Below are 115,343 nucleotides of genomic sequence, written 5' to 3' on the forward strand. Positions count from 1 at the left end.
TCTTGACGATGATGTCGTCGGCCGAGTTGCCCATGGCGGCGACCGCGTCGATCCGCTTCGTCTTGTCGTCGGTGATCTCGAACTCGTGCTTCGGGCCGCAGTCGGTCGCGGTGATCTCCCCGTTGAACGGGAAGGCGTCGCTGCTGTTCTCGACCTGGTTCTCGCGGTGCAGGACCGCGCCGGTCGCGGCGTCGACCATCGAGGTGTAGGCGAAGGCCGAGCCCTTCTCGGCGTCGACGACGTTCACCTCGAAGACCGGGCGGACCGAGCCGTCGGCCAGCGCGAGCGCGCGCAGCCGGGCCTGCTGGGTCTGGGCGAAGCCGGGCACCGTCAGCTGCGTCCAGCCGTCGGCGGAGGTGGTCTTGACCGCGGCGAGGTCGGTGGGGCTGAGCGTGCGGCCGACGTTCGCGGCGGCCTTGAGCCAGGCCTGCAGCGGCGAGAGCGTCGCGGCGGCCGGGGTGCCGGTGGTCTTCGTCAGCGAGGAGGAGACGTAGGCGATCTGGCCGTTGGCCACGCCCACCGTCACCATGCTGTCGAGCGCCGGGGTGAGGTCGCCGAACTTCTGGCGGAACAGCACCGCGTGGGCGTCGCTCTGGGCGAAGCGCTGGTCGTTGACCAGCTCCAGGCCCGCCATGGCGGAGCTGCTCAGGCCGAAGGTCGCGGCGTGGCTGGTCAGCCAGGCGCGGGCGGCGGAGACGGGGTTGCCGGGAGCGGCACCGAGGGAGCCGTCGGCGGGCAGCAGCGAGGACGGCGTACCGAACTGGTTCCAGCGCACGTCGACGGTGTCGAGGCGCGCGACGGCACTGCGCTGCGCGGCGCTCGGGAGGGCCGTGCCGCGGGTGTCGAGGTTCGACAGGCCGGGGACGGAGTCGGCCAGGGTCAGGACCTGGTTGTCGGACGCGGGGGCGGGGGTGGCGCCGGCCGCGATGGCGGGGAGCTGCGCGAGGCCGGGGACCAGGGATGCGGCCACCAGGGCGAGGCCGGCGGTGACGAGCCGGCCTCGGCGCACGGGAGAGGGAGTCATGTGGATCACAACGGCGCCCGGGCGGAAGCGTTATGTGGCGAAACCTTGGATCGATCCAAGAATCACGCTACCGTCCTCGGGTGCGCGCCATTCGACGGTTCACCGTCCGCCCCGTCCTGCCCGTCGCCCTTGCCGCCCTCGGCGAGCTCGCGGGGAACCTCAGGTGGTCCTGGCACCCGGAGACGCAAGACGTCTTCGCGGCCGTGGACCCCGACCTCTGGGAGTCGACCGGGCGGGACCCGGTCAAGCTCCTCGGTGCGGTCAGCCGCAGCCGGTTCGAGGAGCTCGCGGCCGACGCCGCGTTCCTCGAGACGCTGCGCGGCGCCCGCGCCGGCCTCGAGGCCTACCTGACCAACGACCGCTGGTTCCAGAAGAAGATGTCCGACGGCCCGCGCGCCATCGGCTACTTCTCGCCGGAGTTCGGCATCGCCGCGGTGCTGCCGCAGTACTCCGGCGGCCTCGGCATCCTCGCCGGTGACCACCTCAAGGCCGCGAGCGACCTCGGTGTGCCGATCATCGGCGTCGGCCTGCTCTACCGCCACGGCTACTTCAAGCAGGCCTTCTCCCGCGAGGGCTGGCAGCAGGAGACCTACCCGGTCCTCGACCCCGACGGCCTGCCGATCTCGCTGCTCCGCGAGGAGGACGGCTCCCGCGCCACGATCACGATCGCGATGCCCGGCGGCCCCGACCTGATCGCCCGCATCTGGGTCGCCAGCGTCGGCCGCGTCCCGCTGCTCCTGCTCGACACCGACGTCGAGGGCAACCCCGACCACTACGTCGACGTCACCGACCGGCTCTACGGCGGCAACAGCGAGCACCGCCTGCGCCAGGAGCTGCTGCTCGGCGTCGGCGGCGTGCGCGCGCTGCGTGCCTACTCCCGCATCACCGGCGCGCCGGCGCCCGAGGTCTTCCACACCAACGAGGGCCACGCCGGCTTCCTCGGCCTGGAGCGGATCCGCGAGCTCACCGTGGCCGCCGACGGCCCCGGCCTCGACTTCGAGACCGCCCTCGAGGTCGGCCGCGCCTCCACCGTCTTCACCACCCACACGCCCGTCCCGGCCGGCATCGACCGCTTCCCGCGGACGCTCGTGGAGCAGTACTTCTCCGAGGGCGGCGCGACGCCGGGCGTCCCGCTCGACCGGATCCTCGGCCTCGGCGCCGAGGACTACGACAACGGGGACGCGTCGGTCTTCAACATGGCCGTCATGGGCTTCCGGCTCGCGCAGCGCGCCAACGGCGTCTCGGTGCTGCACGGCGAGGTCAGCCGCGGGATGTTCAACGGCCTGTGGCCGGCCTTCGACGAGGCCGAGGTCCCGATCGGCTCGATCACCAACGGCGTGCACGCGCCCAGCTGGGTCGCCCGCGAGGTCTTCGCGCTCGCCGAGGGCCAGGGCGCCGACCCCGACTCCGACGACGCCGAGGCCTACTGGGACGCCGTCGACAAGATCCCCTCCGGCGACATCTGGGCCACGAAGCGCCAGCTGCGCGAGCGGCTCGTCGTCGACGCCCGCAAGCGCCTGGCCCGCTCCTGCGAGAAGCGCGGCGCGGCCAAGGCCGAGCTCGGCTGGATCGAGACCGCGCTCGACCCCGACGTGCTCACGATCGGCTTCGCCCGTCGCGCCGCGTCGTACAAGCGCCTCACGCTGATGCTGCGCGACCCCGAGCGCCTCAAGCGGCTGCTGCTCGACCCCGAGCGCCCGGTGCAGCTGATCATGGCCGGCAAGGCGCACCCCGCCGACGACGGCGGCAAGAAGCTGATCCAGGCGATCGTGCAGCTGGCCGACGACCCGGAGGTCCGGCACCGGATCGCGTACCTGCCCAACTACGACATCGCGATGGCGCAGCCGCTCTACCCTGGCTGTGACGTCTGGCTGAACAACCCGCTGCGCCCCTACGAGGCCTGCGGCACCTCCGGCATGAAGGCCGCGCTCAACGGCGGCCTGAACCTGTCGATCCTCGACGGCTGGTGGGACGAGTGGTACGACGGCAACAACGGCTGGGCGATCCCGTCCGCCGACGGCGTCGACGACGCGGACCACCGTGACGACCTCGAGGCCGCGGCGCTCTACGACCTCATCGAGAAGGAGGTCGCGCCGCGCTTCTACGACCTCGACGCCGAGGGCGTGCCGACCCGCTGGATCGAGATGGTGCGGCACACGCTCAAGTCGCTCGGCCCCAAGGTGCTCGCGACCCGGATGGTGCGCGACTACGTGCGCCAGCTCTACACCCCGGCCGCCGGCAACGCCCGCCTGCTGAACTCCGACTACCACGGTGCCGCCGAGCTCGCGGTCTGGAAGAAGCGGGTCAAGGGCGGCTGGCCGGCCGTCCGCGTCGAGCACGTCGAGAGCAGCGGCGTCGGCGACGCCCCCGAGGTCGGCGCCACCATGAGCGTCCGCGCCTTCGTCGCCCTGGGCGACCTCGCCCCGGCCGACGTCGAGGTCCAGCTCGTCCACGGCAAGATCAACAGCGAGGACGAGCTCGTGCAGACGAGCGTCTCCCCGCTGACCGCGGTCGAGTCCTACGAGGGCGGCCGGCACCGCTTCGACGGCGACGTCGTGCTCGAGCAGGGCGGCGCCTTCGGCTACACCGTGCGCGTCGTCCCGTGCAACGACCTGCTCACGTCGCCCGCCGAGCTGGGTGTGGTGGCGCTGGCCTGAGGGCTGCCAGTTTCCCCGGATATCCGGGGAAACTGGCGCTTTCCGGGGGTTGCAACACCCGGAAAGTGACTGCTTTCCCCGGGCAGTGGTGCCCGAGTGACGGCTGGGACCGGCCAGATCAGCCGCCGGTCGCGCCCGTCAGCCAGCCGCCCGGCGGCCGCCGACCAGCGGCCGCTCAGGTCTGGCGGAACACGACGACGCTCCGGCTCCCGAGCGACAGCCGGTCGCCGGCCTTGATCGGCGTGCCGACCGGCAGCTTGAAGTCCGTGCTCAGCACGACCTCGCCGGAGTGCACCCAGTCGTTCTCGGGCAGCTCGAGCCGCAGCGGCTTGGCGCTGGAGTTCAGCCAGATCATGAAGGACCGGTCGACCTGCTGCTCGCCGCGCGGGCCGGGGGAGCGCAGCGGGTCGCCGGACACGAACATGCCGACCGTGGTGAGCGAGTCGTCGTGCCAGTCGTCGCCGGTCATCTCGCGACCCGACGGGTGCAACCAGGCGAGGTCCTTGGGGCCGCCGCGCATCGTGGGCCGGCCCTCGAACCAGTGCCGCTGGCGCAGCGCGGGGTGCTCGCGCCGCAGCCGCAGGGCGGTCTTCGTGACGTCGTACACGTCGAGCCACGCGTCGTCCGGACGCCAGTCGATCCACGACGTCTCGTTGTCCTGGCAGTAGGCGTTGTTGCTGCCGCGCTGGGTGCGGCCACGCTCGTCGCCGGCGGTGATCATCGGGACGCCGTTGGACAGGCACAGGGTGGCCATCAGGTTGGCCGCCTGCCGCCGCCGCAGCGCGACGATCCCGGCGTCGTCGGTCTCGCCCTCGGCGCCGTGGTTCCAGGCGCGGTTGTTGTCGGTGCCGTCGCGGTTGTCCTCGCCGTTGGCCTCGTTGTGCTTCTCCTGGTAGCTCACGAGGTCGCGGACCGTGAAGCCGTCGTGGGCGGTCACGAAGTTCACCGAGGCGTACGGCGAGCGGCCGTCGTCGGCGTACAGGTCCGACGAGCCGGCGAGCCGGGTGGCGACGGTGCGGATGCCCGAGGAGTGGTTGCGCCAGAAGTCGCGGATCTCGTCGCGGAACTGGTCGTTCCACTCGATCCACGGCGGCGGGAACTCGCCGACGCGGTAGCCGTCCATCGAGGTGTCCCACGGCTCGGCGATCAGCTTCACGTGGCGCAGCACCGGGTCCTGGCCGATGGCGGTGAGCAGGTGGCAGCCCATGTCGACGTCGTAGCCCGTCCGGGTCAGCGCGGAGAGCAGGTCGAAGCGGAAGCCGTCGACGTGCATCTCGGTGACCCAGTAGCGCAGGGAGTCGAGGATCAGCCGCAGCGCGAAGGGGTTCGACGCGTCGACGGTGTTGCCGCAGCCGGTGACGTCCCAGTAGGTGTCCTTGGGCTTCTGTCCGGGCTTGCGCGGCGCCACGCGCTTGTAGAAGCCCTTGTCGTCGAGGCCCCGGAAGGACAGCGTCGGTCCCTCGGTGCCGGCCTCGGCGGTGTGGTTGTAGACCACGTCGAGGATCACCTCGATGCCCGCGGCGTGGAAGGACCGGACCATCTCCTTGAACTCCGTGACCTGCTGGCCGCGGTCGCCGGAGGCGGCGTACTGGTGGTGCGGCGCGAAGAACCCGATGGAGTTGTAGCCCCAGTAGTTCGTCAGGCCACGGGACGCGAGGAACGGCTCGGACACGAACTGCTGCACCGGCAGCAGCTCGACGGCCGTGATGCCCAGGTCGCGCAGGTAGTCGACCACCGCGGGAGTGCCGAGCCCGGCGTACGTCCCGCGCAGGTGCTCGGGGACCCGGTCGTGCAGCGCGGTCATCCCCTTGACGTGCGCCTCGTAGATCACGGTGTCGCGCCAGCGGGTGTGCGGGTGCGCGTCGTCGCCCCAGTCGAAGTCGTCGCGGACGACCACGCTGCGGGGGACGTACGGCGCGGAGTCGACCGTGCTGCGCTCCTCGGGGGCGCCCACGACGTACCCGAAGACCGCCGGGTCCGGCACCAGCTCGCCGGAGACGGCGTGCGCGTAGGGGTCGAGCAGCAGCTTGTGCGAGTTGAACCGCAGGCCGGCCTCCGGGTCCCACGGCCCGTCCACGCGGTAGCCGTAGCGGGTGCCGACCGCGACGCCGGGCAGCGCGCCGTGCCAGATGCCGAGCGAGCGCTCGGTGAGCCGGTGCCGGGTCTCGACACCGTCCTCGTCGAAGAGGCAGACCGACGCGGCGTACGCCTCGGGCGCCCAGACCGCGAAGTTCGTCGCCTCCTCCGACCAGGACGAGCCGAGGGGGTAGTTGCGGCCGGGCCACACGGCTGCCGTCTCGCCGCGCTTGCGCCAGAGTCCAGGGGTCACCCGCGCCATTCTTCACGATGACGGCACAATGCCGGGGAGCATCCAGATCAACCGAGATCGTGGGTCGCTGCCGCCCTCGGGGGCAGCGCCCGACCGACACAGAGGTGGAGACACAGCATGGGTGAGTTCGTCAGACTGGAAGTCGCCGACGGCGTGGGCACGATCCGGCTGGACCGGCCGAAGATGAACGCGCTCGACGTGCAGATGCAGGAGGAGATCCGCGCGGCGGCCGCCGAGGCGACCGACCGCGACGACGTCAAGGCCGTGGTCGTGTACGGCGGGGAGCGGGTCTTCGCGGCCGGCGCCGACGTCAAGGAGATGAACGCCATGTCCTACACCGACATGGTCAAGCGCTCCGGCGGCCTGCAGTCGGCCTTCACCGCGGTCGCCCGGATCCCCAAGCCCGTGGTCGCGGCCGTGACCGGCTACGCGCTCGGCGGCGGCTGCGAGCTGGCGCTCTGCGCCGACCTGCGCTTCGCCGCCGACAATGCGGTGCTCGGCCAGCCCGAGATCCTGCTCGGCATCATCCCCGGAGCCGGCGGCACCCAGCGGCTCACCCGCCTCGTCGGCCCGAGCACCGCGAAGGACCTGATCTTCACCGGCCGCTTCGTCCAGGCAGACGAGGCGCTCGCCATCGGCCTGGTCGACAAGATCTTCCCGGCGGAGTCGGTCTACGAGGAGGCGCTCGCCTGGTGCCGCCAGTTCGCCGGCGCCGCGACGTACGCCGTCCGGGCCGCCAAGGAGAGCATCGACCGCGGGCTCGAGGTCGACCTCGACACCGGCCTCGAGATCGAGCGGCAGCAGTTCGCGGCCCTGTTCGCCACCGAGGACCGGGCGATCGGGATGGGCTCGTTCGTGGAGAGCGGCCCGGGCAAGGCACAGTTCACCGGCCGCTGAGCCGCCGCACCCTCCTCATCGGCCTCACCAGGAGACCTTGACCCGCGGGACGGGCGTGAGCTTGGCGGTGCGCACGGCACTGTCGAGCCCGACGGTGCCGAGCGCCCGAACCGTGAGGTTGCCACCCGTGAAGGACGTGACGCCCGGCAGGGTCACCTGGGTTCCGCTCACCTGGGTGCGGACCGTGCGACCGTCGGACAGGACCCCACGGACCTCGTAGGTCTTCGCGCCGGGGACCGGCTCCCACGAGGCCTTCGACGAGCCGCCCTGCACCACGACCTGGAGGTTGGCCGGGACGGCCAGCTTGCTCGCGGGCGGTGCCTGGTAGGAGTCGACCGCGATGGTGCGGTAGGGGATCCCGTTGCGCTCGATGATCGCCGTGACGGTGCGCTGCTCGGCGACGCCGGCGGTCGGGATCGCGAACGTGTGCCCGGCGGCCGCGGCCGAGCCCAGCAGGCGGGTCCCGAAGGGGCCCTGCTCCTGCAGGACCAGGTCGTCGCCCGGATCGAGCTGGGCGTCGTACTGCAGGGTGCGCTGGCTCCCGCTGCCGGTGACCGTGCCGGTGACCACCGGCTCGGGGATCGGCGTCTGCAGCTCGACGGTGATGTTCGGCGTGGTGGTCGTGCACCCCGCCCCGCCGCACGTGGTCGACGACTTCGCGGTGATGTCCCAGGTGCCGCCCAGCGGGTGGTCCAGGGTGATCGTGGTGACGTCGTCGGCCGGGAACTTCGTGATCGTCGCTCCCTCGAGCTCCTGGTAGCCCTTGCCGTCGTCGGTCAGCCGCGTGCCGTCAGGGCGACCCACCACGAGGTCCGGGGGCGCGCCGCCGTCACCGTGGACGACGTACGCCGCCTTGGCCAGCCCGTTCGGCATCTCGCTGGTCGCCGAGGTGCCGCGCTGCGTGCTGTGGATGCCGCGCTGCACCGCGAGGTACTTCTTGAGGTCGCACGAGGCGAAGAAGACCTTCCACCCGTGGTCCTTGAGGTAGACCACACCTCCCAGGCTGGCGCAGGCCCCGTAGCCCTTGCTCGACACGCCCACCTGCGCGTTGGCGCAGAACTCGATCCCGAAGTCGGCGCAGAGCTTCAGCCCACCGATCAGGGAGTAGGCGAACTCGGGCTCGAAGATCATCGTGCCGTCGACGAACGCGCTGCCCTTGAAGACGTCGAAGTCGACGCCGACCTCGCCGTGCACCGCGGCCGCCTGGTAGCTGGAGCCCATGGTGACGTCGATCGACCCCTTGGCCAGGTCGACGACGCCGAGGAGCCTCACCAGACCGGTGGCCCGGAACCACACGGTGTCCTCGCTCGCGACCAGGGTCTTCTCGCAGCCGCTGCCGGACTGCCCGGCGTGCAGGACCGCGAACGCCAGGCACGCGTCGATCGTCAGGAGGGGCGCGGTCACGGGGAACTGGGCCTGGGCCTTCCCGCTCATCACGAAGGGATCGGACGACCCCTTGATCGCCAGGCACGTCAGCCCCACGGGGCCGATGGCGAGCGGTGGGTTGAAGAGCGCCTTGACGCCGCCGTACTCGAAGCCACCGCCCGACGTGAGCGAGACCCCCGACGGGCCGGTGGTGGACGGGCAGTCGCCGGCGTCGTCCGCCGGCGGGGCGAAGGGTGCCTCGAACGTGCCGAGGTTCGCGACGTCGAGGGTCACCCTCCCCACCCAGCCCCCGGTCTTGCGGTGCCCCAGCGCGCCGGTGGTGACCGTGAACGCACCGAGGTCCATGCCCGAGAGGTCGATCTCGAAGTCCGTGTCGACCCCGGGGAAGCTGCCGCGCTCGGCAGCCGACGGTGTGGCACCCGCTCCGCTCGGGGCGATGACCGCGTGGGTGAGGGGGTCGGTCACGACCAGCGGTGGCGTCGAGCCCGTGAGCGGAGCCGGCATCTCGGTGAAGAGCTTCTCGCGGGGGTCGCCGTTCGGGGAGAGATACACCTGGGCGGCCGTGATCCCGAGTCCATACACTTGGTTGCCGAGGGCCTTCGGGTCCGCCGCGACCGCGGGCAGCGCCGCGAAGGAGCCGCCGAGCTGTGCGTCGTACGTCGGCTCCGGCACGACGATCGTGCTCGTCGGTCCCGCGACGACGCGGTCGCGGCCGACGCCCGTGCCCTCCAGCGCGGTGTACTTGGCGGTCAGCTGTCCCGCGGTCACGGTCACGGTCGCGGTGGCCGGGTCGATCACCGGCTGGACGCCCTGGGTCGACGTGACCGGCACCCCGTTGAGGCGCAGCTTCTGGCCGCCCGTGAGGTAGACGTCGTGGGTGTCGTCCAGCGACCGGCGTACGCCGAAGCAGCCGATCGGCCCCTTCGGGCCGGCGGACCCCTCGAGCGTCGCCGCGATCCCGTTCAGCTTCACGGCCCCGCACAGCGACTCGCCGACGACGATGGTGCGGGTCGTGAAGGCCGTGAAGCGCTTGAGCTTGTCGAACGTGTGGTTCTCGCCCTCCAGGAAGTAGGGGACCTTCGTGGTGAGCTTGACCTTGTACGTCCCCGGCTCGTCGTAGGTGTGGGGGTAGACGAAGCCCTTCCCCGACTCACCCACACCGCCCTGGGTGACGGTGCCGTCGCCCCAGTCCCACGACTGGGTCAGTGCGCCCTCCTGCACGCACTTCTGCTTCGGACCTCGCCGCTGCTCGGCCTGCGCCGGACGGTTGCCGGGATTCGCGTTCAGCCCCCCGATCGCGATCGTCACCGGCGAGGGGTAGCCGAGGTTCTTCGTCTCCGAGATCCGGACCTCCTTGACCCTCGGCTGGGAGACCTCCGTGTGGCAGACCTCGATCGTGGGGGTGGCGTCGTAGAAGACCGCGGGCACGTGGGCCAGGGGTTGGTCGGCGCCTCCCATGGCCGCGCACGGCCAGGCCGGCACCCCGGCGGGCACCTTGTCGCAGTTGATGGCGGCCTTGCCCTGGTACGGGTCGCCGACCAGGCCCCCGTAGACGCTGTCGAGCTTCACCGAGCGGCCCACGCTGCTCAGCTGGCCGGAGTCGTTCACCGCGGTCACGTCCACGGTGATCACGTCGTGGAGCCGCTTCTTGCCGCCGGGCATGGTGAACGAGAACTTCGGGTCCGCGGTGACGTCGAGCCCGCTCCCGCTCAGGTCGAGGACCTGCGCCGGGCTGCCGGCGGTCTTCCCCCGGACCTGCGTGCTCGAGTCCTGGGCCTTGACGCCCTTCACGTCCCAGACGTAGGCGCTGAACCCTGCGGGGCGGTCGGAGCGGGTGACCACGCGCGCGACGACCTTCTGCCCCGGCGCCGGGTTCGGCGGGTCGAGCACGACCCGCATGGTGTCGGGGCGGGCGACCGTCACCTTCTGGCGCGCGACGGTCTTGGTGCCCCCTGCGGTCATGCGCACCGAGACCGTGCGCCGCCCGCCCTGCGCGAAGCCGAACACGGTGGTGGGCGTGGTGCCCGTCGAGGTCTCGAAGCTGCCGTTGCCGTCGAGGTCCCAGGCGTACCTCGCCCCCTCCGGCCCGCCGGTGGCGACCGCCTGGACCGGGTCGCCGAGGACGGCCGACGCCGGCACCTCGAGCCCGAGCGTCGACACCGCGGCCTGCGCCGGAGGGCTGCCCGGCACCGTGAGCAGGGGCGTCAGGGGCGCCAGAGCCAGGACGACGACGGCGGCGAGGGTGCGGTGCTGGGCACCCGGGTGGAACGGTCGCATGCTGGCTCCCCGGATCGTGGCGACGGTGCGCCCAGACTCGGTCCTGGGGAGGCCGATGGGTACTGGTCAATCGACGATCGGCTGATCACCTGGGGCGATCACCGGCTCCGCGAGCCAGCCGCGCTCCCGGGCCACGTCCAGCGCCACCTGCCAGGCGGTGAGGGCCATCGGGTTGGCCGCCCGGCGCAGCCGCACCAGCGAGGTGCGCCACGCGGGGACGGGGTGCAGCGGTCGCCACACGACGCTCGGGCGCAGGTTGGTGAGCTCGGGCCCGCACAGCACCGCGTCACCCCGGGCCACGACGTTCATGGCGTTGCCCAGGCTCTGGGCCGAGCCGGTGTACGGGTCCGCCCGCACCCCGTTGGCGCCGAGGATCTGGACGAGGAACGCGTGGTACTCCGGGAAGCGGTCCCGCGGAGGGAAGAGCAGCGGCTGCCCGGCGAGGTCCGCCGGGCGGAGCGAGGCCCGGTCGGCGTACGGGTGCGAGGCCGGCACGAAGACCCCGACCGGCTCGAGACGCAGCAGGGTGGCCTCGAGGTCGCGGCCGAGCGGTGCCTGGTCGTGCGGGTGGCCGAAACCGAGGTCGAGCCGTCCCTCGGCGAACATCCGACGCTGCTCGAGGGGGCTGCCGTCGACCTCGTGCACCACCACGGACGGGTGGCGGCGCCGGATCTCCTCGGCGATCACGGGCATGGTGTCGATCGCCCCGTCGCCGATGCAGAGGGTGAGCTCGCCGGTGGCCCCGACGCGAGCGGCGGTCCTGGCCCGGGCGACGGCGGCGAGGACCTGCCGGGCCTCGCGCAGGAAGGCGTCCCCGGCGGGGGTGAGCCGGACGTGGTGCGTCGAGCGGCTGAAGAGGCGTACGCCGAGCTCGCGCTCGAGCCGCTGGACCTGCTGGCTCAGGGCGGACTGCGCCACCGACAGCCGGTCCGCGGCGCGACGGAAGTTGAGCTCCTCGGACAGGACGACGACGTACTCGAGCTGTCGCAACTCCATGGACGCAGCATGCGGGCGCGGTCGCGGGTGGGCAAGAGCCGCCTGCGGCCGGGCCCCGCATTCCGAGCGCGCCCGGCGATCCGGACGGACGTGTGCGATCCTTCGTCGCAGGGGAGCCCGGTCGACGGCAAAGGAATGCGCGTGGCAGATCAGAAGTCGGACAGCAAGGCGGACGCCAAGGCGGCCAAGGCAGCCGCCAAGGCGGAGGCGCGCGAGGCCAGGGGCAAGCGTGCCGAGGAGCGGTCCGGAGGCGGCGTGAAGGCGGGCGTGAGCACGCTGCGCACCCGCGTGGCGCAGGTCGTCTGGCTGGTGTTCGTGGTGGCGGCGCTGTTCCTGGCCGTGGGCGCCCTGCTCATCGCGCTGGACGCCAACCGCGACAACGGGCTCGTGAAGTTCATCCTCGACGGCGCGAACACCGTCGACCTGGGGATCTTCTCGCGCAACAACGGCATCAAGGACTTCACGGGGAACAACGCCGACGTCAAGAACGCGCTGTTCAACTGGGGGATCGGGGCGATCGTCTGGCTCGTCGTCGGTCGCGTCCTCGAGCGGATCATCCGGCCCTGACCGTCGGTCGGGGACCGGTCTCCGGCAGCATCTCCGGCAGCACCAGGTCGCGGCGGCGTGTGACCCATTCGTCGCTGTGACTGACCCCACCGCGTCAGCGGTTCCGCGCGGGGGTACTCGCTAGTAACGTCACGATTCAACCGAGTGCACAGGAGGGGCCCTTCGCTGGGCCACACCACCATGAACATTGTTGTCTGTGTGAAGTACGTGCCCGACGCCACTGCCGACCGGCAGTTCGAGTCGGACAACACCGTCGACCGCGTTGGCGTCGACGGGCTGCTGTCGGAGCTCGACGAGTACGCCGTCGAGCAGGCCCTCCAGATCAAGGAGAAGGCCGACGGCGACGACATCACCGTGACCGCGCTCTGCGTGGGTCCGGAGAAGGCCGTCGACGCCGTCCGCAAGGCGCTGCAGATGGGTGCCGACCAGGGCGTCCACGTCCTCGACGACGCGATCGCCGGCTCCGACTACGTCGCGACCTCGCTCGTGCTCGCCAAGGCCATCGAGAAGCTCGGTGCCGAGAAGCAGGTCGACCTCGTCGTCTGCGGCATGGCCAGCACCGACGCGTCCGGCTCGGTCGTCCCGGCGATGCTCGCCGAGCGCCTCGGCCTCCCGCAGGTCACCTTCGCCTCGGTCATCGAGACCCAGGGCGACCAGGTCCGCATCAAGCGCGACGGCGACACCGCCACCGAGGTCATCGGCGGCACCATGCCGCTGGTCCTCTCGGTCACCGACCAGACCGGCGAGGCGCGCTACCCGTCGTTCAAGGGGATCATGGCCGCCAAGAAGAAGCCGATGGAGACGCTCTCGCTGAGCGACCTCGGCGTCGAGGCGGACCAGGTCGGCCTCTCCGTGGCCTGGACCGAGGTCGAGGACACCACGGCCCGCCCGCCGCGCACCGCCGGCGAGATCGTCACCGACGAGGACGGCTCGGGCGCCACGGCGCTGACCGAGTTCCTCGCGTCCAAGAAGTTCATCTAAGGAGAGCTGACATGTCCGAAGTTCTCGTCCTCATCGACCACGTCGACGGCGCCGTCCGCAAGCCGACGTACGAGCTCCTCACCATCGCCAAGCGTCTCGGCGAGCCGTCCGCGGTCTTCATCGGCCCGGCCGACAAGGCCGCCGAGGCCACCGAGTCCGTGAAGAAGTACGGCGCGGAGAAGGTCTACGTCGTCGACGATACGGAGATCAAGGGCTACCTCGTGGCCCCCAAGGCCGAGGCGCTCCAGCAGCTCGTGGAGAAGACCTCGCCGGCCGCCGTGCTGATCACCTCGTCCTACGAGGGCAAGGAGATCGCCGGTCGCCTCGCGATCAAGATCGACTCCGGCCTGATCACCGACGCCGTCGACGTGCAGGAGGGTCCGGTGACCACGCAGAGCGTGTTCGCGGGCAACTACACGGTCACCGCGAAGGTCACCAAGGGCACGCCGATCATCACGGTCAAGCCGAACGCCGCGACCCCGGAGGCCGCCGACGGCGCCGCCGCCGTCGAGGAGTTCGCGGTGACCATCTCCGACGCCGCCAAGACCGCCCAGATCGTGGCCTCGCAGCCGCGCAAGGCGACCGGTCGCCCCGAGCTCACCGAGGCCGCCATCGTGGTCTCCGGTGGTCGTGGCACCGGCGGCAACTTCGAGCCCATCGAGGGTCTTGCGGACGCGCTCGGCGCGGCCGTGGGTGCCTCGCGCGCCGCCGTCGACTCGGGCTGGATGCCGCACAGCTTCCAGGTCGGCCAGACCGGCAAGACGGTCTCGCCGCAGCTCTACGTCGCCAACGGCATCTCCGGTGCGATCCAGCACCGCGCCGGCATGCAGACCTCGAAGACCATCGTGGCCGTCAACAAGGACGACGAGGCCCCGATCTTCGAGCTGGTCGACTTCGGCGTCGTGGGGGACCTGCACACGGTCCTGCCCGCGGCCACCGAGAAGATCACCGCGCACAAGGGCTGACCCGCCCCACGACGTACGAACGAAGGAGGATCTCCGGCACCAGGTGCCGGAGATCCTCCTTCGTCGTTCTCCACAGGTCCGGTCGCCGCGGGTGCGGACCGGCGCCGGGCGGGGCACCGTCCCGTCATGGACGACCTGCAGATCGCCGACCTGCTCCAACAACAGCACCGGATCGTCTCGCGGCGGCAGGTGCTGGCCGCCGGGGGCACCGACGTGGACATCGAGCGGCTCCTGCGCCGGCACGCGTGCGCGCCGGTACACGCAGGGGTGTACGCCGCGCACACCGGCCCGCTCGACGCCTTCGCCCGGTCGTGGGCCGCGGTGCTCCGCTGCTGGCCGGCCGCCCTGGCCGGCCCGTCCGCGCTGGCGGTGCACGGGATGCGCACGCCGGGAGCGGGGGACGGGCGCGTCGAGGTGGCGGTCGCCCAGTCCCGCCACCTGGCACCGCCCCCGGGCGTGCGGGTGACCCGGGTGGGTCGTTTCGACGAGGTGGCCCAGCTGCACCTGACGCCGCCCCGGGTGCGGATCGAGCACGCCGTCCTGGCCGTCGCCTCGCGGGCCGCCACCGAGGACGCGACGGTCGCGGTCGTGGCGGACGCGTGCCAGACCCGGCGTACGACGGCCGAGCGGCTGCGCCTGGAGCTGGCCCGATCACCCCGGCTCTCGCGTCGGCGACTGCTCGGCGAGGTGCTGGAGGACGCGGCCGCGGGCGCCTGGTCGGCACTCGAGCGGCGCTACCTCGTGGAGGTGGAGCGCGCACACGGGCTGCCGACCGCGGAGCGCCAGCGGGTGGTGCGACCGGGGCGGACCGTGGCGCACCGCGACGTGGACTACCTCGGCCTGCGCACCGTCGTGGAGCTCGACGGGCGGCTGGGCCACGAGTGGGCCCGTGACCGCTGGCGCGACCTCGACCGGGACATCGCCTCCGCCGCGGCCGGCGACCTCACCCTGCGGGTCGGCTGGCGCCAGGTCCTCGACCCGTGCCGGCTGGCCGCCGCGGTGGGGACGGTCCTGCGGGCCCGCGGCTGGCCGGAGGCACCCGTCCCGTGCGGACCGCGGCGCGGGCTGACGGACGAAGGAGGATCCCCGGCACCAGGTGCCGGAGATCCTCCTTCGTCGCGTGGCGGGTCGTGACCGGTCGCGTCACTTGCCGTCGTACACGGGCTCCTCGATCACGCCGACCTGGGGCACGCGGACGGTCCGGGCGCCGGGCTTGCCGCCGAGGATCACCTTGCGGAGCGACACGTTGTTGGCCGTGGAGCCCTCGACGAGGCGGTTCTCGGGGTTGGCGATGACCGCGATGTAGTACTTCCCGTTGGGGAGGCCGTCGAGGTTGAAGGACTGGCCGGCGCGGAACTGGCCGTAGGTGTCACCCCACCCGGAGGCGAGCACCTCGCGGATCGAGAGCGAGCCGTAGTCGCCGCACGAGGTCGACAGGTCGGTGTTCTCGGGGTTCCAGTTGGCGTTCGGGACGGTCTGGTCGACCGCGTCGGTGTTGGCCAGGCAGAACGCCTCCTTCTTGGAGCGCACCGCCTCGGTCTTGTCGGCGCGCAGCAGCGAGTAGCGGGCGAAGTCCTCGAAGTGCCAGTGCTGGTGCGTGGTCCGGGCGTCCCAGTGCATGTGCCCGACCTGCTGGTAGCCGGTCTGGTTGCCGTCGCCGTCGAAGAAGTACTGGTAGGCGTCCATCTCGTCCTCGTCCTCGCGGCGGAAGCCGTCGACGACCAGGGGGCTGTCGCCGCCGTTCCACACGGTCGCCGAGAACTGCAGGAAGCGGCCGCTGTTCGAGACCTGGATGCCCCAGGCCGGCAGCGAGCGCAGGTCGGGGACGGGGCTGCCCGGGGCGCGGTGCCCGCCGCTGGCCGACGTGGGCTCGTGCGCGGCCGGACGGGCCACGGACGAGGCGTGGCCGGTCGGGCGGTAGTCACTCTCGCCGCCCTCCTTCTTGACGACCAGGCGGAACTTCCGGGTCGCGTCGGACGGCGCCAGCCCGAAGGTCCGGGCGTAGGCCTTCGTGATCGTCGCGGTGACGGCGTACCGCCCCGGCGCGAGGTGCAGCGGCCGGTCCACGGAGACGAGCGGCGCGGCCCAGCCCTCCTCGACGCCCTGGACGGAGCCGAGGGTGTACGGGTTGTAGTAGCAGCTGCGGGGGTACGCCGAGGTCGCCGGCGCGTCCGGTCGGACCCGCTCGGACCACGTGTTCAGGCAGGCGGTCCGCCTCGAGGTGCGGACCTGGTCGCTGCCGACCTTGCGCATCTCGACCTTGAGGAACTTCGCCATCCCGCTGAAGTCCTTCATCACCCCTGCCGGCAGCGCGACGTCGCCCCCGGCCGAGCGCCAGACGGTCTGGATCGGCTGGTCGTACGACGGTCGCGTGGACCACAGCTCGAAGGGCGCGCCCTGCGCGATCACGCGCAGGCCGAGGTCGGACCAGACCTCGCCGCCGTAGGAGTAGGTGACGACCTTCTGGGGGGCCCACAGCACCAGCGGCGACGCCGGGTCGGGGGCGGCCTGCGCGCCGGAGGAGGCGGAGGCGGAGCCCAGCGGGAGAGCCAGGGCGGGCAGCGCGAGCGCGAGCGCTGCGGTCACACCGGCGAGGCGGCCGGCGCGGCGGAACGGGTGACGGGGCACGTGACGTCCTTCGGTGACGAGCGGTGGTGGGTGAGCTTCTGTGAGCGTAGGACGCGGCGAGCCCGGGTTTGGTTGCTTCCCGGGAAGACACGGATCGGTCACGGTCCGCGGCGCCGGTGACGCCTCGTTAGGCTCGGCCCATGAGCACCGAGCGAGACGTCCTGGACGCCGCCGCCCGCGCCCGCGAGGCGAGCCACGGCCTGGCCCTGGCGACCCGCGCCCGGAAGGACCGGGCGCTGCTGGCGATGGCCGACGGCCTGGTCGCCGCGCACGACGACCTGCTCGCCGCGAACGCCGAGGACGTGGCGCGCGCCGAGGCGGGCGGTACGCCGCCCAACATCGTCGACCGCCTGCGGCTGACCGCCGAGCGGCTGGCCGGGATGGCGCAGGGCCTGCGCGACGTCGCCGCCCTGCCCGACCCGGTGGGCGAGGTGGTCCGCGGGAGCACCCTGGCCAACGGGCTCGAGCTGCGGCAGGTCCGGGTGCCGTTCGGCGTCGTGGGGATGATCTACGAGGCCCGGCCGAACGTCACCGCGGACGCCGCCGGGATCTGCCTGAAGTCCGGCAACGCGGTGCTGCTGCGGGGCAGCTCGAGCGCCCGGTCGAGCAACGCGGCGATCGTCGGCGTGCTGCGGGAGGCGGCGGTGTCCGCCGGGCTCGAGGCCGACGTCGTCCAGCTGGTGCCCGGCGACTCCCACGACAGCGTCAAGGCGCTGATGCGGGCCCGCGGGCTCGTCGACGTGCTGATCCCGCGCGGGGGAGCGGGGCTGATCCGCTCCGTCGTCGAGGAGTCGACGGTGCCCGTGATCGAGACCGGGGTCGGCAACTGCCACGTCTACGTCGACCGCGCCGCCGACCTCGACAAGGCGCTCGCGATCGTGCTGAACGCCAAGACCCACCGCACCTCGGTCTGCAACGCCGCCGAGTCGCTGCTCGTGCACGCCGACGTCGCGGACGCCTTCCTCCCGCGCGTCGTGACGGCGCTCCAGGACGCGGGCGTGACCATCCACGGCGACACCGCGTTCACGGCGTACGACGGGGTGGAGGCGGCGAGCGAGGAGGACTACGCCACGGAGTACCTCTCCCTCGACATCTCGGCCGCCGTCGTCCCCGACCTCGACGGCGCGATCCGCCACATCCGCCGCTACTCCAGCCAGCACAGCGACGCGATCGTGACCGAGGACCAGTCGGCCGCGCGCCACTTCACCGCCGCCGTCGACTCGGCCGCCGTGCTCGTCAACGCCTCCACCCGCTTCACCGACGGGGGAGAGTTCGGCTTCGGTGCCGAGATCGGGATCAGCACCCAGAAGCTGCACGCGCGCGGCCCGATGGGGCTGCCCGAGATGACCTCGACGAAGTACGTCGTCACCGGCGACGGCCACGTCCGCCCCTGACGCGCTCGTTGGTCGAGCAGCGAGCGGCGGCCGGATCGCTCGATGGTCGAGTAGCGAGCGCAGAGCCGATCGGTCGTTGGTCGAGGAGCGAGCGCAGAGCCGATCGGTCGTTGGTCGAGTAGCGAGCGCAGCGAGCGTATCGAGACCCGGTAGGCTGTCCCCATGCTGAGCGCCTTCGCCCTCCACGTCCAGGAGATCAACGAGAACGTGCCGAACCACTGGCTCGTCGGGGGCATCGCCCTGGGGATCCTGCTGGCGATGGTCTTCGCCCTCCTGATGTTCGGTGCGGGACGAGAGCACAGCTGAGCACCGCACCGGACCACCAGGTCCAGCCGGCCGTGTCCGGGTCCCGACGCGTCGGGGTCATGGGCGGCACGTTCGACCCCATCCACCACGGCCACCTCGTGGCGGCGTCCGAGGTCCAGGCCTGGTTCGACCTCGACGAGGTCGTCTTCGTCCCGACCGGCGACCCGTGGCAGAAGTCCGACCGGCCGGTCTCGCCGGCCGAGGACCGCTACCTCATGACGGTCATCGCGACCGCCGCCAACCCCCGCTTCAACGTGTCCCGCGTCGACATCGACCGCCGGGGCCCGACGTACACCATCGACACGCTGCGCGACCTCCGCGCGGCGATGCCGGACGCGGAGCTCTACTTCATCACCGGTGCGGACGCGCTGGCCGAGATCTTCACCTGGCGCGACGCCGACGAGCTCTTCGAGCTGGCCCGCTTCGTCGGGTGCACGCGCCCGGGCTACACGATGGACGCCGCCACGCTCGGCTCGATCCCGTCCGACCGCGTGACCATGGTCGAGATCCCGGCCCTGGCCATCTCCTCCACCGACTGCCGCGCGCGCAAGCAGCGCGGCGAGCCGGTCTGGTACCTCGTGCCGGACGGTGTCGTCCAGTACCTCGCCAAGCACGACCTCTACCCCAGCAAGGACCAGCAGTGACTGCCACCGACCATGCCCTCGAGCTCGTCGTCGCCGCCGCGCGTGCGGCCAGCGACAAGCTCGCCACCAACATCATCGCCTTCGACGTGAGCGAGCAGCTCGCGATCACCGACGCCTTCGTGCTCGCCTCGGCCTCCAACGACCGCCAGGTGAAGTCGATCGTCGACGAGGTCGAGGACAAGCTGCGCGAGATCGGCGCCAAGCCGATCCGGCGCGAGGGCGAGCGCGACGGACGCTGGGTGCTCATCGACTACGGCGAGATCGTCGTGCACGTCCAGCACGAGGAGGAGCGCCAGTTCTACGCCCTCGAGCGGCTCTGGCGCGACTGCCCGTCGATCAAGCTGCCCGCCGACGTCGTCTCGCATGAGCGCTGAGCGCCGCCTGGTCCTGCTCCGCCACGGCCGCACCGCCTGGAACCACGCCCTGCGCATCCAGGGCCAGGCCGACGCGGAGCTGGACGACACCGGTCAAGCGGAGGCCGCGGCGACCGCCCCGGTGATCGCCGCGCTGCGCCCGTCGGTGCTCTGGTCGTCCGACCTCGCCCGGACGCGCCAGACGGCGGCGTACGTCGCCAAGGAGACCGGCCTCGAGCCGACGTACGACGCCCGCCTGCGCGAGTTCGCGCTGGGGGAGCGGGAGGGCCTCACGCACCCGGAGTACGCCGAGCTCGCCCCCGACGAGTTCGCCCTGTTCCGCCGCGGTGACTTCGACGCCGTGCTCGGCGGCGAGCGCACCTCCGCCGTCCGCGAGCGGATGGTCGCCGTGGCCCACGACCTGCTCGACACCCTCGCCCCGGGCGAGCTCGCCGTGGCGGTCTCGCACGGTGCCGCGATCCGGGTCGCGGTCGCCGGGCTCCTCGGCTGGCCCGACGACGCCCTGCACTCGCTGCACGGCCTGGCCAACTGCGGCTGGGTCGAGCTCGGCCTCCGCGAGGGGGACCGGCTCCGGCTGACGGCGTACAACCGGGTCGTGGGGGTCTGAGACCACCCCCCGATTTCTCTTCGTCGGGCCGGTTGGCTAGTATTCCGCGAGTTGTCACCCCGCAGTTCTGGGGGGAAGCAATGGGGCTGTGGCGCAGCTGGTAGCGCACCTGCATGGCATGCAGGGGGTCAGGGGTTCGAGTCCCCTCAGCTCCACCGGATCATCGAAGTGCAACCCTCGACCTCGTCGGGGGTTTCCTTCATTTCGGGGCGGCGCGAGCGGCTCCGACGGCGCGATCGTCGACCCGCTCGTCCACCGCATCCGCCACGGCTGAGCGATCATGTCCTCAGCCCCGGCGCCGGGGCCAGGACGGACGGGGGACCGGTGAGACGCAAGGCAGCCTGGGCGGGGTCGACCGTGGCCCTGTGCGCCGCCACCGCGATCGCCGCCGGCTCCGTGGGGCTGGGTCTGACGGTCACCATGAATGATTCGGCCTGGGCAGTGGCGACCCTGGGGTCGATCGCCCTTGCGCTCGTCGGTGGGCTCGCCCTGACCGTCCTGCCCGCCACCCGGGCCGTCGGTGTCGGGCTGATCGTGGGTGCGGTCCTGGCCGTCGTGGTGCTGCTGACACTGGCGTTCACGGTCCTGGGACCACAGATGGAGTGACATGAACGTGCGGGCTGTCACGCGTCGTCGTCACTGTCGTCCAGCGACGCGGCTCGAGGCGTGACAAGCCGGGCGGGCGAGGGTTTATGTGCATGAGATCAAGGGTCCGGCGCGGATTCCTTGATCTGGCGCACAATCGTTGCTGGTGCGGGTCGGCCTACGTCCGCCGGGTGAAGGCGATCTTCCCACCGGGGAGCTGGGCCATCTCGAAGGTCGGGTCGTGGGCTCGGGCGTGATGTCGTGGGCAGAGCAACCGGCCGTCTTTGAGGTCGGTGTTGCCGCCGTGCGCCCAGGGGTGGTGGTGGTGGGCGTGGCACATGCTGGGTGGCCAGTCGCAGCCGTCTGCGGTGCAGCCGCCTTGCTGGATGCCGAGGGCCAGGAGCTGGGCCTTGGAGAAGTAGCGGCGGGTGCGGCCGAGGTCGAGGACCTCGGACTTCCCGCCGAGCACGGCCGGGACGATCCCGGCCTCGCAGGCGAGCCGTCGGGCCTGGCTCGCGGTGATCTTGTCGCCGGTGTCCAAGGTGGCGGCCTTCTCGGCACCAAGGAGCGTCTCGAGCGGCATCGTGATGACGACGGTGGCGTTCACGCCACCCGCGTTCGGGAGCCGGTCGGTCGGGTAGCGCTCGATGAGCTCGCAGAGCGCTGCTCCCATGCGCTCCGGGCTGGGCTTCCGCTCGATGGTGGCTCCGGCGCCGTGCACGGCGGTCTGGTGCTTGGGGGCCGCGATGCCTTGGAGGATCTTCTTCAGCATGGCGCCTTGCGCGGCGGGGATGGTGAACCTCCCGTGGCAGGCACCGTGCCCGTCGTCGCTCATCGTGAGCCGCCTCTTCTGGCGGGCCTTGCGCTCCTCCTCCTCGAGGCGGCGGCGCTCTTCTTCCTCACCGGCGGCGGGGTCGATGACGTCGAGAAGTCCGCGGCCGAGCCGTCGCAGGTCGATGGCGTCGTGGTCGGCGGCGAGGTCGACGAGGTGCTTCTCCGCCAGGACCCGGGTCTCGGCGTCGATGTCGTCGGGGAGGTCGTCGAGGGCCTGCATGATGACTTGGGCCTGCTCGGTCAACAACGCGCCGGATGACAAGGCCTGACGGACGACGTGCCAGCGGCCGAGGGCCTCGGCGAGGTGCAGCTTCGCTGCCGTGCTGCGGTGGGTCTGGATGGTCTGGGTGGCCCACCACGCCGGGGTCGAGGTCGCCCCGACGGAGGCACCCACCTCGACCGCGGAGGCATGAAGGGCGACCCTGGCTTCGAGCTCGGCGACTCTCGCCGAGAGTCGAGTCAGCTCCACCAGCGTCGCACCGGCCTCGTCCGGAGTCATCGACCAGACGGGAGCCTCAGCGACGTCGCTGAGGCGCTCGCCGACGTCGCGCACGGCACGCGAGATCGCGTGGCGGGGACCGTCGTCGGTGAACGTCTTCATGAGGAAAGTCAAGCAGGGGCCACCGACAGTCCAGGGGTCAGAATGAGCCAAAATCGACCCTCTGAGGAAAATAATCAAAGAAAGTTTCGAACGGTGACCACGGCGGGCAAGTGGCACCCACGGAGAGTTTGAAAGCGACCGCAAGGAGTAGTTGCCCCGGCACCCACGGCAACCACATATCCAACAAATCCCCTACAACGGAACTACGTCCAGGCGCGCACGGGCCGGACCACAGGCGACCCCGGGTCGCGGCAGGGTGGTTTCGAGACAGGCGCTAGCGCGCCTTCCTCAACCACCGGGAGGCACCTCAACCTTCTCAACCACCGCCGGGGTGGTTTCGAGACCGTTGCTAGCGCAACCTCCTCAACCACCGGGGGTGGAGCGTCAGGCGTCGAGCGCCGCCAGGAACGCCAGGACCCGCTCGGTGGCGAGGGTCGCCGCCTCCGGGCGGTACGACGTCAGCGAGCGGTCGGCGAAGAGGTGCTGGTCGCCGGGGTAGAGGAACAGCTCGGCGCCGTCGCCGACGACCTCGACGATCTCGCGAGCGGCGTCGACGTCGCCCTCGCCGGCGAAGATCGGGTCGGCGTCCATGCCGTGGATCTGCACGGGCACGCCGGCGGGCCAGGGGCCGAAGGCCCAGTCGCCGGTGACCGGGATGGCGCCGTCGAAGAGGATCGCGCCACGGGCGCCGGGGCGGGTCTGGGTGAGCTTCTGGGCGGGCATCACACCGAGCGAGAAGCCGGCGTACACCACCTCGGCCGGCAGAGCCTCGCCCGCGGCGACGCCGCGCGACAGGAGCTCGTCGAAGCCGACCGACTGCGCGTGCGCCATGCCCTCCTCGAGGGTCTCGAAGGTGCGGCCCTCGAAGACGTCGGGGGTGTGCACGGTGTGGCCGGCCGCCCGGAGGTCGTCGGCGAAGGCGGTGACCCCGGTGGTCAGGCCCTGCACGTGGTGGAACAGCACGATCTCGGTCATCTCAGGAGCTCCCCGTCGGTGGTGTCTGGGTGGTAGGTCGGCGACGCGGCCGTTCGCGACCACGAATGATCCGTCACTCTAGTATGATCCAACTATGTCGATCAATAGTCCGGGTGTCGCGACGGGAGCGTTCCCGGACTACGAGCTCGCGGACCGTGTCCTGCTGACCGGTCCCGCGGAGATCCGGGCGATGGCGGACCCGCTCCGCAGCACCCTGCTGGACCTGGTGCTCGAACGGGCGGCGTCGGTCACCGAGCTGGCCGCGGCCGTGCAGCGGCCCAAGAGCACCGTGGCCCACCACGTGAAGGTGCTCGTCGACGCCGGGCTGCTGCGGGTGGTGCGGACCCGCCGGGTCCGCGCGATCGACGAGCGGTTCTACGGCCGGACCGCCCGCCTCTTCCAGATCGGGGCGGTGCCGCTGGAGCAGGTCTCCCCGCCGCCGTGGAGCAACTACCTGGCCGACGCGGCGGTCGAGTCCGACACGGCGTACCGCGACGACACCCTGTGGGCCAACCACCGCCACGCGCGGATCAGTCGCGCCCAGGCGAACGCCTTCTGGCAGCGCGTCGACGAGGTGATCCAGGAGTTCTCGCAGCTGCCCCGTGAGGGGGACGTGGTCTACGGCTTCGTGGCCGGGCTCTACCCGACCGAGCACCCGTCGCTGCCGGATCCTCGGGAGTCCCAGGACCCCGAGGGCCTGCAGAACCCCGAGGACCCCCGAGACGCCTAGGAGGCCGCCGCCACCGGCAGCTCCACGGTGACGGTGGTGCCGGTGCCCCGGGCGGAGGACACCTCCAGGGTGCCGCCGTGCAGGCCGACGATCGTGTGGGCGAGGGCGAGACCGAGACCGGCGCCCTGGATCTCTGCCTGCTGCGACAGCGTCGAGCGGAAGAAGCGCTCGAAGAGCCGGTGCTGCTCCTCGACGGGGATGCCGATCCCGGTGTCGCTGACCTGCAGCCGCACCGCTGCGTGGTCGCCCTCGAGCCGGACGCGGACCCGACCGCCGTCGGGGGTGAACTTCAGGGCGTTGCCGACGAGGTGCGAGACGACCCGGTCGAGCTGCTCGCGGTCGCCGAGGACCGCCGGCAGCACGTCGGGCACCTCCACGTCCACCACGAGGTCGCCCGAGGGCGTCGCCGCCTGCATCGTCCGGACGCAGTCGACGACCACCGGGGTGAGGTCCAGGGGCGAGGTGTCCAGCCGGATGCTGGTCGCGTCGTGGGCCGAGAGCAGGAGCAGGTCCTCGACCAGGCTGCGGAGCCGTTCGGTGTTGCGGGCGATCACGCCGATCGCCCGCTCGAGGGGGCCGTCGAGCGGGCCGAGCGCGCCCTCGGCTACCAGCTCGACGTACCCGCTGATGCTCGTGAGCGGGGTGCGGAGCTCGTGCGAGACGTTGGAGACGAAGGCGTGCCGGACGAGGTCGATCTCCTGCAGGCGCTGCACCGACTCGCGCTGCTGGTCGTAGAGCTGGACCTGCACGAGGTTCGTGCCCAGGTCGGCGGCGACGCCCCGGCAGACGGTCAGCACCCGCTCGGACCAGGAGCGGGGCTGCTCCGACGCCACGACGAGCCACCCGACGTGCTGCCGCCCTGCGCGCAGCGGGACCAGGCCGAGCGCCCGCACGCCGAGCGCGCGACGGACGGCGTTCGCGTCGGCCGCGGTCAGGCGCGCGTCCGCGTCGACGTCGTCGACCTCCACCGGGAGGCCGAACCCGTCACCGTCCTCGGTGAGCAGGCCCGCCAGGGCGGCGGGCAGCGCCCCCGAGGGCGGTACGGCGGGGAGGTCGACGCCCGGTGCCTGCCAGTCACCCCGGACCGAGAGCACGCCGTCCTCGACCACCGCGACCAGGCAGCGGTCGACGGCCGTGGCCTCGCCGACCGCCCGGCTGGCGTGCCGGGCGAGGTCGGCCGGGTCGGTCTCCTGGCGCAGGGCCCGCACCAGCCGGCCGACCTGCGTGGCCCGCTCGGCCCGCTCGAGGATCTCGGCCTGGGCGGTCCGGAGCTCCTGCACGGTCGCGAAGAGCTCGGCGGTGGCGCGCTCGCCGATCGACTCCGCCTCGAGGCGGCGGACGCGTTCGCGGGCGAGCTGGCGGCGCAGCAGGGCCGCTTCGGACGGGAGGTCGCTCACGGCTCAGGCGGCGAACGAGGCGGCGAACGAGGCGTGGATGACGCAGTGGTCGGCACCGTCGTTCATGCACGACGTCTGCTCGAGGGTGGCCGTCTGCCCGTAGTGCGCGGCGGCGCCGACGATCATCCCCTCCGCGAGCGCGCACAGGCGGCGCCGCGAGCGGTAGTGGATCACGAGGCTGTCCGGTGTCTGCCCGTCGAACCAGAAGTCCGGCGGGCTGGCGTTGCGGTGCAGCTTGCGCACCTCCGGGTGGATCACGTCGTTGAGGGTCAGCAGGAAGTCGCCGGCCGAGGTGTGGGGCTCGAAGAACTGGGGGTAGCGGCGCTGCAGGCCGAGGAGCGCGGCGCTGCCCAGGTGACGGGTCAGGTCGTCGGGGGTGACGTCGAGGGCTGCCGCGCCTGCGCCGACCAGGGCGACCAGGTCGGCGTCCGGGTAGTCGCCCAGGGCGGTGTAGGCGCCCTCGAGCCCGGCCGCGTCGAGGAGGGTGTCCCAGACCGCCTCGCCGTGCTCGGCGACGACGGCGTCCTCGACGAGGTTGAAGATGATGCCCTTCATGCTGCTCCGTCCTGGATCTGCGAACGGTGACCTTAACTTTCCGGGCGGCGTCCGTCCGGTGAAATCAGATCATCGTGACTCAACCGATCTCCTCCAGCTCGTCCCAGGCGACGACGGAGGTGCGGCGCTGGTACTCCCGCACCTGGCCCGGCCAGTTCGTCGTGATCCGGGTGCCGTCGCGGTACCACGACGTGCACCCCGACCAGACGCTCGACGACAGCCGCGTCTGCATCTCGCGGTCGTAGGCATCGGCGACGTCGGGGCGTACGCCGAGGGCGCGGGCGTCACCGTCGGCGATCCGGCGCGCCACCTGCGCGACGTACGCCGACTGCGCCTCCTGCATGGCGATGATCGAGCTCCCGCCGAGGTTGGTGTTGGGGCCGTAGATGCAGAACAGGTTGGGGAAGCCCGGCACGGTGATGCCGAGGTGGGCGCGCGCGCCGTCGGACCACTCCTCGTGCAGGTCCCGCCCGCCGACGCCGGTCACGGTCATCGGCGCGAGGAACTGCGTCGCGGCGAACCCGGTGCCCCAGATGACGACGTCGACCTCGTGCAGCACGCCGTCGGCCGTGCGGACGCCGGTGGGCTCCAGCCCGGTCACCTCCTCGGTGACGACGTCGACGTGGTCGCGCGCCAGGGCGGGGTACCACGCGTTGGAGAAGAGCAGCCGCTTGCAGCCGAGCGTGTAGTCCGGCACCAGCTTCGCGCGGAGCACCGGGTCGGGCACCTGCCGGCGCAGCATCAGCCGCCACGCGTTCTCGACGGCGGCCAGCAGCGGCCGGGTGACGGGGGAGGTGCCCTCCAGCGCGGCGTTGAAGCGCTCGGTCACCCAGAAGACGGCCCGCCGCTCGGCGGCCAGCGTCGCCGGGAAGCGGCGGAACATCCGCCGGTGCCGCTCGCCGTAGGCGGCGTCGGGCTTCGGGACGACGTACGGCGCGGACCGCTGGAAGACGGTCATCGCGCCCACCCGGTCGACGATGCCGGGCACGAACTGGATGGCGCTGGCGCCGGTGCCGACGACCGCGACCCGCTTGCCCTTCAGGTCGACGTCGTGTCGCCACTGCGCGGAGTGGAACGACGGCCCGTCGAACGAGCCGGGGATGCGGGGGATCACCGGGTTGGACAGCTGGCCCACCGCAGAGACGAGCAGGTCCGCCTCGAGCTCGCCCGTGGTGGTGCGGACCCGCCAGCGGTGGCGCTGCTCGTCGTACGTCGCCGCCGTCACCGTGGTGCCGAACCGCACGAGGTCGCGCAGCCCGTGCTCGGCGGCCGTGCGGCGGATGTAGTCGAGGATGTCGGGCTGGCCGGAGTAGCGGCGCGACCAGTCCGGGTTGGTCGCCCAGGACCAGGAGTAGAGCGGCGACGGCACGTCGCACGCGGCGCCGGGGTAGGTGTTGTCACGCCAGACCCCGCCCACGTCCTCGGCCCGCTCGAGGATCGTGACGTCCGTGATCCCGACGCGCCGCAGGGCGGCGGCCGCGCCGAGACCGCCGAAGCCGGCTCCGACGACGATGACCGAGGGCGGGCCGGGACGGGAGGGCTGGGGGGACCGTGCCGCTGCATCCATGTCGCGACCCTAGGGGGCGGGGACGCAGCGGCACGGTCCGGGTCTCACGCCGTGCGCCGCACCTGCACGACGGTCGGGCGCGGGCCGGCGAAGTCGCCGGGGGCCTCCGCGCCGGGCGTCGCGAAGTCGGGGAAGTGCGACTTCTGCGCGTCCCACGTCCCGTCCTCGCCGGGGTGCTGGACCGCGACGAACACCGAGGTGTCGCGGTCGTGGACGACCGGGCCGCAGGTCTCGGCGCCGGTCGGGACGGCCAGGAACTGCCGCACCCGGCCGCGGGTGGGGCCGTCCAGGTCCACCTTGAAGAGGCCGTCGCTCTGCTTGATGCTGCTGGGCTGGCCGTCGGTGGCGATCCAGAGCTGGCCGGTGCTGTCGAAGGCCAGGTTGTCCGGGCAGGAGATGGGGGAGACCGCGCCGGTGTACCCGCCGAAGTAGGTGCCGGCGTCCTCCGGCCGGCCGCAGACGAGCAGCAGGTTCCAGTGGAAGAAGTCGTCGGTGTGGTCGCCCTTGTTCGGGAGGATCTCGACGATGTGGCCGTCCTTGTTCGCGTTGCGCGGGTTCGGCTCGGTCGTGCCTTCCTTGTCGGTCTTGCCGCGGTCGGTGTTGTTCGTGCACGCGACGTACACGCGGCCGTTGACGAGGTTGGGCTGGACGTCCTCGGGGCGGTCCATCTTCGTGGGCTGCACCGCGTCGGCCGCGAGCCGCGTGAAGACGAGCACCTCCTCGAGGCTGAAGCCGGGCACCTGCGACTGGCCGTCGCGGGTCAGCGGGAGCCAGGTGCCGGTGCCGTCGCTGACCCCGTCGCCGAGCCCGTCGCCGGTGAAGCGGGCCACCGACAGGTCACCCTCGGAGAGAAGCTTGCGGTTGTGCGCCGCGGCGGCCTTGCCCTTGCCCGGCTTGAACTTCTTGCGGGACACGAAGCGGTAGACGTAGTCGAAGCGCTCGTCGTCGCCCATGTAGGCCACGACGTGGCCGCTCGCGTCGACGATGACGTTCGCGCCCTCGTGCTTGAAGCGGCCCATCGCGGTGTGCTTGACCGGCGTCGAGCGCGGGTTCGAGGGGTCGACCTCGACGATCCACCCGAAGCGGTTCGGCTCGTTGGCGAACGCAGGCTTCGTGGCGTCCCAGCGCGCGTCGACCGAGCGCCAGTTGCGGGTGTCCTGCGCGCCGAGGCCGTACCGCTTCTCGCGCGGGTCGGTGCCGGTGGCGAGGAAGTACTGGTTGAAGTTCTCCTCGCCCGACAGGATCGTGCCCCACGGCGTCGTGCCGCCCGAGCAGTTGTTCATGGTGCCGCGCACCTTGGTGCCGTCCGGGTCCTGCGCGGTCTTCAGAAACTCCGAGCCGCGGGCCGGGCCGTCGAAGACGAAGGGCGTCTCCAGCGTGATCCGGCGGTTGAGCCGGGCGCCGGGCACGTAGCGCCACTTCCCGTTGCGCTTCTTGCGCTCGAGCTCGACGACCGAGAGGCCGTGCGCCTCCCACACCGTGCGGATCAGCTGCTCGGGGTCGGTGCCGGGCGGGAACATGATGTTCTCGTTGGTGTACTCGTGGTTGCACACGAGCAGGCCGCGGGTGCCGGCCCGGTTGGTCTCGATGATGTCGAGGTAGTCGTTGTTGTAGCCGAACTGGGCGGCCTGGGCCTCCGGCGTCTGGGCGTTCGCGTCGAACGCCGGGGCGCCCTTCAGGATCGGGTCGCCCCACCGGATGATCGGGTGCCAGTCGTAGCCGGCCGGCACGGTCATGTCGTCGACGGTCGTCGCGACGGGCTGGATCGGGGTGAACGGCAGGCGGTGCGGGCGGGCCGCGGCGTTCGCGGCACCGCGCGGGGCGCCGGACGCCTGCGCGGCGGCGGGCTGGGCGTACGCCGTGGCGGCGACCGCCCCGACGGCCAGGGCTCCGCCGGCGGCGACCACGCTGCGGCGGGTCAGGGCGCGGGTCGCCACGTCGCGGAAGTAGGCGTTGTCGGTCTCGTTGGGCACCGGCTTGAAGCACGCGTCGCCACAACGCAGGTGGCACGTCACGGGGCTGCGGCCGCCATGGGTGAGCCCGGTCATCGGCAGGGTGGTGCGGTGGTCGGGAACGACGCTCACGTGGGATCTCCTCGAGGGATCGATGGTTCGGTGGCCGCACGGTCGCAAGTGCTGCCAGCCGTGCGGGGCCCTCGAGGTGTACGTCGGGTGAAGAGCGGGCGACGTGCCGGTCAGGTGATCGGTCAGGTGATCGTCATGCCGCCGTCGACGGCGATGGTCTGGCCGGTGACGTAGCCGCCGGCGTCCGAGGCCAGGAACAGCACGGCCGCGGCCAGCTCGGCGGGGTCGCCCTTGCGGCCGACGGGGATGCGCGGCCCCTGCGACTCGAGGTAGCCCTCGGGGTACTGCTCGGTCATCTCGGAGGCGAAGAACCCGGGGGCGATCGCGTTCACGCGGATGCCCTTGCGGCCGGTCCACTGCTGGGCCAAGTCGCGGGTCAGCCCGATCAGGCCGGCCTTCGACGCGGCGTACGCCGCCTGGGGGAGGCCCGCGGTGGTGAGGCCGAGGACCGAGGAGATGTTGATGATGCTCGAGCCGGGCTGCATCACGCGGCCGCACGCCTGCGCCATCCAGTAGCAGCCGTTGAGGTTGACGTCGATGACGCTGCGGAACTGCTCCGGCGTCTCCCGGGTCGCCGGGACGGCGGTGCCGATGCCGGCGTTGTTCACCAGGACGTCGACGCGACCGAACTCCTCCATCGCCAGCGCGACGAGGTTCGTGCACGAGCCCGGGTCGGCGACGTCGGTCGCGACGGTGAGCGCGCGGCGGCCGGCGGCCTCGACCAGGGCCGCGGTCTCGGCGAGCCGGTCGACGCGGCGGGCGCCGAGCACGAGGTCGGCCCCCGCCTCGGCGAGGCCCTGGGCGAAGGCGACCCCGAGGCCGCTGGAGGCACCGGTGACGACGGCGACGCGGCCGTCGAGGCGGAACATGTCGGGAACGGTCATGGGCGCACTGTAGCCACGCGACGTCCGGCGACGGGGTTCGCTAGGATGGGGCACATGCGCAGGAACCTGCTTCTTACCTAGCCGCGTCGGTACGCACACCCGGCGCGGCTGCCCCTCGTCCCGAGGGGTTTTTTTGTGCCCCCAGGTCGAGCGGAGAAACCCCTACGCAGAAAGAGACGACGATGAGCCAGCAGGACACCCGGCCGGACGCCGAGACCTACGACGTGCGGGCGGTCGAGCAGAAGTGGCTGCCCGTGTGGGAGCAGCTGCAGCCCTTCCGCGCCGACGACGACAGCCCGCGCGAGAAGCGCTACGCGCTGACGATGTTCCCCTACCCGAGCGGCGACCTGCACATGGGTCACGCCGAGGTGTTCTCGCTGCACGATGTCGTCGCGCGCTACTGGTGGCAGCGCGGCTACGAGGTGCTGAACCCGATGGGCTTCGACTCCTTCGGGCTGCCCGCGGAGAACGCCGCGATCCGCAACGACGAGCACCCCGCGACCTACACGCGCGGCAACATCGCGCGCTCGATCGAGTCGTGCCGCCACCTGGCGACCTCCTTCGACTGGTCGCGCACGTTCAACACCTCCGACCCGGAGTACTACCGCTGGACGCAGTGGCTGTTCCTGAAGCTGCGCGAGCAGGGGCTGGCCTACCGCAAGAAGTCGCCGGTGAACTGGTGCCCCAACGACCAGACCGTGCTGGCCAACGAGCAGGTCGTGCAGGGCATGTGCGAGCGCTGCGGCGCCGAGGTGACCAAGCGCGACCTGACGCAGTGGTACTTCAAGATCACCGACTACGCCCAGGAGCTGCTGGACGACCTGGACGTGCTGGAGCCGACCTGGCCGGCGCGCGTCGTGACCGCCCAGCGCAACTGGATCGGCCGGTCCGAGGGCGCCCACGTGCGGTTCGTGGTGCCCGGGCGCGAGGAGCCGCTGACGGTCTACACCACGCGTCCGGACACGCTGTTCGGCGCGACGTTCATGGTCGTGGCGGCCGACGCCGCGCTGGCCGGTGACCTGGTCACCGACGAGCAGCGTCCGGCGTACGACGACTACCTGGCCGAGGTGCGCAAGGCCACCGAGATCGAGCGGCTGGCGACCGACCGCCCGAAGACCGGCGTCTTCCTGGGCGTGCACGCGGTCAACCCGGTCACCGGTGCGGAGATCCCGATCTACGCCGCCGACTACGTGCTGGCCGACTACGGCACCGGCGCGATCATGGCGGTGCCCGGCCAGGACCAGCGCGACTGGGACTTCGCGCAGGTCTTCGACCTGCCCGTCGTGCGCACCGTCGAGCCGCCGGAGGGCTGGGAGGGCGACGCCTTCACCGGCGACGGCCCGGCCGTCAACTCGGCCAACGCCGACATCTCGCTGGACGGCCTGGGCGTCGACGAGGCCCGGCGCACCACCATCGCCTGGCTGGAGCAGCAGGGCCTGGGCAAGGGCACGGTCAACTACCGGCTGCGCGACTGGCTGGTGAGCCGGCAGCGGTTCTGGGGCCCGCCCATCCCGATCGTGCACTGCGACGCGTGCGGCGAGGTCGCCGTCCCCGAGGACCAGCTGCCGGTCCGGCTGCCCGACGACCTGAAGGGCGCGGACCTGAAGCCCAAGGGCGTCTCGCCGCTGGCCGCGGCCGAGGCCTGGGTCAACGTCGACTGCCCGCAGTGCGGTGGCCCGGCGAAGCGCGACAGCGACACGATGGACACCTTCGTCGACTCGTCGTGGTACTTCCTGCGCTACTGCTCCCCGCACCTGGAGGACCGGGCCTTCGACACCGACCTGGTCGACGCGTGGGGACCCTGCGACATCTACATCGGCGGCGTCGAGCACGCCGTGCTGCACCTGCTGTACGCACGCTTCGTCACGAAGGTCCTGGCCGACCTGGACCTGGTCGGCTTCCGCGAGCCCTTCGCGGCCCAGCTGAACCAGGGCTTCGTGATCAACGAGGGCAAGAAGATGTCGAAGTCGCTGGGCAACGGCGTCAACCTGGGGGACCAGCTGCGCGAGTTCGGCGTCGACGCGATCCGGCTGACGCTGGTCTTCGCCGGCCCGCCCGAGGACGACATCGACTGGGCGGACGTGTCGCCGGGCGGCTCGCTGAAGTTCCTGCAGCGCGCGTGGCGGCTGAGCGGCGACGTGACCTCCGCGCCGGGCACCGACCCGGCGTCCGGGGACGTCGCGCTGCGGCGCGTCACCCACCGCACCGTGCACGACTGCGAGGAGCTGATCGAGGGGCACCGCTTCAACGTGGTCGTCGCCCGGACCATGGAGCTGGTCAACGCCACCCGCAAGGCCATCGACTCCGGCTGCGGGCCGGATGACCCGGCCGTGCGGGAGGCCGCCGAGACGGTCGCGATCCTGCTGTCGCTGGTGACGCCGTACGTCGCCGAGGAGATGTGGGAGCGCCTGGGCCACGAGCCCACGGTCGCCCGGGCCGGCTGGCCGGTCGTCGACCCCGCGCTGCTGGTCGAGGAGTCCGTGACCGCGGTCGTGCAGGTCCAGGGCAAGGTCCGGGCGCGCCTGGAGGTGTCGCCCGAGATCTCCGACGCGGACCTGGAGGCGATGGCGCTGGCCGACGCCGGGGTCCAGCGGGCGCTGGAGGGCAAGACGGTGCGCAAGGTCATCGTGCGGGCACCGAAGCTGGTGAACGTCGTCGCCGGGTAGCCTCCGCAGCATGCCCAGCGGCCGTCCCGTGATCGTCACCGACTCGACCGCCATGCTCCCCGCGGAGCAGGCGGTCGAGCGGGGGATCGTGGTCGTCCCGCTGCAGGTGGTCATCGGCGCAACGTCGTACGACGAGGGCGCCGACGGCGCGACGCCGGAGCTGGTCGCGGCCGCCCTCAAGGAGTGGACGCCGGTCAGCACGTCGCGGCCGACGCCGGCCGCGCTGCTCGAGGTCTACGAGCGGGCCGCGGCGGACGGGGCGACCTCGGTCGTCTCGATCCACCTCTCCGGCGACATGAGCGGGACGTTCGAGTCCGCCCAGGTCGCCGCGCGCGAGGCCTCGATCCCGGTCGTCGCGATCGACAGCCGCCAGGTGGGGGTCGCGACGGGGTACGCCGCGCTGGCCGCCGCCGACGTGCTCGACGCGGGAGGCTCCGCCGAGGAGGCCGCCGACGCCGCCCGGGCGCGGGCGGCAGCGAGCTCGTCGCTGTTCTACGTCGACACGCTGGAGTACCTCCGTCGCGGGGGCCGGATCGGCGCGGCCGCGGCCCTTTTCGGCGGCGCGCTCGCGGTCAAGCCGCTGCTGCAGATCGAGGACGGCCGGGTCGCCACGCTGGAGAAGGTGCGCACCGCGGCCAAGGCGCTGGCGCGGCTCGAGGAGCTGGCCGTGCAGGCGGCCGGCGACCAGCAGGTCGACCTCAGCGTCGCCCACCTCGCCAGCCCCGACCGGGCCGCGCACCTCGTGGAGAGGCTGACCGAGCGGCTGGCCGACAACCTCGACGGCCGGGCGCCGTGGTGCGGCGAGCTCGGCCCGGTGCTCGGCGCGCACGTCGGTCCGGGCATGCTCGCGGTCTGCATCGCGCCGCGCCTCTGACAGGCGCATGATGGAGCCATGCAGCAGCACCGCGAGGACACCGCGCTCGTCATCGGGTCGACGCTGGCGCTGTTCGTCCTGATGCTGGCCGCCACGGCGGCCGTGACCTGGACGGCCGGCTGGCTCGGCGCCGGCGACGACGTGGTCCCCCCGCTCGCGCTGGGCGGCGTCCTGCTGGGCGTCATCCTCAGCGTCCGCTACCTGGTGCGGCAGCGGCCGCCGGGCTGATCCGGCGGCGGTGGGTCAGACGGAGCGCCAGGTCGCCCGGGCGATCTCGGCGGCCACCTGCTCGAGCGGCTGCGCGCCGTCGACACGGGTGACGCCCAGAGCGGCCCAGGTGGCGTCGTACCCCTGCGCGTGGCCGGCGAGCTGCTCGGGCGTGCCGGGCCACGGCTTCCGGGCGGCCGCGGCGTCGCTGCCGACCGCGAGGTAGAACGCCGCCAGTGGCCGCGGCGAGAGCAGCCGGACGAGTCCGATGCCGATCGAGCGGCCGAGGCCGGGCGGGTAGTCCGTCGTCAGCTGGACGGCGGTGTCGAGCACGTAGCGGTCGCAGATGACCAGGCGACCGGCCAGCGTGTGGCGGCGCACGCTGCGCACGTGCGCGATCGCGTTGGCGAGCGCGACGACCACGACCCACAGGTTGCGGGCGCCGCGCGGCGTGCTGGCCGCCGAGCCCCCGACCGACTCGGGAGCACCGGCGTCGTGCGGATCCGGGGTGGGGGAGCCCCGACGGACCAGGCGCTTGAGGGGGCGCGCGACGGCGTCGAGCCAGCGGTCGTGCGAGACGCGGTTCCACTCGACGGCGACGTCGAAGCCGGCGGCCTCGAGGGTGTCGCGGAGCCGGGTCGCCTGGGTGGACTTGCCGGAGCCGTCGACGCCGGACAGGGCGATCACGCCGGCCTGGCGGACCCGCGTCACGCGGCCGCGGAGCCGGCGGGGGAGCGGCGCCGGCCCCGGGGCTCCGGCGAGCGCAGCGGCGAGGCCGTCCAGGTCGGCTGCGCCGTCGGGGTCCGCACGGCGACGCGCCTCGTCCCAGACCGCGCGCGGCGCCGCCGGTGCGGTGGCGCGGGAGCGGCGCGACGGCGTGAGGCGACGGTCGGCGGCGTGGTCGCCGGCGAGCAGGAGCAGGGCGTCGGCCGGGTCGGGCAGGCAGAGGTGGGTACGGCCCGGCAGCGGCGTCGCGCGGGCCAGCAGGTCGGGGTCGTCCAGCTCCTGGAGGTCGACGAGCTCCAGCGGCTCGAAGGCGGCCCACGTGGAGCCGCGCCGCTCGTAGCCGTCCTGCTCCAGGGCCCGAGCCAGCGCCCGCAGGGTCGCGGGCGGGCCGGCCAGGTCGAGGTCCCGACCCTCCGGGGGCAGGGCGCCGGTCACGACGACCCGACCCGGTGCGGCGTCGTCGAGCAGGGCGAGCGCCCTCACCGGTCGCGCACCGACCGGAACAGCGTGCGCAGGTAGGACATGCTCGGCTTGGGGTCGCGCAGGCTCCACACCGAGTGGGTGGCCCGCCAGGACTTCACCAGGGGGCCCAGCACGTCGCGACCGGAGCGCCAGCCGCGGCGGACGTCGCCGTACAACCACTGGTAGCGGACCCCTGCCTCGGCCGCGGGCGCGATCACGTCCTCCCCGATCGACGAGGTCGCCCAGACCGCGGCCAGGTCGACGCCGGCGGCGGAGGCGAGCGCCATCGAGCCGTAGCAGCGACCGTTGACGTCGATGAGCAAGGGGCCGCGCCGGGTCTCGAGGAACTGGGCCTCGGCGAGCCCGCGCCAGCCGATCGAGTCGAGGAAGCCGGCGAGCTGCTCGACGAGCACCGGGTCGGTCTCGACGGTCTCGGCGCTGACGCTGATCCCGGCCTCGGGCGGCCACAGGCCGGTCGCCTGCTGCTGCACGGCCGCGAGCACCCGGGCGTCGTCACCGAGCACCAGCGAGACCGCGATCAGCCGGCCGTCGCAGTGCTCCTGGAGGATCGGCTCGGCGCCGCTGGCGCGCATCGCGTCGGCGGCCGCGCGCAGCTCGGCGGGGTCGTCGGAGACGAGGGTCTCGGAGCGCAGCAGCGCGTGCGAGCGCGACTTGAGGACCATGGTCGCGGTGACGGTGTCGATCTCCTCGTCGGTGGCCGGCCGGGTGCGGGGCACACCGAGGCCCACGCGGGCCGCGGCCTCGGTCATGGCGAGCTTGTCGAGGATGCAGCGGACCGACTCACGGGTGCCGTACGGCACCACGCACGGGATGTCGTCGCGGGCCTCCGAGAGCGCCAGCAGCTCGGCGTCACCCCCGGGCAGGACCACGTCGTAGCCGCCGGCGGTGACGGCGGAGGTCACGGAGGCGACGACGTCCTCGCCGAGCTCGTGCCACTCCACCGCGTGCTTCGAGGCGCCGACGAGCGTGTGCCGCGTGGGCGTGCAGACGCCGACGTGCCAGCCGAAGTCGGCCAGGGAGCGGACGGCGGCCAGCAGCCCCCGCGAGTCGTCGCTGCCGACGACCAGGACGCTGCCGGCCGAGGGGAGGGGACGTCGCGCGTGCGTGGCGGGGCGGCGTGCGTCGAACCGCTGGCCTCGTGCAGGACCGATGGCAATCCTCCTGTGGCGCGCGCGGGGTCGGGCACTCGAAAATTTAGCAGGGCCCGGGTGGCGGGCGGCTGCGTCGCCCGGTTGCTGGCGGCCCGTCGTCCGTCCACAGGCAGGCCCGCGGGCCCGGTCCTCCACAGCCCTCCGGTCGTGGCGGGCGGCCGGGGCCGCGGATTCCTAGGTTGGCCGGCATGCGTCCTCGTCGTCCCAGCACCGAGCACCAGGAAGCCGTGTCCCGTCGGCTCGCCCTGCTGAGCGCCGAGCTGGCCGCCGCCCGACCGGCACCGCCGGGTGCGGGACCGGACGAGCCCCGGGCGGAGGCGGGACACCCGCAGCCGGACTGGTCGGACGGGCACACGCGGGTCCCGCCGGGCCGTGCGCCCGTGCCGATGTGGTCACCGCCGGAGCCGCCACCGGCACCGGGAGCCGTGACCGGTCCGGCGGACGAGGCGCCGCTCGTGCCGGTGCCCGGACGGCACGCGTCCCGCCGCGCCGGCCGGGTGGTGGCGGGTCTGGTGCCGGAGACGATGCGCGGCCGGGTGCTGCTCGGGCCCGCGCAGGTGACGGTGGTCGCGTTGCTGGTCGCGGCGGCCCTGGTGGTGACCTGCTGGTGGCTGGTGCGGGGCGACGCGCGCGAGGTCGAGGCGCCACGTGTGGTCGCGACGACCGGCGCACCGCTGGCTCCGCTCTCCCCGGCGGCCGGTGAGGCGTCCGGCACCGGCACCGCCGGCGCGGTGGCGACCGGGACCGTCACGGTGGACGTGGCCGGCCGGGTGCGGCACCCCGGCATCGCGGTGCTCGACGCCGGCTCCCGGGTGGTCGACGCGCTGGAGGCGGCAGGGGGCGCCCGACCCGGGGTCGATCTCGTCGGGCTGAACCTGGCCCGGGTGCTCGTCGACGGCGAGCAGATCCTGGTCGGGGCCCCGGCACCGGCGGGGGTGGCCGCGTCGGCCGTGCCGTCCGCGGGTGCCGCGCCCGTTGCCCTGGTCAACCTCAACACCGCCTCGGAGACCGACCTGGAGGGGCTCCCGGAGGTGGGCCCCGTCACCGCCCAGGCGATCATCGCGTGGCGCACCGAGCACGGCGGGTTCAGCGCGGTCGACGAGCTGCTCGAGGTCGACGGGATCGGCGACGCCACGCTCGGGCAGCTCGCGCCGTACGTCACCGTCTGAGGTGCCCCGGCCCGACGACGACGGCGCGACCGTCGACCTCCGGATGCCGCTGCTGGCGCTCGCGGCGTGGCTGGGCGCGCTGGTGGCCCACGGCCTGGGCGCGGTCGGCCTGTGGGTGGCGGCCGCGGTGCCCGTGGCGGCGGGTGCCGGGCTGCGTCGCCGTCGGGGAGCGGGCCGGGCGACGGAGCAGGGATCATCGGCCGCCCCGGCCGTCCCGGCCGCCGCGGCCGTGGCGGCGCTGGTGCTGGCGGTGTCGGGTGCGGTGACCCTGGTCCACGAGGCACGGGTGGCCCACAACCCGGTGGCCCGGCTGGCCCTCGACGGTGCGGTCGCGACCGTCGAGGGCGTGGTCACCAGCGACCCGCGCACGGTGGCGGGTCGCTTCGGCGACCGGGTCCTGGTGCGGCTCGACGTCCGGACGGTGACGGGCCGGGGCCGCACCCACGCGCTGTCGACGCCGGTCGTGCTCATCGGCGGCGACGCGTGGCGGCAGGTGCCGCTCGGCAGCCGGGTCCGGACGAGCGGGCTGCTTCGTCCCTCCGACGGCTCCGACGCGGCCGCGCTCCTGCTGGCGCGCGGCGACCCGGTGCGGGTCGCCCGACCACACCCGGGGTGGCGGGCGGCCGCGGCCGTCCGCTCCTCGCTGCGGCGGTCGGTCGCCCACCTGCCGGACGACCAGCGGGCGCTCGTGCCGGCCCTCGTCGACGGCGACGACACCCGGGTGGACGAGGACCTGGCCGACGACTTCCGGGTCACCGGGCTCACGCACCTGCTGGCCGTGTCCGGCACCAACCTCACCCTGCTCGTCGGCTTCCTGCTCGTCCTGGCGCGATGGGTCGGGGTGCGCGGCCGCTGGCTGCACCTGGTCGGAGCGCTCGGCATCGCCGGGTTCGTGCTCCTGGCCCGCACCGAGCCCAGCGTGGTCCGGGCCGCGGTGATGGGTGCGGTGGCGCTGCTCGGCCTCGGTCGCAACGGCCGGCAGCGCGGCACCCGCGGCCTCGGCGTCGCGGTGGTCGTGCTCCTGCTCGTCCAGCCCGGGCTCGCGGTCTCGGTCGGCTTCGCCCTCTCGGCGCTCGCCACCGGCGGCATCCTGCTGCTGGGGCCGCCGTGGCGCGACGCCCTGGCGCGCTGGCTGCCGCGTTGGGTGGCCGAGGCGATCGCCGTGCCGGCCACCGCCCAGCTCGCGTGCACGCCGCTGGTCGCGGCGATCTCGGGCCAGGTCAGCCTGGTCGCCGTCGCGGCCAACCTGGCCGCCGCGCCGGTCGTCGGCCCGGCGACCGTCCTGGGGCTGGCGGCCGGGCTCCTGGGGCTCGTGTCCGACGCCGTCGGCCGGGTCGCGGGGACCGTGGCCGGTTGGTGCGTGGCCTGGCTGGTGTCGGTCGCCCGCCACGGCGCCGCCCTGCCCAGCGCGGCCCTCGACTGGGGGACCGGGATGGTCCCGCTCGCGGTGCTGACCGTGCTGACCGTGGTGGTGGCGCTGGTCGGGCCCCGGCTGCTGGCCCGGCCGACGACCGGGCTGGCGAGCGGCGCCGTGCTCCTGCTGGCGGTGCTGGTGCGTCCGCCCGTGCCCGGCTGGCCACCGGACGGCTGGGTGATGGTGGCCTGCGACGTCGGGCAGGGCGACGCCCTGGTGCTCCGCGCCGGCCCGCACACCGGGGTGGTGGTCGATGCCGGGCCCGACCCGGGAGCGGTCGACGACTGCCTGCGCCGCCTCGAGGTGACCCGGGTGCCGCTGCTCGTGCTGACCCATTTCCACGCCGACCACGTCGACGGCATCGACGGGGTCCTGCACGGCCGGGCGGTCGGTGCGGTCGAGACGACGCGGCTGCAGGACCCGCCGCAGGGCGTCCGCGAGGTGGCCGCGGCCACGGCGGCGGACGGCCTGGCGGCTCGCCCGGCGACGTACGCCGCCACCCGGACGATCGGCGACGTCACCCTGCAGGTGCTGTGGCCGACATCCGACTCCCCGACGGTCGGGCCGGGCGACGGGTCGACCGCCAACGAGGCCTCGGTGGTCCTGCTGGCCGAGGTCCGCGGCGTGCGGATCCTGCTCAGCGGGGACATCGAGCCCGAGGGGCAGGAGGCCCTCGCGCGCTCCCTGCCCGGGCTGCGGGTGGACGTGCTGAAGGTGCCGCACCACGGCAGCCGCTACCAGGACCTCGACTTCCTGCTGTCCCTCGGCGCCCGGGTCGCGCTCGTGTCCGTCGGCGCCGACAACGACTACGGCCACCCGTCCGCGGACACCCTGGTCCCGCTCGAGGCGACCGGCGCCCGGGTGCTCCGCACCGACCTCGACGGCGACCTCGTCGTGGTCGAGCGCGACGGGCACCTCGGCACCGTCACCGGGCGCTGAGGGCTGTCGGCCCGCTGTGGGAGGCTGTCCGCACCATGGCCGGCCCCTCCGCACCCCCTCGCGCAGCAGACGTCCTCGGTCGGGTCACCCTGGTGACCGGCAAGGAGGAGTTCCTCAACGAGCGCACCGTCGTCGCGGTCCGCGACGCGGTCCGGGCGCACGACCCCGACGCCGAGATGGCGGAGAGTCCAGCCGCCGACCTGACGCTCGCGACGCTGGGGGAGATGTCGGCGGCCTCGCTCTTCTCGAGCATCCGCTGCGTGGTGGTCCGCAACCTCGAGCACCTGCCCGAGGAGTCGGTGGCCGGGCTGCTCGACTACTGCGCCGAGCCCGTCGAGGACGTCGCGCTGGTGCTCGTGCACGGTGGCGGCGCCAAGGGCAGCGGGGTGCTGGCCAAGCTGCGCAAGCTGAAGACCGTCACCGACGCCCGCTCGGGCGAGCTGAAGGCCTCGGAGTTCCCGTCGTTCGTGGCGGCCGAGGTGCGCCGCCACGGCTCGAGCATCGACGGGGAGGCCGCGACCTTCCTGGTCACCGCCGTCGGGCAGGACCTCCGCTCGCTGGCGGCCGCCGCCCACCAGCTCACCAACGACTTCCTGGGGGAGTCGCTGACGGTCGAGCGGGTCAAGCAGTACTTCGGCGGCCGGGCCGAGGCCAAGTCCTTCGCCGTCGCGGACGCGGCCTTCTGGGGGCGGCGCGAGGCCGCCCTGGAGGAGCTGCGCTGGGCGCTCGACGCCGGTACGGCGTCGGTACTGGTCACCTCCGCCTTCGCGGGCAGCGCCCGGGGCGTCGCCCGCTACCGCTCCGCGCCGCGCGGGATGCGCGAGGCCGACCTGGCCCGCGAGGTCGGCGTGCCGCCGTGGAAGCTCCGCACGATCCGCGACCAGGCCCGGGGCTGGTCCGACGGCGGCATCGCCCGCGCGATCCGTGCGGTCGCCCAGGCCGACGCCGACATCAAGGGGGCGGCCAGCGACGCGTCGTACACCCTGGAGCGGCTGGTCCTCACGGTCACCGGGCTGCGCGAGTCACGCTGAGGGCCTCGGCCGCCCGACCCGGCCGGCGCGTCCGGGCACGCAAAAAGGCGCCGCCCCGAGGGGACGGCGCCTGGAAGCGAGGGGCCTCAGAGAGAGGCGGCCTTCTTGGCGATCGCCGACTTGCGGTTGGCGGCCTGGTTCTTGTGGATGACGCCCTTGGACGCAGCCTTGTCGAGCTTGCGGGCGGCAACGCGCCCGGCCTCGACGGCCTGGTCCTTGTCGCCGGTCTCGGCCAGCTCGCGGAACTTGCGCACGGCGGACTTGAGGCCCGTCTTGACGGCCTTGTTCCGCTCGTGGGCCTGCTCGTTCTGCCGGTTGCGCTTGATCTGGGACTTGATGTTCGCCACTACTGCGCCTTCGTCGTAGGTGTGGGGTGCTGCTCAGGAAGTTCTGGTGCTGTCCGCGACCCTGCCCACCAGGTGGTGCCGGGCGCCGGACACGCGACGGGAAAGATTAGCAGTGGCCGGCTCGGCGCCCCAAATCACGGTCCGGCTCACGAGGGGTCGTGCCCCAGGCGCCGGGCCGCCGCTCCCAGGAAGCGCGCGGACTCGGTCCGGCGGAAGGCCCGGAGGCTCGGCAGGTTGAGGTCGACCGCGGTGTGCGCCCGCCACGCCAGGTGCACCCCGACCCCCACGAGCCAGGACGTCACGAGCTCGTCGCCGGCGCGCGCCAGGGCCGGGGAGGCCGCCAGGGAGGCGTCGAACCACGGCCGGTCGACGCGCTCGAGCCGCGCGAGCAGCGGGTCCAGCCAGTCCGGGCCGACCCCGAAGGCGCCCCAGTCGAGGAACACCAGCTCGCCGGACGGCCGCTGCAGCAGGTTGTCGTTGCGGATGTCCCAGTGGACCGCCCGGTCCCGGGGCTGCTCGAGCAGGTCGAGGAGTCCCGCCCGGAGGTCGTCGCGGTGCGCGCCGACCCAGGAGGGCAGCAGGTCGGCCGGGACGTCGCCGACGCGGTCCACGGCGTCCAGCCAGCCCCCGAGGACCTCGCCGAGGTCGACCGGCCCCGGACGGTAGAGCGGCGGGACCGACGGGTCCGCGACGGCCGGGACGGCCGGGGCGGTGGGCAGCCGCTCGCGCATCACCCGGCCCAGGTCGTCGGTCGCGTGCAGCAGCGCGTCCATGACCGCGTCGTCCGCGAGGTCGGGGTGGGTGCCCTCGACGTCCTCGAGCAGCAGCGCGACCCAGTCGCCGTCGTCGTACGACGTCAGCAGCCCGGCCCACGACGGGTGCTCGCCGAGGAGGCTGAGCGCGTCGACCTCGCGGCGGAACAGGCCCGGGGTGTCGGGGTTGAGGTCCGTGCCGACCGCCTTGACGAAGGCCCGGGAGCCGTCGGCGCAGGTCAGGCGCGTCGCGCACCCGGGAGACATCCCACCGACCTGCTCGCTGGCCCGCACCACGGGCGAGCCCAGGGCCTCGTCGACCCAGGCGCGCACGCGGGCGGGCACCGCGGCGTACGGTGCGCGCACGCCGACGGCGCGAGGGGCGCTCACACCCAGCCCCGCCGCTCGGCCAGCCACTCCCACAGCACCTCGCCCTGCCAGCGCTGGGCGCTGCGCAGGTGGGGGGACGTGGGCGGCACCGGCTCGTCGGCCTGGCGGAGGAAGTAGCCAGCGAGCAGGGCGAGGACGACGTCCACGTGCTCGGTGGGGACGTCCCGCGTGAGACGGCGGGCGGCCAGGACGGCCTCCACGTCGAGGCCGTCGCCACGGGGGCCGATCATCAGCAGCACGGTGTCCAGCCAGGCCGCCCCGCGGCACGGGAAGTTCCAGTCGCAGAGCAGGGCGGTCCCGTCGGGACGCAGCAGGATGTTGTCGTCGCGCACGTCGGTGTGGACCAGGGTGTCGCCGGCGCAGACGTCCGCGAACCGGGCCGCCAGGGCGGCCGCCTCGGCGATGTGGACGGCGTCGAGGTCGGGGCGGGTCGAGCGGACGTGCTCCCAGTAGCCGGGGAAGTCCGCGAAGTCCTGGGTGAAGTCATCGGTCGTGACGGCCTGCGGCGCCGGGGTCAGGGTGTCGGCGACCCGCTCGAGCAGGTCGAGGGACGCGTCGAGGTCCGCGGACCGCCACGGTCGGCGCGGCTGGCGGGACTCCACGTGCTCGAGCCCCAGCACGACCCAGTCGTCGGCGTCGTACGACCACAGCAGGCGGGCCGCAGGCACGTCAGGGGGGAGTGCCGTGAGCTTCCGGGCCTCCTCGCGGTAGGCCTGCGCGAACGCGCGCTGCGCCTTGGTCGAGGCCGCCTTCACGAAGTAGCGCGACCCGTCCTCGCAGGTCAGCACCGAGGCGAAGCCCGGGGTGAAGCCGGCGCCCTGCGAGACCGCGTCGACCACGGGGGAGCCGCAGCGGTCCGCGACCAGCCGGCGCACGTGCGGGGGGAGGAAGCTCCACTGGAGGCGTCGGGCCGTCTTGCCGTGCGGGATCGTCGAGGGGATCACCGGCCCATCCTGTCCCACGGGTCACGGTCAGGCGAATGGCAGCGACGGGGTGGTAGAACCGACGACGTGCTGCGCTTCTTCGTGCTGGGTCTCCTCGTCGTGCTCGGTGCGTTCGCCGCCCTGGCCGCCTCGATCGGGGGTCCGGGCTGGTGGGGGCTGCTGGTCCTGCTCGCGCTGCTGCTGCTCCTCGGGGTGTACGACGTCGTGCAGAAGAAGCACGCGATCCTGCGCAACTACCCCGTCCTCGGGCACATGCGCTACCTGCTCGAGGGCATCCGCCCGGAGCTGCAGCAGTACTTCATCGAGCGGAACTTCGACGGCCGGCCCTTCGACCGCGACACCCGCTCCTCGGTCTACCAGCGCGCCAAGGGGATCAAGGGGGAGCAGCCGTTCGGCACCGAGCGGGACCTGTACGCCGTCGGCTACGAGTACCTCCTGCACTCCACGGTCCCGGTCGAGCCGATGAAGGAGCCGCCGCGCATCCGGATCGGCGGCCCCGGCTGCACGCAGCCCTACGACATGGCCCTGCTGAACGTCTCGGCCATGAGCTTCGGGTCCCTGTCGGCCAACGCGATCACCGCGCTCAACCGGGGAGCGGCGCAGGGCGGCTTCGCCCACGACACCGGGGAGGGGGCGATCAGCCCCTACCACCGCAACGGGGGCGACCTGGTCTGGGAGATCGGCTCGGGCTACTTCGGCGCCCGCACGAAGGACGGCGGGTTCGACGAGCAGGCGTTCGCCGAGAAGGCCGCCGACGACCAGGTCAAGATGGTCAGCCTCAAGCTGAGCCAGGGCGCCAAGCCCGGCATCGGGGGCGTCCTGCCGGGCGCCAAGGTGACCCAGGAGATCGCCGAGACCCGGGACGTCCCGCAGGGCAAGACCGTGATCTCCCCGGCGTACCACCAGGTCTTCTCGACGCCGCGGGAGCTCGTCCAGTTCCTCGGCCACTTCCGCGAGCTGGCGGGCGGGAAGCCGGCCGGCTTCAAGCTGTGCCTGGGCTCGCGCACCGACTTCCTGGCGATCTGCAAGGCGATGGTCGAGGAGGACGTCACGCCGGACTTCATCGTGGTCGACGGCGCCGAGGGCGGCACCGGTGCGGCCCCGCTGGAGTACGAGGACCACGTCGGCATGCCGCTGACCGAGGGCCTGATGAGCGTCCACAACGCGCTGGTCGGCGCCGGGCTCCGCGACCGCGTCAAGATCGGTGCGAGCGGCAAGGTCGCGACCGGGATCGACGTGGTCAAGCGGCTGGTCCAGGGCGCCGACTACACCAACTCCGCCCGGGCGATGATGATGGCCGTGGGCTGCATCCAGGCCCAGACCTGCCACACGAACACCTGCCCGGTCGGCGTCGCGACCCAGGACCCGCGGCGGATGCGCGCCCTCGACGTGCCGGACAAGACCGAGCGGGTCGCGCGCTACCAGCAGGCAACCGTCGAGCAGGCGATGCAGGTCATCGCGTCGATGGGCCTGCACTCCTTCGACGAGCTGCGCCCGCACATGCTGCGCCGCCGCACCGACCCCGGCACGATCCGGTCCTACGCCGAGATGTTCGAGCACCTCGCCCCCGGCCAGCTGCTGCGCGACCCGCCCGCATCGTGGGAACGCGACTGGGTACGAGCCGACCCCGACCGCTTCCGCCCGTGACCGCCCCCGGACGGCTCCCGACGCCCTGACAGGACCTCCATGCCCACCGTTGCCGAACTCCTGATCGAGACCCTCGCCGAGCACGGCGTGACCCAGGTGTGGGGCGTGGTGGGCGACGCGCTGAACCCGGTGACCGACGCGATCCGCCGCGAGGACCGCATCGAGTGGATCGGGGTGCGCCACGAGGAGGTCGGCGCCTTCGCCGCCAGCGCCCAGGCCCAGCTCACCGACCGCTTGGCCGTCTGCATGGGCACCGTCGGCCCCGGCGCGATCCACCTGCTCAACGGTCTGTACGACGCCAAGAAGTCGCACGCGCCGGTGCTCGCGATCTGCGGGCAGGTCCCACGTGAGGACATCGGCAGCGACTTCTTCCAGGAGGTCGACAACGACGCGCTCTTCGCCGACGTCGCGGTCTTCAACCGGACCGTCACCAGCATCGACCAGCTGCCGGGCCTCATCGAGCAGGCCGGCAACGCCGCCCTGCAGCACCGCGGGGTCGCGGTGCTCACGCTGCCGGGCGACGTCGGCGGGCTGGACCTGCCGAAGCACACGCCGGTGCCCCGTCTGGTCGCCGAGCTCCCGCAGGTCACGCCGAGCGACGAGTCGCTCCGGGCGGCGGCCGACGCGATCAACGACGGCGACAAGGTCACGCTGCTCGTCGGCCAGGGGGCCCGCCACGCCCGGGCGGAGGTGCTCCGCCTCGCCGAGCTGCTGCGGGCGCCGATGGTGCTGACGCTCAAGGCCAAGGAGGGGCTCGAGGACGACAACCCCTTCGAGGTCGGCCAGTCCGGGCTGCTGGGCAACCACGCGACCAAGGTCGCCTTCGACGGGTGCGACGTGCTCGTGCTCGTCGGCACCGACTTCCCCTACCGCGACTTCCTCCCGACCGGGAAGACCGTCGTCCAGCTCGACCTGCGCGGCACCCACATCGGCCGTCGCACCCCCGTCGACCACGCACTCGTCGGCGACGCGCAGCGGGGTCTGGCCGCGCTGCTGCCGATGCTCGAGCCGAAGACCGACGACGGCCTGCTGACCGACGCGCGCTCGTCGTACGAAGCCTGGCGCGAGCGCCAGCAGCAGTTCGTCGACCCCGACTACGACCGGAAGCCCAAGGGCCTGCTCCGCCGCAAGGTGGACAACCCGGAGTCGCGGATCCGCCCCGAGCTCCTCGCCGCGGCGGTGGACCGCCACGCGGCGTCCGACGCGGTCTTCACGACCGACACCGGCATGTCGACGGTCTGGCTGAGCCGCTTCGTCCGGATGACGGGGACCCGCCGCCTGATCGGCTCCTACAACCTGGGCTCGATGGCCAACGCCCTGCCGCAGGCGCTGGGCGCCTCCGGCCTCGACCGGCGCCGCCAGGTCGTCGCGTTCTGCGGCGACGGCGGGCTCTCGATGCTGATGGGCGACCTCATCACCGCCGTCAGCCACGACCTGCCGGTCAAGCTCGTGGTCTTCGACAACGGGCGTCTCGGGATGGTCAAGCTGGAGATGGAGCAGGTCGGCCTGCCCGAGTTCGGCACGGTCCTGCACAACCCGGACTTCGCGAAGGTCGCCGAGGCGGTCGGGATGCGCGGGATCCGGGTCGAGGACCCCCACGACGTGGACGCGGCCGTGCGCGAGGCGCTGGCCCACGACGGCCCGGTGCTCGTGGACGTCCTCACCAACCCGGACGAGATCGCGCTCCCGCCGAAGCCCACGCTCGAGCAGGGCTGGGGATTCGCCATCGCCAAGAGCCGGGAGTTCGTCGCCAGTGCGGAGTGAGTGGAAGAATGAGGGCGTCCACCCGCATTCCTGAGCAATCCTGACGAGAGCAGTTCGTGGCCACCTCCTCGACCACCACGCCCCGCCCGGGCTACACCGATCCCGCGATCATCCGGAACTTCTGCATCATCGCGCACATCGACCACGGCAAGTCGACGCTCGCCGACCGGATGCTGCAGCTCACCGGTGTCGTCGACGAGCGCGCCGCCCGGGCGCAGTACCTCGACCGGATGGACATCGAGCGCGAGCGCGGCATCACGATCAAGAGCCAGGCCGTCCGGATGCCCTGGACCGTGCCGGCCGACAACGACGAGGGTGCCGAGCCCGGCAGCTACGTCCTCAACATGATCGACACGCCCGGCCACGTCGACTTCACCTACGAGGTCTCCCGCTCGCTCGAGGCGTGCGAGGCAGCGGTCCTGCTGGTCGACGCCGCCCAGGGCATCGAGGCGCAGACGCTGGCCAACCTCTACCTCGCGCTCGGCGCCGACCTCCACATCATCCCGGTGCTCAACAAGATCGACCTGCCGTCCGCCCAGCCGGAGAAGTACGCCGCCGAGCTGGCCGGCATCATCGGCTGCGACCCCTCCGACGTGCTGCAGACCTCGGCCAAGACCGGGCTCGGCGTCGAGGCGCTGCTCAACGAGATCGTCAAGCAGACGCCCGCCCCGGTGGGTGACCCGGACGCCCCCGCACGGGCCCTGATCTTCGACTCCGTCTACGACACCTACCGCGGCGTCGTCACCTACGTCCGCGTCGTCGACGGCAAGCTCAGCCACCGCGACCGGATCAAGATGATGTCCAACGGCGTCGTGCACGAGATGCTCGAGGTCGGCGTGATCAGCCCCGAGCCGGTCAAGGCCACCGAGATCGGCGTCGGCGAGGTCGGCTACCTCATCACCGGGGTGAAGGACGTCCGCCAGTCGCGGGTGGGTGACACCGTCACCAGCCAGCACCACGGCGCGACCGAGCCGCTCGGCGGCTACAAGCACCCGAACCCGATGGTCTACTCCGGGCTCTACCCGATCGACGGCGACGACTACCCGACCCTGCGCGACGCCCTCGAGCGCCTGCAGCTCAACGACGCGGCGCTGGCCTACGAGCCGGAGACCTCGGGCGCCCTGGGCTTCGGCTTCCGGTGCGGCTTCCTCGGGCTCCTGCACATGGAGATCGTGCGCGAGCGGCTCGAGCGCGAGTTCAACCTCGACCTCATCTCGACCGCGCCCAACGTGGTCTACGAGGTCACCATGGAGGACGGCACCGTCCACGAGGTGACCAACCCCAGCGAGTACCCCGACGGCAAGATCCGCGAGGTCCGCGAGCCGATGGTCCGCGCCACGATCCTGTCGCCGTCCGACTTCATCGGCGTGATCATGGAGCTGTGCCAGACCAAGCGCGGCCAGCTCCAGGGCATGGACTACCTGTCCGAGGACCGCGTCGAGATGCGCTACATGCTGCCGATGGGCGAGATCGTCTTCGACTTCTTCGACCAGCTGAAGTCCAAGACCAAGGGCTACGCCTCGCTCGACTACGAGCGGCAGGGCGACCAGGCCGCCGACCTCGTGAAGGTCGACATCCTGCTCCACGGCGAGCCGGTCGACGCGTTCTCCGCGATCGTGCACCGCGAGGCGGCCTACTCCTACGGCGTGATGCTGGCCGGCAAGCTCAAGGACCTCATCCCGCGCCAGCAGTTCGAGGTGCCGATCCAGGCCGCCATCGGCGCGCGCGTCATCGCCCGCGAGACCATCCGCGCGATCCGCAAGGACGTGCTCGCCAAGTGCTACGGCGGTGACATCACCCGCAAGCGCAAGCTCCTCGAGAAGCAGAAGGAGGGCAAGAAGCGGATGAAGATGGTCGGTCGGGTCGAGGTCCCGCAGGAGGCCTTCATCGCTGCCCTCTCGACCAGTGCGCCTACCGAGAAGGCCGGCAAGAAGTAGTCCCGCGTCACTTCCGCCCCACTCGTTCGTTTAGCCAGGAGCACCAGCGGGCACACACCCTGCAGGTACGCTGCAAGCGCGGGATCTCGGCTCGTGCAGTTCCGTACAGCCGAGGGTCCATGGGGGGACCCGCCAACACGTCGGGGGATCGATGACCACCACACCGCACCGGACCATCGGGCCGCAGCTCGACCACGCCTTCGTGGAGCGACTCGCCGCCCGCAGGCCCACGCGCTTCCAGCACAACCTCCCGGGGCACCCGCTGCTGAGTCTCGACGAGATCGCGCGCCTGGGGGAGGAGCTGCCGCCCGCCTCGGTGTCGGTCGAGGTCGGCGAGAAGCCGATCGCCGCCGGCGCGGCCGAGGGCGTGGCCGTCCAGGTCGACGACATCGGCGCCGCGATCCGGAACATCGCGACCACGAGCTCGTGGTTCACGCTGCTCCACATCCACCAGGTCGACCGCTACCAGCTGCTGGTCGACGAGATCATCGACGGGCTCGCCGCGACCAGCGGCCTGTCGCCCGCCAGCCTGCGCCGCCGGATGGGCTTCCTCTTCGCGAGCTCGCCGCGCGCGGTCACCGCGGCGCACTTCGACATCGAGCACAGCTTCTGCATGCAGCTCCAGGGCACCCGCACGCTCGGCTTCGGCAAGTGGGCCGACGACGACGAGCGGGCCAAGGACGTCCGGGACTACTGGAACGGCGACTTCGGCCGCTTCCACACGATGCCCGCGACCACCGACGAGTTCGAGATCGGCCCCGGCGACGGCTGCTACATCCCGCCGTGGACCCCGCACTGGATCACCAACCACGACGAGACCTCGCTCTCGATGACCGTCACCTTCTTCAACGACGACAACGAGGACGAGTCGCTCGTCCAGGCCTTCAACACCAAGTTCGAGAACCGCGGCCTGCACCCGCGTCGCTACGGCGTCTCGCCGGGTCGCGACCGGGCCAAGGTCCGCTTCATGCGCGCGTACGGCGCCACGAAGCGTCGCCTCGGCATGTCGGACTCCGGCGGCGGCTCGCACTGACGCCTGCCCGCCGGCACCGCGGGGCCGTCAGGTCGAGCGGCGCACGCGGGCGAGCAGGCCCTCGACGTACGGCCGGAGCCGCACCACGCCCCTCCGGGCGCTGACGAGCGCGCGCGCCGGGGCGCCGTGCCCGGCGCGCAGGCGGTGGACGCCGCGCACCTCGTCGGCGAAGGACGCCTTGTAGGCCTCCGCGCCCCGCAGCATGTCGACCTCGCTGAAGCCCGCGGCGACGGCCTCGTCGATGAGTCGCGCCAGCAGCACGGTGGCGGCGCTGCCGTGACGCCGGTCGAGCGACCGCGCGGTCTGGTAGAGGCTGAGCCGGCCGACCGCCTCGAAGGCGATCGACACCGCCACGACCTCGGTCGGCGACTCGAGCACGTCGACGCGGGCCTCGCCCCGCTCCAGGCCGGCGGCCAGGGCCCGCTCGAGTCGGGGCAGCTCGGCGAGGAGCGGGCCGCGTCCCTCGCGGTCGCCCGAGAGCCGGCGGAACGACGCCACGTCGGCCGAGAGAGTCGCTGCCGTCGCACGCCGGTGGACGACGCCGTCCTCCACGAGCCGCCGGTCCGCCTTGCGGGTCGCGCGGCGGAAGTTGGACGAGCGGGTGGACAGGTAGTCCTCACCCGTGGGCGGGAGGGGTTGGTACGGCGCGCTGTCGACCCGCTCGGGCATCAGGCCGAGGGCTGCGCAGAGCCGCGAGTCGTCCGTGAGCCCGGTGAGGTCCAGCACCCGGGTCCCGGACGCGGTGAACCAGCGGGCGACCGCGGTGGCCACGGCGTCCTCGTGCCCGGGCAGGGCGAGCAGGTCGAGGTGGTCGGGGCAGAGCACGCCCTGGCCGGCGAAGCGGAAGCGGGGCACGCCCAGCAGCCGATCACGCACCAACGGCAGCCCGCCGACGAGCTCGCCGTCCTGCTCCACGAGGAGGTGGTGCGCGCGGTCGCCGGCGACGACGTCGAGCCACCAGGCTCGCAGGAAGGGGGAGGGCACCGGGGCGTGGTCGACGAGGGCGTCCCAGGCCGCCGAACGCGGCGCGAGCGCCGTCGTGACGAGCAGTGACGTGCGTCTCGGTTCCCCCACGCTCCGAAGACTAGGTGACGGGAAAGGTTTGCTCGGGGATCCCAGCGGGCACCATCCGCTAGGTATGTTGACATCGTGACTTCCCATCTCGGGACCGGGGACGGTCGCAAGCTGCGAAACCACGAGGGGATCTGCATGAGCAAGGAATCGTCGACCAAGACCGACGGCCAGGCCGAGGAGGCCACGCCCGACGCCGCCGACGAGAAGCAGGCCGAGGGCTCGGAGGCCACGGCCGCCGAGGTCACGCCCACGCCGTCGGGATCCGACGGGCAGGGGACCACCAGCGAGCGGGCGACCGCGATGCGCGCGACGCTCAGCGCTCGCCGCGACGCGGAGTCGCTGCTCGCCGAGGCGAGCGCCCTGCGGCGTACGGCCGCCAACGACGCCGACGCCATGGTCGCCGAGGCGGAGACGCTGGCCGAGCAGCTGCTCGCGGAGAGCAAGCAGTCGGCCGAGAAGACCACCGTCGAGGCGCAGGAGCGCGCCGAGGGCATCGTCGCCCGCGCCCGCACCGAGGCCGCCCAGGTCAAGCAGGACGCCGAGGCCGAGGCCGAGGAGGTCCGCGCGAGCGCGAAGGCCGAGGCCGACGAGCTCCGGGCCAACTCCGACGCCGAGCGCGAGCGGATGCGGGCCGAGGTGACCGAGGAGGTCGAGAAGGCCAGCCGCGCCCAGCTCGAGGAGCTCCAGACGAAGTCCGACATCCTGCTGCGGCAGGTCGAGCTCGGCGTGCACGGACTCGGTCCCGCCCTCGAGGGCGCGATGTCCGTCGTCGGCGACGTCATCGGCTCGCTCGAGAAGCTCCGCAGCGTCACGCCGGGGGAGGCCCCGGACTTCGCCGAGCTCAAGCAGGCGCTCGACGCCGTCGAGATGCCCGAGCCGCGCGCCGGGGACGACGTGATCGTCGGCGAGGCCGAGGCGTCGGACGACCACAGCCCGCGGTCCGGTTCGGCCGAGGTGGCCGTGATGGGCGAGAAGTCGCTGGCGACGGCCGACCGGTCGGACTCACCCCAGGGTGACGACGCCGGCGCCCGCCCCCTGGGCTGGCTGTTCCGCGCCTCGCAGAGCTGAGGCGGGGGTGGCCGGCCGGCCACCCCGCCCCCGGTCAGGACTCGTTGCGGTAGCTGCAGTCCGGGCTGGGGCGCGCCGGGTCGTGCTCGACGGGGTGCACCCGGATCGCCTCGACGACCGTGCCGGGCGGCACCGGGTGGAAGAGCTGCATCCGGATCTGGCGGGTGCCCGGGACGAAGCAGTCCCAGCGACCCGAGACGACGGCGATGAACTTGCCGTCCTTGTCGTTGAGGAACGCCTGCGCGCTGACCTGCGGCGTCCTGGCACCGGTGGTGACGACGTCCGCGACCACGACGGCGCCGACGGAGTTCTTGTCGATGCCGGTCGGCTTCGCCGTGAAGGTCGCGTCGGGCTTGCCGCTCGCCGTCGCCCACGCGACGTCCTGGTAGGCGACGTCGAGCTTCGCGATCGCGTCGGCCGACGAGCCCACGTCGAAGTAGAACCCGAACTTCTCACCGGCGGGCAGGTCCACGACGTCGCAGCAGGTGCCGTCCGTGACGACCGCGGAGGAGGCGACGATGACGTCCTGCTCGTCGCGCGCCGTGATCACGGCGTTCGCGAACCGCAGCGTCCGCTGGCTGGTGTTGCGCACGACGACGGACAGCATCCCGTCCACGACGCCCCACTGCTGGGTGACCAGGATCGGGCCCGCGTCGGGGTCGAACGAGCTGCTCTCGGTCGCGGTCGACGCCTGCTCGCCCGACATCTGCGCCGAGATCTGCGAGCATCCCGAGAGCATGACTGTGGCCGCGAGCACCCCCATGAGCCAGCGCATGGTCCCCCCGTTGTTCTCGTCCGGCACGCCGTGTCACCCCCTATCGTAGGCTGTGAGGTGCGAGGCGGACACCGATCCGGTCGGATCGACCGTGGACAGCCGCCCGCTCGACGGCCGGGGGGCTTGTGATGTCTGAGTACGCCCCTGTGTCCGCGGACCCCGCCCAGCGCCCGCACTGGACGGTCGGCGACCGGCTCGCCGCGTTCACCGCGCTGCTGCCGGCCGACCCCGCCGGACCGGTCGTGCTGGCGCTGTCGGACGAGCTGTCCCCGCACGTGCAGCTCGTCTACCCCGAGGCCCTGGTGCTGGTCGAGAGCGGTCGCGACGCCGCCTGGCCGGACGGGTCGCGGGTCGTGGCGTGGGACGGGCGCACGCCGCCGGTCCGAGCGGGCAGCGCCGGTCTCGTGGTCGTCGACGCCCGTCGGTACGACCGCGCCGCGCTCGCCACCCTGCTCTCGCCCGAGGGTGTCCTGGCGGTGCTCGGCCCGGACGGACCCTTCCTCGTCTACCCCAGCGCCGAGAGCCCCGAGCTCGTCTGGCGCCGCTCGTGGCCGGTGAACATGCCCGCCGGTCCGGTGCCGTGGCTGCGTCGTCGCCTCGGCCTGTCCGTCGGCCGCGGCGACGCGGTGCCCCGCCTGTCCCTCAGCGGCGTCTCCCGGCCGAGCCTGGCCGACGAGGTCCTCGTCGAGCTGCAGGAGGCGACCGGTCGTCCCGGTGAGCTGGTGGGGCTGGTGACCGCGGGGCACGCGGTCCTCCGGGTGCGCTCCGCCGACGGCGACGTCGCCGTCCGCCTGTCGCTGACCGACGGGGACCGGCACGACGTCGCGGACCGGGTCCGTGCCGACGTACCCGCCGTCGAGCCGTACCTCGCCCCCGTCGTGGCGCGCGGCCGCACCCGGGGACACCCGTGGGTCGCGACCCGCTGGACCCCGGGCCGGCGCGGCCCGCTCACGTGGCCGTGGCCGCGACCGGAGCGCCAGTGGGCCGTCGCCGACGAGGTCGTCGACGTCCTCTCGGCCCGCGTCACCGGCTCCACCGGACCCGGCTGGGCCCAGGCCTGGGCCGAGGCCGCCCACGTGGTCCCGCCCGACGTGCGCGCCCGGTGGGCCGCCGCCCTCGCGCCGCTCGAGGCCGAGCTCCCCACGGCTTGGTGCCACGGCGACCTGTGGCCCGGCAACGTGCTGCTCGACGGCGGCACGAGCGCCGTCATCGACTGGGACAACGCCTCCGAGGACGCCGTCCAGGGGCTGGACCGCCTCCTCGTCCCCGCCCTGCGCGCGCTCTCCGAGCCCGGGCGCAACGCCTCGACGGAGATCCTGCGGTTCGTCGACGACGTCGCGCCGGTGGCCGACGCGGTGGTCGGCGGCCGGCGGTGGGCCGACTGGGACCGCCCGGCGCGCGTCGCGCTCGCGCTGGCCACGGTCGTCCTCTACCTGCGCAACCGCTCCCTCCACGACCTCGGCCAGGAGGCGCTCGACACGCACCTCGCGGCCGTCGCCGCTGCCCTCGAGCCGAGCGGCCCCGACGACGCGGTCGTGGCAGCAGCCGCACCGGCGCCCAACGTCGAGGCCGCACGCACCGCCCGCGGTGCGCTCTGGCTGGCCACCAACGGGGTCGTCGTCAAGGCGTCGCAGACCATCGTGCTGCTCACCCTGGCCGCCATCCTCGCGCCGTCCGCGCTCGGCCTGGTCGCGCTCGGGACGCTCGTCGCGAACATCTCCGTGCAGCTCAGCAGCCTCGGGACCGCCAGCGCGCTCGTCTACTGGCGCGGCGACGTGCAGCGCGCGGCGCGGACCGCCGTCACGATCGGTGTCGGCATGGGCGCGGGGCTCGCGGTGCTGCTCTGGGTGGCCGCCCCGTGGCTCGCCACGACCCTCAGGGCCGAGGACGGCGGGGCCGCGGTGATCCGGGGCCTCACGGTGGTGCTGCCGTTCACGGCCGTCGCCGCCGTCACCAACGAGCTGCTGCGGCGCGAGCTGCGGTTCCTGCGCCGCATCATCCCCGACACCGTCTCGTCGATCACCGGCGCCGTGGTCGCGATCGCGCTCGTGACGCAGGGCCACGGCGTCATGGCGCTGGTCGCCGGACAGATCGTCCAGGCGACGCTCACCATGCTGCTCTCCTGGGTCGTGCACCCGCCGGTCCGACCGGGCTGGAACCGTGAGGACGCCCGCGGCCTGCTCGGCTACGGCGGGCCGTACGCCGGCGCGCAGCTGCTCGAGATCATCCAGCTCAACGTCGACTACCTGATCGTCGCGCGGGTGCTCGGTGCCGTGGCCCTGGGTCAGTACTCCCTCGGCTTCCGCCTGGCGTTCATGCCGTACCTCATGATCGTCGTGGTCACCACGGGTGCGGCCTTCCCGTACCTCTGCCGGGTCAGCGGGCCCGCGCTGGGGCGGGCCTCGACGGTCGTCATGACCGCGACGCTCACGATGGTGGTCCCGCTGTGCGCGGGGCTCGCGCTCTTCAACGACGACCTGACCCTGCTCGGCGACAAGTGGTCGCCCGGCGTGCCCGTGGTGGGCTGGCTCGCGCTGTACGCCGTGCTGCTGAGCGTCGGCCAGATCGTCCAGACGGCGCTCAACGCCGGGGGACGACCCGGCGTGGCGATGCTCCTGCGGCTCTCGCACCTCGTGCTCCTGCTCGGGACCCTGCTGGTCGTGGCCTCGCACGGCATCACCGCCGTGGCCGTCGGCCAGGTGGTCGCGGCGTCGCTGGTGGCGACTCTCGCGCTGACGCTGGGACGCATCCACCTGCCCGGCTTCTCGCTGCGCGGACTGGCCGTCTCGCTGCGCCCCGCAGCGGCCGGCGTGGCCGTCATGGTGGTGGCCGTGCTGGGCCTGCGGGCCCTCTTCGACGTAGGGTCACCGTCACTCAGCGGGCTCCTGCTCGTTGGCAGTGCGGGGGTGGTTGCCTACGCGGGCACCGTGTGGATGCTGGACCGCGCCCATCTGAAGGAAGCATTCCAGCTCGTGAGGAGGCCGTCGTGAGAGCAGAGCTGCGCGCTCTGGGCTCCCTCGCGCGACCCGTCGCGGCGGGCCTGCGACGCCTGCGCAGGACGCCCGGGCTGACCGTGATCGGCTGGCACCGCGTCGACGGCACCAGCAACGGCCTGTCCACGGGCGTCGACGACTTCCGGCGTCACCTCGACGAGATCGAGGCCTGGGGCGCCACCGTGCTGCCGCTCGACACGGCGGTCGCCGCGCTGGACGCGGGCACGCTCCCGGAGCGCGCCGTGGCGCTGACCTTCGACGACGGCTACGCCAGCGTCCTCGAGACGGCCTGGCCGCTGCTGCAGGAGCGCCGGATGCCGGCGACCTTCTACGTCGTCAGCGGCTACCTCGACAGCGGCGAGCGCTTCCCCTGGGACCGCGACGAGGCGCCGCACGACCGCTTCCGCCTGGTCCGCGCCGACGAGGTCGTGGCCGCCGCCGACGAGGGGCTCGCGATCGGCTCGCACACCGTCTCCCACCCGTGGCTGCCGCGCCTCGACCGCGCGGAGGTACGCCGGGAGCTGCACGACTCACGCGTCCTCCTCGAGGAGCTGCTGGCCCGTCCCGTCACCTCGCTGGCCTACCCGACGGGCGGCTGGAGCCGCGAGGTCCGGGCGGTGGCCGCCGAGGTTGGCTACCGCGTCGCCATCACCGTCGATCGCGGCCTCAACACCGTCCGCACCCCACGGCTGTCCCTGCGCCGCGCGTTCGTCCCGCACGACCCGCGCGACCTGCGCCTGGTGCTGGACGGTGCCCTGACCGCGCTGCGCCCGCTCGACACCTGGCGCGCCCGAGGAGGCCCGGCATGGTGACGCCGTCCACCCCCTCCACGCCGTCGACCCACGAGGTCGGCCGCGAGCTCGCGCCCGTCGGCTGGTCCGGCCCGCCGACGGTCGCCCCGCGCCCGCTCGTCGCGACGACGATGCCGCTGATCCTGCCGATCAAGCAGCGACGCCGCCGGCGCCTGCACCTGCCGCACTGGCCGTCCCGGGTCCCGACCTGGTGGACCGTGGCCGGGCCGCTGCTGCTGGCCCTGGTCGTCGGCTTCGGCTCCGGCTACGTCCCCGAGAAGATGCTGCTCCTCGCCGTCGGGGCGGCTGCCCTGGGCGGCCTGCTGCTGCGGGTCGAGTGGGCGGCACTGGCGGTGGTGGGCACGGCGGTCTTCGAGGACTACCTCGTCCAGGTCGACCCACGCGTCGTCAAGGGCCTGGCCGTCCTCCTCATCGGCTCGTGGCTGCTGCGCCGGTGCGCCGGACGCCTGCACAGCCGCCCCCGCAGCGCGGTGCTCGTGGCCGCCCTGGTCTTCGTCGTCGTGCTGCTGCTCAGCACCGCCGTGCACAACAACGGGACCACGGGGCTCGCCGTGCTGCTGCGGTACGCCGGCTTCCTCGGCGTGCTGTTCGTGCTCACCGACGTGCTCCGCGGGATCCTGCCGCCCGTGCGGCTCGCCCGTGTGTACGTCGCAGCCTGCGCGCTCGCCTCGCTGTGCGGGATCGTGTCGTACTTCCTCGGCGAGGACCGCCGGGTCGGCGGCCCGATCGGTGACCCCAACGACTTCGCGTTCTTCCTGCTGCCGGCGATCGCGCTGGCCATCGGCGTACGCCGCTCGGGCAAGCGCCGCTGGCCCTACGACCTCGCGGCGGCCGTGATCGCCTTCGGCGTGATCGGCACGCTCTCGCGGGGTGCCCTGCTGGGAGCCGCCGTGATGCTGCTCTTCGGGCTGTTGACCCGGATGGTCCGCGTGCGTGCGGCGGTCGGCCTGCTGGTGGTGCTCGGCACCGCGGTGTCCTTCACCGCGGCGGCGTTCCCCGAGCTGGTCGACGTGAGCCTGCACCAGAAGAGCTACGTCGCCGGGCAGAACGTCTCCGAGCGGCTCGACCTCTGGAAGGCCGCCGGCCAGATGACGGTCGAGAACCCCGTCCTCGGGCTGGGCCCGGGGTCCTTCTCGCTCTACCACCGCGACTACATGGGCTCGCTGCCCGTCGACATCAACCACCCGCTCGACGTCGCCCACAACACCTGGCTCGAGGCCTCCAGCGAGCTCGGTTTCGCGGGGCTGCTCGCCCTGGTCGCCATCTTCCTCGTCGCGTTCGCGGGCGCCTGGTCGCGCTGGCGCCGGGACCACGACCCGCTCGCCGGCGCCGTGTGCGCGGCGATGCTGGGCACCATGACGGCCGCCTCGTTCGTCAGCGAGCAGTACTACCTCCCGCTGTGGCTGCTCAGCGCCTTCGGTGCGGCCCTTGCGGTGCACCGCTCCGACCCGGTCGAGCCGACCGGTGCCACCGATCCCACGCGGCCGACCCGCTGATGCGCGTCGTCCAGCTGCTGACCCAGGAGGTCGGCGGACCGGTCGACCACGCGGTCGACGTGGCCGTGGGCCTGGCCGCCCGGGGGATCGACAGCCACCTCGTGGGGCCGGCCTCCGCCGGGACCGACCGGGCCCGCGCCGCCGGGGTGACCTGGCACGACCTCGCGATGCGGCACAAGACCGACGCGTCCGGCGGGATCGCGGTCGCCCGCCGGCTGCGTGACCTCGCACCGGACGTCCTCCACCTGCAGGACCGCCGGGCCGGCTGGGTCGGGCGGGGCCTCGGGCGCACCTTCGGGGGCGCGGCGGTGGTCTACACGCTGCACGGCGTCGCGGACGGGCTCTCGGACCTGGTGCCGGGCAACACCCGCGCCGCGCCGCGGCGGCGCCGCGACCACCTGTACTACCTCACCGGCGAGCGTGCGGTGACGCGCTGGGGCCGCGCCCGCGTCGTGGTGCCGAGCGGCGCCGTGGCCCGCTTCGCGACCGACCACATCGGGCTGGACCCGTCGATCGTCGACGTGGTCCCGAACGGCGTCGACGAGCAGCGGTTCCGCCCCTCCGCGCCACCCGCCGGTCCCACCACCGCGCTCTGGCTGGGCGTGCTGACCGAGGTGAAGCGCCTCGACACGCTCCTCGACGCCGCCGAGGACGTGCCCGACCTCCGGCTGCTCGTGGTGGGGGACGGCCCCCTCCGCGACCAGGTCGTACGACGGGTGGCCGGCGCCGCCCTGGCGGGGCGGGTGGACCTCCGCGGCCGCGTCGCGGACCCGGTGCCCGTCTTCGCCGAGGCACACCTCTTCGCGCTGACGTCGGCCGCCGAGAACTGCCCCCTGGCGATGCTCCAGGCGATGTCGGCCGGGCTGCCGGTGGTCTCCACCGCGGTCGGCGGCATCCCCGAGGTGGTCCGCGACGGCACCGACGGCGTCCTGGTCGGGGTCGACGACAGCGCCGGCCTGGCGGCCGGGCTGCGCCGGCTGACCGACGACCCGGCCCTGCGCTCGGCCATGGGGGCGTCGGCGCGGGCCCGGATCCTCGACGGCTACACCCTCGACCAGTGCGTCGACTCTCTGCTCGCGGTCTACGCGAAGGCGCGCAGGTGAGGCTGCTCACGGTCATCGCCGAGCTCGGCTCCGGAGGAGCGGAGACGGTGGTGGACGACCTGGCCCGCCACGCCCTGGCCGGGGGCGACCTGGTCGACCTGGCGAGCGACGGCGGGTGGCGGGCCGACGAGCTGGCCCGGGAGGGCGCGGCGCTGGTCCGGCTGCCGCTGCGCTCGTCGGACCCGGCCGACCTGGCGCGGTCGGTGCTGCGGCTGCGTCGCCACGTGCGGCAGGCCCCGCCGGACGTCGTGCACGCCCACAACGTCCGCGCCACGCTGGCCGCGCACCTCGGCACCCGGTGGCCCCGGCGCCGTCCGCCCCTGGTCACAACCGTGCACGGGCTGGATGCCGGCGACTACCCGCGCGCCGCGCGGGTGCTGCAGCGCTGCGCGGACCGGGTGGTCGCCGTCTCCGACGACGTGGCCGAGCGGCTTCGGGCGGCCGGGCTGCCCGACGACCGGCTGGTCGTGATCGAGAACGCCGTCCCGGCTCCCGTGCTCCCGGCGCCCGCGGTCGCCCGCGCCGCGCTCGGCCTGCCGGCCGACGCGCCCGTCGGCCTGTGCGTCGCCCGGCTGGAGGCGCCCAAGCGCCACGACCTGCTCGTGGAGGCCTGGCGCACCCTCCCGGACGACGCGGTGCTGCTGGTCGCGGGGGAGGGCAGCGGCCGTGCGGCGCTGGAGCGGCAGGTCGCGGCCGCCGGGCTGGGCGCGCGGGTCCGGCTGCTCGGCGAGCGCCACGACGTACCCCTCCTGCTCGCCGCGGCGGACCTCCTGGTCCTGCCGAGCGACCGCGAGGGGCTCCCGATGGCGGTGCTCGAGGCGATGGCGGCCGGTGTCCCCGTCGTGGCCAGCGCCGTTGGAGGTTTGAGGTCCCTGGATCGGGCTACACTCGAGCTGGTGGCCCCCGGCTCGGCGGAGGCGCTGGCGGCGGCCCTCGGGTCCGTGCTGGCGGACCGACCCGGAGCCGCGGTTCGGGCCCACCGCGCCCAAGAGGCCGTTTCGCAACGGTATTCGTCGTCTGCGATGCGGCTTGCCTACCAGAACCTCTTTACTGTTCAGATTGGTTGAACGGGGTCGTAACCTGACCGTGACCCGTTCGTTGAGCACGTGTAGGTCCACACCGGGTCGGCTGATCGCTGTGCCCGGTCGCTACAAATCGTTCTCCGCTCGGGGGGGAGTGCGGTTCGGGAAGATCTTCCGGATCGAACTGGTCGTGTGCGTGCCGCACACGTTGGGGGAGCAATGGAACTGAGGGATGTCGCAGGAGCGCTGTGGAGGCAGCGTCTCCTCGTGCTGCTGATCCTCGTCGCGGTCGGCGCTGCCGTCGCGCTGGGACTCAAGGCCGCGCCGAAGACCTATGACGCAACCGCCACCGTGTCCACCGTCGCGGCTCCGGGGGTCGACACCCCCAGCGAGGACCTCGACGCCCTGCGCGGCACGCTCGGCGAGCTCGCCAACTCGCGCGCCGTCCTGCAGGACGTGCAGGCCCAGGTCGACTCCGGCCGCTCGCTCGACGAGCTGCGCCGTGAGATCTCCGGCCACTGGGTGACCGGGACCGTCCTCATCGAGATCACGGTGTCGGACGCCGACCCCGTGCTCGCGGCGAAGATCGCCAACACCGTCGCGGCCGTGCTGCCGCAGCACGACCCGAGCAACAACGCCTTCGGGTTCACCACCAGCAACCCGGCGCAGCCGCCGGTGACGTACTCCAGCCCGAACCTGCTTCTCGGGGTCGGCGTGGGCGGTCTGCTGGCGCTGGTCCTCGCGACCTGCGGCGCCGTGGTCCGCGACCGTCGTACCAACACCGTCGACGACGCCGCCGGCATGGAGGAGGCCGCCGAGGCCCCCGTCCTGGCGCACGTCGCCCCGCCGCGCGACCCCACGACGCTGCCCGCGCTCTACCCGGGCACGTCGGCCGCCGACGTCTTCCGCCACCTGCGCATCGCGCTCGAGGCGGAGGCCAGTTCGGAGCCCGTCACCCAGGTCGTCGTCACCGGCGTGACCAGCGGCGACGTCAACGTGTGGCTCGGTGCGAACCTCGCCATCTCCCTGGCCAACGTCGGGCGCCGGGTGCTCCTGGTCGACGGCCGGATCGGTGACCGTCACGGTCGCCCGATCGCCGCCGAGCCCGACACCCCGGGCCTCTACGAGCTGCTCACCGGCGGCGACTTCGACGCCGCGCTCAGCCCCGGCCCCGTCGAGCTGCTCACCGTGCTGCCCTCGGGCAACTGGGGCGGCGCGCCGACCGAGACCCTGGTCGAGACGCAGTTCGCCCGGGCCATGGCCCAGGCGAAGGAGCGCTTCGACATCGTCGTCGTGCTGGCTCCGCCGCTCGACGTCTCCGACGACGCGCGGGTGATGGCGGCCGGTGGGTCGCTGCTGCTCGCCGTGCCGGAGGGCGGGCTCTCGCCCGCCGACCTGCGCACCCACGTGGACCGGATCCGCTCGGTGGGCGTTCGCATCCTCGGCACGGTCCTCGTGGGCCGTCGCGCCGAGCGCGTCTCCGCCTGATCCTGACCCGACCCATGCCGTCACGGGAAACCGGCGCGTCCGTACCCGGCCGCCTCCACGTCCTGCACGTCGCCCAGCCCACCACCGAGGGCGTGGCCGGCGTGGCGCTGACGTATGTCCGCGACCAGCTCGAGCGCGGCTGGGACGTCTCGGTGGCCTGTCCCTCGGACGGGTGGCTCGGCTACGAGACCCGCGAGCTCGGGGCCGGCGTGAGCTGGTGGGACGCCACCCGCGAGCCGGGCACCGACGTGCTGGGGGAGTCCCTGCGCCTCGGCCGGATCATCGCCCGTCGCCGTCCGGACGTCGTGCACCTGCACAGCGCCAAGGCCGGTCTCGTCGGCCGCCTGGTGCTCCGGGGCCGCACCCCCACGATCTTCCAGCCGCACGCTTGGTCGTTCCTGGCGGCCACCGGCGCCACGCGTCGCGCCGCCCTGGCCTGGGAGCGCTACGCGATGCGCTGGACCAGCGAGCTGCTGTGCGTGAGCGAGAGCGAGCGCGAGCTCGGCGTCGAGCACGGCATCACCGGACCGACCACGGTCGCGGCCAACGGCGTCGACCTCAGCATCCTGCGCCCGGTGAGCGACCAGGGCCGCAAGGCCGCGCGCTTCCGGCTCGGCCTCACCGACGCGCCGACCGTCGTCTGCGTGGGTCGGCTGGCCCGCCAGAAGGGACAGGAGGACCTCCTCGCGGCCTGGCCGAAGGTCCGCGCCCGGATCCCCGACGCCCAGCTGATGCTGGTCGGCGAGGGGCCCGACCGGGAGCTGCTCGAGCGTCAGGTCGAGCCCGGCAGCGGCGTCCGGCTGGTCGGCAACCGCACGGACGTGCCCCTCTGGCTCGCCGCCGCCGACGTGGTCGCGGTGCCCTCGCGCTGGGAGGGCATGGCGCTCGCGCCCCTCGAGGCGATGGCCTCGGCCCGCAGCGTGGTCGTCACCGACGTCACCGGCATCGCCGAGAGCGTGCCGCCGCTGGCCGGCGCCATGGTGCCCCCGGGCAGCCCCGACGACCTCGCGATGGAGCTGGCGACCCGGCTCGAGGACCCCCAGCTCGCGGAGGACGAGGGCTGGTCCGGCCGCGCCCACGTGGAAGAACACCACGACGCCGCCCGCTCCGCCGCGGACCTCGCCCGGATGTGCCTGCGCCTCACCGCCCAACGCCAGCGCCGCTCGCTCGTCTGAGCGACGACCGGGTCGTCAGTCCTGCACGGCCTTGGCGATCGCGATGCAGCGGGTGATCCAGTCGCGCTCCCCGGCGTCCAGCGCCCGGCGCTCGCGCTCGGCGTCCTGCAGCGACCAGCTCGCGTTCACGACCATCCGGACCACGACCCAGTCGCGGGCCAGGTCCTCGTCGAGGCCGGCGGTGTCCACCAGCGTGTGGAAGCGGTGGCGTACGCCGGCCCGCACGTCGCCCGCCGCCACCAGGCGCTCCCAGCAGTTCCACAGGGCCGGCGCGGGCTCGTAGTGCTGGTCGCCGGCCATCGGCTTCGGGTCGATGACCAGCCAGGGCTCGCGGTCCGCCGCGAGCACGTTGTGCTGGTGGAGGTCGCCGTGCACGATCACCGGCCGCTCGGGCGGTGCCGCCAGGAGGTCGGCCGCGAGGTGCCGGGCCTGGTCGACGAGGCGGTGCGGGAGGGGTGCGTCGCGGGGGAGCGCGGCCAGCGGCTCGACCCAGCGCCCGACGTACGACCCGACCGTGGCCAGCTGGGGCGGCGCCGGTCGCCGGATCCGGCCGTAGAGGTCGCCCAGCACCTCGCAGGCCGCGGTGTCGTCCAGGTCGGCGAGGTCGCGCTCGTGCAGGCGCTCGAGCAGCAGTGCGCGGCGACCGGGGTCGGCGCGGACCAGGCGGACCACCCCGTGACCGCCCCAGTGCTGGAGCGCGAGCGCCTCGTGCCGCGACTCGTCGTCGCCGTCGAAGGTGATCTTGAGGGCCTGGCGCTCGCCCGTCCGGCCGGTCACGGGCAGCACCAGCGAGCAGTGGCCGTGCCACGCCGCGCCGTCGGGGGCCAGCTCCCACTCGTCGAGGAGCACGCCGGCGAGGGCGGGGAGCCGGTCCAGCCAGGCGCCCCAGTCCGGCCCGAGCGCACGCTGCTGCTCGAGGCCGGCGGGGATCGGGGGGCGGACGCTCACGCCCCCATGGTGACCGGTGACCGGTGAGGCGCCGTCACACCCGCCTCATTCGGTGATCTGCGTCCCATGTGCCACAAAAGGTGTCACACAGCGTGACAACAGGCGTTCTTTGCCGTTGTATGGGGTACTAGTTCGAAATAACTAGGTATCGCCTAGTCATTTCGAACTAGATCGGCTCCAGCACCGCCAACTCGGGGACCGTCGCCCCATGCGACGGATCGGTGCTCGCGCCACCAGTTGAGTTGCCGGGGGGCAAACTGTGCGCGTACGTCTGATCGACATCCTGCCGTGGCTGCGGAGCATTCGTCCGCTGCTGACGCTGGTCGACCCGGTCGCCGTCCTGCTGGCGGGGCTGTTGGTCCACGGCAGCGTCCCGCTGCTCGCGACCGTCGGCGCCGCCGGCGCCGCCACCCTCGTGTCCCGCGGGGCCGACCTGCACCGCTCGCGCCTGGTGCTGTCCGTCCTCGAGGACATGCCCAAGCTGCTGATGGCCGCCGTCGTCGGCACCGTCACGATGGCCGCGCTCACGCCCCGCCCCGACCTCGGTCCCCGCGGCAGCTGGACGCTGCTGGCGACCTTCGGCGGCCTGTCGTTCGTGCTGCTCGTCGTGCTCCGCGTCGCGGTGTACGCCGGTGCGCACTCGCTGCGCCGCAGCGGCCGCAGCGCCCACCCCGTGATCATCGTCGGCGCGGGCGTCGTCGGGCGCCGGCTGGCCGAGGCCTTCGCCACCAAGCGCGAGTACGGCCTCGTCCCCGTCGGCATGATCGACACCGCGCCCGAGCTGAGCGCCCGCGACCTGCCCGTGCCGCTCCTGGGCGGTGTCGGCGACCTCCACCGGGCGATGGCCGACCTCGGCGTCGACGACGTCGTCTTCGCCTTCCCCGGCCCGCCTGACGACGAGACCCTGTCGGTCGTCCGCGACTGCGTGAAGAGCGACCACCAGGTCTTCGTGGTCCCGCGCTTCTTCGAGATGATGGGCCTGGACCACCACCGTCGCGTCGAGGTCGTCCGCGACGTCGCCGTGATGCGGCTGCGCCGGACCGGCCTCCGCCCGCACACCCTGCTGCTCAAGCGCCTCGTCGACGTGGTGCTCTCCGCCGGCGCCCTGGTCGCCCTGTCGCCGATCCTGGCGGTGTGCGCGATCGCCGTCCGCCTCGAGACCGGCCCCGGCGTGATCTTCCGCCAGACCCGCGTCGGCCTGGGGGGCCGCACCTTCACGCTCTTCAAGTTCCGCTCGCTCAAGCCTGCCACGGAGTCCGAGAGCGCCACGCAGTGGAACATCGACCTCGACGACCGGCTCGGCCCGGTAGGCCGCTTCCTGCGCCGCACCAGCCTCGACGAGCTCCCGCAGCTCGTGAACGTGCTGCGCGGCGACATGAGCCTCGTCGGCCCGCGCCCCGAGCGCCCGTTCTTCGTCCGCGAGTTCTCCAAGAAGCAGCGCCGCTACGACGACCGTCACCGCGTGCAGACCGGCCTCACCGGCTGGGCGCAGGTCAACGACCTGCGCGGCGACACCTCGATCGACGACCGCGTGCGCTTCGACAACTACTACATCGAGAACTGGTCGCTGTGGGGCGACGTCAAGATCATGTTCCGCACCGTCGGTGCCCTGGGGCGCTCCGAGCCCGAGGCACGGGTCATCCCGCTCACGGGCTCCACCGCGAAGCCGCTGCCCCCGGCACAGCAGGCGAGCCCCGGTCGCCAGGCCGTCCCCGGTCCGCGGGCGCCGCGCAGCATCCAGGCGCCGACCCGCGACAAGCGCCCGTCGCGCAACGTGCCGTCCGTCCCGTCCGGGCCGGACAAGCGCGACGGCATGGACACCACGCGGCTGCTGGGCTGACCCGCCTGGCCGCTGTCCTCTGACTGAGCCTCTGCCTCGTGGGCGGGGCGATCAGCGGGTGCGGGTGACGCGCAACGTCGCGCGCAGGTCCTCGAAGGCCGTGCGCTCGTCGGCCCACTGGGTCGGCGTCGCGCGCCAGGTGAGGCGTACGCCGCCCTGCTGCACGACGGTCACGTGGAGCGGCGTGCTGCCCGGGGTGGAGTACTCCAGCCGCTCGACCCGGCCTCCGGCGCCCAGCCCCGGGACCCCTGTCCGGGACGCAAGGACCCGGCTGCCGCGCGGCAGCAGCGCGCGCTCCTGGGCGAGCGAGCGTGCCGGCCGCAGGTCGAGCGACGCCGTGTGCGACCGGGGGACCGAGGGGGCCAGCCGGAGCGTGCAGGAGCCGGCGTACGACGTGGTGGCGCGGGCGCCCTCGGGGACGAGCGAGCGCACCGTGACCAGGGCGCCCTGCGTGCGGGCGCTGCAGAGGTCGGTGGTGCCGTCGAGCACGCCGAGCGACGCGACCGCCGCCGTGACCTCGTCGCGCTGGTCGTCGAGGCGACCCGCGCCGGCCTGCCACTGGATCCGGACGCCGCCGGCCTGGAGGGCCACGACGTCCACCGGACGGCCGCCGACCCGGGTCGACCAGGCGAGCCGCTCGCCGTCGTCGTCCGCGAAGAACCCGACGTCGGCTGTGTAGTCGATCCCGGTGACCGCGTCGTCCCGCGTGCCCGTCCCTGCCCTCGGCGCGAGGACGCGGTCGCGGAAGTCCGCGAGGCTGCGGGCGACGCCCACGGTCACGACCACCTCGTTGGTCGTCGGGGTGGTCGGTGCCGGGCGGGGAGCGGCGCCCCCGAGCCGGGCGGTGCGGAACGTGCAGGTCCGCCGGGCGGCCACCTGCACGGCGAACCGGTCGGGCAGCACCAGGCTGACCGTCCGGTCGGGGCGCTCGCGGCCCAGCCACGGGCACAGCTCCACGTGCGTCGTGCCCGGGGATCCCGCGTCGGGCGACCCGGCGTCGGGCTCCCGGAGCGCCGGCACGACCGGGCCCGTCGGCCCGCCGTCGTACGGGCTGGGCGGCGGAGCCGCGGACGGCGGGCTGCCCGACGTACACGCCCCGGCGAGCAGCGCCACGGCCAGCGCGACCGTCGCCAGCACCGCCCGAGAGGTCCCCATCCGCCCATGATGCACGCGCGGACCTCGGCAAACCGGTGGTTGGCTCAGGTCCCGCTTGAGAGGATCGACCCATGATCGGCACCGTGCTCTCCGTCAACGTCGGCACCCCACGCGAGGCGGACTGGGCGGGCATCGGTCGCACGTCCATCGACAAGCAGCCCGTCGCCGGTGCCGTGCACTGCGGGCCGCTGGGCCTCGACGGCGACCAGGTCTCCGACACCAAGCACCACGGCGGCGTCGACCAGGCGGTCTACGTCTTCGCCCGCGAGGACCTCGACTGGTGGGCCGGCGAGCTCGGCCAGGAGATCCGCGACGGCCAGTTCGGCGAGAACCTCACCACCTCCGGCCTCGACGTCAACGAGGCCGAGATCGGGGAGCGCTGGCAGGTCGGCGAGGTGCTGCTCGAGGTCGCCTCGATCCGCACGCCCTGCAACGACTTCAAGAACTGGATGGGGCTCTCGGGCTACGACAACAAGGCGTGGGTGAAGCGGTTCGCGCTCGTCGGCCGCCCCGGCCCCTACCTCCGGGTGCTCGGCGAGGGCTCGATCCGCGCCGGCGACCCTATCGAGGTCCTGCACCGCCCCGGCCACGGCGTCACCGTCAGCACGATGTTCCGCGCCCTCAACACCGACCGCACCCTGCTGCCCGAGCTCCTGCAGGTGCCCGGCCTGGTCGACGAGGCACGCATCGCGGCGGAGCAGTACGTCGCCAACCAGTCGCTCGCCTGAGCGTGCCCGCGGGTGGGTGCGCAAGGCGCCGCCTTCGGTGGTTGAGGAAGGCGCGCTAGCGCCTGTCTCGAAACCACCCCATGCGGTGGTTGAGGAGGTTGCGCTGGCAACCGTCTCGAAACCACCCCACCCCTCCACGACTCGAGGCGGTCGGTGGTCCGGCCTGTGCGCGCCTGGACGTAGTTCCGGTGCAGGGGATTTATTGGATATGTGGTTGCCGTGGGTGCCGGGGCTACTCCTCCTTGCGGCTGCTTTCACAGTCTCCGTGGGTGCCACTTGCCCGCTTGGGTCACCGTTCGAATATTTCTTTGATTATTTTCCTCACAAGGCTCGATTTGGGCTCATTCTGACCCTGGATTGTCGATGGTCCCTGATTGACTTTCCTCATGAAGACGTTCACCGACGACGGCCCCCGCCACGCGACCTCGCGTGCGGTCCGCGACGTCGGCGAACGCATCACTGACGTCGCTGAGGCACCCGTCTGGTCGATGACCGCCGACGAGGCTGGCGCCACGCTGGTGGAGCTCACCCGCCAGATTGCCCGGCTCACCGAGCTCGAGGGCCGCATCGCGATGCAGGCGGCTGCGGTCGAGGTCGGTGCCTCCGTCGGGGCCACTTCGACGCAGGCGTGGTGGGCGAACCAGACCGGCCAGACGCATCGGAGCACGGCGGCGAAGCTGCACCTTGCCGACGCCCTGGGCCGCTGGCACGTCGTCCGCCAGGCCTTGTGTTCCGGTGCGCTGTTGACCGAGCAGGCCCAGGTCATCACCCGGGCCCTTGACGACCTCCCCGACGACGTCGACGCGGAGACCCGCGTGCTCGCGGAGAAGCACCTCGTCGACCTGGCCGGCGATCACGACGCCGTCGACCTGCGACGGCTCGGCCGAGGTCTTCTCGACGTGATCGACCCCGCCGCCGGAGAGGAGGAAGAACGCCGCCGGCTGGACGAGGAGGAGCGCAGGGCCCGCCAGCGGATGCGCCTCACGATGTCCGACGACGGCCACGGATCCTGCCACGGCCGATTCACCATCCCCGCCGCCCAAGGGTCGATGCTCAAGAAGATGCTCCAGGGCCTCGCCGCCCCGAAGCACCAGACCGCCGTCCACGGCGTCGGCGCCACCATCGAGCGCAAGCCGAGCCCAGAACGCCTGGGTGCGGCATTGTGCGAGCTGATCGAGCGCTACCCCACCGACCGGCTCCCCAACGCGGGTGGCGTCAACGCCACCGTCGTCATCACCATGGACATGGCCACCCTGTTGGGCGCCGAGAAGGCCGCCACCCTCGACACCGGCGACAAGATCACCGCGAGCCAGGCCCGCCGCCTGGCCTGCGAGGCCGGGATCATCCCGGCCGTCCTCGGCGGGAAGTCCCAGGTCCTCGACCTCGGCCGCACCCGCCGCTACTTCTCCAAGGCCCAACACCTCGCCCTCGCAATCCAGCAAGGCGGTTGCACCGCCCAAGGGTGCGACTGGCCACCCAGCATGTGCCACGCCCACCACGACCCCTTCTGGGCGCACGGCGGCAACACCGACCTCAAGGACGGCCGGTTGCTCTGCCCCCGACACCACGCCCGCGCCCACGACCCCACCTTCACGACCACCAAGCTCCCCGGCGGCAAGGTCGCCTTCACCCGGCGGACGTAGGCCGTTCTGCGCGCCAACGTGGGGCAATCGTCCCGCAACCGCGGGTTTGGCTACCGCCGCGTAACCGAGTGATCTAGGTTACTCACCCAAAGGCGTCATCCCGGGTGACGTGCCTTTTCGCCGTCCCCGATGCAGCGCAGGAGTGTCATGGCCGTCAACACCGACACCAGTTTCCTCGAGAACCTCGCCCCGAACGTCGCGGTGCAGTTCCTCGACCGGGTCGCGAGCTCGCCGAACAGCGAGGCGTACCGCTACCCGAAGGGCTCGGACTGGGAGTCCGTGACCTGGGCGCAGACAGGGGAGATGGTCGAGCGGCTGGCAGCGGGCCTGCTCTCGCTGGGCATCGAGCCCGAGCAGCGGGTCGGGATCGCGTCCGGCACGCGCTACGAGTGGATCCTCGCCGACCTGGCGATCATGTGCGCGAGCGGCGCGACGACGACGGTCTACCCGTCGACGAACGGCGAGGACACGGCGTACATCCTCAGCGACTCCGAGTGCCGGGTGGTGTTCGCCGAGGACGACGAGCAGCTCGCGAAGCTGACGTCGCACAAGGCCGAGCTGCCGCACCTGCTCAAGGTCGTGACCTTCGACGGCGCGACCGACGGCGACTGGGTGATCGGTCTCGAGGACCTCGCGAAGCTCGGCGACGCGTTCCTCGAGAGCCACCCGGGAGTCGTCGCGGAGACCTCGCGGGCGATCGGCCCCGACCAGCTCGCCACCCTGATCTACACCTCCGGCACGACCGGCCGCCCCAAGGGCGTGCGGCTGCGGCACAAGTCCTGGGTCTACGAGGGCGCGGCGATCCAGGTGCAGGACATCCTGCACGAGGACGACCTGCAGTTCCTGTGGCTGCCGATGGCGCACTCGTTCGGCAAGGTGCTGCTCTCCTCGCAGCTGGCCTGCGGGTTCGCGACGGCGATCGACGGACGCGTCGACAAGATCGTCGAGAACCTCGGCGTCGTGAAGCCGACCTTCATGGGGGCGGCCCCGCGCATCTTCGAGAAGGCCCACGGCCGCATCGTCACCATGCAGGCCGCCGAGGGTGGCGCCAAGGAGAAGCTCTTCAAGCAGGCGTTCAAGGTCGGCCTCGAGGTCGACCGACTGACCCGCGAGGGCAAGAGCATCCCGCTCGGCCTCAAGCTGCAGCACGGCCTCTTCGACAAGCTCGTCTTCAGCAAGGTCCGCGACCGCTTCGGTGGCCGCGTCCGCTTCTTCATCTCCGGCGCCGCGGCGCTCAACCAGGAGATCGCCGAGTGGTTCCACGCCGCCGGCATCGTCATCCTGGAGGGCTACGGGCTGACCGAGTGCTCGGCGGGCGGGTTCGTGAACCACCCCGACGACTACAAGTTCGGCACGGTCGGCCCCGCCCTGCCCGGCAGCGAGGTCAAGCTCGGTGAGGGCGACGAGATCCTGATCAAGGGTCCGCACGTCATGGACGGCTACCACAACCTCCCCGAGGAGACGGCCAAGACGCTGACCGAGGACGGCTGGCTGCGCACCGGCGACAAGGGCAGCCTCGACGCCGACGGCTTCCTGACGATCACCGGCCGCATCAAGGACCTCTTCAAGACCTCCGGCGGCAAGTACATCGCCCCGTCGGCGATCGAGTCGAAGTTCAAGGCCGTGTGCCCCTACGCCAGCCAGTTCATGGTGTTCGGCAACGACCGCAACTTCTGCGTCGCCCTGGTGACCCTCGACCCCGACGCGATGGACGGCTGGGCCGCCGAGAACGGCATGGCCGGCGCGTCGTACACCGACATCGTCCGCTCGGACAAGGTCAAGGAGATGGTCGGCGGGTACGTCGACGAGCTCAACAGCCGGCTCAACCGCTGGGAGACCATCAAGAAGTGGGAGCTGCTCGACCACGACCTGACGATCGAGTCCGGCGAGCTGACCCCGTCGATGAAGGTCAAGCGCAACGTCGTCGAGGACAACCACAAGAAGCTCATCGACGCCTTCTACAGCTGACCGGCAACGGTCTCGGGGGAGCGGTGAGATGGGGCGCACGGGGGCGGTGCTGCGCGAGACCGGGTCGTCCCTGACCCTGGTCTTCAGCAACCCGCGCCTGCGCCGCGTCCAACTGGCCCTGCTCGCCTCGCTCGTCGGGGACCTGGCCTACGCCACCGCCGTCACCGTCTGGGCGTACGGCGTGGGCGGGGCCACCGCGGTCGGCATCTGGACCGCGGTGCGGATGGCCGCGGCCGCCGTCACGGCCCCGCTCGGCGCGGCCGTCGCGGACCGGGTCTCGCGCCGCGGGCTGATGCTGGCCACCGACGCGATCCGCGCGGTGCTCGTCGGTCTCGCGGCGATCAGCCTGGTCACGGGGCTCGGCGACCCGGCGGCGGTCTTCGTGCTCGCGACCCTGGCCGGACTGCTGACCGCGCCGTTCCGCTCCGCCCAGCGCGCGTGGATGCCGTCGCTGTGCTCGCACCCCTCCGAGCTCACCGCGTCGAACGCCGCCAGCGGGACGCTGGAGAGCATCGCGTTCTTCGTCGGCCCGGCCATCGGTGGGCTGCTGCTCGTCGTCGCCGACGTCCCCACCGTGTTCGTCCTCAACGTGATCACCTTCGGCGTCTCCTTCGCGCTCGTGCTGGCGGTCCGGACGCCCGAGCGCGAGGTCCTGGGCGACGACGTCGAGCCCGACGCCGGTGCCCGCGAGGGCTTCCTGGGCGAGCTGTCCGCGGGCTTCCGCCTCGTCGGGCGCGACCGCGACCTGCGGCTGGTCACCGGCGAGGTGTGCGCGCAGACCTTCGTGGGCGGCGCGTCCAAGGTGTTCCTCGTCGTGATCGCGGTCGAGGTGCTGCGCACCGGGGCCAGCGGGGTCGGCTTCCTCGACGCGGTGCTGGGGGTGGGGGCGGTGCTCGGCGGCCTCGCCGCGATCGCCCGGTCCTCGCGCCAGCGCCTCGGCGTGGACATGACGGTCGGGGTGCTGCTCTGGTCGGTCCCGCTGGTGCTGATCTCGCTCGTCCCGGTGCCGGCCGTGGCGATCGCGGCCCTGGTCGTCGTCGGCGCGGCCAACCCCGTCGTCGACGTCAACCTCGACACGATCGTGCAGCGGATGACGCCCGACGCCCTCATGGCCCGCGTCTTCGGGGCGCTCGACACCTGCTACATCGCCACCGGCGCCCTGGGGTCGCTGGTGATGCCCTACCTGCTCCACGCCGTGGGGCTGCGCTGGAGCCTGGTGGCGGTCGCGACGCCGGTGGCGGTCGTCGCGCTGCTCGGGCTGCGCCGGATGCACGAGCTGGACGGCCGGCTCCGGCCGCCGCCGGCGCTCGACCTGGTCCGCGGCGTCGGGCTCTTCGCGCCGCTCACCCAGGCCGTGCAGGAGACGATCGCCCGCGCCCTGGTGCCGATTCCGCTCGCCAGCGGCGACGTGGTGATCCGGATGGGCGACGTCGCCGACGCGTTCTTCCTCATCGAATCGGGCCGCGTGCGGGTGACCCAGGGCGACGTGGTGCTGCGCGAGCAGGGCCGGGGGGAGTTCTTCGGCGAGATCGGCCTGCTCCACGACGTACCCCGCACCGCCACGGTCACCGCGATCGAGGACACCCTCGTGCAGCGCCTGGACCGGGGCGCCTTCCTCGCCGCGGTCACCGGCCGCTCGCGGTCGCTGGCCGAGGAGGTCGCGGCCACCCGACTGGCCCACCGCGGCGACGCCTGAGCGGCCCGACCGCACCGGCGGCCACCTCATCGCCCCCGCTGGGAGGACGCACAGGGAACGCACAGCCGCGGACCGTCGAATGGGGCCAGGCGCGAGAACGTCGCGTCGTACGCCGACCCAGGAGCCCCCATGCCGCAGCGTCCCGCGACCCCGCCCACCCCCGACCACCGGCAGCCCCACGGCCACGCCCACGGCCACGGGGACGAGCTCGAGGACCACGACCTCGGCCTCTCGCACGACCTGCCCCGGATCGTGGAGCGGAACCGGCTCGGCCGCCGCGGCGTGCTCGGCATCTTCGGCGGCCTGGGCGTGGCCGCGGTTGCCGGCTGCGGGCTGACGGACAGCACGAGCACCAAGACGATCGCGACCGGCACCGCGTCGTCCGCCGCGGGGGACCGTCCCGGTGCCCCGCCCGCGGGCGGAGGCGGCGGCGACACCGCGGCCGTGGACGTCGCGGACGGCGAGATCCCCGAGGAGACCGCCGGCCCCTACCCGGGCGACGGCTCCAACGGCGTCAACGTGCTGACCGAGAGCGGCATCGTGCGCAGCGACATCACCTCCAGCTTCGGCGATGCCTCCGGGGTCGCCGAGGGCGTGCCGGTCACGATCAGGCTGAAGGTCTACGACCTGAACGGCGAGGACGCGACGGCGCTGGCGGGCGCCGCGGTCTACCTGTGGCACTGCGACCGCGAGGGCAACTACTCGATGTACTCCGAGGCCGTGGCCGACGAGAACTACCTGCGCGGCGTCCAGGAGACCGACGAGCAGGGACGCGTCGAGTTCACCAGCATCTTCCCGGCCTGCTACGCGGGCCGCTGGCCGCACATGCACTTCGAGGTGTACCAGTCGGTCGCCGACGCGACGAGCTACAGCAACAAGCTGCGCACCTCCCAGCTCGCGCTGCCCCAGGACGTGTGCGAGGACGTCTACGCCACCACCGGCTACGAGCAGTCGGTGACCAACCTGTCCCAGATCAGCCTCGACTCCGACGGGATCTTCTCCGACGGCTACTCCCTGCAGATGGCGGCGGTGACCGGCTCCACCGACGCCGGCTACACGATCAGCCTGAACGTACCCGTCTGAGCCTCCGGCCGGGTCCCCGTCTGACGGACTCGGCCCCGCGCCCGCGGCGGACTCCCTAGGATGCGGGAACCGCACGCCGTACGCCGCGTGCGCGGACGAGCTCGGGATCGGGGGATGCCATGGCGCGGTGCGCGACCTGCGGCGCGGACCTGCCCGAGGTGGCCCGCTTCTGCATGAGCTGCGGCACGGCCCAGCCGGAGCCGACGGAGGGACCGCGGCCCGGCGCACGCCCGCGGCCCGTCGCCTCGCGGCGGGTGACGAGCGTGCTCTTCGGCGACCTGGTCGGCTTCACCTCGCTCTCGGAGGACCGCGACCCGGAAGAGGTGCGCGAGCTGCTCTCGCGCTACTTCGAGGAGTCGCGGCGGGTCATCGAGCGGTACGGCGGCACGGTGGAGAAGTTCATCGGCGACGCCGTGATGGCGGTCTGGGGCGTCCCGACCGCGCACGAGGACGACGCCGAGCGGGCGGTGCGGGCAGGGCTCGAGCTGGTCGACGCGGTGACCGCCTTCGGCGCGGACGTCGGCGCCGAGGGGCTCGCGATGCGCGTCGGGATCGTCACCGGCGAGGTCGCCGTGACGGTCGGCGCCGAGCACCAGGGCATGGTCGCGGGGGACGCCGTCAACACCGCGGCCCGCGTCCAGTCCGCCGCCGAGCCGGGGTCGGTGTGGGTCGACGAGACCACCCGCTCGCTGGCCGCCGCGGCGATCAGCTTCGTCGACGTCGGCACGCACGCCATGAAGGGCAAGGCCGAGCCGGTGCCGCTGTGGGCGGTGCAGAGCGTGGTGGCGTCCGTCGGCGGCCTGCAGCGGGTCGACGGCCTCACCGCCCCGCTGGTCGGGCGCGAGCACGAGCTCCGCCTCGTCAAGGAGCTCTTCCACCGCTGCGAGGAGTCCGGGCGTCCCTCGCTCGTGGTCCTCGACGGCGAGGCCGGGGTCGGCAAGAGCCGCCTGGTCTGGGAGCTCGAGAAGTACGCCGACGGGCTGGCCTCCTCGGTGCGCTGGCACCGCGGCCGCAGCGTGGCCTACGGCGAGGGCGTCGCCTACTTCGCGCTGGCCGAGGCCGTGCGCGGGCGGCTGCTCACCTCGCTGCGGTCCGACCCGGACCGGGTCGTGGGCGACGACGACGCTCCCGGCGTCGCCGAGCTGCTCGACCAGCTGCCGCGGCTCGTCGGCGACGCCGAGCAGCACGCGTGGATCCGGCCGCGGCTCGAGGCGCTGCTCGGTGCCGGGTCCGGGGCGACGTACGCCCGCGAGGACCTGTTCGCGGCCTGGGCCGCGTTCCTGGCCCACGTCGCCGGCGATGCCCCGCTGGTGCTGGTCGTCGAGGACGCCCACCACGCGGACGAGGGCCTGCTGGACTTCGTCGAGCACCTGGCCGGGGTCGCGACCTTCGGCTGCTTCGTCCTGCTGGTCGCGCGGCCGGCGCTGCTCGAGGGCAGGCCCGGCCTCGCCGCGCACCGCCGCGCGACGGTCGTCCGCGTCGACGAGCTCGGCGCGGACGAGATGGGCCTGATGCTCGACGGGCTCGTCGCCGGGCTGCCGGGGCGGCTGCGGGCCGGGCTGGTGGCGCGGGCCGAGGGGCTGCCGCTCTTCGCGATCGAGACGATCCGCTCGCTCGTCGACCGGGACGTCGTGGTGCCGCGCGACGGTCGCTACGTGCTGGCCGACCCCACCGTCGACCTGGCGGAGCTCCGCGTCCCGGTCTCCCTTCAGGCGTTGCTCGCCGCCCGTCTGGACGCGCTGGGGCGGGTGGAGCGCCGGCTGGTCGACTGCGCCAGCATCCTCGGCGACACCTTCACCGCCCGGGCGCTGCGCTCGCTGTGGGGCGAGGAGGCGGGCTTCGAGGCCGGCCTGGCCGAGCTCGTCCGCCTGCAGGTCGTGCGCCGGGACACCAGCCCGACGAGCGCCGACCACGGGAACCTCGCCTTCGTGCAGTCCGCGCTGCGCCGGGTCGCGAGCGGGATGCTGTCGCGCCGCGACCGCAAGGCCCTGCACCTCGCGGTGCTGGCGTGGTTCGACGCCGAGGGCGGCGAGGTCGACGACTTCGCGGCGATCCGCGCCCAGCACTACCTCGAGGCGCTGCACGCCGTCCCGCGCGACCCGGACGTCGCCGACCTGGCCGCGCACGCCCTCGAGCAGCTGCGCCGCGCGGCGGTGCGGGCACGCACCCTCGGCTCGCCGGGGGAGGCCGTCCGGCACCTGGCGGTCGCGCTGCCGCTGGCCGTCGAGCCGTCGCTGCGCGCGACGGTGGGCGCCGAGCTCGCCCGGGCGGAGTACGTCGTCGGGCAGCACGACGCCGCCGACGCCCACGCGCTCGAGGCCGGTGCGGTCTTCGCGGAGCTCGGCGACCGGGCCGGGGTCGGCCTGGCGGCCGCCTGCCGGGCCTCCGCGCTGACCTCGCGGGGCCGCAACGAGGAGGCCGTCGAGCTGGCCGAGCCGCTGTGGCACGAGCTGCGCAGCCACCCGGACGCCGTCACCGCCCGGCGCGACCTGAGCTGGGCGCTGTCGGTCGCGCTGCGGATGCTCGGCCGCGACCCGCGCGAGGTCAACGAGGAGATGGTGCGGCTGGCCGAGATCACCGGCGATCCCGCCGACCTCGCGAGCAGCTACCTCCAGCTCGGGGCCGAGATGAGCAGCCGAGGCCTGGTCGGGCCGGCGTACCTCATGCTCGAGCGCTCCGCCGACATCGCCCGCGCCGGTCGTCAGCCGCTGCCGCTGGCCTTCGCGTTGACCAACCTGACCGCCGGCCACGTCACCGACGACCTCCCGGCCGCGCTCGGGCCCGGGCGCGAGGCGCACGCGATCGCGGTGTCGACCGGGCGGCAGCGGGTCATCGACTTCTGCCGCAGCAACCTGCTGCTGACGCTGTGGTGGACGGGCGACTGGGACGAGCTCGCGGTGCTGGTCGCGCCACCGGCCGAGGACGAGGACGACCTCGACCCGCGCTCCGCCGGCCCGCTCGAGGCGCACCTGGCGCTCGACGACGCCGCCGAGCAGCTGGCGGCCGCCGCGCGCGGCCTGGCCCCGACGCCGGCGCCGGACTTCGAGGACCCGGGCGACGACAAGTCCGACCTGGCCTGGCGGGCCTGCTCGGACGCGGTCCGGGCCTCGCGGGCGGGTGATGCCGCGACCGCGCTGGCCCGGGCGATGACGGCGGTCGAGGTGATCCACGAGGTCACCGGCATCGCCGACGACATGACGCACTTCTGGCCGCTGGCCGCTCGCCTGGCGCTCGAGACCGGCGACGGGGCTGCCGTCGACCGGCTGCTCGAGCTGCTCCCGGTCCAGGGCGCCGGCCAGTTCCCGGGGCTCATGGCGCACCGCCACGAGCTGCTCGCGCGGCTCGGCCTGCGCGACGGGGCGCCGTACGACGAGGTGGTCGCCGGGCTGCGGGCCGCGGTCGCGTCCTTCGAGACCTGGGGCGCCGGGCCCGCGCGGGCCCGGGCGCTCGGCCTCCTCGGCCGGTGCCTCGCGAACGCCGGCGACGCCGACGGGCGTGCCCTGCTCGACGAGGCGCGGGCCGAGCTGACCCGCTTCGGGGCGATCGCCTGGCTGGCCGAGCTGGAGGAGCCCGCCGGCCTGGCGCGCTGAACCCGACCTGAGCCCGGTCCCTCGGGTCCGCCCCGGTCCGCTCGGCGCGGGCCGGGTGGGAGGATGGGGGGATGCCCTCCGCCCTGCCCTCCGGCGACCCGGTGCCCGAGGACGGGTCGCTCCCGGCGTCCGCCCTCGCCGGCCTGGGCGAGCAGCCGTTCGGGATCTACGTGCACGTGCCGTTCTGCACGGTGCGGTGCGGCTACTGCGACTTCAACACCTACACCGCCGAGGAGCTCGGTGGCGCGTCGACCGCCGCGGGTGCGTCGCGGACGACGTACGCCCAGGCCGCGATCGCCGAGATCCGGCGCGCCCGCCGGGTGCTCGGTGACGTCGACCTGCCGGTCTCCACGGTCTTCTTCGGCGGCGGGACGCCCACGCTGCTGCCCGCCGAGGACCTCGCATCGGTCGTCGGTGCCGTGGCGGCGGAGTTCGGCCTCGTCCCGGGCGCCGAGGTCACCACGGAGTCGAACCCGGACAGCGTCGGCCCGGCCGAGCTCGCCACCCTGCGGGAGGGCGGGATCAACCGGATCTCCTTCGGCATGCAGTCCGCGGTGACCCACGTGCTGGCCACGCTCGACCGCACGCACGACCCGCTGCGGGTGCCGTCGGTCGTCGAGTGGGCGCGCTCCGCCGGCTTCGAGCAGGTCAGCCTGGACCTCATCTACGGCACGCCGGGGGAGTCGCTCGCCGACTGGGAGACCTCGCTCGACGCCGCACTGGCCTGCGCGCCGGACCACGTGTCGGCGTACTCCCTCATCGTCGAGGAGGGCACCGCGCTCGCGCGCCGGGTGCGCCGCGGCGAGATCCCGATGACCGACGACGACGACCACGCCGACAAGTACGTCGTCGCCGACGAGCGGCTGACCGCGGCCGGGCTCGGGTGGTACGAGGTGTCGAACTGGGCGCGCGACGACGCGAGCCGCTGCCGGCACAACCTCCTCTACTGGACCGGCGGCGACTGGTGGGGCGCCGGTCCGGGCGCGCACTCGCACGTCGGCGGCGTGCGGTGGTGGAACGTCAAGCACCCGGCGGCGTACGCCGACCGGCTGGCCGCGGGGCTCAGCCCGGCGCACGCCCGCGAGGTGCTCGACGACGAGAGCCGTCGCGTCGAGCGGGTGCTGCTGGAGCTGCGGCTGCGTGACGGGCTGGGCGCCGACGCGCTCGACGAGGCCGGGAAGGCAGCAGTCCCCGACCTGGTCGGCCGGGGACTGCTGGACGTGCGGGGCGGGCGGCTGGTCCTCACCCAGCGCGGTCGGCTGCTCGCCGACGGCGTCGTGCGGGACCTGCTGCCCTGAGGCGGCCGGTCAGCTGACCATCCGGATCGTGACGGGGTAGCGGTATTCCTCGCCGCGGGCGCCGCGCACCGAGCCGATGATCGTGCACACCAGCCACAGCAGCCCGACGGCCGGCAGCAGCACGAAGCCGATCAGCACGAGGCAGAGCGCCAGCGAGACCAGCCCGTAGATCAGGATCGAGAGCTGGAAGTTCAGCGACTCCACCGCCTGGCGGCGGACGTAGGCGGACTCGTTGCCCTTGGTCAGCATCACGATGAGCGGGCCGAGGAAGGCCAGCGCCACGACGGACGCCACGAAGGCGGTCCAGTGCGCGGCGCCGCCCCACAGCTGCTCGTCGCTCGTGGGCGCAGGCCCGGGCTGGACGCCGTACGCCGGCGGGGCGCCGTACGCCTGCTGCGGCGGCGGGGGCTGCGGGCCGGTGCCCGGCATCCCCTGCGGCGGTGGGCCGGTCGGCGGGATCCCGAAGGCGCCGCCGGCGGTCGTGGGGTAGTGCGGGGGCTCGTCGCCGTGGTGCGGCGGTTGAGTCGGGTCACTCATCGTGCGACCTCCCGATCAGTCGGTGGTGACGAAGTCGATCAGCTCCTCCACCCTACCGAGGAGCGCTGGGTCGAGGTCCTGGAAGGACCGCACGCCGCCGAGGATGTGCTTCCACGCGCGGGCGATGTCGGCCTGGTCGCGGTGCGGCCAGCCGAGCTGTTGGCAGGTGCCGGTCTTCCAGTCGATGCTGCGCGGCACGTCGGGCCAGCGCTCGAAGCCGAGCCGCTGCGGCTTGACGGCCTGCCAGATGTCGATGAAGGGGTGCCCGACGATCAGCACGTGCTTGCCGATGGGCGACCTCACGATGTTCGAGGCGATCCGGCTCTCCTTGGAGCCCTTGACCAGGTGGTCGACGAGCACGCCGACCTTGCGGTCCGGCCCGGGGCGGAAGTCCTTGAGGTGGTCGGCCAGGTCGTCGACGCCCCCGAGGAACTCCACGACCACGCCCTCGATCCGCAGGTCGTCGCCCCAGACCTTCTCGACGAGCTCCGCGTCGTGGCGGCCCTCGACGAAGATCCGGCTGGCGCGGGCCACCCGGGCCTTGGCGCCGTGGACGGCGACCGAGCCCGAGGCCGTCCGCGTCGCCTTCGCCGGGGCGCCGGCGCGGACCGGGCGGGTGAGGATCACCGGCCGGCCCTCGAGGAGGAAGCCGGGGCCGAGGGGGAAGGTACGCCGCTTGCCGCGGCGGTCCTCGAGCGTGACCGTGTCCAGGTCGCGGTCCACGAGGACCACCTCACCGACGAAGTCCTCGACGACCTCCTCGAGGACGGTGCCGAGCTCGGCGGGCGTCTCGACGGCGCGGCCGTTCTTCGGCTTGCGCCAGTCGGAGTTGAGCACGTCGGAGCCGTAGCGGTCGCGGGAGGTCACCCACCAACGCTAGGTGGCCCGCGGCCGCAGCCCCCGGATGACGCGCCGGGTCAGTCCTCCTGCTGCTCGTCGTCCCACTCGACGGGCTCCTTGCCGCCCTGCATGTCGAGGTCCTCGAGGTCGTCGGGCGCGTCGTCCTCGGACAGCGGCTCGGCGAGCGGGTTGTCCTCGGAGGGCTGCAGGTCCTCGGGCAGCTGGTCGTCGCTGATGCCCTCGGCCCCGTCGTTCGAGGTGCTGTCGGGCTGCTTCTCGGTGCTGGAGTCCGTCATGCCGTGACGCTAGCGGGTCGGCGTACGCCGTCAACCCACCCGCGCGGGCGACATGATGGGCCGATGGACATCACGGAGCTGCAGGCGAGGGGACGACAGGTCCGCCGGCGCTACGACGAGGAGACGACGCGGCGCTACGGCCGGACCTGGACGCCCGAGGAGTTCATGCTCGGCTTCGTGGGCGACGTCGGGGACCTGGCCAAGCTCGTGCAGGGCAAGGCGGGCGTCCGCGACTGCCCGGGCCTCGACGAGGCCGTCGCCCACGAGCTGGCCGACTGCCTGTGGTCGGTCTTCACGCTCGCCGACTGCTACGACGTCGACCTGGCCGCGGCCTTCACCGCCGCGATGGCCGACATCGACGCCCACCTCGACTCCGTCGGCGCGGACCAGCCGCTCGGGTGAGCGGCGCCGGGTGGTTTCGAGACGGTCGCTGCGCGACCTCCTCAACCACCGGGGGACGAGCTGGTTTCGAGACGGTCGCTTCGCGACCTCCTCAACCACCGGGCAGTCCGGGCGGGTGGTTTCGAGACGGTCGCTGCGCGACCTCCTCGACCACCGGGGGACGAGGTGGTTTCGAGACGGTCGCTGCGCGACCTCCTCAACCACCGGGTGGGGGATCTGTTGGCAAACGGACAGTGGGGCGGGTCCCGGGCTCCTACGCTGGCGATGCTCTCGCGGGGGAGTGCTGGTGAGCGGGGAGGTCGGATGGCCGAGTCGACGGCGCAGCCGGAGGTCACGGCGCGGGAGTCGCTGCGCCGGGTGCTGGCGAACAAGGACCTGCGACGGGTGCAGCTGGCGTTCCTCGGGTCGGGCATGGGGGACTGGGCCTACGGCACCGCGGTGACGGTGTGGGCGTACTCCGTCGGCGGCGCGACCGCCGTCGGCATCTTCTCGGCGGTCCGGTTCGTGACGATCGCGGTCGCGGCTCCGCTGGGGGCCGTGGTGGCCGACCGGGTGCCGCGCAAGGCCTTCATGATGGCGACCGACGCGATCCGTGCCGTGCTGGTGGCGGTCGCGGCCACCAGCATGGGCCTGGGCGGGCCGCCGATGGTGGTCTACGTGCTGGCGGTCGTCGCCGGGATGGTCGGTGCGCCGTTCCGGTCGGCCCAGGCCGGGCTGATCCCGCGGCTCGTCTCGCGGCCCGAGGAGCTGACCTCGTCGAACGCCGTCGCCGCCAACCTCGAGAACGTCATCGGCTTCGCCGGGCCGGCGCTCGGCGCGCTGCTCGTCGGGACCGTGAACGTCGAGGCCGCGCTGTGGTTCAACGTGGCGACGTTCGTCTGGTCGCTCGCGCTCGTCGCCGCGATCACGGTCCCACCCGCGGCCGCGACCGCCGCCGACGCCGCGGGCAGTGGCGCGGACACCGACGAGACGGACGAGGACGACGAGACGTTCCTCCAGGAGCTGACGGCGGGCTTCACCACGATCGGCAGGGACCGCGACCTCCGGATGGTGTGCGGCCTGGCCGGGGCGCAGGGCTTCGTGTGGGGGACGCTGACGGTCTACATGGTCATCGTCTCGGTCACGATGCTGGACGCGGGCGCCGCGGGGGTCGGCTACCTCAACGCGGTCCTCGGGGTCGGGGCCGTCGTCGGCGGGGTGGTGATCCTGACGCGGACGGCGAAGAGCCGGCTCGCCGGCGACATGGCCATCGGAGTGATCGGGTGGGCGCTGCCTTTGCTGCTGATGGCGGCCGTCCCGGGGCCGGTCACGGCCGTCGCCGCCCTGGCGCTGATCGGGCTGATGGACCCGTGGGTGAACGTCGGGCTCGACACGATCCCGCAGCGGATCGTGCACGACCGGGTGCTGTCGCGGGTCTTCGCCGCGGTCGACAGCGCGATGGTCGCGGCGGTCGCGGCCGGGGCAGCGGTCGCGCCGTTGCTGATCGCCTGGCTCGGCTTCCGGCCCTCGCTCGCGGTGGTCGGCGGCGTGGTGGCGGCGTACACGCTCTCCACGCTGCCGCGCGTACGCCGTCTCGACGCGCGCCTGGCCGAGCCGGCGCACCTGCCGCTGCTGCGCGAGGTCGCCGTGCTCGCGCCCCTGGCGCCGCCCACCCTCGAGGCGCTGGCGCACCGGTGCGAGCCGATGCGCGCCGAGGCCGGCGTCGTCGTCGTGCGGGAGGGCGACGTGTCCGACCGCTTCTACGTCATCGTGTCCGGGCGGGTCGAGGTCACGCAGGGCGACCGGGTGCTGCGGGTCGAGGAGCGGGGCGACGTCTTCGGCGAGATCGGGCTGCTGCGCGACGTGCCGCGCACCGCCACGGTGACGGCGCTGGAGACGACCGAGCTGCTCGCCCTGGACCGCGCGGCCTTCCTCGAGGCGGTGGGTGGCGGGGCGGCCGGCAGCGCGGAGGCCCGCGTGGTCGCGGAGGACCTCGTCTCCCGGCGCCTCGGCGTCTGACTCCGACGGGGACTTCTGGTGAATTCGCGTCCCGCCGGTGCCCCTGCGGTGCATGCTGTCCGCACACGTGGGCCGCTGACCGATCGGGGGATCCTGGAGTGACCACCTGTGCCACCTGTGGCGTCTCGGGGCAGCCCGACACCGCCCGCTTCTGCTTCTCCTGCGGTGGCGGCCTGCAGCCCGCCGCGTGCACCTCCTGCCAGGCCGAGATCGTCCCGGGCGCGCGGTTCTGCTCGTCCTGCGGCTCGCCCCAGGACGGGGCCGCAACGGCCGCCCCGGCCGCGCAGGCGCCCAGCCCGCTCGTCCAGGCGGTCGCCTCGCGACGGATCACCAGCGTGCTCTTCGGCGACCTGGTCGGCTTCACGAGCCTCTCGGAGACGCGCGACCAGGAGGACGTGCGCGAGCTGCTGTCGTCGTACTTCGAGGAGTGCCAGCAGATCATCTCCCGCTACGGCGGCACGGTGGAGAAGTTCATCGGCGACGCCGTGATGGCGGTCTGGGGCGTCCCGACCGCGCACGAGGACGACGCCGAGCGGTCCGTGCGCGCCGGGCTCGAGCTGGTCAACCGGATCGCGGCGCTCGGCGGCGACGTCGGCGTCCCCGACCTCGCGATGCGCGTCGGGATCGTCACCGGCGAGGTCGCCGTGACGATCGGGGCCAGCCAGCAGGGCATGGTCGCCGGTGACGCCGTCAACACCGCCGCGCGCGTGCAGACCGCCGCGGCGCCGGGCCAGGTCTGGGTCGACGAGACGACCCGGCTGCTGACGTCGTCGGCGATCTCGTACGCCGACGCCGGCAGCCACGCCATGAAGGGCAAGGCCGAGCCGATGCCCTTGTGGTCCGTGCGCGCCGTCGTCGCGGCGGTCGGCGGTGCCCAGCGCGCCGACGGCCTCGAGGCGCCGATCGTCGGCCGCAACCGTGAGCTGCGCCTGGTCAAGGAGCTCTTCCACGGCATCGAGGAGACGCGGCGCCCGAGCCTGCTGCTCGTCGACGGCGAGCCGGGGGTGGGCAAGTCCCGGCTGGGCTGGGAGTTCGAGAAGTACGTCGACGGACTCACCGACGCGGTCCGGTGGCACAGCGGTCGCTGCCTGTCCTACGGCGAGGGGGTGGCGTTCTTCGCGCTCGCCGAGGCGATCCGCACCCGCCTGCAGCGGCTGGCCGCGACCGGCGACGAGGCCGAGCCGGTCGACGACCCGGCGCGCCTGCTGGCGGCCGGGCTGGAGCGCTACGTGCCCGACCTCCAGGAGCGGACCTGGCTGAGTCCGCGGCTCGGCGCCCTGCTGGGCGTGGGCGGGGTCGGCAGCTTCCCGCGCGAGGACCTCTTCTCGGCCTGGACGACCTTCCTGCACCGGGTCTCGGAGGACGACGTCCCGGTCGTGCTCGTCATCGACGACGCGCAGCACGCCGACGACGGCCTGCTGATGTTCCTCGAGTACCTCCTCGCCGTCGGCACCTTCCCCTGCTTCGTGCTGCTGTTCACGCGCCCGGGGCTGCTGGAGGAGCACCCGACGCTCGCGACCAACCGGCGCGCCAGCGTCCTGCACCTCGAGTCGCTCTCCGAGCGCGACATGGCCGCGCTGCTCGACGGGCTGGTCGTCGGTCTGCCCGAGTCGGTCCGTGCGTCCCTCGTGGAGCGGGCCGAGGGCATCCCGCTCTTCGCGGTCGAGACCGTCCGCTCGCTGATCGACCGCGACCTGGTCGTGCCGCGGGGCGGGCAGTACGTCCTGGCCGCCCCCGAGGCCCTCGACCTGGACGCGATCGGGGCGCCGGCCTCGCTGCAGGCGCTCATCACCGCCCGGCTCGACACGCTGCCTCCCGAGCAGCGGCGGGTGCTCGACCAGGCCAGCGTGATCGGCAACTCGTTCACCGTCGAGGCCATCGCCACGCTGTGTCCCGACGTCCCCGATCTCGACGACGCCCTCGCCGGCCTGGCCCGCGTGCAGCTGCTGCGGCGCGAGTCGAACCGCTTCAGCAGCGAGGTCGGGCAGTACCAGTTCGTGCAGACCGCCGTGCGGCAGGTCGCCTACGGCACGCTGGCGCGGCGGGACCGCAAGGCCAGCCACCTGGCCGTCGTACGCCTCCTCGAGGCCGACGGCGACGACTCCGGGGAGCTGGCGCCGATCGTGGCCCAGCACTACCTCGAGGCCCTCGACGCGGTCGCGGACGCACCGGACCGGGCCGAGCTCGCGGCGGCCGCGGTGGGGCACCTGCGTCGCGCGGCCGCGCGTACGGCGGCACTGGGCGCCCCGGCGGAGGCCGCCGGCCACCTGTCGACTGCGTTCGAGCGCTGCGACGACCCCGGCCTGCGGGCGCGCATCGAGGGCGAGCTGGCCGAGCAGCTGTCCAAGTCGGGCGACCTGCCGCGAGCGATCGAGCACGGGGAGCGCGCCCGTGACGAGCTGCACCGGATGGGTGAGACCGACCTCGAGGCCCGGGCGGTCGCGACGCTCGGCACCGCCACGGTGAACCTGGGGGAGTACGAGCGCGGCTTCAACCTCGTGGCCGCCTTCCACCGCGAGGTCGAGCTCCGGATCGGCCCTGCCGAGGAGCTCCTGCTCCTGCGCGCGATGATCGTCGCCCAGATCAGGATGGGCGGCGACATCCGCAACCTGGCCGAGGACTCCGCGCGGCTGGCCGAGAAGCTGGGCGCCCCCGTGGAGATCGCCAACAGCTACGTCAGCCTGGCCCTGCACTACATGACCCAGGGCCCGCACGGCCTGGGCCGGATGCTCCTCGAGTCGGCGGCCGACATCACCCGGGACACCCACGACTCGCTGATCCTGTCGCGGGCGCTGACCAATCTGAACGCCGACTGGACCCAGGACGACGCCCTGAAGGCGGCGGGCTACGGCCGCCAGGCCGTGGAGGCGGCCCGGGTCACCGGGGACAGCTACTGGTTGAGCGCGACGACCCTCAACCTGGTCCTGTCGCTGACCGTCATGGGTGAGTGGGACGAGGTGCTCACCCTGACCGAGGGCGTGAGCACCCTCGACCTGGTGATGACCGACCTGGTGCGGGTCCGGGTGCTGCGGGCCCGGGGGGAGCCGTGGACCTATGCGCCGGACGTCGACCTCGACTCGGCGGACGACGACCCGACGTTCGTGGCGTCCATGGCGCTCGCGGGTGCCTTGATCGAGGACCGTGCGGGGGCCCGGCCCGACCTCGTCCGGGTCGTGGCGGCCGTGCGCGGCCTCTACGAGACGGTGGGGCTGTTCGACGACTTCAGCCTGATCTGGCACCTGGTGTCCGAGCTCGCGTGGGAGCTGGGCGTCCGCCCGGCGCTGGAGGCGCTGCTGGCGGTCGTCGAGTCCGACCGTCGCAACAAGCCCCCGTTGGGCCTGGAGTCGCAGATGCACCGGGTCCGCGGGCTGCTCGCGGCCGAGGACGGCGAGCCTGCCGAGCTCGTCGAGGGACACCTCCGCGCCGCGATCGAGGGCTGCGAGGCCTGGCACGCGCGGCCGGCGCTGGCCCGGTGCTGCGCGGACCTGGGCGTGTGGCTGAGCGGCCAGGGGCGACCCGAGGAGGCGGCGGTGCAGCTGACGCGCGCCCGGGGACTCTTCGCGGAGCTCGGGGCGGTCGCGTGGGCGGCCGAGCTCGACGCGCAGCTGGCCGGGGCGCGGGTCTGATGAGGGGCCGGGGCGCGGGTCTGGGCGTGCGCCCGGGTGGGGGCCGCTCAGCCGGCCTTGCGGTCGAGGCGGGCCCGGTCCAGCACCACGATGCGCCCGCGGCCCAGCTCGACGATGCCGTCGCCGGCCAGCCGCTGCAGCACCTGGTTCACGCTCGGACGGGTGCCGCCGACCAGCTCGGAGAGGTGCTCCTGGGTGAGCGGGATCGTCACGGCGCCGGGCCCGTCGGCGTACATCCGGGCGAGCTCGCGCAGCCGTCGGTAGACCCGCCGGTCGAGCCCGTCGTACAGCGCCTCGAGCAGCCGCGCGGACAGGTCCTCGACCCGGCGCGCCATCAGCGTCAGCAGCAGCTGCTCGGCGCCACGGTGCCGGCGGCGGAGCTCGTGGAAGGCTGTCGCGGACAGCGAGCGCGTCTCGGCGGGCTCGAGCGCGACGACCGTGGCCGAGCGGACCGGGGCGTTGCCGTCGAGCAGCGACAGCTCACCGAAGTAGTCGCCCGGACCGAGCACGTTCAGCGTGACGTTGTCGCCGTGCGGGCTCGAGACGCGCACCGCCACACGTCCGGACGCGACCAGGTGCAGGCTGTCGGACGGGTCGCCCTCGTGGACGAGCACCTCGCCCTTCGCGAACGTACGCCGGCGCGTGGTCGCCAGCACCTCGCTGCGCTGCGCCTCGTCGAGCGAGGCGAGCAAGGACCACTCCCCGGCACCGGCCATGGCGCCAGTCAACCATCCGACCGCCCCGAGGAGACCTCGTGACACCCAGCAGCAGTGCGTCCCGCGCACGCCCCGACCTGGCCCCCACGCTCGCGGCGGTCCGCGCGCTGTTCGGCGCCGCGGCGTGCTCGTGCGCGCTGGTCGACGGCGAGGGCTCCAGCCTCACCTTCGTCGCCGCCGACGGCGCGGGCGCCGCGGAGATCGTCGGCGTCGACATGCCCGTCGGCCGGGGCATCGCGGGGTGGGCGGCGATGTCCGGCCAGCCGATCGCGGTGCGCGACGTCGCCTCGGACGCGCGCTTCAACCGCGACGTGGCCGAGTCCACGGCGTACGTCCCGACCTCCGTGCTCGCCGCTCCGGTGTACGACGCGGAGGGCGAGGTGATCGGCGTGGTCTCCGTGCTCGACCCGACCGTCGACCAGGCCACCGACTGGGTGCTGACCGTGCTCGGCACGCTCGCGGTGCCGCTGGCCGGCCTGGTCCGGCTGGGCGCCGCCGAGGCCCGCGCCGAGGCGCGCCTCACCGAGCTCGGGCGGACCGTGCTCGCCGCCGTCGAGTCGTACGGCGCCCCGGAGCGCCGATGAGCCTGCTGCCGGCCTGGTCGGCCGCCTTCGAGTCGGGGGTCCTCGCCGAGGTCCCCGCCCTGCCGCTCGCCGACGCCCGGGAGTGGGCCTTCGGCGGGTCCACCGGGGCCGGGGTCAGGGTCGCGGTCATCGACAGCGGGATCGACGGCGACCACCCGCGGGTGGGCGGCATCGCCGGCGGGGTGGCGATGCACGTGGACGCCGACGCGCCCGACGGCTACCGCGCCGAGGAGGGGCCGCACGAGGACCTGGTCGGCCACGGGACGGCCTGCGCCGCGATCATCCGCGCGATGGCGCCGGACGCCGAGATCTACTCCGTGCGGGTCCTCGGCCCCAACCTCAAGGGGCGCGGCGGGCTCTTCCACGCGGGCATCGCGTGGGCGATCGACCACGACATGCACGTGGCGAACCTGTCCTTGTCGAGCAAGAGCGAGTCGATGTTCGCGCCGCTGCACGACATCGCGGACGAGGCGTACTTCAAGAACACCGTCCTCGTCTCGGCCGCGAACAACAGCCCCGGGCCGACGTACCCCTCGCAGTACGCCTCCGTCGTCTCCGTCGCCGCCCGTGAGGGCGACGACCCGATGCTGCTGGCCTACAACCCCAAGCCGCCGGTGGAGTTCGGCGCGCGGGGGATCGACGTCGACGTCGCGTGGGCGGAGCGGTCGTCGATCGTCGCGACCGGCAACAGCTTCGCGGCCCCGCACGTGGCCGGGATGGTCACGCTCCTGCTCGGCAAGCACCCGGGCCTCACGCCCTTCCAGGTGAAGGCCGTGCTGCAGGCGCTGAGCGAGAACGCCGCCCCGTGAGGACCCGACGGAGGAGGTCAGCAACGTGACGCTCGTTGTGTCAGCGAGCGGACGGAACACCCGGCTCGACGAGAGCAGGATCGTCATCACCGAGGCCGAGCGGCCCACCAACCAGGAGGAGCAGTCATGAGCGAGAACCAGAACGACAGCGGTCAGCCCACCGACGAGGACGTCGAGGGTCACCGCAGGATGGCCGACGGCGTCGAGGACGACACCGAGGGTCACCGCAGGATGGCCGACGGGGTCGAGGACGACACCGAGGGTCACCGCAGGATGGTCGACGGCGCCGAGGACGACGTCGAGGGTCACCGTCGGGCGCCGGGTGGCAACTTCGCCGAGGACGACGTCGAGGGTCACCGTCGGGCGCCGGGTGGCAACTTCGCCGAGGACGACGTCGAGGGTCACCGTCGGGCGCCGGGTGGCAACTTCGCCGAGGACGACACCGAGGGCCACGTCCAGCCCCGTCGCGACATCGACCGCTGACCATCGGCGTCCCGGACGCCTGAGGTCCGCTCGACCCGATCGGCCCGGCCCCACGGGGGTGCCGGGCCGATCGTCGTGCGTGCGGGCTCAGGCCAGCGGCAGCCGGCGCCCGCCGCGGGGCAGGTGCTCGTAGCCGCGGCGTACGGCGTGGGCCAGCACCTCGCGCGGCCACGGCCACTCGCCGGCCGCCAGCGCCTCGTCGGGGGAGACCCCGCGGCCCGCGAGCGAGCGGATCTCCTCGGCCACCAGCCCGATCGTGTTGCGCTGCTCCTCCACGAAGTCGCGGTCGACGACCGCGCCGTGGCCGGGGACGACCACGGTGGCCGCGGTCGTCAGCCCGAGCACCACGTCCAGGCTCCACGGCCACTCGAGCGGGTGGCAGTCCTGCCCGAAGCCGGGCGGGGCCGACTCCTCGACCAGGTCGCCCGCCAGCACCACGTCGGCGTCCGGGACGCGCACGACCAGGTCGCCGGCCGTGTGCCCGCGGCCCGGGTGCACCAGCTCGACCGCGCGGTCGCCGAGGTCCAGCGAGACCGCCGACGAGAAGGTGTGGTCGGCCGTGACGATCTCGGTGGCCAGGACCTCCTCGGCGTGCTCGTCGCCCGGGTCGGCGGCGTACGCCCTCTTGATCCGCTCGCCCGCCGCCACCGTGTTCGCCGCCGCGGTCTCGTGGGCGTGGATGGGCAGGGCGCCGTACGCCGTGCGGAACTCGGCGTTGCCGAAGGTGTGGTCGAAGTGCTCGTGGGTGTTCACCACCGCCACGACGTCGCCCTGCCCGAGGCGGCGCACGTCCGCGAGCACCTCGCGCGCGGCGGCGCCGGACGAGTGGGTGTCGACGACCATCAGCCCACGCTCACCGCCGATCAGCGTGACGTTGACGTCGAACCACGCGTAGCGCGCGACCCAGACCCGGTCGGCGACCTCGGTGAAGACCATCCGGGCAGCGTACGGGTCGACCCCGCCGCGGCGTGTGCCTGTCGACGCGTCCCAGCGCGTCCTCGGGCACACGAGGCGGACGCGGGTGCGCTCGCCTAGTACGCTTGGCACTCAGGCGTGACGAGTGCCAGTGGACAGCAGCAGCCGACCCCCGTGGTCGGCGACGGACCCGCGAGGAGGGCGACGTGCAGGAGGAACGCAGGCTCGCCGTGCTCCGGGCGATCGTCGAGGACTACGTCGCCACCGAGGAGCCCGTCGGCTCCAAGGCGCTCGTCGAGCGGCACGGGCTGGGCGTCTCGCCCGCCACGGTGCGCAACGACATGGCCGCGCTGGAGGAGGAGGGCTTCATCGCCCAGCCGCACACCAGCGCCGGGCGGGTGCCCACGGACAAGGGCTACCGGCTGTTCGTTGACCGGCTCACGACCGTGAAGCCGATGAGCGCCGCGGAGCGCCGGGCGATCTCGACCTTCCTCGACGGCGCGGTCGACCTCGACGACGTCGTGCAGCGCTCGGTCCGGATGCTCTCGCAGCTGACCCGGCAGGTCGCCGTCGTGCAGTACCCCACCCTCTCCCGCTCCACGGTCCGCCACATCGAGCTGGTCGCGCTCGCGCCGACCCGGCTGCTCGTGGTGCTCATCCTCAGCACCGGGCGCGTCGAGCAGCGGCTGGTCGAGCTGCAGGCCGAGCTCACCGACGACGCCCTCGTCGACCTGCGCTCCCTCGTCAACCGCGCGGCCACCGGCCAGGTGATCGCCGAGGCCGTGACCGGCCTGCGCGCCGTCGTACCCCCCGTCGACGGCGTGGACACCGCGGCCATCGTCGACGTGCTGTGCGACGCGATGTCCGACCACCGCTCGGACGAGCGGATCGCGGTCAGCGGCACCGCCCACCTCGCGCGGTACGGCGACACGTTCGACTCGGCGGTCCGCCCGCTGCTCGAGGCGCTCGAGGAGCACGTGATCCTCCTCAAGCTGCTCGGCGAGGCCAGCACCGGCGGTGCCGTCACCGTGCGGATCGGCGCCGAGGGGCCCTACCAGGAGCTCTCCTCGACCAGCGTCGTCGCGACCGGGTACGGCCCGCGCGACGAGGCGCTCGCCACCCTCGGCATCGTCGGCCCCACCCGCATGGACTACCCCGGCACGATGGCGGCGGTGCGCGCCGTCGCCCGGTACGTCTCGCGGATCCTCGACGAGGGCTGACGCCCCGCACCGCCCCACTCCAGCAGCACCGCTCCAGCAACCGACCAGCCCCAGAGCCAGAAGGACCCATCACTCGTGAGTCAGGACCTGTACGACCTCCTCGGTGTGGCCCGCGACGCGGACGGCGACGCCATCAAGAAGGCCTACCGGCGTCTGGCCCGTCAGCTGCACCCGGACGTCAACCCGGACCCCGAGACCCAGGACAAGTTCAAAGAGGTCTCGATGGCCTACGAGGTCCTGTCCGACCCGCAGAAGCGTGCGGCGTACGACCGCGGCGGCGACCCGTTCGGCGGCGGCGGTGCCGGTGGCTTCGGCCAGGGTGCCGGCTTCTCGTTCACCGACATCATGGACGCGTTCTTCGGCGGCAACGCGCCCGGCGGCCAGGGCGGCCGCGGGCCGCGACCGCGGATGCGGCGGGGGCAGGACGCCCTGATCCGGCTCGAGGTCGAGCTCGCCGACGCCGCGTTCGGCGTCACCCGCGAGCTGAAGGTCGACACTGCGGTGCTCTGCGGCACCTGCAACGGCGAGGGCGCGGCCCCGGGCAGCCACCCGATCCCGTGCGAGACCTGCCGCGGCGCCGGCGAGGTGGCGCACGTGCAGCGGTCGTTCCTCGGCGAGATCCGCACCCTGCGCCCCTGCGCCGCCTGCCGCGGCTTCGGCACGATCATCCCCGAGCCGTGCCGGGAGTGCTCCGGCGACGGCCGGGTCCGCTCGCGCCGCACCCTGACCGTCAAGATCCCCGCCGGCGTCGACAACGGCACCCGCGTCCAGCTCACCGAGCAGGGCGAGGTGGGCCCCGGTGGCGGCCCGGCCGGCGACCTGTACGTCGAGATCCACATCGCGCCGCACGAGACCTTCACCCGCAACGGCAACGACCTGCACTGCACGGTGACCGTGCCGATGACGGCCGCGGCGCTCGGCACCACGCTGACGCTGCCGACCCTCGAGGCCGACGTCGTGATCGACGAGGCCGTCGACGTGGCGCCCGAGCTCGAGACGTCGTTCGACCTCGAGCTGCGACCGGGCACCCAGTCCGGCTCCGAGCAGGTGCTCCGCGGTCGCGGCGTGCCCGGTCTGCGCGGCGGTCGCGGCGACCTGGTCGTGAACATCATCGTGGAGACCCCGACCCGCCTCGACGCGCGCCAGGAGGAGCTGCTGCACGAGCTCGCGGCGATCCGCCACGAGGAGCAGCCCACGGGTCAGGTGCGGGCGAGCTCGCGCTCCGTCTTCGGTCGTCTCCGCGACGCCTTCAACCCGCACTGAGCCGCACCGTGTCGCTCCCGGTCCACCTCGTCCCCACCCTGGCCGGCGCCTCCGTCGGGTCGACCGTGGAGGTCACCGGCGGCGAGGCGCACCACGCCGTCGCCGTACGCCGCCTGCGGGTGGGGGAGTCCGTGGTCCTCACCGACGGCCTCGGCACGTCCGTGACCGGCGAGGTGTCCTCGACGGGCAAGCGAGTCTTCGCGGTGACCGTCGTGTCCCGCGACGCCGTGCCCGCCCCGGACCCCGCCGTCGTCGTCGTCCAGGCGCTGCCGAAGGGCGACCGCGGCGAGCTCGCCGTCGAGGTGCTGACCGAGATCGGCGTGGCCGAGGTCGTGCCGTGGGCGGCGTCGCGCAGCGTCGCGGTCTGGAAGGGCGAGCGCGCCGCCAAGTCCCTGGCGAAGTGGCGCTCCACGGCCCGCGAGGCGGCCAAGCAGTCCCGTCGCTCGTGGTTCCCCACGGTGGCCGAGCTCGCGTCGACCGCCGACGTGGTCGACCTCGTCGCTACTGCCGACCTGACGGTCGTGCTGCACGAGGACGCGTCCTCGCCGCTCTCGTCGGTGACCGTGCCCGACGCCGGCCGGGTCGTGGTCGTCGTCGGCCCCGAGGGCGGCCTGACCGAGGACGAGGTGGCCGCCTTCGTCGCCGCCGGTGCCGTCTCGGTGCGGCTGGGGGCCGAGGTGCTGCGGACGTCGACGGCCGGGGTTGCTGCGGTGGCGGCTGTGCTGGCGCGGACGTCGCGCTGGGGGTGACGTCGGATTCCCCGGATATCCGGGGAATTTGGCGCTTTCCGGGTGTTGCAACACCCGGAAAGCGAGAGTTTCCCCCGGTCAGTGGGGCTGGAGTGACGGCTGAGCCAGCGCGTCCGACCGCCGGATCGGTGACTGTCACACCGCTGGGGTACGGCGCCGGGTGGCGGTAAGCTACCCACCGAACGAGCCCCTGGATCGGTGGCTGACGCACCGCCGGCCCAGCGCCCGCCAGCGGCCCGCCCCCCAGCCGTCTCAGCGCACGACGATGGTCTTGCTGTCCTCGGTCGGGCCGCCGCCCTCGCCGCCGGACGGGTCGTCGGTCATCGCGACGAACGTGTAGGTGCCGGGGGCCAGGTCGGAGACGTCGACGTCGGTGCGGAACGGGTAGAGCTTGTCCATCCACCCGTCGGCCGTCGCGAAGCCCTTCTTCACGACCGAGCCGCCCTGGCGGATCTCCCACGGGACGGTGGCCTCGAACGAGCTGGCCACACCCTCGGCGGTGAACGTCGGCCCGACGGTCTCGCCCTCCTCGGGCTGGGTCACGCTGGCCAGGGCCAGGGTCTCGAGGGGGTCGGCGGCGCCGAAGCCGTCCTCGGAGGCGATGCCGAAGATCTGCGTCGCGTTGCCGTCGGCGTCGGCGAACGTGACCGGGAGCCGCTGCTGCAGCACGCCCTGAGCGGTGTACACGAGCTGCTGGACGGCCAGCAGTGCCTCGTCCGTGGTCATGCCGTCGGCCGGCCGGGTCCACGAGTCGTCCGGCAGCCGCACCACCGCGCCCTCGTCGTGGGTGCTGCCGGAGAACGCGCCGCTCGGCAGCAGCGTGCGGTAGTCCCCGTCGAGGGCGTCGCCAGACGCGGCCAGCGTCAGCGCGGCGTCGAGCGGGTCCGCGCCGTCGACCCGGCGGAACTCGCGGTACAGGCGCGGTCCCTGCGGGGTGTCGCCCACGAAGTACACCGGCACCGTGACCTCGCCCGAGCCGTCGGCCGACCCGTCGCCCGCGTCCGAGGACCCACCCGACGACGAGCCCGAACCGTCCGGCTCGGAGCCAGACCCGTCCGACCCGTCCGACCCGGAGCCACCGCCACGCTGGCCGTGGTGCTTCTTCGTCGCGCTGCCGGCGGGGCGCTGGTCGTCGTCCGAGGAGCTGCACCCGACCAGCAGCCCGGCCGCGAGGGCCAGCACGGCGAGGGGGACGAGCGTCGTACGTCGGGAGCGGGGAAGGCCGGTCATGGCCACCATCCTCGGGGGAGTCGCGGGCCGGGCGGTGGACCTACCGGACCACGACCGTGCGCGTGTCGCGGTCCGGGCCGAAGCCCTCGGCGCCGCCCGACGGGTCGTCGGTCTCGACGAGGAGGGTGTAGCGGCCGGGGGGTACGTCGGCCAGGTCGATCGAGCCGCGGAACGGGAAGAGCTTCTCGCCCATCCAGCCGTCCGCGGTGAACGAGCCCTCGGCGACGGGGCCGCCGGCCAGCAGCTGCCAGCGCACGTTCGCCTCGTTGGAGCTGGCGACGCCCTCCACCGCGAGCGAGCCCGACACCGCCTGCCCCTCGGCGGGCGTGGTCAGCGAGACGTGGGACAGGACGTCGAGGGGCGGCGCGTTCGTCAACGGCTCGGAGGTCGGGACGCCGAGCACCTGGTCGACCGGGTTGCCGTCGAGGACGAACTGCACGGGCGCCCGCTCCTGGACCGCTGCCTGGAGGGTGTAGACGACCTGCTGGATGGCGAGGTCGGCCTCCTCGGTGCTCATCCCGGCGGGCCGGTCGTGCAGGGAGGCGTCCCGGAGGTCGACCCGGATCGTGCCGGTGGCTCCCGGGTAGGAGGCTCCGGAGAAGGCGTCGTCCGGCCAGGGGTCGCGGTAGTCCGGGTCGGAGGGGTCGGCCCGGAAGGTCTCCAGCGCTGCGCCCAGCTGACCGGCGCCGGGTCGCTGGTCGAACTCGCGGAACAGGCGCGTCCCGCGCGGGGTCTCACCGAGGTAGTACGACGCGACGGTGAGGGTGCCGGGGTCCGGGGTCGCGGACGGGTCGTCGGACGAGTCGTCGGGCGAGGAGTCGACGGCGGTGCGGCTCGCCGCCGGCCCGGGGTCGGTGCGCGGTGCGCCGGGACCGCCGGAGGCCAGCGCGATCGCGGTCACCACGGCGGCCGTGGCGACCACCGCACCCCCGACGGCGAGGAACCACGGCCGTCGCGAGCGTGCCGCCGACGACCGGGTGCGGGCGCGCAGGTCGTCGAGCACGTCGCGGGGCTCGACGTCGCCCACGGCGTCGGAGACCAGCCCGGCCAGGCGGTCGTCGGTGCGGTCGTCGCTCATGGGGTCTCCTGCAGGTGGTCGCGCAGCAGCCCGCGCAGGGTGGCGGAGCCGCGCGAGGCGTGGCTCTTGACGGCGCCGCGGCTGATGCCGAGCGCGTCGGCGATCTCGGCCTCGGACAGGTCGAGGTAATAGCGCAGCGCGAGCACCTCGCGCTGGCGCTGGGGCAGCTCCCGCATCGCGTCGAGCACCGCCGCACGGCGTACGCCGTCCTCCGACCGTGCGTCGGCACCCGGTGCGGGGGCGGGCGGTGCGACGGTCGCGGCGTGGCGCAGCACCACGGTGCGGTGCCGCAGCGAGGAGCGAGACCGGTTCACGACGGCCTGGCGCAGGTAGGCCAGGGCGCGGTCGTGGTCGCGCAGCCGTGACCACCGGCCGTGCACGGCCACGAAGGCGTCCTGCACGATCTCCTCGGCGGTCCCGACGTCGCGGACCAGCAGCACCGAGAGGCGGACGAGCGAGCGCCAGTGGGCGGCGTAGAGCTGCTCGAGCGCCGTGTCGGCGTCCCAGCTCGCCGGCCCGCCGTCGGCGTCGGACCTCACGGCGCCGACCGCCGGGGCCGAGCCGCCTGACGCGGCGATCGCATGGGTCATCACGCTAGTGGCACGCGCGGGCCGGCCTCCCGGTTTACGTCGGCGGGGCACGCGTTTTCGTGACACGATGACGGCAGGAGGAACACGTTCTCATGGAAGCCACGCACCAGTCGGACCCCGCCTGCCTGTTCTGCAAGATCGTCGCCGGCGAGGTCCCCGGAGAGGTCGTGCACGTCACCGAGCGGACCGTCGCGTTCCGCGACATCAACGGGCAGGCACCGACCCACGTCCTGGTGGTGCCGCGCGCCCACTACGAGAACGCCGCCGCCCTCGCCGCGGGTGACCCGGAGGCCGCTGCGGAGCTGCTCACCAGCGCCGCGGCCGTCGCGACCGCCGAGGGCCACGACGACTACCGGCTGGTCTTCAACACCGGCGCCGGAGCGGGCCAGACCGTCTTCCACACCCACCTGCACGTCCTCGCGGGCCGCGCCCTCACCTGGCCGCCCGGATGACCCGCCCGCCCGCGGCCCGCCTGGCCCGGATCGGCGCGCCGCTCGTCGTCGTGGTCGTGCTGGTCGCCGCGCTGCTGAGCCAGTGCGGCAGCGCCGGCACCGACCTGCGCGAGGGGGCGCCGTCGGAGATGCTCGAGAACACCCCGGCCGACCTGCGACCCGACCCGCACGCGAACGCTCCTGTCGGCAAGCTCCTCCCGCTGCGTGCGGGGGAGCGGCGCAAGACGCTGACCATGCCGGCGGCGTACACCCCCTCGCCGCCCACCGGCGTCGGCACCGACGACTACCGCTGCTTCCTGCTCGACCCCGGGCTGACCGAGGACGCCTGGCTGACCGGCACGAACGTGCTCCCGGACAACCCCGACGTGGTCCACCACGTGATCCTCTTCAAGGTCACCCCGGACAAGGTCGCCGAGGCGGAGGCCAAGGACGCGAGCGAGGACGGCGAGGGCTGGACCTGCTTCGGCGGCACCGGGCTCGAGGGCGACTTCGCCAACGTGGACGACGCCAACTGGCTGGGCGCCTGGGCGCCGGGCGGCGACGAGACCAAGACCGTGGACGGGTACGGCGTCCCGCTCCCGGCCGGGTCGCGGATCATCATGCAGGTCCACTACAACCTGCTCAAGGGCGACTCGGCCGACCAGTCGAGCACCCAGGTGCGCTGGATGCGGGGCCGCGCGCCGCTCAAGCCGCTGCACACCTTCCTGATGCCCGCGCCGGTCGAGCTGCCGTGCCGACCCGCCAACGACGACGGCCCGCTGTGCGACCGGGCCGACGCCCTCGCGGACGTCAAGACCCGCTTCGGGGCGGGCCCCGGCTCGACGGCCGACCTCCTCTACTTCCTGTGCGGCGGCAAGCCGGTCGCGTCGCAGACGACGTCGTGCACGCGCTACGTCCAGAAGCCGATGACGGTCCTCGGCGTCGCGGGCCACATGCACCTGCTCGGCCGCAAGATCAAGGTCGAGGTCAACCCCGGCACCCCGGACGCCCGCACGATCCTCGACATCCCGCTGTGGGACTTCGACAACCAGGGCACCCACCCGATCAAGCCGGTGCACCTCGACCAGTACGACTCCGTCGAGGTCACCTGCACCCACGCCCAGTGGCTGCGCGACCGGCTCCCGGCCTTCGAGGGCACGGTGGACCGGTACGTCGTCTGGGGCGAGGGCAGCACCGACGAGATGTGCCTGGGCATGCTGCAGGTCGCCTTCGACGAAGGGTCCTGACGGCGGCGGCCCCGCCGCCGCTCAGTGCCCGGAGAGCTGCCCGCTGAGCCGGGCGTGCCGGTCGGCGCTGGCGTCGTTCAGCCCGACGATCTCCACGGAGGTGCCCCGGCGCGCGTACTTCATGGTGATGGCGTCCAGCGAGGCAACGGTCGAGGCGTCCCAGATGTGGGAGGCCGACAGGTCGATGACCACGCGGTCCGGGTCGTCGGCGTAGGCGAACTGCGTCGTGAGGTCGTTGCTCGACGCGAAGAAGAGCTCGCCGGTGACGGTGTAGCGCGCGGTCGTGCGCCCGTCGGCGTCCACGACGACCACGCGGTCGGTCGCGGTGAGGTGCGCGACCCGGCGGGCGAAGAGTGTCATCGCGACCAGGACCCCGACCACGACGCCGATCGCGAGGTTGTGGGTCGCCACCGTGACGACGACGGTGGTGACCATGACGGCCGTCTCCGACCGCGGCATCCGGCGCAGGGTGCCGGGGCGGATGCTGTGCCAGTCGAAGGTGCCGACGGACACCATGACCATCACGGCGACGAGTGCCGCCATCGGGATCAGGGCGACGACGTCGCCGAACCCCACGACCAGCACGAGCAGGAACACGCCGGCGAGGAAGGTCGACAGGCGGGTGCGGGCCCCCGAGACCCTCACGTTGATCATCGTCTGGCCGATCATCGCGCAGCCGCCCATGCCGCCGAGGAAGCCGGTGACCACGTTGGCGACGCCCTGGCCCCAGGCCTCGCGGGTCTTGTCGGACGGGGTGTCGGTGAGGTCGTCGACGAGCTTCGCGGTGAGCAGCGACTCGAGGATCCCGACCAGGGCCATCGCCAGGGCGTACGGCGCGATCACCCGGAGGGTCTCGAGGGTGAGGGGGACGTCAGGGAGGAACAGCGAGGGCAGGCGGTCGGGCAGCTCACCCTCGTCGCCGACGTTCGGCACGCCGACGGCCCCGACGACCGTGAAGGCGGTCAGGGCGACGATCGCGACGAGCGGCGCCGGCACCACGCGGGTGACCCGTGGCAGGCCGACGATCACCGCGATCCCGACGGCGGTCATCGGGTAGACGAGCCAGGGCACGTCGACCAGGTGGTCGACCTGGGCCCAGAAGATCAGGATCGCCAGCGCGTTGACGAAGCCGACCATGACCGAGCGCGGGATGAAGCGCATCAGGCGCGCGACGCCGGCCAGGGCGAGCACCACCTGGATCAGGCCGCCGAGGACGACGGTGGCGATGAGGTAGTCGAACCCGTGGTCGCGCATGACCGGCGCGATGACCAGCGCCACGGCACCGGTCGCGGCGGAGATCATCGCGGGCCGTCCGCCGAGGAACGAGATGGCGACGGCCATCGTGAACGAGGCGAAGAGACCCACGCGCGGATCGACGCCGGCGATGATCGAGAACGAGATCGCCTCGGGGATCAGCGCCAGCGCCACCACCAGGCCCGCGAGCACCTCGGTGCGCAGCAGGGCCGGGGAGCGCAGGGCGCCGCGGACGGTGGGGAGGCGGTCGGAGGTCCGGGGCGAGGGAGAGCTCATCGGGCGGGACGCTAGCCGAGGTCCCTGCCGGGCTCCGCATCCTGACGGCGTGCGGCCGCGGTCCGCGGAGGGCTCAGCCCGGCAGGACCGCGAGCACCAGCCGCAGCACGTAGAAGAACACCGGCAGCCCGAACACCACGAGCATCACCCAGGCGGTGACGCGGTGCAGGGTCTTGGTGGAGTCGAGCCGGCCCGCGAAGTCGAGCAGCGCGCCGTCGGGGACGTGGTGGGTCAGCCCCATCGCGCGGGCGTCGTGCGGCAGGTGGTTGCCGGCGTACCAGTACGGCGGGGTGTCGTCGTCGTGGTCGTCGAGCTCGTCGTACGCGTCGTACGCACCACCGGTCATGGCCTCCACCGTACGGGCCGCGGCGGAGCCCCGTGGCAACTCGCTGGGACGAGCGCGCGCCCTCCCGTAGCATTGAGGTCGCTCGAACCCCTACCGGAGAGGCCGCCCGCCCGGGCATCCATGACTGACAGCCACCAGCGTCCCCGCGCCGCGGAGCAGGGCCAGCAGCCCAGCCCGCCCCAGACCCGGCACACGGTCGTCATCCCGACCAGCATCAACATGGTCAGCCTGCTCGGCCCCGGCGACGAGTACCTCGGCATCATCGAGGGTGGCATCAAGGCCGAGATCCACGTGCGCGGCAACCGGATCGCGCTCAAGGGCGACCCCGGCGAGGTCGCGCTCGCGGACCGGCTCCTCGACGAGCTGGTCACGATCATCCGCACCGGCCAGGGCATGTCCAACGAGACCGTCGAGCGCGTGCTGACGATGCTGCGCCAGGAGACCAACGAGCGCCCGGCCGACGTGCTGAGCCTCAACATCCTGAGCAACCGCGGCCGCTCGATCCGCCCGAAGACGCTGAACCAGAAGCGCTACGTCGACGCCATCGACAAGCACACGATCACCTTCGGCATCGGCCCGGCCGGCACCGGCAAGACCTACCTGGCGATGGCCAAGGCGGTCCAGGCGCTGCAGTCGAAGAACGTCACCCGGATCATCCTCACGCGCCCGGCCGTCGAGGCGGGGGAGCGGCTGGGCTACCTGCCCGGCACGCTCAGCGAGAAGATCGACCCCTACCTGCGCCCGCTGTACGACGCCCTCCACGACATGATCGACCCCGAGACGATCCCGAAGCTGCTGGCGTCGGGCACGATCGAGGTCGCGCCGCTGGCCTTCATGCGCGGCCGCTCCCTGAACGACGCCTTCATCATCCTGGACGAGGCGCAGAACACCTCGCCCGAGCAGATGAAGATGTTCCTGACCCGGCTGGGCTTCGGGTCCAAGATCGTCGTCACCGGCGACACGACCCAGGTCGACCTGCCGTCCGGCACCAAGTCCGGCCTGCGCGTGATCGAGGCCATCCTCGACGGCGTCGAGGACATCTCGTTCAACCGCCTCACGACCAGCGACGTCGTACGCCACCGCCTGGTCGGCAAGATCGTCCAGGCCTACGACGAGGCCGACGCCCGCGGCGAGCTCGCGGCGGCCAACCACCGGGGCGGCACGAACCGATGAGCATCGAGATCCTCAACGAGTCCGGGCGCGACCTGGACGTCAAGGGGCTGGCGGCGCTGAGCCGCTTCGTGATGGACCGGATGCGGGTGCACCCGCTCGCCGAGCTCTGCATCAAGGCCGTCGACGAGGCCACCATCGCCCAGCTCAACGAGCAGTGGATGGAGAAGGAGGGCCCGACCGACGTGCTCGCCTTCCCGATGGACGAGCTGCGTCCCGGCCTGGTCAACGAGGAGCCCGAGGAGGGCGTCCTCGGTGACCTGGTCCTCTGCCCCGACATCGCCGAGAAGCAGGGCGAGACCGCCGGCCACGGCACGCTCGCCGAGATCGAGCTGCTCACGGTGCACGGCATCCTGCACCTCCTGGGCTACGACCACGCCGAGCCCGAGGAGCACCGGGAGATGTTCGGTCTCCAGGACGAGCTGCTCGCGTCCTGGCGCAGCTCGACCCCCGCATGACCAGCGGTGATATCGGGCTGCTGGTGACGGCGGCCGCCCTCGTCCTGCTCGCCGGCGTCTTCTCCGCGGCCGACGCCGCGCTCGGCTCGTTCTCCCGCGCCCGCGCGGAGGAGCTCCTCGTCGACGCGCGCCCCGGCGCCCGGCGCCTGCTCGGGCTGCTCGACGACGCGGCCCGCTACCTCAACACCGCGCTGCTGCTGCGGCTGCTCTGCGAGATCTCCGCGATCGTGCTGGTCACGCTCCAGGTGCGCGACCACTTCGGTGGCTCGTGGTGGCCCACCGTGCTCACGGTCGTCTCGATGATGCTGGTCCTGTCCTTCGTCGTCATCGGCGTCGCCCCGCGCACCCTGGGGCGCCAGCACTCCGAGCGGATCGCGCTGATCGCCGCCGGCCCGCTGTCGTGGGTGACGAGCATCCTCGGACCGCTGCCGCGGCTGCTGATCCTGCTCGGCAACGCGATCACGCCCGGCAAGGGCTTCCGCGAGGGCCCGTTCTCCACCGAGACCGAGCTGCGCGAGCTGGTCGACCTCGCCGAGGCCTCCGCGGTCATCGAGTCGGGGGAGCGTCGGATGATCCACTCCGTCTTCGAGCTCGGCGACACCAGCGCCCGCGAGGTGATGGTCCCGCGCAACGACGTGGTCTACGTCGAGCGCCACAAGAACCTCCGCCAGACGCTCTCGCTCTTCCTGCGCAGCGGCTACTCCCGGGTCCCGGTGATCGGCGAGAACCTCGACGACATCGTGGGCTTCGCCTACCTCAAGGACATCGTGCGCCGCGACTTCGAGGCGCCCGACGTGGAGTTCACCCAGCGCATCGACGAGGTGATGCGCCCGGCCCACTACGTCCCCGAGTCCAAGCCCGTCGACGCCCTGCTCTCCGAGATGCAGGCCGACCGGCAGCACATCGCGGTCGTCGTCGACGAGTACGGCGGCACCGCCGGGCTGATCACCATCGAGGACATCCTCGAGGAGATCGTCGGCGAGATCACCGACGAGTACGACGAGGACGAGATCGAGGTCGAGGTGCTGCCGTCGGGCACCACCCGGGTCTCGAGCCGCTACCCGATCGACGACCTCGACGAGCTGTTCGGCTTCGACGTCGAGGAGGAAGACGTCGACAGCGTGGGCGGCCTGATGGCCAAGCACCTCGGCCGGGTGCCCATCCCCGGCAGCCACGTCGAGGCGCACGGCCTGCGCTTCGAGGCCGAGGGCGTCTCCGGGCGCCGCAACAAGATCGGGACCGTGCTGATCTCGCGCGTCGAGCCCGAGCACCCCGACCACGCCCCCGAAGGAGACCACCGTGACTGACCTCGCCCCCGAGGACGCCAAGCTCGTCACCCTGGCCCGTGCCACCCGTGCCCGGGTCGGTGCCGCAGAGGGCGCGGCCGTCCGCGACGCCGACGGCCGGACGTACGCCGCCGCAACCGTCGACCTGCCGTCCCTGCAGCTGTCCGCCGTCCAGGTCTGCGTCGCCATGGCCGTGGCGTCCGGGGCGAAGGGGCTCGAGGCCGCGGTGGTGCTGACCGAGGCCGACGAGGCCACGGCACCGGACCTGGCCGCCGTGCGGGACCTCGCCGGCCCCGGTGTCCCGGTGCACGTCGGCGACCCGCGCGGCACGATCCGGTCCAGCGGGCTGACCTGATTCGGCTCCGCGCGGGCGTGGGCGCGCCTAGGCTGGGGCCGTGCACCGGCGACTCCGGACCCTGGGGGTCGCGCTCCTCCGCGGGCTGCTGCCCGCGCTGGTCGCCGCCCTCGTCCTCGGGCTGCTCGCGGTGAGCGCCCCCGCCCAGGCGGCTCGCGCCGTCCGCGTGGCCGAGCCAGGCCGCGCGATGTGGGTGTGGGACCGGCCGGACGTCGACGAGCTGGTCGCGTTCGCCACCGCGCACGGGGTGGACGACCTCTTCGTGTCGGTGCCCGACGGGCTCGCGACCTCGTCGACCCTCGACTGGTACCGCTCGCTACGCCCCGCCACCCAGGCCGCCGGCATCCGGGTCCAGGCACTCGGCAGCGAGACCACCTGGATCGACCGGCCCAAGGCCGCACTGGCCTGGCAGTCCTCGGCACTCTCCACCGGTCTCTTCGACGGCGTCCACCTCGACGTCGAGCCGTGGATCCACCCCGGCTGGGACGGCAGCCGCAAGGCCGTCGCCACCGCCTGGCTCGGGCTGCTCGACAGCCTCGCCCGGGCCACCCGGCTGCCGGTCGAGGCCGACCTCGCGTTCTGGCTCGACCAGGTCACCGTGCAGGGCACCCGGCTCGACCGCGCGGCGATCGCGCGGGTCGACGCGGTCACGGTGCTGACCTACCGCCACGTCGCGACCGGTCCCGACTCGATCACGGGGCTCGGCGCCACCGCGCTGGCGGCTGCGGCCAAGGCCCGCAAGCCGGCCCGCCTCGCCGTCGAGACCAACGACCTCGGGGACGACGCCGTGGCCCGCAAGCAGACCTTCTTCGGCCGGACCGCCGCCGAGCTGGCGCAGGTGCTGGGCGAGGTCGACGACGTCGAGGCCGCGGCCGGGGCCGGGGCGTCGACGTACCGCGGCATCGCCGTGCACGACCACCTCGGCTGGGCCGCGCTGGCCGACTGACACGCGGTCCCACGGGCCGGGAAATGTCCGGAGGGTGACTCCGGTAACGCGCCCGACATCGGCCAGGAGTAGCGTGCTGAGCGTGAATCCAGGGGGAAGCCGGGCCCAGCACACCGCCGCCGTCGAGCGGCTCAGGGCGTCGTACGCCGCCATCCCGGCCGGGAGCCCGGTCCGGCTGGCGAAGAAGACCTCGAACCTCTTCCGGCCGCGCGCGGCGACCACCGCGCCGGGCCTGGACGTGTCCGGGCTGACCGGCGTCCTCGCGGTCGACCCCGAGGCCCGCACCGCCGAGGTGCAGGGCATGTGCACCTACGAGGACCTCGTCGACGCCACCCTGCCGCACGGGCTGATCCCGCTCGTGGTGCCGCAGCTGCGCACGATCACGCTGGGCGGCGCGGTCACCGGGCTCGGCATCGAGTCGACGAGCTTCCGCTCGGGGCTGCCGCACGAGTCCGTCCTCGAGATGGACGTCTTCACCGGTGCCGGCGAGGTCGTCACGACCCGCCCCGGTGACGAGCTCTTCGACACCTTCCCCAACTCCTACGGGTCGTTGGGCTACGCCACCCGGCTGGTCATCCAGCTCGAGGCGGTGCCGACGTACGTCGCGCTGCGCCACGTCCGCTTCGACGACGCCGCACTGCTCGCCAAGACCGTCGAGGCCGTCGTCGAGTCCGGCGAGCACGACGGCACGCGCGTCGACGGGCTGGACGGCGTCGCGTTCGCGCCGGGGGAGTACTACCTGACGCTGGCGACGTGGGTGGACTCCCCGCGTGGTGCGGAGCCGAGCGACTACACCGGGCAGCAGATCTTCTACCGCTCGATCCAGGAGCGCGAGACCGACCTGCTCACGATGTACGACTACCTGTGGCGCTGGGACACCGACTGGTTCTGGTGCTCGGGCGCGTTCGGCGTGCAGCACCCGACCGTCCGGCGGCTCTGGCCCCGCCGGTGGCGCCGCTCGGACGTCTACAGCAGGCTGATCGGGCTGGACCGTCGCCTCGGGATCGCCGACCGGCTGGACCGCCGCGCCGGGCGCCCGCTGCGCGAGCGGGTCATCCAGGACGTCGAGGTCCCGCTGGACCGGCTCGAGGAGTTCCTCGCGTGGTTCGACGACGAGGTCGGGATGCGGCCCGTGTGGCTCTGCCCGCTCCGGTCGACCCGCGCCTGGTCGACGTACCCGCTCGAGCCGGGCGCGACGTACGTCAACGTCGGCTTCTGGGGCACCGTGCACGTCGGCCCGGACGCCCCGAACGGCCCGAAGAACCGCGCCATCGAGGCGAAGGTGCACGAGCTCGGCGGCCACAAGTCCCTCTACTCGGAGGCGTTCTACGACGCCGACACGTTCGACCGGCTCTACGACGGCGCGCACCTCGCCGCCGTCAAGCGCCAGCACGACCCCGACGACCGACTGACGAGCCTCTACGACAAGGCGGTGAAGAGACGATGAGCATGATGATCGGCGACGCGGTGAGCTCGCTCCTGCGCGACGGCATGCCGGTGAAGTTCTCGGCGTACGACGGCAGCACGGCCGGTCCGGCCGACGCCGGCATCGAGCTGGAGCTGGTGAACCAGCGCGGGCTGTCCTACCTGCTGACGGCCCCCGGCGACCTGGGCATGGCGCGGGCGTACGTCGCCGGCGACCTCAAGATCCACGGTGTGCACCCGGGCGACCCGTACGACGCCATGGCGCTGCTGCAGAACCACCTCCGCTTCCGCAAGCCCACCGCGGCCGAGGCGCTGAACCTCGTGCGCGGGCTGGGCCTGGCAAACCTCAAGCCGCCGCCGCCCCCGCCGCAGGAGCACCTGCCGCGCTGGCGCCGGGCGATGGAGGGCCTGCGGCACTCGATGAGCCGCGACGCCGAGGTGATCGCGCACCACTACGACGTCTCGAACCGCTTCTACGAGCTGGTGCTGGGCCCGTCGATGGCCTACACCTGCGCGGTCTACCCCGAGCAGGACGCCACGCTCGAGGAGGCGCAGGCCGAGAAGTTCGACCTGGTCTGCCGCAAGCTCGACCTGCAGCCCGGGCAGCGGCTGCTCGACGTCGGCTGCGGCTGGGGCGGGATGGTCCGCCACGCGGCGCGGCACTACGGCGTCAAGGCGCTCGGCGTGACGCTGTCGCGCGAGCAGGCCCAGTGGGCCAAGGAGGCGATCGACCGGGACGGCCTGGGCGACCTCGCCGAGGTGCGGCACTCGGACTACCGCGACGTGCTGGAGGGCGGCTTCGACGCCGTCAGCTCGATCGGGCTGATGGAGCACATCGGGGTGCGCAACTACCCGTCGTACTTCTCGTTCCTGCGCAGCCGGCTGCGCCCCGAGGGCCGGCTGCTCAACCACTGCATCACCCGCGCGCACAACCGTCGCGAGGAGACCGGGGCGTTCATCGACCGCTACGTCTTCCCCGACGGCGAGCTGATCGGCTCCGGCACGATCATCAAGGAGGCGCAGGACGCGCGCCTCGAGGTGATGCACGAGGAGAACCTCCGCATCCACTACGCGATGACCCTGCGGGACTGGTGCCGCAACCTCGTCGAGAACTGGGACGAGTGCGTGGCCGAGGTCGGCGAGGGCACCGCCCGCGTCTGGGGCGTCTACATGGCCGGCTCCCGGCTCGGCTTCGAGCGCAACGAGATCCAGCTGCACCAGGTGCTCGCCGTCCGCACCACCGACGACGGCAAGGACGGCTTCCCGCTGCGCCCCACCTGGTGACGACGAGTGCCGAGTCGGCGCGTCTGCAGATCTGTGGGGGCGTCGAGTCGGCGCGTCTGCCACCGGTGGGGGCATCGAGTCGGCGCATCTGCCCGAAGTTTCGTCGGTCGACCGACGAAACTGGCGCTCCTGTCATGGAGTTCCACGCCAGGAGCGCCAGTTTCACCGGGTACCCGGTGAAACTTCCCCCGCCCGCCCACCATTTCGGCGCCGCGCGGCCGACCCCCTAGCCTTGACGGGTGAGCACGAGAGCCCGGCAGTACGCCGCCGACGTCCTGGGACGCGAGCAGCTGTCCGAGCACCTGGTGCGGCTCACGCTGGGCGGGCCCGGGCTGGCGGACTTCGCGTCGACGGGCCTCCCCGACGAGTGGGTCGGGCTGGTGGTGCCGGGGCAGTTCCAGAGCCGCTACTACACGGTCCGGTCGTGGGCCGAGGGCGTGCTCACGCTGGACGTGGTGGTGCACGAGGTCGGCCTGGTCACCGAGTGGGCCGCCCGCGACGTCGTGGGTGACCGCGTCACGATCACCGAGGCGAAGGGCTCCTTCGCCCCGCCGGCGGACGCCGCCTGGCTGCTCCTCGTCGGCGACCTGACCGCGATGCCCGCGATGGCGCGGATCGCCGAGACCACCGACCTGCCGACGCGGATCTGGGCCGAGGTGCCCGACGAGCTGGGGGACTACCTCGGCGCCGGCGCGGACGTCACCTGGCTGACGCCGCCGGGGGAGTCGAGCAGCAACCTGGCCGCGGTCGTCGAGACGATCGACTGGCCCGCGGGCGAGGGCTACTTCTGGATGGCGGGGGAGTCCGCGCAGATGCGGGCGATCCGCAAGCACCTGATGCGTGAGCGGCGCCTGCCGCCCACGGCGTACGACGTCATGGGCTACTGGCGCGGGGTGGCCCAGCGCCAGCCCCGTGCGGTGGACCCGGGGCCGATCTGGCGGGCCGGCAAGGCTGCCGGCAAGTCCGACGACCAGATCTGGGCGGACTTCGATGCCGCACGAGAGGGACACGCATGAGCGACCACCGGACCCCCCAGCAGGACGGGCAGGGCCCCGCCCACCGCAGCGGCTTCGTGTCGTTCGTCGGGCGCCCGAACGCCGGCAAGTCGACGCTCACGAACGCTCTCGTCGGCAGCAAGGTCGTGATCACCAGCTCCAAGCCGCAGACGACCCGCACCGTCGTGCGCGGCATCGTGCACCGTGACGACGCCCAGCTGATCCTCGTCGACACTCCCGGGCTGCACCGCCCGCGCACGCTGCTCGGCGAGCGCCTCAACGACCTCGTGAAGACGACGCTGGCCGAGGTCGACATCGTCGCGGTGTGCTTCCCCGCCAACGAGAAGATCGGGCCCGGCGACCGCTTCATCGTCAAGGAGATGTCGAAGGTCCGCCGCACCATCAAGGTCGCGATCGCCACCAAGACCGACCTCGCCGAGCCCGACCAGATCGGCAACCACCTGCTCGACATCGCCAAGCTCGGCGTCGAGACCGGGACCGAGTGGGCCGAGATCGTGCCCGTCTCCGCGAAGAGTGGCGACCAGGTCACGCTGCTCGAGGACCTGCTCGTCGGGCTGCTCCCCGAGGGGCCGCAGCTCTACCCGGACGGCGACCTCAGCGACGCGCCGGAGGAGGCGATCGTCGCCGAGCTGATCCGCGAGGCCGCCCTCGAGGGCGTCCGTGACGAGCTGCCGCACTCGATCGCCGTCGTCGTCGAGGAGATGGCCTTGCGCGAGGGTCGCGACGCCGACCGGCCGCTGCTCGACATCCACGCCAACCTGTACGTCGAGCGCGACTCCCAGAAGGGCATCATGATCGGCCACAAGGGAGCGCGGCTGCGCGAGGTCGGCACGGCCGCGCGCAAGCAGATCGAGGCGCTGCTCGGCACGCCGGTCTACCTCGACCTGCACATCAAGATCGCCAAGGACTGGCAGCGCGACCCGCGCCAGCTGCGCAAGCTCGGCTTCTGAGCCCGGCCCCGGGACCGGGGCGACGGGAGATCAGCGCAGCAGCTCCTGCAGCGCCCACGAGTTGCCGTCCGGGTCGGCGAGGAAGGCGTACTTCACGCCGCCCATGTCCTGCACCTCGGACACCTCGACGCCACGTGCCGTGACCTCCGCACGGGCGGCCTCGATGTCGGCCACCACGAGGTGCAGGTTGCTGACCCGCGGGGCGTCCGGGTCGCCCATGCCGACGCCGAAGGCGATCGAGCAGGCGGAGCCCGGCGGCGTCACCTGGACGACGCGCATGCCGTTGCCGGGCTGCACGTCGTGGTCGAGGTGGAAGCCCATCCTCTCCACGTAGAACTCCACGCTGCGGTCGACGTCGGTGGTCGGCAGCGGGACGAGCTCGAGGCGCATGTCCATGGTGGTGCTCCTGGTGTCGGGGTGGTCGGCGGGGGCGGGGCTCAGAAGGAGTACGTGACGCCGGTCTGCTGCTCGCTGAGGTCCCACAGGCGCAGCGCGAGCTCGTCGTCGCGTCCGGCGCGCGACAGCTTCGCCGGGCCGACGGGGCCGCGGCTCTCGCGCAGTCGCTGCGGGCCGGTGTACGACCCCGGCTCGGCCGCCGTGGCGGCGTACAGCGTGGGGTTCGCGCCTGCCTTGGCCGACTGGAAGAGCAGGCGCAGGAAGAGCGGTGACACGGTGCGGACGCCGGGGATCGCGCCGAGGCCGTCGGGCGAGGTGACCAGCCCGGTCGCGGAGACGCCCGGGTGCGCGGCGGTCGACGTCAGCGCGACGGCCGCCGCGGTGGCCCGCTTCTGCAGCTCCGCGGCGAAGAGGAGATTGGCGAGCTTGCTGTTGCCGTAGGCCGGGGAGGGGCGGTACGTCGCCTTCGGGTTCCCCTCGAGCACCGCCGCCGAGCCGCCGTGGTGGGCGATCGACGAGACCGTCACGACCCGGGCCTCGGGGGCGGCGAGCAGCGCCGGCAGCAGGAGCCCGGTGAGGGCGAAGTGTCCGAGGTGGTTGGTGCCGTACTGCAGCTCGAAGCCGTCCTCGGTCTCGCGGTAGCGCGGCGGCGTCATCACGCCGGCGTTGTTGACCAGCAGGTCGAGCGGGCCCTCCCACCGGTCGGCGAACGCGCGGACGGAGGCGAGCGAGGACAGGTCGAGCTTCTCGACGCGGGTGGAGCCGTCGATCCCGGCCGCGGCCGCTCGGGCGGACTCCTCGTTGCGGCAGGCGAGCACCACGGTCGCGCCGTGCGCCGCGAGCTCACGGGCGGTGTGCTCGCCGATCCCGGAGTTGGCGCCGGTGACGACGGCGGTGCGTCCGGTGAGGTCGGGCAGGTCGGCGGGCGTCCAGGTCATGCGGCTCCTGAGGTCGGTCAGTCGGGGATCCAGCACAGACCATAGGTCTGACCGCCACGCCACTGTGCGGCGGTGGGCCACTCGTAGCTCCACTTGAAGTTCAGTGCGTCGCTGGCGCGGGCCCGGGCGGCGTCCTCGCACGGACCCTGACCGGCGTCCCGGGCCTTCGCGACGCCGGGGTAGGCACTGCCGCTGAAGGTGACCGTGTCGATGGCGCGCCACGAGTGCGACCCGGAGCAGATGACCCGGTCGAAGCCGGAGGTGCCGGGCTCGGCGGTGCCGCACATGCCGTAGCGGGCGGCGGCGTCCGGGCGGGCGAGGACCCCGCGCAGCGCCCCGGTCAGCGGGGCGAGCCGGCCCTCGGCGGCGACGGCGATGACGTCGCAGCGGTACCAGTCGGCGCCCGCGTCGGACTCCTCGACCGTCGGGGTGAACCAGACGGCACGCAGCATGCTCAGGCGCAGCGCCTCGGGGCTGCCGCCGAGGAAGGCGGGCAGCCGCTGGGGGCACTCGGTCGCCACCTGCTGCTGGACCTTGGCCGAGTCGACCGCGACCAGGTGGCCGGCGACCACGGTGTCGAGCGTGCCCACGGCGTACGTCATGGCGGTGTGGGCGCCGCCGCAGTCCTGCGGCTTCGCGGTGGTCGTCGGGGCGACGGCGGCGGCGTAGTCGAGCCGGTAGCACGCCCGGTCGCGCGGCTTCGGCGCCGCGGTGGCCGTCGTCGGCGTGGCACTGGCGGACGGTGTGGTGCTCGGGGAGGAGGCAGCGGCGTCGTTCGTGCTGCCGTCGCCCGAGGTGTCGCCACCGCTGCAGCCGGCGAGCGGCAGCAGGAGGAGGAGCGCTGCGGCAGCCGCCCGCCTCACGCGTTCGTCCTGGCCCAGCAGACCGAGCGCCGGTTGCCGGCCTGCCACTCGGCCTCGTGGAACCACGTGTAGCCGAAGTCGTAGTCGACGGGGTAGTTCAGGAACGCCGCGACCTGCTCGGAGCAGAAGTCCCGGGTCTTGACCTGCGAGAGGCGATCGCCCGGGTAGGGGTCCTTGGGCTCGCCCAGCTTGACGGTCGAGATCGCCCGCCAGTCGTGCGCCTCCGTGCACGGGATCTTCACCGAGCCGGAGACCGACGGCCCCGCGGCGCAGACCATCCACTGGTCGTCGGGCTTGCCGAGCAGCAGTCCCTTGGTCTCCTCGGGGAGCGGGACGTAGGCCTTGCTCTGCTCGCCACCGCCGACGACGTCGCAGCGGTACCACCGAGCGCCGTCCTCCCAGGCCTTCTCGGAGGGCCGGAACCACGCCCAGCTCACGACCGTGCGCATCACGAGGCTCTCGTCGGCGCCGAGGAAGTCCTCGAACTGCTTCGCGCAGGTGTCGTAGGCCCAGGCGCCGATCTTCTCGTCGTCGTAGCCGGCGTCGCTGAGCTGGTCGGGCAGTCCGCCGACGGCGTACGTCTGGGCGGTGTGCTCGTCGGCACAGTCGACGACCTTGCTGGCGTTGCTCGCGGCCGCCACGTCGTCGGGTGTCAGCATCCGGCAGGCGCCCAGCTCGGGCTTCTCGACGGCGTCGACCTGGTCGGGGTCGGCATTGCTGCCCTGGCCGTCGTCGCCACCGCACCCGGCCAGGAGCAGGGTGGTGGTGACGAGCACGGCCAGGACCGCGGCGCAGCGCCGGACAGGGAGCAACGCGGACCCTCCTCGGTCGGGCGACGGACTCTCGCGAAGCCTACCGCCCGACCGAGGCGTTCCCCGGGGTGCGGGTCAGTGGCGGATCCGGACGATCTGCACCTCGCGGTGCCCGTCGCGGGTCACGATCACCAGCCGTGCACGGCGTACGTCGCCCTGCCGGAGTGCCGGCTCCGCGACGGACCGCACCGCGAGCGTGACGCCCTGGCGGCCGGCGTGCAGCCGGGCCCGGCTGTGTGCCAGGAGGCTGCCCGCCCGGAGCCCGGTGTGCTGCACACGGACCACCGCGAACAGCCGGGCGGTGGCGGCGCGTGCGCCGCTGGACGTGACCGCGACCGTCAGCTCCGTCTGGCCGGGGCTGCTGGACAGCCGGGCGACCGAGGCGAGCGCCAGCGCGTCGACCACCCGGAAGGTCGCCGACGCCAGGTCGTCCGAGACGGTCGCGTCCGGCGACGTGGTGGAGACACGGGCGCGGTTCACGACGTCGTGGTCCCCGGTGCTGCCGCCGAGCCCGGTGCGGACCGACAGGCACAGCAGCCCGATCCGCACGGTCCGGTCGGTGAGGGTGCGGTTGCTGAACCGGAAGGCACGGGTCTTCGGCCGCGGGTCGCTGCCGAGCGACTGCTCGCCCTGGTCGAGGTCCACGGAGGCGACGATGCCCTTGCCGTCGTCGGCGCAGGTCAGGCTGCGCTCGACGGTCTGGCCGGCGGGGACGACGACCGTGTCCGCGAGCTGGGTCAGCACCAGGTCGTGGGTGTGCCCGCCGGCTGCGCCGAGCGTCGTGGACAGGCAGCGGACCGACAGCACGGCGGTGGCCGAGGTGGGCACGTCGACCGTGAAGTGCCAGCCGGTCCCGATCCGCTTGTCCACGCGCACCGAGCCGGTGCCCGCCGTGAACGACCAGCCGGGGGTGATGGCCACCTTGCCGGCGCCGCAGTCGAGGTCGACGTCGTGGGCGCCGGCCCCCCAGGTCTGGGTCGTGGTGAGCGGGCCGGTCACGACGACCGGGTGGCTGTGGTCCTCGCCCGACACCGTGCGGTTGCTGAGGCAGACCACCGCGACCTTGCCCTGGAACTGGCCGGTGGCCGCGTTGCTCACGGTGCCGGTCCAGCCGGTGCCGTCGGCGGTCGCGCGGCTCGTGAGCACGCCCTCGTCGATCCACGTCCCGGTGCCCTGGTCGACCGCGTCCATGCGGACGCTGCCGTCGGTGGCGACGTACCCCGACGGGCAGCTGGCCGTGGCGGTCCCGGTGGCGCCGCGGGGGACGGAGAGGTGGGCCTCGACCTTGGTGACGTCGAGCTGGTGCCCGTTGGGATCGGCGACGTGCGGGACGGGGTCGACGGTCGCCCGGATCGTGACCACGGACGAGGCGCCGGCGGCGAGCGTGCCGATCGCGCACGACACGTCGGCCCCGCTGCGGGTGCAGCCGGTCCCCGTGGCGGAGAGGTACGTCGTGCCCGTGGGCAGGGTGTCCGTGACCAGGACCATCTGGGCCGGGCCGGGGCCGGCGTTGCGCGCCGTCAGCGTCCAGGTCACGACCTCACCGGGCCCGGCCTGGGCGCGGTCGACGGTCTTGGTGATCGACAGCCCGGCGACCGGGGCCGGCGGCACCGTCGCCTCCGTCGGGATCATCGCCATGTCGCTGTCCGAGACGTGGCCCGACGAGGGGGTGGTCCCGGTGGCGGTCGCGGTGTTGCTGACGGCGCCCGCGGTGACGTCGGCGGCGCTCACGACGTGGGTGGCGGACGGCAGCAGCGGGCAGGTGGTCGTCGCGCCGACGGCGAGGGTGGCCACGCACGGGGCACCCGCCGCCAGGGCGGGGATCGTGGCGTCGGTGATCCGCACGTCGGTCAGCGGGACGTTGCCGGTGTTGGTCACCGCGAACGTGTAGGTGAGCACCTCGTCCAGCACGCCCCGGCCGTCGCCGCTCGCGTCGGTCACGGTCTTGTGCAGCGCGAGGGACGGGTTCGCCGGCACCTCCGGGGCGCAGCCCTCGACCCAGAACACCTTGCTCTTGGAGTCGTTGCCGATCGAGCCGGGCGTGTGGATGGTCAGCTTCACGTGGTAGCCCTGCACGGGGTGCGGGGCGCCGGTGAAGTGCAGCGTGTAGACCTGCAGCCCGTCGAGCCCCGTCGGGGTGCCCGCGCCGGTCGCCGGGTCCCCGCCGACGAAGACCGTCTCGGGACCGTCGACGTCGAGCGCGACGTCGCTCGTCGGGGCCCACGACTGGAACGAGACCGACGAGATGATGTCGGCCCCCTCGTCGAAGCCGTACCACTCCACCTGGAACGTGCAGCCCACGTGCGGGTCGTTGCTGGGCGAGTCGATGTCGCCGAGCTCGGCGATCTTCACGGTGCCGTTGTTGCCGTGCGGGTCGGCCGCGGCGGCGCTCGGCGCCGAGCCGCCGATCGCCGCGCCGAGGGTGGTCAGTGCGGTCACGACGACCAGCGCCGTGAGCCAGGTCAGGGGACCGCGCCACCGGGGCGGACGGTCGGGTCTGCTGTGGGTCATGACGGGGCTCTTCTCGTCGCGTCCCGCGGCCCCGCGACGGGGCTCGGGATCCAAGGAACCCGAGATCGGTTGGTCACCAGCGCGAGGATGTTCCGGAGCTCCGGGCACACGTCGGTAAACGTCGACGCTGTTGGCGAACTGTGGAGAAGGTAACGGCCGTTACCTTCTCCACGGGACTGCCACAAACCGCTCCTGACCTGCGGTGACGCCGTTCAGCCGCCGTCGGCGACGAGCGCCGCGAGGGTGCCGCCGAGCTCGTACGCCGCCCCGGTCTGGTCCTCCTCCACAGCCCCGACCACCTCCAGGACCTCGGCGGCCTGGCGCCACGGCAGGGCCTGGACGATCGACTGCACGGAGCGGACGGCGCCGGTGGTGTCGTAGCGCCCGTGCACCCACAGCCCGTAGGGCTTCTTCCCGGTGCCTGCCCCGGTGCCGGTCCCACCCGGGCCGCTCGAGCCGTCGTCGGCCAGCGCGCCGCCGGCCTCGAGGAAGATCGTGTCGAAGAAGTGCTTGAGGGCGCCGCTCATGTAGCCGAAGTTCGCGGGCGTCCCGAGCAGGATCCCGTCCGCCCCGAGCACGTCCTCCGCCCGGGCCTCCAGCGCCTCGCGCACCACCACCTCCACGCCCTCGATCGCGTCGTCGTGCGCCCCCGCCACGACCGCGTCCGTGAGCGCGCGCGTCGTCGCCGTGGGGGAGTGGTGGACGATCAGCAGCCGCATGGACGCAGGCTAGCCGCGCCCGCCCTGTGGTCGGTCCGGTCCGTCGCCGGGGTGGTTTCGAGACGGTTGCCAGCGCAACCTCCTCAACCACCGGTGGGTCAGGTGGTTTCGAGACGGTTGCTAGCGCAACCTCCTCAACCACCGGTGGGTCGGGTGGTTTCGAGACGGTTGCTAGCGCAACCTCCTCAACCACCGGTGGGTCGGGTGGTTTCGAGACGGTTGCTGGCGCAACCTCCTCAACCACCGGCGGCGAGGGCTCCTCAACCACCGGCGGGTTCAGCGGCCGGGGGTGATGAGGGGCAGCGAGGTCCGGGAGCCGGCGGCGGACGGGTCGTCGTCGGTGAGGCGCCTGACGACGCGGGCGGGGGTGCCGACGGCGACGACGTCGGCGGGCAGGTCGCCGACGACGACCGAGCCGGCGCCGACGACGGTGTTCTCACCGATGGTGACGCCGGGGCAGACGATGACGCCGCCGCCGAGCCAGACGTTGTCGCCGATCGTGATGGGCTGCGCGCCCTCCCACTCCTGGCGGCGCAGGTCGGGGTCGATCGGGTGGGTGGGGGTGAGCAGCTGGACGTTCGGTCCAATCTGGACGTGGTCGCCGATCGTGATCCGGGCGACGTCGAGGCACATCAGCCCGAAGTTGATGAA

General features: G+C 73.2%; 97 protein-coding genes and 1 tRNA gene (2 of these 98 cut by a window edge). 60 read left to right on the top strand and 38 right to left on the bottom strand.

The annotated features are described in order from the left end of the window. Positions 1–1,024 carry the 5' portion of a M36 family metallopeptidase gene (locus H5V45_RS18225; protein WP_185254240.1) on the bottom strand. It extends 2,408 nt beyond the left edge of the window, so 1,024 of the gene's 3,432 nt are visible here — the first part of the coding sequence; its start codon is at positions 1,022–1,024; its stop codon lies beyond the left edge, outside the window. A gap of 80 nt (positions 1,025–1,104) precedes the next feature. Between H5V45_RS18225 and glgP the strand changes: the two genes are divergently transcribed. Continuing rightward, the gene (glgP, locus tag H5V45_RS18230; protein ID WP_185254241.1) at positions 1,105–3,681 is read left to right on the top strand and encodes an alpha-glucan family phosphorylase; all 2,577 of its coding nucleotides are present in this window, start codon (positions 1,105–1,107) and stop codon (positions 3,679–3,681) included. A gap of 175 nt (positions 3,682–3,856) precedes the next feature. Here glgP and glgX read toward each other — a convergent pair whose 3' ends face one another. Next, positions 3,857–6,010, bottom strand: a complete 2,154-nt coding sequence (gene glgX / locus H5V45_RS18235) for a glycogen debranching protein GlgX (RefSeq protein WP_185254242.1) — start codon at positions 6,008–6,010, stop codon at positions 3,857–3,859. Positions 6,011–6,127: 117 nt separating this feature from the next. Between glgX and H5V45_RS18240 the strand changes: the two genes are divergently transcribed. Further along, positions 6,128–6,907, top strand: a complete 780-nt coding sequence (locus H5V45_RS18240) for an enoyl-CoA hydratase/isomerase family protein (RefSeq protein WP_185254243.1) — start codon at positions 6,128–6,130, stop codon at positions 6,905–6,907. A gap of 24 nt (positions 6,908–6,931) precedes the next feature. On the opposite strand, the gene H5V45_RS18245 is transcribed toward H5V45_RS18240, so the two are convergent. Both H5V45_RS18245 and H5V45_RS18250 read right to left on the bottom strand, forming a co-directional pair. After that, positions 6,932–10,570, bottom strand: coding sequence for a PKD domain-containing protein (locus tag H5V45_RS18245; RefSeq protein WP_185254244.1), 3,639 nt, complete (start codon positions 10,568–10,570; stop codon positions 6,932–6,934). Positions 10,571–10,636: 66 nt separating this feature from the next. Further along, positions 10,637–11,566, bottom strand: coding sequence for a LysR family transcriptional regulator (locus tag H5V45_RS18250; RefSeq protein ID WP_185254245.1), 930 nt, complete (start codon positions 11,564–11,566; stop codon positions 10,637–10,639). A gap of 141 nt (positions 11,567–11,707) precedes the next feature. On the opposite strand from H5V45_RS18250, the gene H5V45_RS18255 reads away from it, so the two are divergent. The 4 genes from H5V45_RS18255 to H5V45_RS18270 all read left to right on the top strand — a co-directional run bounded on the left by H5V45_RS18255 (position 11,708) and on the right by H5V45_RS18270 (position 15,213). Beyond that, the gene (locus tag H5V45_RS18255) at positions 11,708–12,133 is read left to right on the top strand and encodes a hypothetical protein (protein WP_343061616.1); all 426 of its coding nucleotides are present in this window, start codon (positions 11,708–11,710) and stop codon (positions 12,131–12,133) included. Between the two features lie 198 nt (positions 12,134–12,331). Next, positions 12,332–13,114, top strand: a complete 783-nt coding sequence (locus tag H5V45_RS18260) for an electron transfer flavoprotein subunit beta/FixA family protein (protein WP_343061617.1) — start codon at positions 12,332–12,334, stop codon at positions 13,112–13,114. Positions 13,115–13,125: 11 nt separating this feature from the next. Next, on the top strand, positions 13,126–14,079 hold the full coding sequence (locus H5V45_RS18265; protein ID WP_185254247.1) for an electron transfer flavoprotein subunit alpha/FixB family protein: 954 nt from the start codon (positions 13,126–13,128) through the stop codon (positions 14,077–14,079). Between the two features lie 126 nt (positions 14,080–14,205). After that, a complete protein-coding gene (locus H5V45_RS18270; RefSeq protein WP_185254248.1) occupies positions 14,206–15,213 on the top strand; it encodes a hypothetical protein in 1,008 nt (335 codons plus the stop codon). A 9-nt stretch (positions 15,214–15,222) separates the two neighbouring features. Here the strand turns inward: H5V45_RS18270 and H5V45_RS22755 are convergent, their stop codons facing one another. Continuing rightward, positions 15,223–16,707 (bottom strand): lysyl oxidase family protein, encoded by a 1,485-nt coding sequence (locus H5V45_RS22755; protein WP_185254249.1) that lies wholly within the window; start codon positions 16,705–16,707, stop codon positions 15,223–15,225. Positions 16,708–16,847: 140 nt separating this feature from the next. Here H5V45_RS22755 and H5V45_RS18280 point away from each other — a divergent pair, with 140 nt between their 5' ends. The 7 genes from H5V45_RS18280 to H5V45_RS18310 all read left to right on the top strand — a co-directional run bounded on the left by H5V45_RS18280 (position 16,848) and on the right by H5V45_RS18310 (position 20,638). Further along, positions 16,848–18,101, top strand: a complete 1,254-nt coding sequence (locus H5V45_RS18280) for a glutamate-5-semialdehyde dehydrogenase (protein ID WP_185254250.1) — start codon at positions 16,848–16,850, stop codon at positions 18,099–18,101. 162 nt (positions 18,102–18,263) lie between these two features. Continuing rightward, positions 18,264–18,407: a hypothetical protein gene (locus H5V45_RS18285; RefSeq protein ID WP_185254251.1), complete on the top strand. Its 144-nt coding sequence runs from the start codon at positions 18,264–18,266 to the stop codon at positions 18,405–18,407. A 32-nt stretch (positions 18,408–18,439) separates the two neighbouring features. Next, complete coding sequence (gene nadD, locus H5V45_RS18290; RefSeq protein WP_343061618.1) at positions 18,440–19,051, top strand: nicotinate-nucleotide adenylyltransferase; 612 nt, start codon at positions 18,440–18,442, stop codon at positions 19,049–19,051. After that, entirely contained in the window at positions 19,048–19,425 is a 378-nt protein-coding gene (rsfS, locus tag H5V45_RS18295; RefSeq protein WP_185254253.1) for a ribosome silencing factor, read from the top strand. The genes nadD and rsfS overlap by 4 nt, the downstream gene beginning before the upstream one ends. After that, on the top strand, positions 19,415–20,032 hold the full coding sequence (locus H5V45_RS18300) for a histidine phosphatase family protein (RefSeq protein ID WP_185254254.1): 618 nt from the start codon (positions 19,415–19,417) through the stop codon (positions 20,030–20,032). Before rsfS ends, H5V45_RS18300 begins: the two co-directional genes overlap by 11 nt. A gap of 82 nt (positions 20,033–20,114) precedes the next feature. Next, positions 20,115–20,187: transfer RNA gene (locus H5V45_RS18305), tRNA-Ala, on the top strand. A gap of 169 nt (positions 20,188–20,356) precedes the next feature. Further along, positions 20,357–20,638, top strand: a complete 282-nt coding sequence (locus H5V45_RS18310; protein WP_185254255.1) for a hypothetical protein — start codon at positions 20,357–20,359, stop codon at positions 20,636–20,638. Positions 20,639–20,795: 157 nt separating this feature from the next. Here H5V45_RS18310 and H5V45_RS18315 read toward each other — a convergent pair whose 3' ends face one another. Both H5V45_RS18315 and H5V45_RS18320 read right to left on the bottom strand, forming a co-directional pair. Continuing rightward, positions 20,796–22,052: a DUF222 domain-containing protein gene (locus H5V45_RS18315; protein WP_185254256.1), complete on the bottom strand. Its 1,257-nt coding sequence runs from the start codon at positions 22,050–22,052 to the stop codon at positions 20,796–20,798. A gap of 384 nt (positions 22,053–22,436) precedes the next feature. Beyond that, a complete protein-coding gene (locus H5V45_RS18320) occupies positions 22,437–23,027 on the bottom strand; it encodes a dienelactone hydrolase family protein (protein ID WP_185254257.1) in 591 nt (196 codons plus the stop codon). Between the two features lie 94 nt (positions 23,028–23,121). On the opposite strand from H5V45_RS18320, the gene H5V45_RS18325 reads away from it, so the two are divergent. Beyond that, a complete protein-coding gene (locus H5V45_RS18325) occupies positions 23,122–23,757 on the top strand; it encodes a winged helix-turn-helix domain-containing protein (RefSeq protein WP_185254258.1) in 636 nt (211 codons plus the stop codon). Here H5V45_RS18325 and H5V45_RS18330 read toward each other — a convergent pair. From H5V45_RS18330 to H5V45_RS18350, 5 genes are all read right to left on the bottom strand, one after another. Beyond that, positions 23,754–25,154, bottom strand: a complete 1,401-nt coding sequence (locus H5V45_RS18330) for an ATP-binding protein (RefSeq protein ID WP_185254259.1) — start codon at positions 25,152–25,154, stop codon at positions 23,754–23,756. The genes H5V45_RS18325 and H5V45_RS18330 overlap by 4 nt on opposite strands. Positions 25,155–25,157: 3 nt before the next feature. Continuing rightward, a complete protein-coding gene (locus H5V45_RS18335; protein WP_185254260.1) occupies positions 25,158–25,709 on the bottom strand; it encodes a heme NO-binding domain-containing protein in 552 nt (183 codons plus the stop codon). A gap of 79 nt (positions 25,710–25,788) precedes the next feature. Continuing rightward, positions 25,789–27,276, bottom strand: a complete 1,488-nt coding sequence (locus H5V45_RS18340) for a flavin-containing monooxygenase (protein WP_185254261.1) — start codon at positions 27,274–27,276, stop codon at positions 25,789–25,791. 44 nt (positions 27,277–27,320) lie between these two features. Then, positions 27,321–29,360: a PhoX family protein gene (locus H5V45_RS18345; RefSeq protein WP_343061620.1), complete on the bottom strand. Its 2,040-nt coding sequence runs from the start codon at positions 29,358–29,360 to the stop codon at positions 27,321–27,323. A 122-nt stretch (positions 29,361–29,482) separates the two neighbouring features. Beyond that, on the bottom strand, positions 29,483–30,244 hold the full coding sequence (locus tag H5V45_RS18350; RefSeq protein ID WP_185254262.1) for an SDR family NAD(P)-dependent oxidoreductase: 762 nt from the start codon (positions 30,242–30,244) through the stop codon (positions 29,483–29,485). Positions 30,245–30,426: 182 nt separating this feature from the next. Here H5V45_RS18350 and leuS point away from each other — a divergent pair, with 182 nt between their 5' ends. The 3 genes from leuS to H5V45_RS18365 are packed head-to-tail and all read left to right on the top strand — an operon-like array spanning position 30,427 to position 34,012. Beyond that, entirely contained in the window at positions 30,427–32,910 is a 2,484-nt protein-coding gene (leuS, locus tag H5V45_RS18355) for a leucine--tRNA ligase (protein WP_185254263.1), read from the top strand. A gap of 10 nt (positions 32,911–32,920) precedes the next feature. Continuing rightward, the gene (locus H5V45_RS18360) at positions 32,921–33,784 is read left to right on the top strand and encodes a DegV family protein (protein ID WP_185254264.1); all 864 of its coding nucleotides are present in this window, start codon (positions 32,921–32,923) and stop codon (positions 33,782–33,784) included. An 18-nt stretch (positions 33,785–33,802) separates the two neighbouring features. After that, the gene (locus H5V45_RS18365; RefSeq protein ID WP_185254265.1) at positions 33,803–34,012 is read left to right on the top strand and encodes a hypothetical protein; all 210 of its coding nucleotides are present in this window, start codon (positions 33,803–33,805) and stop codon (positions 34,010–34,012) included. Between the two features lie 15 nt (positions 34,013–34,027). On the opposite strand, the gene H5V45_RS18370 is transcribed toward H5V45_RS18365, so the two are convergent. Together H5V45_RS18370 and H5V45_RS18375 are read right to left on the bottom strand one after the other, a co-directional pair. Then, positions 34,028–35,200: a dTMP kinase gene (locus tag H5V45_RS18370; RefSeq protein WP_185254266.1), complete on the bottom strand. Its 1,173-nt coding sequence runs from the start codon at positions 35,198–35,200 to the stop codon at positions 34,028–34,030. Beyond that, positions 35,197–36,141 (bottom strand): ATP-grasp domain-containing protein, encoded by a 945-nt coding sequence (locus H5V45_RS18375; RefSeq protein WP_185254267.1) that lies wholly within the window; start codon positions 36,139–36,141, stop codon positions 35,197–35,199. The genes H5V45_RS18370 and H5V45_RS18375 overlap by 4 nt, the downstream gene beginning before the upstream one ends. Before the next feature lie 398 nt (positions 36,142–36,539). Here H5V45_RS18375 and H5V45_RS21585 point away from each other — a divergent pair, with 398 nt between their 5' ends. The 3 genes from H5V45_RS21585 to holA are packed head-to-tail and all read left to right on the top strand — an operon-like array spanning position 36,540 to position 40,904. Beyond that, positions 36,540–37,520 carry a ComEA family DNA-binding protein gene (locus H5V45_RS21585; protein WP_221634050.1) on the top strand — a complete coding sequence of 327 codons (981 nt, stop codon included), beginning with the start codon at positions 36,540–36,542 and terminating at the stop codon, positions 37,518–37,520. A 1-nt stretch (position 37,521) separates the two neighbouring features. Then, positions 37,522–39,873 (top strand): ComEC/Rec2 family competence protein, encoded by a 2,352-nt coding sequence (locus H5V45_RS18385; RefSeq protein WP_343061621.1) that lies wholly within the window; start codon positions 37,522–37,524, stop codon positions 39,871–39,873. A gap of 35 nt (positions 39,874–39,908) precedes the next feature. Continuing rightward, a complete protein-coding gene (gene holA, locus H5V45_RS18390; RefSeq protein WP_185254268.1) occupies positions 39,909–40,904 on the top strand; it encodes a DNA polymerase III subunit delta in 996 nt (331 codons plus the stop codon). Positions 40,905–40,990: 86 nt separating this feature from the next. Here the strand turns inward: holA and rpsT are convergent, their stop codons facing one another. From rpsT to H5V45_RS18405, 3 genes are all read right to left on the bottom strand, one after another. After that, complete coding sequence (gene rpsT / locus H5V45_RS18395; protein ID WP_185254269.1) at positions 40,991–41,251, bottom strand: 30S ribosomal protein S20; 261 nt, start codon at positions 41,249–41,251, stop codon at positions 40,991–40,993. A 146-nt stretch (positions 41,252–41,397) separates the two neighbouring features. Next, a complete protein-coding gene (locus tag H5V45_RS18400; RefSeq protein WP_185254270.1) occupies positions 41,398–42,393 on the bottom strand; it encodes a hypothetical protein in 996 nt (331 codons plus the stop codon). Next, a complete protein-coding gene (locus tag H5V45_RS18405) occupies positions 42,390–43,337 on the bottom strand; it encodes a phosphotransferase family protein (RefSeq protein ID WP_185254271.1) in 948 nt (315 codons plus the stop codon). Before H5V45_RS18405 ends, H5V45_RS18400 begins: the two co-directional genes overlap by 4 nt. Before the next feature lie 66 nt (positions 43,338–43,403). On the opposite strand from H5V45_RS18405, the gene H5V45_RS18410 reads away from it, so the two are divergent. The 4 genes from H5V45_RS18410 (at position 43,404) to H5V45_RS18425 (ending at position 49,718) form a co-directional block, all read left to right on the top strand. Further along, entirely contained in the window at positions 43,404–44,984 is a 1,581-nt protein-coding gene (locus H5V45_RS18410; RefSeq protein WP_185254272.1) for a glutamate synthase-related protein, read from the top strand. Between the two features lie 39 nt (positions 44,985–45,023). After that, positions 45,024–46,748 carry a thiamine pyrophosphate-dependent enzyme gene (locus tag H5V45_RS18415; protein ID WP_185254273.1) on the top strand — a complete coding sequence of 575 codons (1,725 nt, stop codon included), beginning with the start codon at positions 45,024–45,026 and terminating at the stop codon, positions 46,746–46,748. A 56-nt stretch (positions 46,749–46,804) separates the two neighbouring features. Then, a complete protein-coding gene (gene lepA, locus H5V45_RS18420; protein ID WP_185254274.1) occupies positions 46,805–48,685 on the top strand; it encodes a translation elongation factor 4 in 1,881 nt (626 codons plus the stop codon). 151 nt (positions 48,686–48,836) lie between these two features. After that, complete coding sequence (locus H5V45_RS18425; RefSeq protein WP_185254275.1) at positions 48,837–49,718, top strand: JmjC domain-containing protein; 882 nt, start codon at positions 48,837–48,839, stop codon at positions 49,716–49,718. A gap of 27 nt (positions 49,719–49,745) precedes the next feature. Here the strand turns inward: H5V45_RS18425 and H5V45_RS22760 are convergent, their stop codons facing one another. Further along, entirely contained in the window at positions 49,746–50,792 is a 1,047-nt protein-coding gene (locus H5V45_RS22760; protein WP_185254276.1) for a GNAT family N-acetyltransferase, read from the bottom strand. 135 nt (positions 50,793–50,927) lie between these two features. Between H5V45_RS22760 and H5V45_RS18435 the strand changes: the two genes are divergently transcribed. Beyond that, positions 50,928–51,860 carry a hypothetical protein gene (locus H5V45_RS18435; RefSeq protein ID WP_185254277.1) on the top strand — a complete coding sequence of 311 codons (933 nt, stop codon included), beginning with the start codon at positions 50,928–50,930 and terminating at the stop codon, positions 51,858–51,860. Between the two features lie 34 nt (positions 51,861–51,894). Here the strand turns inward: H5V45_RS18435 and H5V45_RS18440 are convergent, their stop codons facing one another. Beyond that, positions 51,895–52,635, bottom strand: coding sequence for a hypothetical protein (locus H5V45_RS18440; RefSeq protein ID WP_185254278.1), 741 nt, complete (start codon positions 52,633–52,635; stop codon positions 51,895–51,897). Between the two features lie 128 nt (positions 52,636–52,763). On the opposite strand from H5V45_RS18440, the gene H5V45_RS18445 reads away from it, so the two are divergent. The 7 genes from H5V45_RS18445 to H5V45_RS18475 all read left to right on the top strand — a co-directional run bounded on the left by H5V45_RS18445 (position 52,764) and on the right by H5V45_RS18475 (position 62,724). Further along, positions 52,764–55,625: an oligosaccharide flippase family protein gene (locus tag H5V45_RS18445; RefSeq protein ID WP_185254279.1), complete on the top strand. Its 2,862-nt coding sequence runs from the start codon at positions 52,764–52,766 to the stop codon at positions 55,623–55,625. Then, the gene (locus H5V45_RS18450) at positions 55,622–56,440 is read left to right on the top strand and encodes a polysaccharide deacetylase family protein (protein ID WP_185254280.1); all 819 of its coding nucleotides are present in this window, start codon (positions 55,622–55,624) and stop codon (positions 56,438–56,440) included. The genes H5V45_RS18445 and H5V45_RS18450 overlap by 4 nt, the downstream gene beginning before the upstream one ends. After that, entirely contained in the window at positions 56,434–57,936 is a 1,503-nt protein-coding gene (locus H5V45_RS18455; RefSeq protein WP_185254281.1) for an O-antigen ligase family protein, read from the top strand. The genes H5V45_RS18450 and H5V45_RS18455 overlap by 7 nt, the downstream gene beginning before the upstream one ends. Continuing rightward, positions 57,936–59,039, top strand: a complete 1,104-nt coding sequence (locus H5V45_RS18460) for a glycosyltransferase family 4 protein (RefSeq protein ID WP_185254282.1) — start codon at positions 57,936–57,938, stop codon at positions 59,037–59,039. Before H5V45_RS18455 ends, H5V45_RS18460 begins: the two co-directional genes overlap by 1 nt. Further along, positions 59,036–60,106: a glycosyltransferase gene (locus tag H5V45_RS18465; RefSeq protein WP_185254283.1), complete on the top strand. Its 1,071-nt coding sequence runs from the start codon at positions 59,036–59,038 to the stop codon at positions 60,104–60,106. Before H5V45_RS18460 ends, H5V45_RS18465 begins: the two co-directional genes overlap by 4 nt. A 174-nt stretch (positions 60,107–60,280) precedes the next feature. Beyond that, on the top strand, positions 60,281–61,549 hold the full coding sequence (locus H5V45_RS18470; RefSeq protein ID WP_185254284.1) for a Wzz/FepE/Etk N-terminal domain-containing protein: 1,269 nt from the start codon (positions 60,281–60,283) through the stop codon (positions 61,547–61,549). 14 nt (positions 61,550–61,563) lie between these two features. Next, positions 61,564–62,724 (top strand): glycosyltransferase, encoded by a 1,161-nt coding sequence (locus H5V45_RS18475; RefSeq protein ID WP_185254285.1) that lies wholly within the window; start codon positions 61,564–61,566, stop codon positions 62,722–62,724. A gap of 15 nt (positions 62,725–62,739) precedes the next feature. Here H5V45_RS18475 and H5V45_RS18480 read toward each other — a convergent pair whose 3' ends face one another. After that, positions 62,740–63,672, bottom strand: a complete 933-nt coding sequence (locus H5V45_RS18480) for an aminoglycoside phosphotransferase family protein (RefSeq protein ID WP_185254286.1) — start codon at positions 63,670–63,672, stop codon at positions 62,740–62,742. A gap of 259 nt (positions 63,673–63,931) precedes the next feature. On the opposite strand from H5V45_RS18480, the gene H5V45_RS18485 reads away from it, so the two are divergent. Continuing rightward, the gene (locus H5V45_RS18485; protein WP_185254287.1) at positions 63,932–65,512 is read left to right on the top strand and encodes an exopolysaccharide biosynthesis polyprenyl glycosylphosphotransferase; all 1,581 of its coding nucleotides are present in this window, start codon (positions 63,932–63,934) and stop codon (positions 65,510–65,512) included. 51 nt (positions 65,513–65,563) lie between these two features. On the opposite strand, the gene H5V45_RS18490 is transcribed toward H5V45_RS18485, so the two are convergent. Next, entirely contained in the window at positions 65,564–66,667 is a 1,104-nt protein-coding gene (locus H5V45_RS18490) for a hypothetical protein (RefSeq protein WP_185254288.1), read from the bottom strand. Positions 66,668–66,738: 71 nt separating this feature from the next. Here H5V45_RS18490 and H5V45_RS18495 point away from each other — a divergent pair, with 71 nt between their 5' ends. The 7 genes from H5V45_RS18495 (at position 66,739) to hemW (ending at position 78,673) form a co-directional block, all read left to right on the top strand. Continuing rightward, on the top strand, positions 66,739–67,395 hold the full coding sequence (locus H5V45_RS18495) for an MOSC domain-containing protein (RefSeq protein ID WP_185254289.1): 657 nt from the start codon (positions 66,739–66,741) through the stop codon (positions 67,393–67,395). Positions 67,396–67,781: 386 nt separating this feature from the next. Continuing rightward, the gene (locus H5V45_RS18500) at positions 67,782–69,038 is read left to right on the top strand and encodes an HNH endonuclease signature motif containing protein (protein ID WP_185254290.1); all 1,257 of its coding nucleotides are present in this window, start codon (positions 67,782–67,784) and stop codon (positions 69,036–69,038) included. A 147-nt stretch (positions 69,039–69,185) separates the two neighbouring features. Next, on the top strand, positions 69,186–71,006 hold the full coding sequence (locus H5V45_RS18505; protein ID WP_246415924.1) for an AMP-dependent synthetase/ligase: 1,821 nt from the start codon (positions 69,186–69,188) through the stop codon (positions 71,004–71,006). A gap of 28 nt (positions 71,007–71,034) precedes the next feature. After that, positions 71,035–72,702: an MFS transporter gene (locus H5V45_RS18510; RefSeq protein WP_185254292.1), complete on the top strand. Its 1,668-nt coding sequence runs from the start codon at positions 71,035–71,037 to the stop codon at positions 72,700–72,702. 129 nt (positions 72,703–72,831) lie between these two features. Beyond that, positions 72,832–73,785 carry an intradiol ring-cleavage dioxygenase gene (locus H5V45_RS18515; protein ID WP_185254293.1) on the top strand — a complete coding sequence of 318 codons (954 nt, stop codon included), beginning with the start codon at positions 72,832–72,834 and terminating at the stop codon, positions 73,783–73,785. A gap of 119 nt (positions 73,786–73,904) precedes the next feature. Further along, entirely contained in the window at positions 73,905–77,375 is a 3,471-nt protein-coding gene (locus tag H5V45_RS18520; protein WP_185254294.1) for an adenylate/guanylate cyclase domain-containing protein, read from the top strand. A gap of 71 nt (positions 77,376–77,446) precedes the next feature. After that, entirely contained in the window at positions 77,447–78,673 is a 1,227-nt protein-coding gene (gene hemW, locus H5V45_RS18525) for a radical SAM family heme chaperone HemW (RefSeq protein WP_185254295.1), read from the top strand. 9 nt (positions 78,674–78,682) lie between these two features. On the opposite strand, the gene H5V45_RS18530 is transcribed toward hemW, so the two are convergent. The 3 genes from H5V45_RS18530 to H5V45_RS18540 are packed head-to-tail and all read right to left on the bottom strand — an operon-like array spanning position 78,683 to position 80,346. Further along, the gene (locus tag H5V45_RS18530; RefSeq protein ID WP_246415925.1) at positions 78,683–79,210 is read right to left on the bottom strand and encodes a DUF4870 domain-containing protein; all 528 of its coding nucleotides are present in this window, start codon (positions 79,208–79,210) and stop codon (positions 78,683–78,685) included. Positions 79,211–79,225: 15 nt separating this feature from the next. Further along, a complete protein-coding gene (locus tag H5V45_RS18535; RefSeq protein WP_185254296.1) occupies positions 79,226–80,077 on the bottom strand; it encodes a DUF3097 family protein in 852 nt (283 codons plus the stop codon). Positions 80,078–80,127: 50 nt separating this feature from the next. Then, a complete protein-coding gene (locus H5V45_RS18540; protein WP_185254297.1) occupies positions 80,128–80,346 on the bottom strand; it encodes a hypothetical protein in 219 nt (72 codons plus the stop codon). Positions 80,347–80,409: 63 nt separating this feature from the next. Between H5V45_RS18540 and H5V45_RS18545 the strand changes: the two genes are divergently transcribed. From H5V45_RS18545 to H5V45_RS18555, 3 genes are all read left to right on the top strand, one after another. Continuing rightward, a complete protein-coding gene (locus H5V45_RS18545) occupies positions 80,410–80,748 on the top strand; it encodes a nucleoside triphosphate pyrophosphohydrolase family protein (protein ID WP_185254298.1) in 339 nt (112 codons plus the stop codon). A gap of 303 nt (positions 80,749–81,051) precedes the next feature. After that, the gene (locus H5V45_RS18550) at positions 81,052–82,746 is read left to right on the top strand and encodes an MFS transporter (protein ID WP_185254299.1); all 1,695 of its coding nucleotides are present in this window, start codon (positions 81,052–81,054) and stop codon (positions 82,744–82,746) included. A 98-nt stretch (positions 82,747–82,844) separates the two neighbouring features. Then, positions 82,845–86,372: an AAA family ATPase gene (locus H5V45_RS18555; RefSeq protein ID WP_185254300.1), complete on the top strand. Its 3,528-nt coding sequence runs from the start codon at positions 82,845–82,847 to the stop codon at positions 86,370–86,372. Between the two features lie 47 nt (positions 86,373–86,419). Here H5V45_RS18555 and H5V45_RS18560 read toward each other — a convergent pair whose 3' ends face one another. Then, positions 86,420–87,088 carry a Crp/Fnr family transcriptional regulator gene (locus H5V45_RS18560; protein WP_185254301.1) on the bottom strand — a complete coding sequence of 223 codons (669 nt, stop codon included), beginning with the start codon at positions 87,086–87,088 and terminating at the stop codon, positions 86,420–86,422. A gap of 38 nt (positions 87,089–87,126) precedes the next feature. Between H5V45_RS18560 and H5V45_RS18565 the strand changes: the two genes are divergently transcribed. The 3 genes from H5V45_RS18565 (at position 87,127) to H5V45_RS18575 (ending at position 88,964) form a co-directional block, all read left to right on the top strand. Beyond that, positions 87,127–87,672 carry a GAF domain-containing protein gene (locus tag H5V45_RS18565; protein WP_185254302.1) on the top strand — a complete coding sequence of 182 codons (546 nt, stop codon included), beginning with the start codon at positions 87,127–87,129 and terminating at the stop codon, positions 87,670–87,672. After that, positions 87,669–88,481, top strand: coding sequence for a S8 family serine peptidase (locus H5V45_RS18570; RefSeq protein WP_185254303.1), 813 nt, complete (start codon positions 87,669–87,671; stop codon positions 88,479–88,481). Before H5V45_RS18565 ends, H5V45_RS18570 begins: the two co-directional genes overlap by 4 nt. Positions 88,482–88,607: 126 nt before the next feature. Continuing rightward, a complete protein-coding gene (locus H5V45_RS18575; protein ID WP_185254304.1) occupies positions 88,608–88,964 on the top strand; it encodes a hypothetical protein in 357 nt (118 codons plus the stop codon). Between the two features lie 87 nt (positions 88,965–89,051). Here the strand turns inward: H5V45_RS18575 and H5V45_RS18580 are convergent, their stop codons facing one another. Further along, positions 89,052–89,900, bottom strand: a complete 849-nt coding sequence (locus H5V45_RS18580; protein WP_185254305.1) for an MBL fold metallo-hydrolase — start codon at positions 89,898–89,900, stop codon at positions 89,052–89,054. A gap of 185 nt (positions 89,901–90,085) precedes the next feature. On the opposite strand from H5V45_RS18580, the gene hrcA reads away from it, so the two are divergent. The 3 genes from hrcA (at position 90,086) to H5V45_RS18595 (ending at position 93,111) form a co-directional block, all read left to right on the top strand. Next, positions 90,086–91,099 (top strand): heat-inducible transcriptional repressor HrcA, encoded by a 1,014-nt coding sequence (gene hrcA, locus H5V45_RS18585; protein WP_185254306.1) that lies wholly within the window; start codon positions 90,086–90,088, stop codon positions 91,097–91,099. Between the two features lie 75 nt (positions 91,100–91,174). Next, positions 91,175–92,362 carry a molecular chaperone DnaJ gene (dnaJ, locus tag H5V45_RS18590; protein ID WP_185254307.1) on the top strand — a complete coding sequence of 396 codons (1,188 nt, stop codon included), beginning with the start codon at positions 91,175–91,177 and terminating at the stop codon, positions 92,360–92,362. Positions 92,363–92,370: 8 nt separating this feature from the next. After that, entirely contained in the window at positions 92,371–93,111 is a 741-nt protein-coding gene (locus H5V45_RS18595; RefSeq protein WP_185254308.1) for a 16S rRNA (uracil(1498)-N(3))-methyltransferase, read from the top strand. Positions 93,112–93,363: 252 nt separating this feature from the next. Here H5V45_RS18595 and H5V45_RS18600 read toward each other — a convergent pair whose 3' ends face one another. From H5V45_RS18600 to H5V45_RS18610, 3 genes are read right to left on the bottom strand one after another with little or no spacing between them, the layout of a single operon-like run. Next, positions 93,364–94,341, bottom strand: a complete 978-nt coding sequence (locus tag H5V45_RS18600) for a Gmad2 immunoglobulin-like domain-containing protein (protein WP_185254309.1) — start codon at positions 94,339–94,341, stop codon at positions 93,364–93,366. 40 nt (positions 94,342–94,381) lie between these two features. Continuing rightward, positions 94,382–95,419, bottom strand: coding sequence for a Gmad2 immunoglobulin-like domain-containing protein (locus tag H5V45_RS18605; protein WP_185254310.1), 1,038 nt, complete (start codon positions 95,417–95,419; stop codon positions 94,382–94,384). Beyond that, on the bottom strand, positions 95,416–96,009 hold the full coding sequence (locus tag H5V45_RS18610; protein ID WP_185254311.1) for a SigE family RNA polymerase sigma factor: 594 nt from the start codon (positions 96,007–96,009) through the stop codon (positions 95,416–95,418). Before H5V45_RS18610 ends, H5V45_RS18605 begins: the two co-directional genes overlap by 4 nt. Before the next feature lie 92 nt (positions 96,010–96,101). Here H5V45_RS18610 and H5V45_RS18615 point away from each other — a divergent pair, with 92 nt between their 5' ends. Together H5V45_RS18615 and H5V45_RS18620 are read left to right on the top strand one after the other, a co-directional pair. Continuing rightward, positions 96,102–96,461: a histidine triad nucleotide-binding protein gene (locus H5V45_RS18615; protein ID WP_185254312.1), complete on the top strand. Its 360-nt coding sequence runs from the start codon at positions 96,102–96,104 to the stop codon at positions 96,459–96,461. Next, positions 96,458–97,687 carry a hypothetical protein gene (locus H5V45_RS18620; protein ID WP_185254313.1) on the top strand — a complete coding sequence of 410 codons (1,230 nt, stop codon included), beginning with the start codon at positions 96,458–96,460 and terminating at the stop codon, positions 97,685–97,687. The genes H5V45_RS18615 and H5V45_RS18620 overlap by 4 nt, the downstream gene beginning before the upstream one ends. A 21-nt stretch (positions 97,688–97,708) precedes the next feature. Here H5V45_RS18620 and H5V45_RS18625 read toward each other — a convergent pair whose 3' ends face one another. Together H5V45_RS18625 and H5V45_RS18630 are read right to left on the bottom strand one after the other, a co-directional pair. Next, a complete protein-coding gene (locus H5V45_RS18625; RefSeq protein WP_185254314.1) occupies positions 97,709–99,217 on the bottom strand; it encodes a SulP family inorganic anion transporter in 1,509 nt (502 codons plus the stop codon). A 73-nt stretch (positions 99,218–99,290) separates the two neighbouring features. Next, positions 99,291–99,563 (bottom strand): hypothetical protein, encoded by a 273-nt coding sequence (locus H5V45_RS18630; RefSeq protein WP_185254315.1) that lies wholly within the window; start codon positions 99,561–99,563, stop codon positions 99,291–99,293. Positions 99,564–99,782: 219 nt separating this feature from the next. Here H5V45_RS18630 and H5V45_RS18635 point away from each other — a divergent pair, with 219 nt between their 5' ends. The 9 genes from H5V45_RS18635 to era all read left to right on the top strand — a co-directional run bounded on the left by H5V45_RS18635 (position 99,783) and on the right by era (position 108,453). Continuing rightward, positions 99,783–100,736: a PhoH family protein gene (locus H5V45_RS18635; protein ID WP_246416591.1), complete on the top strand. Its 954-nt coding sequence runs from the start codon at positions 99,783–99,785 to the stop codon at positions 100,734–100,736. Next, positions 100,733–101,191, top strand: a complete 459-nt coding sequence (gene ybeY, locus H5V45_RS18640) for an rRNA maturation RNase YbeY (RefSeq protein ID WP_185254317.1) — start codon at positions 100,733–100,735, stop codon at positions 101,189–101,191. The genes H5V45_RS18635 and ybeY overlap by 4 nt, the downstream gene beginning before the upstream one ends. Beyond that, on the top strand, positions 101,188–102,498 hold the full coding sequence (locus H5V45_RS18645) for a hemolysin family protein (protein WP_185254318.1): 1,311 nt from the start codon (positions 101,188–101,190) through the stop codon (positions 102,496–102,498). Before ybeY ends, H5V45_RS18645 begins: the two co-directional genes overlap by 4 nt. Next, complete coding sequence (locus H5V45_RS18650) at positions 102,491–102,832, top strand: cytidine deaminase (RefSeq protein ID WP_185254319.1); 342 nt, start codon at positions 102,491–102,493, stop codon at positions 102,830–102,832. Before H5V45_RS18645 ends, H5V45_RS18650 begins: the two co-directional genes overlap by 8 nt. A gap of 40 nt (positions 102,833–102,872) precedes the next feature. After that, complete coding sequence (locus H5V45_RS18655) at positions 102,873–103,778, top strand: hypothetical protein (RefSeq protein ID WP_185254320.1); 906 nt, start codon at positions 102,873–102,875, stop codon at positions 103,776–103,778. 82 nt (positions 103,779–103,860) lie between these two features. After that, positions 103,861–105,225, top strand: a complete 1,365-nt coding sequence (locus H5V45_RS18660; RefSeq protein ID WP_185254321.1) for an FAD-binding protein — start codon at positions 103,861–103,863, stop codon at positions 105,223–105,225. Continuing rightward, positions 105,222–106,487 carry a class I SAM-dependent methyltransferase gene (locus H5V45_RS18665; RefSeq protein WP_185254322.1) on the top strand — a complete coding sequence of 422 codons (1,266 nt, stop codon included), beginning with the start codon at positions 105,222–105,224 and terminating at the stop codon, positions 106,485–106,487. Before H5V45_RS18660 ends, H5V45_RS18665 begins: the two co-directional genes overlap by 4 nt. Positions 106,488–106,726: 239 nt before the next feature. Beyond that, positions 106,727–107,503: an SIP domain-containing protein gene (locus H5V45_RS18670; RefSeq protein WP_185254323.1), complete on the top strand. Its 777-nt coding sequence runs from the start codon at positions 106,727–106,729 to the stop codon at positions 107,501–107,503. Next, positions 107,500–108,453, top strand: a complete 954-nt coding sequence (era, locus tag H5V45_RS18675; RefSeq protein ID WP_185254324.1) for a GTPase Era — start codon at positions 107,500–107,502, stop codon at positions 108,451–108,453. The genes H5V45_RS18670 and era overlap by 4 nt, the downstream gene beginning before the upstream one ends. Positions 108,454–108,483: 30 nt before the next feature. Here era and H5V45_RS18680 read toward each other — a convergent pair whose 3' ends face one another. The 7 genes from H5V45_RS18680 to H5V45_RS18710 form a co-directional block, all read right to left on the bottom strand. After that, on the bottom strand, positions 108,484–108,849 hold the full coding sequence (locus H5V45_RS18680) for a VOC family protein (RefSeq protein WP_185254325.1): 366 nt from the start codon (positions 108,847–108,849) through the stop codon (positions 108,484–108,486). 41 nt (positions 108,850–108,890) lie between these two features. After that, entirely contained in the window at positions 108,891–109,787 is an 897-nt protein-coding gene (locus H5V45_RS18685) for an oxidoreductase (protein ID WP_185254326.1), read from the bottom strand. Between the two features lie 17 nt (positions 109,788–109,804). Continuing rightward, a complete protein-coding gene (locus H5V45_RS18690; protein WP_343061623.1) occupies positions 109,805–110,650 on the bottom strand; it encodes a septum formation family protein in 846 nt (281 codons plus the stop codon). Continuing rightward, positions 110,647–111,462, bottom strand: a complete 816-nt coding sequence (locus H5V45_RS18695) for a septum formation family protein (RefSeq protein ID WP_185254327.1) — start codon at positions 111,460–111,462, stop codon at positions 110,647–110,649. The genes H5V45_RS18690 and H5V45_RS18695 overlap by 4 nt, the downstream gene beginning before the upstream one ends. Before the next feature lie 75 nt (positions 111,463–111,537). After that, on the bottom strand, positions 111,538–113,973 hold the full coding sequence (locus H5V45_RS18700) for a DUF7507 domain-containing protein (RefSeq protein ID WP_185254328.1): 2,436 nt from the start codon (positions 113,971–113,973) through the stop codon (positions 111,538–111,540). 212 nt (positions 113,974–114,185) lie between these two features. Continuing rightward, complete coding sequence (locus H5V45_RS18705; protein WP_185254329.1) at positions 114,186–114,692, bottom strand: flavodoxin family protein; 507 nt, start codon at positions 114,690–114,692, stop codon at positions 114,186–114,188. 276 nt (positions 114,693–114,968) lie between these two features. After that, positions 114,969–115,343, bottom strand: the 3' portion of a protein-coding gene (locus H5V45_RS18710; RefSeq protein ID WP_185254330.1) for a sugar O-acetyltransferase. Its footprint extends 255 nt past the window's final position; 375 of the gene's 630 nt are visible here — the last part of the coding sequence; the start codon falls outside the window, past its right edge; its stop codon occupies positions 114,969–114,971.

It is taken from the genome of Nocardioides luti (assembly GCF_014212315.1).
GTDB classification, from domain to species: domain Bacteria; phylum Actinomycetota; class Actinomycetes; order Propionibacteriales; family Nocardioidaceae; genus Nocardioides; species Nocardioides luti.

Bases quoted from the DNA above. Each gene is read 5' to 3' on its own strand.
- H5V45_RS18625 (WP_185254314.1), bottom strand. From the start codon at position 99,217: ATGAGCTCTCCCTCGCCCCGGACCTCCGACCGCCTCCCCACCGTCCGC.
- H5V45_RS18315 (WP_185254256.1), bottom strand. From the start codon at position 22,052: ATGAAGACGTTCACCGACGACGGTCCCCGCCACGCGATCTCGCGTGCC.
- H5V45_RS18520 (WP_185254294.1), top strand. From the start codon at position 73,905: ATGGCGCGGTGCGCGACCTGCGGCGCGGACCTGCCCGAGGTGGCCCGC.
- leuS (WP_185254263.1), top strand. From the start codon at position 30,427: ATGAGCCAGCAGGACACCCGGCCGGACGCCGAGACCTACGACGTGCGG.
- H5V45_RS18705 (WP_185254329.1), bottom strand. From the start codon at position 114,692: ATGCGGCTGCTGATCGTCCACCACTCCCCCACGGCGACGACGCGCGCG.
- H5V45_RS18455 (WP_185254281.1), top strand. From the start codon at position 56,434: ATGGTGACGCCGTCCACCCCCTCCACGCCGTCGACCCACGAGGTCGGC.
- H5V45_RS18320 (WP_185254257.1), bottom strand. From the start codon at position 23,027: ATGACCGAGATCGTGCTGTTCCACCACGTGCAGGGCCTGACCACCGGG.
- H5V45_RS18435 (WP_185254277.1), top strand. From the start codon at position 50,928: ATGAGCAAGGAATCGTCGACCAAGACCGACGGCCAGGCCGAGGAGGCC.
- H5V45_RS18335 (WP_185254260.1), bottom strand. From the start codon at position 25,709: ATGAAGGGCATCATCTTCAACCTCGTCGAGGACGCCGTCGTCGCCGAG.
- H5V45_RS18505 (WP_246415924.1), top strand. From the start codon at position 69,186: ATGGCCGTCAACACCGACACCAGTTTCCTCGAGAACCTCGCCCCGAAC.
- H5V45_RS18495 (WP_185254289.1), top strand. From the start codon at position 66,739: ATGATCGGCACCGTGCTCTCCGTCAACGTCGGCACCCCACGCGAGGCG.
- H5V45_RS21585 (WP_221634050.1), top strand. From the start codon at position 36,540: ATGCGTCCTCGTCGTCCCAGCACCGAGCACCAGGAAGCCGTGTCCCGT.
- H5V45_RS18680 (WP_185254325.1), bottom strand. From the start codon at position 108,849: ATGGACATGCGCCTCGAGCTCGTCCCGCTGCCGACCACCGACGTCGAC.
- H5V45_RS18475 (WP_185254285.1), top strand. From the start codon at position 61,564: ATGCCGTCACGGGAAACCGGCGCGTCCGTACCCGGCCGCCTCCACGTC.
- H5V45_RS18425 (WP_185254275.1), top strand. From the start codon at position 48,837: ATGACCACCACACCGCACCGGACCATCGGGCCGCAGCTCGACCACGCC.
- H5V45_RS18700 (WP_185254328.1), bottom strand. From the start codon at position 113,973: ATGACCCACAGCAGACCCGACCGTCCGCCCCGGTGGCGCGGTCCCCTG.
- H5V45_RS18365 (WP_185254265.1), top strand. From the start codon at position 33,803: ATGCAGCAGCACCGCGAGGACACCGCGCTCGTCATCGGGTCGACGCTG.
- H5V45_RS18610 (WP_185254311.1), bottom strand. From the start codon at position 96,009: ATGACCCATGCGATCGCCGCGTCAGGCGGCTCGGCCCCGGCGGTCGGC.
- H5V45_RS18240 (WP_185254243.1), top strand. From the start codon at position 6,128: ATGGGTGAGTTCGTCAGACTGGAAGTCGCCGACGGCGTGGGCACGATC.
- H5V45_RS18530 (WP_246415925.1), bottom strand. From the start codon at position 79,210: ATGAGTGACCCGACTCAACCGCCGCACCACGGCGACGAGCCCCCGCAC.
- H5V45_RS18415 (WP_185254273.1), top strand. From the start codon at position 45,024: ATGCCCACCGTTGCCGAACTCCTGATCGAGACCCTCGCCGAGCACGGC.
- H5V45_RS18470 (WP_185254284.1), top strand. From the start codon at position 60,281: ATGGAACTGAGGGATGTCGCAGGAGCGCTGTGGAGGCAGCGTCTCCTC.
- H5V45_RS18615 (WP_185254312.1), top strand. From the start codon at position 96,102: ATGGAAGCCACGCACCAGTCGGACCCCGCCTGCCTGTTCTGCAAGATC.
- H5V45_RS18445 (WP_185254279.1), top strand. From the start codon at position 52,764: ATGTCTGAGTACGCCCCTGTGTCCGCGGACCCCGCCCAGCGCCCGCAC.
- H5V45_RS18490 (WP_185254288.1), bottom strand. From the start codon at position 66,667: ATGGGGACCTCTCGGGCGGTGCTGGCGACGGTCGCGCTGGCCGTGGCG.
- H5V45_RS18280 (WP_185254250.1), top strand. From the start codon at position 16,848: ATGAGCACCGAGCGAGACGTCCTGGACGCCGCCGCCCGCGCCCGCGAG.
- H5V45_RS18560 (WP_185254301.1), bottom strand. From the start codon at position 87,088: ATGGCCGGTGCCGGGGAGTGGTCCTTGCTCGCCTCGCTCGACGAGGCG.
- H5V45_RS18250 (WP_185254245.1), bottom strand. From the start codon at position 11,566: ATGGAGTTGCGACAGCTCGAGTACGTCGTCGTCCTGTCCGAGGAGCTC.
- H5V45_RS18550 (WP_185254299.1), top strand. From the start codon at position 81,052: ATGGCCGAGTCGACGGCGCAGCCGGAGGTCACGGCGCGGGAGTCGCTG.
- H5V45_RS18265 (WP_185254247.1), top strand. From the start codon at position 13,126: ATGTCCGAAGTTCTCGTCCTCATCGACCACGTCGACGGCGCCGTCCGC.
- H5V45_RS18460 (WP_185254282.1), top strand. From the start codon at position 57,936: ATGCGCGTCGTCCAGCTGCTGACCCAGGAGGTCGGCGGACCGGTCGAC.
- H5V45_RS18580 (WP_185254305.1), bottom strand. From the start codon at position 89,900: ATGGTCTTCACCGAGGTCGCCGACCGGGTCTGGGTCGCGCGCTACGCG.
- H5V45_RS18245 (WP_185254244.1), bottom strand. From the start codon at position 10,570: ATGCGACCGTTCCACCCGGGTGCCCAGCACCGCACCCTCGCCGCCGTC.
- H5V45_RS18270 (WP_185254248.1), top strand. From the start codon at position 14,206: ATGGACGACCTGCAGATCGCCGACCTGCTCCAACAACAGCACCGGATC.
- H5V45_RS18510 (WP_185254292.1), top strand. From the start codon at position 71,035: ATGGGGCGCACGGGGGCGGTGCTGCGCGAGACCGGGTCGTCCCTGACC.
- H5V45_RS18575 (WP_185254304.1), top strand. From the start codon at position 88,608: ATGAGCGAGAACCAGAACGACAGCGGTCAGCCCACCGACGAGGACGTC.
- H5V45_RS18540 (WP_185254297.1), bottom strand. From the start codon at position 80,346: ATGACGGACTCCAGCACCGAGAAGCAGCCCGACAGCACCTCGAACGAC.
- H5V45_RS18600 (WP_185254309.1), bottom strand. From the start codon at position 94,341: ATGACCGGCCTTCCCCGCTCCCGACGTACGACGCTCGTCCCCCTCGCC.
- H5V45_RS18300 (WP_185254254.1), top strand. From the start codon at position 19,415: ATGAGCGCTGAGCGCCGCCTGGTCCTGCTCCGCCACGGCCGCACCGCC.
- H5V45_RS18630 (WP_185254315.1), bottom strand. From the start codon at position 99,563: ATGACCGGTGGTGCGTACGACGCGTACGACGAGCTCGACGACCACGAC.
- H5V45_RS18635 (WP_246416591.1), top strand. From the start codon at position 99,783: ATGGTCAGCCTGCTCGGCCCCGGCGACGAGTACCTCGGCATCATCGAG.
- H5V45_RS18605 (WP_185254310.1), bottom strand. From the start codon at position 95,419: ATGAGCGACGACCGCACCGACGACCGCCTGGCCGGGCTGGTCTCCGAC.
- H5V45_RS18500 (WP_185254290.1), top strand. From the start codon at position 67,782: ATGAAGACGTTCACCGACGACGGCCCCCGCCACGCGACCTCGCGTGCG.
- H5V45_RS18325 (WP_185254258.1), top strand. From the start codon at position 23,122: ATGTCGATCAATAGTCCGGGTGTCGCGACGGGAGCGTTCCCGGACTAC.
- H5V45_RS18620 (WP_185254313.1), top strand. From the start codon at position 96,458: ATGACCCGCCCGCCCGCGGCCCGCCTGGCCCGGATCGGCGCGCCGCTC.
- H5V45_RS18645 (WP_185254318.1), top strand. From the start codon at position 101,188: ATGACCAGCGGTGATATCGGGCTGCTGGTGACGGCGGCCGCCCTCGTC.
- H5V45_RS18440 (WP_185254278.1), bottom strand. From the start codon at position 52,635: ATGCGCTGGCTCATGGGGGTGCTCGCGGCCACAGTCATGCTCTCGGGA.
- era (WP_185254324.1), top strand. From the start codon at position 107,500: ATGAGCGACCACCGGACCCCCCAGCAGGACGGGCAGGGCCCCGCCCAC.
- holA (WP_185254268.1), top strand. From the start codon at position 39,909: ATGGCCGGCCCCTCCGCACCCCCTCGCGCAGCAGACGTCCTCGGTCGG.
- H5V45_RS18515 (WP_185254293.1), top strand. From the start codon at position 72,832: ATGCCGCAGCGTCCCGCGACCCCGCCCACCCCCGACCACCGGCAGCCC.
- H5V45_RS18350 (WP_185254262.1), bottom strand. From the start codon at position 30,244: ATGACCGTTCCCGACATGTTCCGCCTCGACGGCCGCGTCGCCGTCGTC.
- hemW (WP_185254295.1), top strand. From the start codon at position 77,447: ATGCCCTCCGCCCTGCCCTCCGGCGACCCGGTGCCCGAGGACGGGTCG.
- H5V45_RS18685 (WP_185254326.1), bottom strand. From the start codon at position 109,787: ATGACCTGGACGCCCGCCGACCTGCCCGACCTCACCGGACGCACCGCC.
- ybeY (WP_185254317.1), top strand. From the start codon at position 100,733: ATGAGCATCGAGATCCTCAACGAGTCCGGGCGCGACCTGGACGTCAAG.
- H5V45_RS18665 (WP_185254322.1), top strand. From the start codon at position 105,222: ATGAGCATGATGATCGGCGACGCGGTGAGCTCGCTCCTGCGCGACGGC.
- H5V45_RS18570 (WP_185254303.1), top strand. From the start codon at position 87,669: ATGAGCCTGCTGCCGGCCTGGTCGGCCGCCTTCGAGTCGGGGGTCCTC.
- H5V45_RS18545 (WP_185254298.1), top strand. From the start codon at position 80,410: ATGGACATCACGGAGCTGCAGGCGAGGGGACGACAGGTCCGCCGGCGC.
- H5V45_RS18340 (WP_185254261.1), bottom strand. From the start codon at position 27,276: ATGGATGCAGCGGCACGGTCCCCCCAGCCCTCCCGTCCCGGCCCGCCC.
- H5V45_RS18285 (WP_185254251.1), top strand. From the start codon at position 18,264: ATGCTGAGCGCCTTCGCCCTCCACGTCCAGGAGATCAACGAGAACGTG.
- H5V45_RS18360 (WP_185254264.1), top strand. From the start codon at position 32,921: ATGCCCAGCGGCCGTCCCGTGATCGTCACCGACTCGACCGCCATGCTC.